Raw genomic sequence first — 113,075 nt, forward strand, 5'->3', positions numbered from 1 at the left:
CTGCGGGGGTTTCGCATGTAATCGGCCCGATGACGTCGTTGGCGCCTCGGGGTTTTGCCCGGCGGGTGGGAGTTATCGCGACCGATTCGATCTTTGGGTCTGTTTGCTGTTTATGGCGCCTCGTATGGTTCCAGCAGTAGCCACATCCGAACCTGCGTGGCGTCGGGCCCGAGGTAGATTGCCTGGAGTTCTTCGTCGATAGGCTTTTCCAGATAGGTCACGGCGATGACGCTGTCGCCAGTGCGAAGCTCCTCAGCAAAGGCTTCATCGAAGAGCTGGTCGTTAATGAAGTCCAGGGCAGGGTCTGACGGTTGCTCGTATTCGGTGTCGTCGATGACTATGCCGGTTGGCAGTTCGGGAACACCTGGAGTGCTACCGATGTGGTCGTATTGGATCGTTACCTTGCACAGCTCCTGATTTGCTCTGCCAATATAAGAGTCTGTCAGGTTGTCGCGATATTCCTCATTCAATGCACCGGGGTCCACCCCGCATACAACCTCGTGCAGGGTCGCGTCCCACTGGAACGGCTCTTCGTCCCCGACTTGTTCTGCGGAACGGTAAGCAGGCTCTCCGAAATACCACGGCAGTGCAGGAATTGTACCGTCAGGTCCGGGTGCAACATCCCAGTCCATCGGTCCATCGGAATAGTCCGGGATTTCTACGTCATCAATATCCGGGGTGAGAGTCCGAGGCTCATAGACAGGTTCCTCCGGCTCGCTAGGCTCACCCTCCGTTGCCTCATCTGTCTCCCCAGTCTCGTCGGGCGTGGGTGACTCCGTGGCCTCGGTGGTGTTGTCGTCGGCTCCGGTGTTGTCGGTGGCATCCTCGTCGGATGTGGTTGCATCGCTACATGCGGCAACGATAAGTAGTGCTACCGCCGCAGACGTTGTCAGCTTCATTGCTCTCATGACCACCACACTACGGCACCAGGGCACACGGGGCGCGGCGAGAGATTGGTAGATACCGAGCTGGAATCTTCTGTTATCGGACGGCAGTGTTCCTATTTTCTGTCGAACTTTCCATCATCATGTTGCACGCCCCGCACGGAAATCGTTTCGGGTCCAGTGGCTTGGGACCTTTGGCCAGATTGCACCAATTGGTGTCGTTAGGCTGATTGTGAACTGTCGCTTTCGTAATCGTGTCGCCAATTGAGAGATGAGTGATTTGCGTGCCCGCTATTCAACACATGAAGAGTGCTGGATTCATTCTGTGGGGCATTTTGTTGTCCTTTTTCGGAATCCTATTGGGTGGGATTGCCTATAACGTCGCTGTCGATTCGTGGAACTCATACTCTTACTCGTATTCCAGCCGGTCGGACGACACCGTTGAAGTCCTGGTCATCTTCGGCATTGTTTTCCTATTCTTCGGTGCGGTACTGCTAACCATCGGTATCTATCGTGCGTTCCGTATGTTTGATGCGATGGGGGAAAAATTTCTTTTCGAGCCCTACGCGCAACAGTCCTATGCCTGGGGCCGACCAGTCGATCCTAGCTTTGAGGAGAATGTGCCGGTTGGCCCGGCTCCTGGAGCTCATCCGTACCACGGTGTGAGCGCGGAGAACGTCGCGAACCGAGATGATCTCTCCGGTGCTCGAGAGCAACAGTTCCGTCCGGATTCCACGCAACAAGGGTTTTGACGCTAAGCCCTGAATGTGCGCTCTTGAATGCTCGCACCCCCAACACCCTCGACGTTATCGGGGTGCTGGCGACGTAGTTCGTTCGGCGAACTCGCCCCATAAAAAGTAAGGCCCGTCCGATCGGGACGGGCCTTACCAACTATGACACTTGGGAAGTAATGTCGTGACTTCACTCTAAGGCGCCCTTCGAGTCCTTTTCCGGGACTAAAGGCTGGGGATGATGCGCATCACGTATCCGGATGTTGACGCGTAATGGGTGTTGTACTTGATCTGCTCGGAAAGTGCTTGCCGTGGTGATGTCTTCGTCATGGTTTCCGACCCATAGCCTGACCTATTGGCAATTTCTAGCGGATTGTCGACGGTCTCACCATGGGGGAATTGTGCTGATCTGAGAGGTATGCGGTGTAGCATCGAGCCACATCCCAGGAATTCGAGGGGACCTGGGCGCGGTCTCCTACGAGATAAAAGGACGTTGATGAATACTTCTGCAGATGATCAAGCATCGCGCGACGAAGAGGTGCTTGCACGGTCGGAGCGGCTGGAGCGGCTGCCGTTTACGAAGAAACTCGGGAAGCTTCTTGGAACATCGGGTGTTGGATGGGCGCTGGACGCGATGGATGTTGGACTCATCTCCTTCATTGTCGCTGCGCTTGCTGAACAGTGGGGACTGACCGACAGCGAGAAGTCGTGGGTTTTCTCCGTCGGCTTTATTGGCATGGCGGCGGGAGCGACTCTTGGTGGTCTGCTTGCGGACAAGATTGGTCGCCGCTCTGTCTTTGCCCTCACCCTCCTGATCTACGGAATTGCAACAGGGGCTGCGGCCCTTGCTACCTCCCTCGGGGTTCTTCTGGTATTCCGCTTCCTTGTTGGCCTTGGCCTGGGTGCCGAGCTGCCCGTGGCTTCTACGCTGGTATCGGAGTTTGCGCCGAAGAGAATCCGCGGACGCGTCATCGTCTGGCTTGAAGCCTTCTGGGCTATCGGCTGGATCCTTGCCGCTCTGATTGGCTACTTCATTGTCGCCGGTTCGGATGATGGATGGCGGTGGGGCCTTGTCATTGGCGCCGTGCCCGCGATCTACGCACTTGTTATTCGTCTCCACGCACCCGAATCGGTTCGTTTCCTGGAGACCAAGGGCAAGTATGACGAAGCCGAGAAGATTGTTCAGGAATACGAGGAATCTGCTGGCCCTGAATACGAGTACACGGGACCGACCGTCCAGTCCGAGGTGGATGCTGAGAAGTACAAGCTTCCGCAGGTCGATAAGCACCTGACTATTTGGTCGCCCTCGATGAGGCGCCGCACGATTGCCCTGTGGATCATCTGGTTCGCCATCAACTTCTCCTACTACGGCGCCTTCACCTGGATCCCGTCCCTCCTGACAGCGCAGGGCTTCTCGCTGGTTAAGTCCTTCGAGTTCACTCTTATCATCACCCTGGCCCAGATCCCGGGCTATGCTCTCTCGGCCTACCTCATTGAGAAAATTGGCCGCCGTTCCACGCTCGCGATCTTCCTCGCAGGGTCTGCCGTGGCAGCAATTCTCTACGGTCAGGCGGCTGTGGACTGGCAGATCATTGCAGCCGGCATGATGCTGTCCTTCTTCAACCTCGGTGCGTGGGGTGCGCTCTACGCGATTGGCCCAGAGCTATACCCGACGACCGTCCGAGGAACAGGCACGGGAGCCGCGGCCGGCTTTGGTCGTATCGCCTCGATCATCACTCCGCTTCTTGTGCCCCTCTTTATCGGCTGGGGAGGAAACGTTCTCACGTTCACGGTCTTCTCCATTGCGTTTGCAATAGCGGCCGGGGCGGCGTTCTTCCTGCCCGAGCAAAGAGGCAAATCTATTCACTAGAAAGTTCATGAGCTAACCAGATGCTCGGTGGCGAACGCCATCGACAAACGTGAATATCCCCGGCTTCATCATTTGATTGCCGGGGATATTCATTTTTTCTAACTGTCTGTGTCGAGGTGGCAGCCAACGTCCTCGAAGACACGGAGGAGCACCTCGGCGTCGCCGGGCTGGAGGCGGTTCAGGAACAGCTCCTCCACCTGGGCTGAATGGAGCTGTGCCGCATCACGGAAACAGTCCCTGCCAGCATCGGTGATCGTGGCGACCGCACCACGACGGTCCGCCCCTTCGACTTCGCGCGTGACGTAGCCGCGTTCCACAAGGTGCTTGATTCGGTACGTGATTCGTGAAGGAGCGAATACCATCCGGTTGGCGAGCTCGCCCATCCTCATCGAGCCCCCTGCCTCTTTCAGCAGAAGAAGCAGGTTGTAGTCGGTGAGGCTGAGATTTGCTTCGTCCTTGAGCTGCTTTTCCAAGCGGTCACGAAGAAGCGCGGTTGCTTCCCAGTAGGCGCGCCACGCCTGTCGGTCAGTGCCGTGCTCGCGGTGGGCGGGGTTCGCGGACCGAGTCCAGCGACTAACCGTTGAGGAGCTGGTCAAAGGGAATCACCTCGAGATCCTCAAGATTCGTCTCCTTCTTTTTCCGCGGGCGTGCTGGACGACCCTCGAGGAGGCTGGCGAAGCTGGCACCGGCCTTCGCGATCCGCTGATGGATCGGCTCGGTGCGAGTGGAGTCAGCTCCGCCCTCGACCCGGCCCCAGTCGTCCGAGGCGGCGAATACGCTCATGGGCGCCGTTACGCCCTTGAGGTAGGCGAACAGCGGCCTCATGGCCTGGTCGATAACGAGCGAGTGGCGGGCGGTTCCTCCCGTGGCTCCCAAGAGAACCGGGGTGCCCGCGAACTCCTCCTCGTCGATAAGGTCCCAGAAGGACTTGAACAGGCCGGAGTAGGAAGCCTTGAAGGTCGGGGTGACGGCAATGACGCCGTCTGCCTGCATGACCTGGTCAATAGCCTCTTGGAGCGCGGGGGAGTTGTTGTGCGCGATCAGCGCGTTGGAGATGTCCGAGGCGAGGAGCCGAAGCTCAACAACGTGGACCTCGGGTACGACACCGGACCCTGACAGTGCGTCGGTGGCTGCCTCGGCGAGGCGGTCGGCCAACATTCGGCTCTGCGAAGGGTCGCCGAGTCCGCCGGAAACAACGGCGATGTGCCGTGCCTCGGGAGTGAACGGATCGGTCGATTCGAAAGCGTTCTCGATAGCTACCATCAGTTGTTTTCCATTTCCTTAGCGGCGGCCTCAAGCTTGGCCTTGCGCTCCTGTGCGTCCTCCCATGCCTTCGAGCCTTCCTTGCCTCCGGGAACCGGGTCCTCGCCAGCCAGGTGGCGCTTAACAAGGAAGTCGTGGGTCGGTGCGGAAGGAACGTCCTCAGGACGGTTCTTCTTGAATTCTTCGCGCAAGACCGGCAGAACGTCTTCGCCGAAGATGTCGAGCTGCTCAAGAACGGTCTTTAGCGGCAGGCCGGCATGGTCGATGAGGAACATCTGACGCTGGTAGTCGCCAACCCAGTCACGGAACTCGAGAGTGCGGTCGATGACCTGCTGGGGCGAGCCGACGGTCAGCGGTGTCATCTCCGTGAAGTCCTCCATCGAGGGCCCGTGGCCGTAAACCGGGGCGTTGTCGAAGTAGGGACGGAACTGGCGGACTGCCTCCTGTGAGTTCTTGTGCATGAATGCCTGGCCACCGAGAGCGACATAAGCCTGGTGGGCCTTGCCGTGACCGTAGTACTCGTAGCGCTGACGGTAGAGGCGCACCATCTGGATGACGTGCTCCTTGTTCCAGAAAATGTTGTTGTGGAAGAAGCCGTCACCGTAGTAAGCAGCCTGCTCTGCGATCTCGGGGGAGCGGATCGAACCGTGCCACACGAAGGGGGCAACGTCGTCCAGCGGCCTCGGGGTTGCTGTGAAGTTTGAGAGCGGCGTGCGGTTCTTACCCTGCCAGTCCACCTGCTCCTCGTGCCAGAGGCGGTAGAGAAGGTTGTAGTTTTCAACGGCGAGGGGGATGCCGGCGCGAATGTCCTTACCGAACCAGGGGTAGACGGGGCCCGTGTTGCCACGACCCATTGTCAGGTCGACACGACCGTCGGCAAGATGCTGCAGGTAGGCGTAATCCTCGGCAAGGCGAACCGGATCCATCGTCGTAATCAGGGTTGTCGCGGTCGACAGCGTGATCTTCTCCGTCTGTGCCGCAAGGAACGAAAGGAGGGTAGGCGGGTTGCCGGGGGCAACGAATGGCGGGTTGTGGTGCTGGCCGGTTGCGAAAACGTCGAAGCCGACCTCTTCCGCATGCTTGGCAATCTCAACGGTTGCCTTGATGCGCTCGTTCTCTGTGGGCGTCTCGCCCGTCGTGGGATCGGTCGTGACGTCACCGATTGTGAAAACTCCGAACTGCATGCTGCTCTCCTTCTCGAAAAATAGTTTAAATTTGAACTATCTAAGACAACGCGGAATCTGCTGATCTATTCCCGAGCATTCCGGACGTGACAGAAGCAACAGAATTAGAGCTGTGTTGGAGATGGTCTGGTGTCGACCCGGTGTAAGGATCTGTGCCTGTCGTGGATGACTGTCGTGGAGCGCGAGCGTCCGGTAAGTGCCGGCGGTGCCGGTGCTCTGTTAGGTGTACTGACCGGACACGTTGATCGACTACATGCCGTGAGGTCACCTCCTGGATGGTGCCACTTGTTATACTTGTGGCACCAACCAGGAGGTCAGCATGGACATGGATCAAACGCCCCCACCGGGCAAGTACGCCGCGACAGTCAAGGTCGGCCCCAAGGGACAGATCGTCATCCCCAAGGGCGCGCGGGAGCTCTTCGACATCCACCCGGGCGACACCCTGCTCATCCTCGCTGACGCGAACCAAGGGATCGCTTTGATGCGCCAGGAGACGCTCGATCAGATCGTCATGCAGGTGATGCCTGGCCATCAGACCCCCGTGGACTCAGAGGGTGATGAGGGATGAAGAACGTCGTGAGCTGTGCGGCTGTCAGCCGCAACTTCGGCAGCTTCACTGCCCTCGAAGACGTCTCCTTCGAGGTCCGTGAAGGAGAGGTCTTCGGGGTGGTGGGCCCGAATGGTGCTGGTAAGACGACCCTGTTGAACTGCATGGAAGGACTGGACCGCCCTTCGTCTGGGCGCGTCGAGGTGCTCGGCTTCGACCCCGTGCGGGACCAGCACTCGTTGGCTCAGCAAATTGGGGTCCAGTTGCAAAGCGCGGCCCTGCCACCTCGCCTCACTGTGCAGGACGCCCTCGAGCTCTACTCCGCCTTCTACGAGCGCCCGCGGCCTTGGCGCGAACTGTTGACGGATCTGGGGATCAAGGACAAGGCCAACGCCCGCGTTGACAGGCTCTCGGGTGGGGAGCGTCAACGAGTGTTCGTCGCCCTCGCGTTGATCAACCGCCCCCGGCTCGCTTTCTTGGACGAGCTCACCACCGCTCTCGATCCTCAGTCACGTCGAAACATGTGGGACACCGTCGAGCACGTCCGCGATGGCGGTGCAACGGTCGTTCTCACAACCCACTACATGGAGGAGGCCGAACGGCTATGCGACCGCGTAGCAATCATCGACCACGGCCGGTTGATTGCTTTGGACACAGTGACTTCCCTCATCCAGCAACATGCCGGTGACACCACGGCGAAGCTCATCCTGTCGGCGTCGCCTAGCGCAGAGTTCGACCTCAACGGAGTTCCTGGCGTGACCAGCGCTCGAACAGAGGGACGGGAACTGACCATCCGCGGCGCTGCGGACGGGCTGCAGGGCGTCCTTGCTGCACTGGCGGCACACCGCATCACCGTAACGAGCATGAGCACGACGACCCCCGGCCTTGAAGACGTCTTCCTGGCCCTCACCGGTCGAACCATCACCACCGAGGAGCAGGCGGCATGAACGCATATCGAGCCCTTCTCAAAGCCCTATGGCGCTCCCAGCGCCGCGACCCTGTAGGTCTGTTCTTCTCTTTCGCCTTCGCGCCGGTTTTGGTGCTGGCCTTGGGTGCGATCTTCGGTAACGATCCGCGACCGGAGTTCGGTGGACAGGGATTCCTCGATGCGACCCTGCCCGCCTTCGCCTCTCTTGTTCTCGCCATGACCGGGGTCCTCCAGGTGCCCGTGGCGATGCTGACCCTTCGTGACACGGGCGCACTCCGACGCCTGAGTCTTACGCCGCTGCGTCGTTCCACCTTCATCGCAGCGAGCCTCACCGTGCACTTCGTCGTAGGTATTGCGGGCATGCTCACCGCTTTGGCGATTGGGATCGGGGTTTTCGGGGTGCCCAGGCCTAGCCACGTCCCAGGTGTCCTGGCCGTGTGCCTCATCGGGCTCAGCACCTTCCTCGCAGTGGGTTGCGCGCTTGCGGCGCTCTATCCCTCCGCCACAGCCGCTACGGGCATAGGGAACGTGCTCATGATCCTGCTCATGCTCACATCCGGAGCCTTTACCCCATTGACGGCGATGCCGTCGGCGATTCAGCAGATCGTTCAGTACTCACCCGTCCGTTGGTTCGTCGAAGCCGCTCAACACGCGTGGGACGGCGACCCACTAGCCGCCATGATCATGCCGGTGTTTCTTCTGTGCGTTGTACTCGCTGTCGCTGCTCTCGTCGGCCGGTGGCGCTTCCAGTGGGATCCGGTCCGATGACGACGCACGCGAACGCCGCTCTCACACCTCGCCACCGACTCAAGGTCGCCCGTCTCGTCGTCGACGAAGGATGGCCGATCAGCGAGATCGCAGCCCGGTTCCAGGTGTCGTGGCCCACCGTGAAGCGTTGGGTCGACCGCTATGTGTCCGGCGAGTCCATGCAGGACGGGTCCTCGCGCCCGAAGAACTCACCGACCAAGACATCGCTCGCGGTCACGAAGCGCTGTATCAGCCTGCGAATGAGGCTGCGAGAAGGACCGGTTCAGCTCGCCGTGCGCGTCGGTGTCGCTCCATCGACCGTGCACCGCATCCTGCGCTCGGCTCGATTGAACCGACTTGCTTACCTCGACCGCGCCACTGGCGAGCTAGTTCGCCGGTACGAACACCGCTACCCTGGCTCCCTCGTCCATGTAGACGTGAAGAAGTTCGGGAACATCCCCGATGGCGGTGGCTGGCGCTACGTGGGCCGCCGCCAAGGAGAGAAGAACCGTTCCGCCACCCCCGACAAGCCGAAGAACAAGTGGCGCGATCCCAAGCTCGGGTACGCCTTCATCCACACCGTGATCGACGATCACTCACGAGTGGCGTACTCCGAGGCCCACGACGACGAGACCGCCACCACTGCGGTCGCTGTGATGCGCCGTGCGGTCGAGTGGTTCACCGATCGTGGCGTCACTGTCGAACGAGTCTTATCAGACAATGGCGGTGCCTACCGCTCGCACCTGTGGCGCGACACCTGCGAGGCGCTGTCCATCACCCCGAAGTGGACCCGCCCCTACCGGCCGCAAACCAACGGCAAGGTCGAACGCTTCCATCGCACAATGGCCGACGGATGGGCTTACGCTCGCTGCTACACCAGTGAGCAGGAGCGTCGCGACGCACTCACTGACTGGCTCCACCACTACAACCACCACCGGCTGCACACGGCCTGCGACTACCAGCCGCCCATCTCCCGATTGACCAACGTCCCCGGTCAGTACAGTTAGGTGTCCGTGCTGAATTGGCTGCGAGGGATAGTCCGCCGTGGCCAGTTGGCACGGTTGTTCCCCCAAGTGCGAAATGACGGGGCGTGATGCTGCCTGGGCGATTAGCGTAAGTATTGCGGAGAAGTCGCGAACAGAATGCAGGTGTCGACTTGCGTGACAAAGCGTTAGGGAATTCGCCGCCACTGCGAGCCCGTTTGGGCTCGCAGAAACCTATGGAAGGGAAGCCATGATTCTCATTGTCGTTAAGTTTCCGATTAAGCCCGAGTATGCCGACCGCTGGCCCGAGATCAGTGCAGAGTTCACCGAGGCCACCCTCGCTGAGGACGGCAATAAGTTCTTTGAATGGTCAAGGTCGGTGAAGGAACCGAACACCTATGTCCTCGTAGAGGGCTTCGAGGACGATGGGGCAGGACCCCATGTCCAGTCCGATCATTTTAAGAAGATGCAGGAAGAGTTCCCGCAGTACCTGACGGCAACCCCGAAGATCATCTCCCGTCAGATCGACGGCAATGACTGGGACGACATGGGGGAACTCCAGGTCGACTAGCCGAATTACGACGGTCAATTTCGCTTGCCAACCCAGCCACAGTTCCGTCTCGCCTCGGCTAGCAGTAGCCCACAAGTCTCTGGGATGCCGGTATGGGCGGTGCGTTTGAGGCGGGAGAATCCGCGTGGGACCTGTGGTGGCTGGCCGGGCCGGGAAGCGGCCGACATAATTGAAGATGCCGGGATGGTGCCCGGCAGGAGGTATGTATGGAACCGCGTTTGCCCGAACCGCTAACGGGAGCGTCCCCCGTCCCCGCATTGATTGTCTCCGTTTTTGGAGCGCCTTCCGAGATTCCGGCTCAGCTCGCTGAGGCCCGTGAGGCGGGTGCTGACTGCATCGAGTGGCGTGCTGACTTGAGCGATGACTGGGATGCGTGCGCGGAGCAATTCGAGGGCATCGAATTGCCCGTGATCGCCACGATCCGAACCGATCGTGAGGGCGGTAAGTTCCCGGGGCACGGCCATGACTACGCAGCCGCTGCCATGAGGCTTGCTCGCCCGCCTTTTGCTGCGATCGATGTTGAGGTTGGCAGGTCTGCCGCCTACCAGGTTGTTCCGATGGCGCACGATGCTGGTATTCCCGTCATCGCATCCCACCACGACTTCACTAGCACTCCCCGCAACGACGATATTCTGGCGACGTTGAATGACATGGCGGAGATTGAGGCGGATCTGTTGAAAATTGCCTACATGCCGAAGCATTCGGATGATACCTGGCGTCAAATGGAACTGACCCGTGAAGCAAAGGGCCGCTTCGGCCTTCCCGTTATTTCAATCTCCATGGGTCAGGAAGCCGCGTGGACGCGGGTTGCGGCTAAAGCCTGCGGATCCGTCGCAACTTTCGGAGCGCTCGGCGGAGGCTCAGCACCAGGCCAGCTGGATGCTCACCTTCTCCGTCGTGTTATCGACGCGCTTGGACGTTAGACTAATCCCGTGGAGAACCTACTTGCAGTCCTGCCTTCAATCCTTGCGCTTGGCGCCTTCGCCGCGGTCATGAAGCTCATCATGAACTCGGACCGTCTCGAAAGGAACGCTGAGGCGGAGCTCGATGCTCGCGAGGCCGCGGAGGCCAAGGCCCACGAAACGTCGGCAGACTAGGTCCGCCGTCCCCCACCCGTTAACCACTGACATGGAAAGATAGGTACATGGTCTACAAACTGGTTCTGCTCCGCCACGGCGAGAGCGAATGGAACGCAAAGAATCTCTTCACTGGATGGGTTGATGTCCCACTGTCAGAGAAGGGCGTGGGAGAGGCAAAGCGCGGCGGCACGCTCCTGAAGGATGCTGGCGTTACGCCCGATATTCTCCACACCTCGCTGCTACGCAGGGCAATCTCGACCGCCAACCTCGCCCTCGACGAAGCCGATCTGCACTGGATCCCCGTCAAGCGCAACTGGCGTCTGAACGAACGCCACTACGGCGCTCTCCAGGGCAAGAACAAGAGGGAAATCCGCGACGAGTACGGTGAAGAGCAGTTCATGCAGTGGCGTCGTTCCTACGATGTTCCGCCGCCGCCGATCGAGCTCGGATCCGAGTTCTCGCAGGATCAGGAAGCCCGCTACGCAGGTGAGCCGATTCCCGCAACCGAGTGCCTCAAGGACGTCCTCGAGCGTCTTCTCCCGTACTGGGATGAGGAGATTGTCCCGGACATCAAGTCGGGCAAGACCGTCCTGATTGCCGCACACGGCAACTCGCTCCGCGCAATCGTTAAGCACCTCGACGGTGTTTCCGACGAGGAGATCTCTGGCCTCAACATCCCGACCGGTATCCCGCTCTACTACGAGCTGGATGAAGACCTGAAGCCGATCAAGGCCGGTGGCACCTACCTCGATCCCGAGGCAGCAGACGCCGCGATCGCGGCCGTTGCCAACCAGGGCAAGTAAGTCCCCTAAAGTAGCTGAGGGCCCCCGTTCGATTGAACGGGGGCCCTCACTGTGCGTGGGTGGGATTCTCGAAGTGACTGGTTGGGTATGCCGGTGCCGGTCCCTACGGAATCCTTGGGGAGCTAGCGCTTTGTCCTGTAAAAGTTAGCGCAGGTTCCTCGAATGGATTATTGACGCTCCTCGTAGCCCAGGGCTACGTCGCCAATTGACATGTTTCGTTCGGCGTGGATACCGGTGACAAGGAACGTAATGCGGCGGGCGATCGAAACGCCGTGGTCGCCGTAGCGCTCCATGTAGCGGGCAAGGAGAACGGTGTCGATGAGCTCCTGACGCTCCATGTGCTGCTCCTCGTCAAGGATGAGGGAGAACGACTTCTGGTGAAGCTTGTCGAGAATCGAGTCCTCTTCTTCGATCCTTTCGGCGAGCTCCAGATCGTGGCTGTCGAGTAGCTCGGCAACGCGGTGGCCAACGATCGTGGCGTGCTCCGCCATCTCAACCAGCAGGTCATAGACTTCGCCGGAGTTGACGCGCTCGGGGTAGCGGCCGCGTGCAACGTAGGCAACGTGGCGCGCAAGGTCACCCATGCGCTCGAGGGTGGAAGAAATACGGAGGGCTGAAACAACGGTACGAAGATCCGCTGCGACGGGTGCTTGACGAGCGAGGAGGGAAATTCCCATCTCGTCGAGGTTGCGCTCGAGAGCATCGATCCTCTTGTCGGCGTCGATGACCTGCTCGGCAAGCGCTAGATTGGCGTTCTTGAGGGACTCGGCGGCCCCCTCCATTGAGCGCGCAGCTTCGCGCCCCTGCTTGAGCAGATCGTCGCCGAGCTGTTGCATTTCCTGCTTGAAGATCTCGCGCACTTTGACTCCTTGATGTTGGTGATTCTGGAGCGGGTAAACAATTTCCGAGCTTGATCTCATCATAGCCGGGTTAACTACTTGTGAGGATGAGGTAAACAGAAAGTCATTCACGTGGAACTAGATGGGTGATTCTTGCTTTGACGGTCTAGTCTGGAAGCATGCCTGCCTCTGGGATCGTCTACATCATCGTTGCAGCGCTCCTAGGAATTGTTGTAGGAGCCTACACCATGCATGCCTACCGGTCGTCACGAGACGCTCAGGACGGCATGGAAGTTGACGAGCCCGGGCCGTCGGAAGGCGACGTGCAGGCTATCCTTTCGGCCATGCCGCAAGCCCATATCCTTCTGAACCGCATGGGAGATGTTGAGCGCGCCTCCACGGTTGCCTATTCCCTCGGGTTGGTCCGCGGATCGCGTGTTACTCGCTCCGAGATTGCTACCGCCGTTGCCGAGGTCCGCGAGAGCGGGGAAGCAATGGATATGGAAGTGTCGATGCGGCGGTCCTTTGAGGGGGCCGGCAAACTCATCCTGTCCGTCCGGGTAGCACCGATGAGCGGAAACCGTTTCCTTGTCCTGTTCTTTGATTCCACGGAAGCGAAAAGACTGGAAGAGACAAGGCGTGACTTCGTTGCCAATATTTCTCACGAACTGAAAACGCCGGTGGGAGCGATCGGATTGCTCGCTGAAACCATCGAGGAATGTGCGGACGAACCCGAGAACGTCATTATGTTCACCGAGAAGCTACAGAGGGAATCTGTGCGCCTTGCTTCTCTCGTGCAGGACATCATTGAACTGTCCCGTCTTCAAGACGGTGCCGCGCTCGTTAATTCCGAGCTCGTTGATCTGGGCCAGGTGATCTCCGAGGCGATCGACCGCTGCCGCGTCGAGGCCGACAACCGAGGTATTTCCCTCGTGTCCGCGCCGGTGGAGCAGGCGACAGCTTTCGGTGACAAGTCGCTACTGACAACAGCGGTGCGCAATCTCATCGACAACGCGATCCGGTACTCGAACGAGGGCGGTCGCGTTTCAATTGGGCTGAGCGAACTCGATGGCGAAATGAGGATTGCTGTCGTTGACCAGGGCGTTGGCATCTCCACCGAGCAACGCGAACGCGTCTTTGAACGCTTCTACCGTGGCGATGAGGCCAGGACACGGGATACTGGTGGTAGTGGCCTTGGCCTTTCAATCGTTAAGCACGTCGCAGCCGACCACGGCGGGCGTGTCACCCTGTGGAGCGAGCCAGGTAAAGGCTCGACCTTCACGTTCATCGTTCCAGCGGCGTATGCGAATACGCCGGACACCAAGGAAGAGGTAATCCGATGACTGCGATTCTGCTCGTCGAAGACGAAGCGTCCTACCGAGACACTCTCGCATTCAAGCTCCGCCGTGACGGCTACGAAGTTGTCGCCGTCGGGGACGGTAAGGAGGCTGTGGATAGCTTCGACCGGGTCGAGCCCGATATTGTCCTTCTCGATCTCATGCTCCCGGGACTCAGCGGCACCGAGGTGTGCAGGCAGATCCGCCAAAAGTCCTCCGTCCCCGTCATCATGCTGACCGCGAAGGACTCGGAGATCGATAAGGTTGTAGGCCTGGAGATCGGGGCCGACGACTACGTGACAAAGCCCTACTCGTACCGCGAGCTCGTGGCCCGCATGAGAGCCGTGCTACGTCGCGGAGCAAGCGAGGACTCCGGCGAAGAAGAGGTGTCGCTGTCCGTCGGTCGGGTCACGATGAACACCGACCGCCACGAAGTCCACATCGACGGCGAGACGGTCGCCATGCCGCTGCGCGAATTCGAGCTTCTCGAGCTCTTCATGCGGAACCCGAACCGTGTCCTCACCCGAGGTCAGATCATCGACCGGATTTGGGGCCCGAACTACATTGGCGACACAAAGACCCTCGACGTGCACGTGAAGCGCGTGCGTTCAAAAATTGAACTGGATCCTTCAAAGCCCCAGATGCTGAAGACCGTTCGTGGCCTCGGCTACAAGCTGGAAACCACCGAATAAGACGAAATAACAAGCCGGGTGGGCGGGGAGTATTCGTGCTCCTGGCCCACCCGGTTCATGTTTGACGAGGGAATGCTCGTTCGCGGGATGTGGTCGAGCGACAGATTGCTTACGTGTTGCTTCGCCACCGCGTGGTGACGGCGAATGCGCGCGGGAATACGCCCGCACGACGGAGGTCCTCTTTATGACCGACGTTTGTGGAACGTGGAAGGCCCCGTCAGTGACGGGGCCGACCGAAGAAGAGTGTCAGTATGGCTAGTCGCACTGCGCGTCGGGGAAAGCGTCCTCATATCCCGATGCACATGCCGTGATCACGGGGATCGTGGCGGGGGCTTCTGCACCACCGGCAGTGACAATGGTGTCGACGTTGTAGCCCGGCTGGAAGTCGCCTTCGATCAGGATGAGCTCATCGTTCTCCGCGAGTTCAGCGGTGCTGAAGTTCAGGTGGGAGCTAGCTTCGACGTCGAAAGACTCGGTGATGTCACCGCCCGAGATCTCTGCGGTGACGGCCTCCTCGGAGCGGTTGTTGACGAGGCCGTAGAGAACGCCTTCGCCGTTGCCGTCCGAAATAATCATGAGGTTCTCGAACACCACGTCGGAATCAAGGTGGACGCGGATGCCGTCAGACGGTGCATACGGCTTCTGAGTGATCGCCTCGGTTGTCATCGAGCATGCTGCCGTTGCGAGTAGCACGAGAGCGCCGGCGGCGGTAAGACGCTTAAGATTCACATGACCTCCTATGTCAGTTCCCCAGAATAGCGTATCGTGCGCGCTCTGATTGGCGAATAGTAGACGAATACTCGGATCCTGTGAGCCGGATTGTGCGTGATGCTAGAATGGATTTCTAGTTGGGCTCATTCCGTGAAAGGCTTTCTATTTATGTCGCTTAAGATCGGCGAGACTGTTGTCTACCCGCACCATGGGGCTGCTTACATTGAAGACATCGAGACCAAGGTCATCGATGGCGAAGAACTGAAGTACCTTACGTTGCGCGTGATCCAGGGAGATCTCGTCATCCAGGTTCCCGCCGCCAGCATCGAAGACGTCGGCGTTCGTGACGTCTCGAACGAGGCAAAGCTCGAGCAGGTCTTTGAGGTCCTGCGCGAGGAAATGACAGAGGAGCCGTCGAACTGGTCCCGTCGCTTTAAGGCGAACGGTGAAAAGCTCACGAGCGGTGACGTCATCAAGGTCGCCGAAGTTGTTCGTGACCTGACGCGCCGTGACGAGGACCGTCACCTCTCGGCAGGTGAAAAGCGCATGCTGACCCAGGCCCGCCAGATCCTCGGATCCGAGGTCGCCCTGGCAAAGGACATCAACGAGGAAGAAGCATCCGACCTCCTCGACGAAATCCTCGGCTGACATGACCACCGCCGTTGTTGTGACGGCCGCCGGCATGGGGACCCGACTCGGGTTCAACATGCCCAAAGCGCTCGTGCCTTTGCACGGGCGCACACTCATTGAGCGGGCTTTGGATGGTGTCATCACCTCCGGCATTGCCGACCAAATCGTCGTGACGATCCCGCCGGGTACGGAGGATGTGTTCTCCGGCCTGGTCGGAAACGATATTGATATCGTCCCCGGAGGGGACACCCGCCAGCAGTCCGTCAAAAACGGCATTGACCAAACGGGCACTGCCGACATCATTCTCGTTCATGACGCGGCACGTTGCCTAACCCCACCTCCCGTGATCGTCCGCGTGCGAGACGCTATTGCTGTAGGGCAGGCTGGGGCCGTTCCGGGGCTTCCCGTGACCGACACGGTTAAAGTGGTGCGCCCCGAACCTCCGTACGAACCCGTTATCGACACGCTTGAGCGGAGTGTTCTCCGCGGGGTGCAAACCCCGCAGGGCTTCAACGGCGACATTCTCCGCGAGGCCCACGAGATCGTGTGGCCGGGCGTTGACGGCGCGCCGGACGATGCGAGTCTTGTCGAATACCTGGGCCACGATGTTGTCATTGTTGAGGGAAGCCCCCTGGCCATGAAAATTACGACCGTGCTTGACCTTAAGCTCGCTGAGCTCCTCCTGAAGGAAGAGACAAAGGAAGAAGTATGAGAGTAGCGACCGCGATTGACGTGCACGCGTTCTCTCGGCAGCCGCGTCCCCTCATGCTTGCATGCCTTGAGTTTTCCGACACCGGGGGCCTGGCCGGACACAGCGACGCGGATGTTGCCGCGCACGCGGCTGCCGATGCTCTCCTCATTGCCTCCGGAATCGGGGAACTCGGGACGGTCTTCGGAACCGACAGGGAGGAATGGGCTGGGGCCTCGGGCTCTGTCCTCCTGGGGGAAGCAGTCCGCCTGGTCAGTGAAGCAGGTTGGCAGATCGAGAACATCTCGATCCAAATCATTGGCCAAAAACCCCGTTTTGCTCCGCGCCGGCTTGAGGCGCAAGAAACCATGTCGAGCATCGTCGGAGCACCCGTACTTCTTTCCGCAACAACGACGGACCACCTGGGGGCACTGGGACGCGTTGAGGGTATCGCTGCCCTGGCGACGGCTCTTCTAACCGACTGAGTACGTAAGATAGTCAGCGAGTTTGCTGGTGCCATCAAGAACGGTAGCCCTAGCGCCCTCAAGCATGCCAATAGGTCGGTGACGAAGTTCATCAACGAGCGGCCGTGAACGGCGGCACGAGGACCACGGTGTGCGCCGCTGTCCCAGAAAACTTAGTGGGCGCGGCGCGGAACTCACCGCATCGCGCCCACACCTTGGTTGAACTCAGCCTTTCGGCGGGCAGCCAAGGTTGAGCGCTTACTATTCCTCGAAGGCGGCCACGTTGTCGCGATTCTTACGCTCGGGCTTGATTAGGAAGAACGTGAGGAAGCCGGCGAGGAGGACGACGACGATGCCGAGGATGCCAAAGTAGGCGGCTTCGTCCTTCGTGATGTCGAGAGCGGTAGCTCCGATGGTGATTGCCGTGGAGTAGAGGAAGGGCGAAAGGAACGAGACGGCACGGCCCGTTGTTGCATAGAGGCCAAAGATCTCGCTTTCTTCACCGGCGGGGATGATCCGGGCTAGGTAGGTACGGGAACTCGACTGCGTGGGACCAACGAAGACGCAAAGGAGAAGTCCGCAGATCCAGAAGACGATTGTTCCGGCGTCGTGGAGGAAGAATATGAGGAGCCCGAGAGTCACCATTGACGTGAGAGAGAACAGGATGACGGGGCGGGAGCCGAAATAATCGTCCGCATAGCCAAAGGTAATGGTAGCGATGCCGGCGACGAGGTTTGCGGCGATACCGAAGACGAGGACCTCGTCATCGGAGAAACCGAAAGCCTTAGCAGCGATCACGCCACCGAAGCTGAACACACCTGCGAGACCATCGCGGTACAGGGCGGAGGAACCAAGGAAGTAGACGAGCGAACGATCCTTGCGCCACAGGCGGGCAATCGAAGCAAACAGTAGCTTGTAGGAGCCGATGATTCCCACCTTCTCCGTCGTCTTCGGCACCGTATCGGAAGCGGTCCTCATAAGAGGGAGGGAGAAGATAAGGGTCCAGATGGCACAGAGGACCATGGACACGCGGATCTTCATCCCGTCATCGGATGTCACCCCGAACCAGCCGACTTCGGGGCCGATGATACCCAAGTAGAGGATTAGCATCAGTACGATTCCACCGACGTACCCCAGTCCCCAACCGATCCCCGAGATCTTGCCGCGGTTCTGCGGAGTGGAGATATCGGTCAGCATGGCGTTGTAGACGACCGATCCGGTGTCGAACGCAATATTGCCGATCGCAAGCAGAAGCAGACCCAGCCAGAGATAAGACTCCTCCGGGCGCACCAAGGCGAGCCCGGCCGTCGCCAGAATGGTGATCGTGGTGGTGAGAGTAATAAGGCTACGGCGTTTGCCGGAGCGGTCAACGGACTGACCCATCACGGGGGCGATGATGGCGACAATGATGCCGGCCGCTGTCATCGTGTAACCAAAGTTCGTGTTGGCGTCGGGGCCAAAGAAGTCGCTGTTGACGATGTAGACCGAGAAGACGAAGGTGGTGACGACCGCGTTGAAGGCTGCCGAAGCCCAGTCCCAGAGGGCCCATGCCGTAACCTTGCCGCGCGTCGTTCCGCTTGACGAAATGCTCATTCCTGCACCGTAGCGCCTGAAGGTTGCCAGAAAGTAATGAATGGCGAAAATCCCGTCCCCGAGTCGTGTGGATCCCGAGGTTATCCGGGTAACCTAGAGGTGTGACTCTGGAAATACATGACTCAGCAACAAAGACTCAGCAGGTGTTCGAACCCCGCACCCCGGGCAAGGTCGGAATCTACCTGTGCGGAGCCACCGTTCAAGGAGCCCCCCACATTGGGCACCTGCGGTCGGCCCTCGCCTTCGACGTGCTGGCACGCTGGCTCACCAGGTCCGGGTACGAGGTAACGACGGTCCGTAACGTCACCGACATTGACGACAAAATTCTCGCAAAGTCAGCGGAGGCAGGCTGGGAGTGGTGGGCCTGGGCCTACCGTTTCGAACAGGAATTTGCCGGCGCATATCGTGCACTGGGAGTTCTGCCTCCTACATACGAGCCGAGGGCAACCGGCCACATCACCGACATGATCGACCTTATCGGCCAGATCATCGAGGCGGGCCATGCCTACGTAGGAGATCCCGGGAACGTCTACTTCGACGTGGAATCCCTCCCGGACTACGGTTCGCTGACCCGTCAGAGCCTGCGGAACATGACCGTGGACGAAGACGAGGTCGAGGCCGACAAGAGGAACCCGCACGACTTTGCCCTGTGGAAGGCACCGAAGGAAGGCGAACCAGAAACGGCCGCATGGGATAGCCCCTGGGGCCGGGGCAGGCCCGGATGGCACATCGAATGCTCCGCCATGGCAGGCCGCTACCTCGGTGACGACTTCGATATTCACGGGGGCGGAATCGACCTGCGTTTCCCTCACCACGAAAACGAGCAGGCACAGTCGCACGCCGCTGGACGCGGATTTGCGAAGTACTGGATGCACAACGCATGGGTGACGGTAGACGGCGAGAAGATGAGCAAGTCGCTCGGCAACTCCCTCATCGTCTCCGAGATTCTTAAACAGGTCTCCGCCCCGATCCTTCGCTTTGCGCTCACAACGGTGCACTACCGGTCCACCGTTGCCTACTCACCATCCACGGTCTCGGAAGCCACAACGAACTGGGAGCGACTCTCGGGATTCCTCGCCCGGGCTGCCGAAACCGTTGGCGAGGCCGACGCTGACCGAATTGCCTCCCTGACCGCAGAGCATATGCCCAAGGAATTCCGGGAGGCCATGGACGACGATCTCAACGTCTCCGCAGCCATGGCAGTCATCCACGACCACGTGACAAAAGCAAACGTGGCACTCGGCGCCCGCGACGACGTTGCGGTAGCCGAAGCCCAAATCATTATCCGCGCCATGCTGGACGTCCTCGGGCTCGACCCCAGGTCCCCGCAGTGGCTCCAGTCCGGCTCCAGCTCGCACGATGAGGCGCTCGCGGTCCTCGTCCAGGAGGTCCTTGACCAGCGCGCCAAGGCGCGTGCCGACAAGGATTGGACAATGGCAGACAGGCTTCGCGATACGCTCGCAGAGGCCGGCATCATCGTAGAAGACGGCGCGGACGGCGTCCGCTGGCACGTCAAGGAGAATTCATGAGCAACCACAGGCCCGCCAACAAGAAGGGCCCGAAGGTCGGCTCCGGAGGAGTGCGCCGTCGGCGACTCGAAGGACGCGGCCCCACGCCGAAGGCGGAGGACCGCGAATACCACGTCGCCCACGCCAAAAAGAAGGCACGGGAGGCCGAAGAGAAACGACAGGAAGCAATCAAGCTTGCTCGCGCCGGAGGTAAGCTCCCGGCCTACCTCAAGCTTGAGGCTGGCCATGAACTGATCTCGGGGCGCAACCCCGTGCTCGAAGCTGTTCGTGCCGGAGTGCCTCTGACCCGCGTTTTCATGGTTCCCGGCGGCACCGTTGACGGACGCATGGAGGAGGCGGCGCGGACCGCGGCCGGCCGGGGGGCACCCGTTGTTGAGGTGAGCCGCGGACACCTGGACACGATGACGGAGAAGGCCGCCCATCAGGGTATCGCCATTGAAGTCCCGCCCTACGACTACACGGATATCGATACCGTCGTGTCCGACATTGCGGAAGCCGACAAGACCGGTCTTATTCTCGCTCTTGATTCGATTACCGACCCGCACAACCTCGGTGCGGTACTCCGCTCCGCATCGGCCTTCAACGCCGATGCCGTTCTCATCACCGAGAGACGCTCCGCCGGGGTTAACGGAACGGTGTGGAAGGTGTCGGCAGGTGCGGCCGCCCGCGTGCCCGTCGCACGGGAAACAAACCTGGTTCGCACCCTCGATCATTTGAAGTCGAACGGTTACTTCGTTGTGGGGCTCGCCGGCGAGGGCGATGTCATGCTCGACGACCTTGAGCTTGCCGATATGCCACTCGTCCTTGTCACCGGGTCCGAAGGGAAGGGTCTATCCCGTCTCGTTCGGGAAACGTGTGACCAGGTCTGTTCCATCCCGATCTCGGGTGAAATGGAGTCGTTGAACGCAGCGGTGGCTACGGGTATTGCCCTCTACGAAGTGGATAGGCGAAGGAGGAAGGCAACAGCATGACCATGTGGCGCCCCGTCAGCGGGGATATCTACGGCCTTGACCCGATTCTCTTCAACGAAGAGGCGTTCCAGGAGTTTTTCGCCAAGGAACGGGTGCTGGCGCGAGGTAAGAACATCGAAAACGGCCACTATGAGATTGAGCTTGCCGTAACGGGACGACGCAGGCGCGTCGCCGTTCTTGACGACGAAGGCTACGTCATTCCAGGCATGCCACTGTCGGAGCTCGTCGATACGATGGATGCGACGCTCCGCAAGGTCCAGATCGTCATCGATGGCGAGGTCCGCTACGGCGATATCGACCTCGGATCCCTCCCCGCCGATCTGGCCGAGGATGTTGCCTTCTTCCAAGAGGGAGATGATGGACTGACCGGGGTCGCGCAGACACCTGAAGAAGCTACGTCGGAGACGGCGGACGCGGAGGAAGATGAAGAGCTACCGGATGCTCCGTTGCTCATGCTGACCGACATTGTTCTCGCGGAGATTCCCGCGCTTGCAGCGGTCTCCAAGGTGACGATGGCAGCGATTCCGCACGGCACAATCAACGCGATAGTGGGGGAGAAAGCCGTTGACCCGAAGCGGCTGATCCTGCCGAAGCCGGTCTTCCACCTGACTCTCCGCACCCAGGGTGAAGGCGCCCCCGTCCTGACGGTCACGCTCGACAACCAGCGCACCCAGAGCTGGACCTGGGACGGTCAGCTCCCCATCCTCGACTGGATGAACGAATATGACGGGGCACGCGAATTTGCCGACGAACACCTGGGCGCCGGTGCGCTCGCCAGACGATGCGTCCTCGAGATCGAAAATGGCTCAGCCATGGAAGTGCGGGATGCTCTCCTGTCGAACAAGAAGCTTGGCCCGGCCTTCTTCGTTCAGGCCATGGGCTTGCGCCCCGAGATCCTCGATGTTCTCGACGGTCGAATGAAGGTGAATGAGCTGCAGGACGCGGAAGTGTTCGAGCAGGCCACGTTTGCGAAGGCCCTGCGGGAAGCGCTTGCCCTTGAAATCTCGGGCCATGGTGTTGCCAAGCCCAAGCTGTGGGCAACCTACCGGAAGGTCTTCCTCGACAATCCGGGGCTCCTCAACGCCGCCGCCTCCATCCAAGCCGCCCTCGGCGGGTCCATCTTCGTTGGTGCCCTCCAAGCGAAGGGCCGGAAGGCACGCTGGGGTGCTGGCGCCGGAGCTCTCCTCATGGTGAATGCGGTCTCCCGAATTCTCACCACCCAGTTCATTCAGGAATCGCTCGAGCAGAGTGAGGCCGTCCAGAAGCTAGCCGCGGCTGCCGCCGAGGAAGCGAGGACCGAGGAGCGTGCTCGTATCCAGCAAGAAGCCGCGCGTGCAAGTGCAGAGACTGCGCAGACCCCGGGCTCCGCAACCGCACAGACACCGGAGGATAGCGATGAGTGACGACCAGATTGAAGCATTCTGGACCCGTGCAATAACGAAGGCGCGGATCAATCAGTTCGAAGTTGTGACGGGCCCAGATCGGGACTCGGCACTCACACCGCCCGCCTGGTCACTGGACGATGAGACGGTGGAAGCGGCCCTGCGTGACGGCAAACTTGTTTTGATGTCGGCGGCCTCCCAGCACGAGGTCCTTCCAAAAGCGTGGGGCCTATCGATCCTCCTGTGGGAAGACGAGACACCCGCGGCACTGGTGCAGACCACCGAGGTCACGGTCCGCACCAAGGAAGAGCTCGATGCGGAAGAGACAATCGGTGACTGGGCCACGGTTCGCGACACCATCCCTGCGGGGGCATCCGTCGTTGTCGAAGTCTTCAAGGTTCTTGCCGACAATGCGTAAGACCAGCATTCTCGCCGTGTGCGCTCTGTTAATTGGTGCATGTGGGACGGATGCTGAGGAAGAACCGACAACCAGGTCGTCGGCAACGTCCACCCCGATCGAGTCGGCGGGGCCGTTCGGTGATGCCACGTCGAGCAGTGCTCCGGCGCCGTCTGGGACGACAGAATCCGACGACCCGGTTGCCACGGAGGAGCCGCTGACACTTCTCGTGGTTGGACTCGATGCTGACTCGGGGTCGCAACGAGCAGACGTCACGATGCTTGTCCGCATTGATGGCGACCGCGAGCATCTGACCGCCATGTCGATTCCGCGTGACACCTGGGTGGAGATCCCGGGCCACGGTGAAAACAAGATCAATGCCGCCTACGCGTTCGGGGAAGAAGAACTCCTGTCGCAGACGGTTAGCGACCTGTACTCCGCGGAAATTGATCACGTCATGGCTGTGGACTTTGAAGCGTTTACTGAACTGTCCAGCATCCTTGGACCCATCGAAGTGGAGACAGCCGACGGTGTTGTCACCTTGGAAGGTGAGGAAGCCTTGAGTTTTGTGCGGGAACGGAAGTCGCTTCCCGCCGGAGACTTCGACAGGGTCCGCCGCCAGCAGGCATACCTTGCGGGGGTCTCGCAGTCCCTTCGCGAAGCCGGTCCCGCCGAACTCGCTCAGCTAGCAGAGCTCGCAGGGGAGTACATCGAGGTAGATGGACGCAGTGGGATCAGTGCACAGGCGCTACTTCTCAGCCTGCTCGATGATGCTGCGGGAACCGAGCAGGTGTTCTTCTCCGCACCCCACGCCGGAACCGGCTGGTCCAAGGACGGTCAATCAATCGTTCTCGTCGATGCTGAGGAAACCCAGCAGATTGCAGAAGCCTACGAGTCCGATACCGTTGCGGAGTGGGTTGATGAATCCCAGGTAGAAACGCTCGACAGCAGGCCGGTCAACTAGGGACGAAACTGCTGCAGGGCGGCTCGAATGGTGCGTAGGGCTGAGTTGTAACTATTTCTGGAAGCGAATAAGCGTGACCGGAGTTGATTAGCGCTCGACGGTTACACAGTTCTCGGGGCTGGTGAGTTCCTGCCCGGCGGACAACTCGGCAATCTCACCGTCGGGACGAAGCTCTGTGAAGTCCTCGCCGAGAACAACATCGAGAACCTCCGTTGTGGTTGTGCCGTCAAGGAGAACCGTCGCCGTGGGGAACATGCGGGCAAGGGAGTAGGCCTGCGGAAGGGCCCCGAGCGACGAGTAAATGACGACGGGGGCCTGAGGAGTTTCCCCACCCCAGTTCAGTTCGTCGGCAACAGCAACGCCATGTTCAGTGAGCTTCCCAGCGACCGTCGCGGCCAAGCCAGTGCGTGGGCTTGCGTTGTAAACCTTGACGGTGATCGAAGTGTTTTCCACCGCCTGGGTGCCGGCAGGAATACAGGGGACAACGTTGTCCTGAGTATCTTCTTCCGCAGTGAACTCGCGGTTCATCGGGAAGGGAACGATTCCGGTGAACCAGAGGAGCCCAAGAAGGAGCAGGAGGGACAGCAGCAGGCCGATACTGCCGAAGATGACAGTCTGACGCTGCTGCAGGCGCTGACGGTAGCTCGTTCTTTGATGAGAGTTCACCCCTCAACGTTATCCCACGCGAGTAATCGGTGGCTTCCAGACACGGTTTCTTCAGTAGGATAGATGACCGATAACCGAAAATTTTGACCAAGGATACTACTCCCCAAGTTCGACGATGAGCGAGGGGCAGAACATTCCTAGAATGATCGGGACCAGGGGAGGTGTGTGTGCGAGGAAAAGGTTTCATCGCTGCTCTCGTACTTGTTCTAGCGGGCTGCGGTTCGGTTGCGGACGAGGAGGGCGAAAGCGCACCCTCACGGACTGGGACACGTGATACCCCCACCGCTTCTGAGGAAAACCCGGCAGTACCTCCCGCTACCGCAAGCCCCGCTACGCCAACGGGCGCCGTTGAAGACACAACCGTATTCCCCTCCGAAACGGGATCCTCCAACGGCAGCATGTCAGACAGTCAGGACGACAGTAGCGACGGTAGCGAGCCGGAAATGAATGAGGCTCCGACCGTTGAGCCGGAGGAAACCAGTAGCGCCCAAGATAGCGGAGCTATGGGACTTAAAGTTGCCTCGTCCAATCCCGGTTTCCTCATCGGCGACAGGTTCACAGTTGATGGCGAAGTCTATCGACGACTGGTCATGCCCGATGACTACGAGAACATTGTTCAGGACTCGGTCCTGAGCGACTCCGATCTGACGATTCCCGAAGAGGACGTCATCGACGCGCTCCTCGTGACCGGACGGTTCGCAGGCGAAGAACTAGCCACCTCCGAACTGGCCTTCGACTATTCCGAAGAGAATGCTCGTGCCTGGCTCGAAGAAAATGCGGACCTTTTCGTCCAGCCCGACCTTGTCGAGGCGGGGCTACTCGACACCGAGTCGCCCAATAATTCGCTTGCTCTGCTCTACACCAACAATGGCTGGGACAGGGGAGTGCCCGAACGGGTAGCCCGAGTACAGAACCTTCACGTCGAGCTTGCCGATATTGAGCAGGACGGACAGAACCTCACCATCACCCACTCGGTGTCGTTCGAAGCCAAGGTTGACGGTGCTGGCGGACTCGACGGTACGTTTGTTGAGAAGACCCGACTGACTGCCACCTACGAAGTGACTCAGGTCGATGGCGAATGGAAGATCGCGGACTACACGACCTCCTGGCAAACCCGCTACTGACGCGGCGGCCATGGCACCGGGGTTGCTCCGCAGAAAGTGCTTAGGCGCAGCGGAGACGGTCGAGTAGCTTCGCCAGAAAACTATGAACTATTCGACTCGCGTCAACGTTGCGGCAAGATGATCAGTCATGGGCTGTCCCACCGCCGCCATGCCGAACCTCATCTCCAACACATCGCCCGATAGCGTGTACTTCCGAGTCGTGGCATCAACGTGTTTCGCAGAAGAAGAGTTGTGGAGAGTTGACGTCAGGGAAATTTCGAAGCCTGCCTCTCCTTCCACCAGCGTTCCTTCCGCAAGCTCTGTCTGACCCGTCGGGAGGGCAAGAATGAATTCCACGTTGCCGGGGGACGGGATGCGGAGATAACCCGTTTCGGTATGAAGGGGAGTGCCGGTCGGCGACCAGGTCTTCTGCTGATAGTGCAGGAACGGCTTCCCGGTGTTCGTGAAGGTCAGTTCCTCCACGTAATCGAAAGTCTTGATCGTTGGATAAAAGCCCTGGCCAGGCCCCTTCCAAACGCCGACGAGGGCGGCGACGGGTTTCAGGTTTGCATGAAGGTCCATGACCACAACCCTAATGAGAACGGAACCGCCTGACTCGGACATCAAGAGTTTGCCCGGATAGCTACCAATGGTGGGCTACCCGGGCAAACGAAATACTCGTTTTAGAACGACGTAGGTGGTCCTACCTCGAGCTGAAGCTCCGAGAAAACTCAGCGGCGCCGCGGCGGCTGGAGCCGTTAGAGCGGCCCCTAGCTGATCCGGACCGGTTACGGGATCCGCGTGCACCCTGCCCGGAGTGGCCACCGGAACCGTGTGCTCCGCGGCCGCTTCCGCGTGAACCGGCCTGGCTACGAGAGTCTGATTGTCCACGTGAGGGTGCTGAGCGTTTGCCTCGGGAAGACCCGGACGAGCGGGGCTTGGTGGAGGCCTGCTGGGTAGGTTGGGGTGCCTTGCCCGAACGATCCGCGGCTTCTTCGGGAGAGAGGAAGGCGCGCTTGCCGGGTGCAAGATCGAAGAGGATCGGGTGATCCGGGTGAGCGTTGGTGAAGGTCGGGCTAATCTTCGCCTTGCGGAGAAGGGAACGGACATCGTTCCGCTGGTCCGGTAGCTCGATGGTGATAACCGTGCCTGCCTTGCCGGCGCGTGCCGTGCGGCCCGACCTGTGCAGGTAGGCCTTGTGCTCAACCGGCGGATCCGCGTGGATGACGAGTGCAACATCGTCAACGTGAATGCCACGAGCGGCAATATCGGTCGCAACCAGGGTCTTCACCTGTCCGGAGTGGAAGGCCTCAAGGTTCCTCGTGCGTGCGTTCTGCGACAGGTTGCCGTGCAAATCAACGGAGGGGATACCCAGGCGGATCAGCTGCTTGGCGAGCTTCTTCGCTCCGTACTTCGTGCGAGTGAAGATAATGGAATTGCCGGGTGCGGCCGCCAGCGAGGCGATGACATCGGTCCGGTCCTCGCCCGTCACCCTCAGAACATGATGCTCCATCGCGCTGACGGGGGAGAGCGCCGAATCTGCCTCGTGGGTGATCGGGTCGTGCATGAACTCCTTGACGAGGGTCGAAACCCCGGCGTCCAGCGTTGCCGAGAAGAGAAGACGCTGGCCCCGCTTCGGAGTTGCCCTCATGATCTTCCGGACATTGGGAAGGAATCCCATGTCAGCCATGTGGTCCGCTTCGTCGATCACGGTGACCTCCACGTTTGAGAGATCGACAAGCTTCTGGCCCATGAGGTCGAGAAGCCGGCCCGGGCAAGCAATGAGAATATCGACGCCGCGGGCCAGCGTGCGGGCCTGCGGATTCTGGTTTACTCCGCCAAAGACAACAGTCGAGACCAGCTTTGTTCTCTGCTCGAGAACAAGAAGGGAGTCATGCAGCTGTGTTGCGAGCTCGCGGGTTGGAGCAAGAATCAGGGCACGAGGCTTCTTGGACTGTGGGCGGCCCTCCGTCTTTAGGAGGCGAGCAACAACAGGAATGAGGAAAGCAAAGGACTTGCCGGAGCCGGTTCGGCCACGGCCGAGAACGTCGCGGCCCTTGAGCGAATCCGGGAGGGTTGATTCCTGGATCGGGGTCGGGATCGTGATGGCCTCGTTCGCAAGAGCGGAAACGAGGTTGTGGGGCACGCCAAGGCGTACAAAAGTGGATGACATGTAAAGAGCTACCTATCGGGAGTTGTCTCACCGGGGCGTCATGTAAAAGTAAGGGCGTCATGCAGAATTTTGATTGACCTGCGCGCCAGCGGCCCGGGGTAAGACTGAGCGGACCGATGACTGGATGCTATCAGTGCATGAAGTGTGAACGAACGTTCGGTGCTGATCGTCACCATTGATGGTTCGTGTGCGAAGCCTGTTTCAGGGACACAACTGACACTGCGAACCGGTCCGAAATGGGTATGGACCTTTACCGGGCGGCAGTGTTGAATAGCTCACAAAGGTGCTGGCTCATCCGGGGAGGGACCATGGGGCTCACCAAGTATCAGACAGGCGGTTCTACCTCGTGGGCTACGGAGCCCGTGAAGGCCGCGTTGACCGAGATCGTGCGTGCCGTTGGGGTTTCCGACGTGCGGATTAGTGCCTACCAAGAAAATGGGGTGGGTTGGCACAAAACCGGTGAGGCTGGGGATGTTCAGCCCGGCCGTCAAGATAATCCGTCCTACCCCGACACGGTCGACGTCATGAACGAGATCGTCAAGTACGTGGTCGCCAACTGGGATCGGCTCCACGTTCGGTACGTGGCTGCGCTGGGATGGGAATACGGCGGAAGCTGGGGTGGGCCCGAGAGAAAATGCCGCCAAGTCAAAGACTATGGCGAATCCGATCCCTTCCGCGACCATCATGTCCACGTCGACTTCACGTCCGGCCCAATCCCTGGAGCTAACGCCGGCATTGCCGTTGGGTGAAGTGCCTCGGGTTTTGTTCCGTTTGAGTAGATGGGAATATTTTGGACCATGCCGAAGGGGTTTGATCAGGATGCGAAAGACCGCGTTGTTTGCTTGGTGGAGGACCGCATTTTGGCGGAGAGAATTTTCGACGTTGGAAGCGTGCACGTTTGTGGCGCCCAAACTGGGTGTCTTGTGGCACACGGCCCGATAATGGCCGCAAGTAGCTCGACGCGAAGGACGAGTTTCTTAACGTCTTTGCGAAGACTTGGTAGCTGAAAACGCAAGGCTACGGCGAGAAAACCAAGAGCTACGTGATACAAACGGGTTGTTGAAAGTTGCATCGGTTTTTTTCGCATCGGAACCAGGCCCCAAACGTTAAGAAATGATCCGGTTTATCGATGAATATCGGGATCGTTTCACAATCGAGTTCATCTGTACGACGTTGAAGAATAATCGTGAAGGTGGCTTCATTACCTCACGTGGTTGCCGGCAGTCGAAAGCCCGTGGACTATGTTTTCGCGCTCTTCGCGACGCAACTCTCGTGGAGCATGTTCGTCAGGTTCACGCTGATAATTACGGCGTCTACGGCGTGAGGAAAATGTGGCGCGCTCTTCGATGTGGAGGCATTGATATCGGTCGCGAGCAGAGGGCTAGGTTGATGGGCTTGGCCGGCCTGTCAGGCAAAGGCAAAGGTGGTGCACCTGTCACCACTGGCAAGCCTCAGGGCCCAGATCTGCGGCCTGACCTCGTTAATCGTGAATTTAAAGCACCGGGTCCAGGCAAACTGTGGGTGGCTGACATTACATACGTCCGCACGCGGAAAGGATTCGTGTACACCGCGTTTGTCACCGAGGTGTACTCCCGCAAGATTGACGGGTGGGCGCTGTCAGATTCGATGCGCACGGAGGCGTTGCCGCTCCAGGCACTGAACCAAGCGATTGCGTGCGCAAAAGAAACAGCCGGACTGGTTCACCATATGGGGCACGGCTCGTAATACGTCAGCATCGTCTACAACGAGCGGCTAGCCAAGTACGGGATCACTGCGTCCACCGGGACAGTCGGTTTCTCCTATGACAATGCCCTGGCCGAGAACGTCAACGGTTCCTACAAGAATGAGCTCATTCATCGCCGACGGTGGGCAGGCGTTGCCGAGGTAGAAATTGCGACGTTTGAGTGGGTGACTTGGTGGAACGACTACAGGCTCCACCAGTCCCCGAGCTACCGCACGCCAGCCGACGTTGAATCAGAATTTGGCAAGAACAGCGCAGCTCAAGAAAAAATAGAAAACAAGGCACATGCCAAGGAACAAAACCCGAGGCACTTCATTTTGCCGTATTTGCGGTAGCGCCCCCGGTACCTACCGCCAGGTGTCCGATCGACAGAACGGAACGGTGAGCGAGCCATAACTCATCGCGCTCCCTCACTATCCGAAAAAGACCGAAAATCGGGCAGGCCATAGGTTGCTGTTTTAGGGGGTAACCGAAGACGCCTTTTTCGTTGGCTTCACGGGGGAAATGGTTATAAGGGCTACTCCTTTTGGGGCGTCTCTAAGAGTAGCCCTAATTGTGTCCTTAGCAGTGCAGATTAGATGGATTTATGCCGAAAACTAGCCCTCAAGACGACAATCTAGCCCTCAACGTGAAAGGGACTTTTTGTTGGTGCGCCAACGAAAAGTCCCTTATCTTGCGGAGGATGGGGGATTCGAACCCCCGAGGGCTTGCACCCAACCCGCTTTCCAAGCGAGCGCCATAGGCCACTAGGCGAATCCTCCTCGCATGCTACGAGGCCGTAACATGCCTGTTCATACTAGCCGATAAAGCTTGTTCGGGTGAAATTCGCCGGTGTAGCGTTCGCCATGAAATGTGTGCCCTTGGGGGAGCGAATCTCCGACCCTGCGCCCTGTCGCCCCGCTGTTCGATCGTCGTTCAGTCGTATTTGTGGTTCTCATCTCGCCCTCAGGTGCCCGTTAAGATTATTTGTGTTCACATGGGTTGTTGTGGTGGGGAAAATAGGACCTTGAGCCGATGCGCAGGATGTGAAACGACATACCGAATCTCGAGACGTCTATACAAAGTGGGTTGTGGTTTGCCAGAATGGCATTGCACGTCAATTGTTGACTTGGAAACTATTCGTTTCCTATCGGAGACCGGAAGGAGGAGCGATGACAGACAACTCAGTGGGAGTTCCTCCGCTCCTTGACCATATTGTGGTTGCGGCTCCGGACCTTGAGGCCGTGGTTGCTGACTTCGAGCGCGCGACTGGTGTCCGTCCCGTTAAGGGCGGTTCGCACGAGCGGTTCGGGACCCGTAACTATCTCATTTCCTTTGGCGGGGACGCATACATGGAGTTCGTTGGAATCGATCCCGAACTTTCCGAGCCCTCGGTGCCGCGTCCGTTCAATCTTGACGATTTGGCGGACCCGGTTGTGTCGACCTGGGTTCTGCACCCGGAGGATCCGGATGCGGCGGTGGAGTCGATTCGCGCCGCTGGCATCGATGTCGGTGATCTTTCCGCGGCTTCCCGTCTGAAGCCGGATGGGGAACTTCTTACGTGGCGCCTGACGCCACCTCTTCAGGGTGGGTTGAATGGCGTCATTCCTTTCCTCATCGACTGGGAGGACTCGGTTTCCCCTGCTCATTCGGTTGAGCCTCGAGCAACGCTCCAGTCGTTTGTTATTCACACGAATGATCCGGACGCCCTCGGAGGCTACCTGGCTGCCCTCGGCACCGGGGTAGACATGTGTTGTCGTGGCGACGAATGTCCCAGCGGCAAGTGTCAGGGCGAGCTTCCCTGTCTTGGCCTTGCCGTGAGCGGACCCGAAGGCACCTGGACGCTCTGAGCCTGTCGGCTCCGATACCTCAGGGCAGGTGCCCGACGAGGATGCAATCCGCAGTGTTTCACGGCGCTGACAGACCATTTCGCCACAGGGGCGGAACCGTATGCATCAAACCTAGAACCATTTTCTTCCCACACCCATATCTACAGGAGATGACGTGACTGATCAGGCCACAACCCAGACGATGAAGGCAGTAGTTCTTCGCGAGCACGGCGAGGTCGATACCCTCACCTATGAGACTGACTACCCGAAGCCGGTTATCGAGCCCGGCAAGGTCATCATCAAGGTCAAGGCAACTTCACTTAACTACCACGACATCTTCACCGTGCACGGCATGCCTGGGATTAAGATCCCCATGCCCGTCGTTCCTGGCCTGGATGTTGCTGGTGTTGTTGACGAGATCGGCGAGGGCGTTACCGGCGTGAATGTCGGTGACCGTGTCCTCGTTAACCCGCTCAACTCGGATTTCCACCTCATGGGTGAGGTTATGGACGGCGGACTTGCCGAGTACTCGCTCGTTGAGGCCGGTCAGATCATTCCGCTTCCCGACAACGTTTCCTTTGCCGAGGCCGCCGCCCTGCCCGTTGCTTACGGCACCGCTTACCGCATGATTGTAGGAAAGAACGCCGTCAAGGCAGGCGACAAGGTTCTTGTTCTCGGTGCTTCCGGCGGCGTGGGAACCGCATCCGTTCTTCTCGCCAAGCAGCTCGGCGCCTACGTCGTTGCGGCGGTCGGCTCGGACGAAAAGGGTCAGAAGCTCCTCGAATACGGGGCGGATGAGTACTTCAACTACCGTGAGATCGGCATCGACAAGTGGACCCGCGAGAATGTTGGTAAGCCCTCGCGTAGCTCCACCGAGACCGGCTTCGACGTGGTCGTGAATAACACGGGTGGGGACACCTGGCACCCCACCCTCAAGTCCACCAAGCTCGGTGGCACGATTCTTGTCTGCGGTGCCACCGCTGGCTTCGACCCGAAGGAAGACCTCCGCTACATCTGGTCCTTCGAGCTGAAGGTGCAGGGTTCGAACGGCTTCGCCCGCGAAGACATTGAGGCTCTGGTCAACCTCGTGGCGACCGAGGACTTCCATCCCGTTGTCGACTCGATTGTTTCCCTGGAAGAGGCCGCTGGTGCTCTGGCTCGCCTCGAGGGCCGCGGTGTAACCGGCAAGGTTGTTATTGCACCGTGGGGTGATGAGAAGTGACTCTCCCGTCGATCGCCACGATCCAGAAGGCTCTGGATAATGGCCCGTACAACCAGTGGCTGGGTGCAACTGTCACCGAGTTTACGAAGGATTCGATCACCCTTGAGCTTGAGGGCCGTGTGGAGATGACAAACTCCCAGCGCGGCGAAGTTATCCACGGCGGCGTGATTTCTGCGCTTCTGGATGTTGCGGCCTGCTTCTCGGTTATTGGAACCGCGGGCGGTAGCGCTCCAACAATTGATCTAGCGACGCACTTCTTGCGCCCCGTCACCCCTGGCAAGATCATCGTGACCGGACGCCTCATCAAGCCCGGTCGTAGCATCGCAGTTGCTGAAGCGGAGCTTCGGAACGAAGGCGGCAAGGTCGCGGCAATCACCCGTGGCACCTTTGCAACGTCTGCTGTCACACCGATCGAGGACGGTGATAGCGCCGAAGACGGCGCTGACTTGTCGGGCTCAACGATCGCCGGGCTTGAGTCCGGCAACATTGGTGATGCCTTCAACCGCTCACGCGGCGACGAGATTGCATTCGTCCAGACCGGGGAGAACCCCCGAGAAATCAGCTACACGAACTTCATCGACAACGTTTGTGCGGTGCAGGCGCGGCTCGCGAACGAGGGAATCGGGAAGGGCGACCACGTTGCCCTGATCGGCCTGAACTCCATCGAATGGCTGGAAGCATTTTTCGGGATCATGAGGGCCGGTGCCGTCGCGGTGCCGATCTCCCACAAGTTCCCGGTCTCCGTCCTGCAGTACGTTCTAGAGAACTCCGAGTCGAAACTGGTCCTCGCGGATCGCGCGGATCGCTTACCGGAGGGAAATGCTGTTCCCTTCCGTCTCCTCGATTCCTTCGCTGCCGAGGCCGGTAAGAAAGAGGAACTACCTGCCCCTGCTCCCGTCGATCCGGCGGATCCCGCGATGGTTCTCTATACCTCCGGCTCTACCGGCAAGCCGAAGGGTGTTGTGCGCTCCCACGGATCCCACCTGTGGATCATGGAGCAGGGTGAGAAAGCCTCCGACGGTGCATTCCGATCGATCCTCGTTGCGGCGCCGCTCTACCACATGAACGGGTTAGCAACGGTTCAGGGAGCCCTCGTGCACGGTGACCGCATTGTTCTTCAGCCGCAGTTTGATGCTCGCGGATTCCTGCAGGCAATCGCCGATCACGGCGTCACGAAGCTGACCGGCGTGCCCCCGATGATGGCACTCGCGCTACGAGAAAAGGACCTGATTCAGTCCCTGGACCTGTCCTCGTTGACCGAGAACTTCTTCGGATCAGCCCCGCTAACCGAAGAGCTCATTGCGGACATTGAGGCGGCATTCCCGAACGCAAAGCTAGCGATTTCGTTCGGCACGACGGAGTCGGGCCCAGTTGCCTTTTCTCCCCATCCCGACGGTCGGCCCACCCCGAAGAACTCGGTGGGCGTTGCCCACCCCGCAGTGCGCGTGCGGCTCCTCGACGCGGACGGTAGCGTTCTGGTGGATGAAGGTATGGGAGGAAAGGGCCCTGCTGGCCCTGCGATCGGTAATCTTGCCGTTGGTTCTCCCGCCGAGCTGAGTCTCTACCTGAACCGACCGGACCTTGCTCGTCCGATTGATATTGACGGCTTCTACCGCTCGGGTGATCTGTTCCGCAGGGACGAGGACGGCTTCTACTACTTCACGGGACGGGTTGATGACATGTTTGTCTCCGGCGGCGAGAACGTTCATCCCGCTGCCGTTGAGGCTGCTCTCGTTGAACACCCCGGTGTTCGTGAAGCTGCAGTGGTGCCGGTCGCTGATGAGATGAAGGGTGCCAAGCCCGTCGCGTTTGTTGTCCGACAAGACGGCACCGGGACGACCGAAGAGGAGCTTAAGGCGTGGGTGCTGGACCGCATGGAACCCTACGCTCACCCCCGCCGAGTTTTCTTCACCGACTCGTTCCCGCTCTCGGGGACGAACAAGGTGGACAAGAACGCGCTTGCGGCGCGTGCCGCGGAGCTCACCGGTGATCAAGGAGCTGATTCGTGAAGCTTGACTATCGTCGCAGGTCGGTGAGGGTCGGGCTTCCGATCATCACCGCTCTGCTCCTTCTGCTCCTGTGGGAGCTTGCAGCCATATTGGACTACATTCCGACGAGGTTCGCGGCTTCCCCAACGCAGATCATCTCCCAACTCGCCGATATGGTCTTCTCGTCGGGCGTGTGGCAATCGATCGGCGCCACGCTGTACGCGTGGGGCCAGGCCCTTCTCATCGGAATCAGCATCGGCACGACCGTGGGTATTCTTGCCGGATCGTCACGGTATATGGCGGCTTTCTTTGGGCCCATCATCGAGTTCCTGAAGCCCATTCCGTCGATCGCCATGATCCCACTTGTTATCTTGACGATGGGATCGGGGAAGCAGTCCGAGGTGTTCCTTGCCGGCTATGCCGCGGTGTTCCAGATGGTGATGGCGGGAATCTCCGCCGTGCGCATGGTGGATCCGCTAGCCCGGGACACTGCTTCTGCCTATTCGATCGGATTCTGGAGCCGCCTGCGCTACCTGATTATTCCGTCGATGCTTCCGCAACTCATGACCGGTATTCGGATTACCTCCAACACCGCCCTGATTTTCTGCATCACGGCAGAACTCATTGTCGGTATGGAGGGGCTGGGTAACTCCATCGGCAAGGCAGGCGCTGCTGGCAACATGCCGGTCATGTACGCCTACATTGTCGTTGTCGGCATCGTCGGTGTCAGTCTTAACTCGCTTCTTCTTGCCGTTCAGCGCAGGCTGCTGTCCTGGCACGAGTCCTACCGGAACGAGGCCCACTGATGAGAAAGCTGTTCCTTTTCTTCCTTTCCCTCCTCGGCCCCGCAATCGCTATTGCGATCTGGTGGATCACGTCGAGTAATTCGGGAGAGATCTACTACCCGCCGCTTCCCGACATTCTTGAGTCGGTCTGGAACTACTGGATCGTGGGGGAGGGCAGGACCGACCTGCTGTCCAGCCTGTCGAACCTTGGTGTTGGTCTCGGCATTGGCATTGTTGTCGGAATCCTCCTCGGCCTCGTCATCGGCCAGATCCCCTTCGTCCGGTACGGACTCACCCCGACCCTGGAGTTCATCAGGGCCATCCCGGCCACGGCCCTCCTGCCGTTCGCGATCGTTATCTTTGGTCTGGGCGACCAGATGAAGATCTTCATCATTGCGCTTGGCACGATGTTCCCGATCCTCCTCAACGTCATCGACGGTGTCCGTGGCATTCCGCGCGAATCGCATGACACTGCGCGAAGCTTTGGGATTACGGGATGGACGAAGCAGTGGCGGGTTGTCATTCCTGCCGTTATGCCAAGGGCCGTCGCCGGCATCACCATCGCTATCCCACTGTCCCTGATCCTCGTCGTCACGAGCGAAATGAGGGGATCAGCCGAGGGTATTGGAGCATTCCTCATTACGGCGCAGAACTCCTTCAACCAGACGGCCGTCTGGGGAGTCATCATTCTCCTGGGGCTTCTTGGCGTCATCCTTACCACCATCTTCAACATCATTGAACGCCGGCTCCTAGCCTGGGACCGCGGGCTGCACGGAAGGGACCTCTCATGACGAACAACGTCAGGCTCCGGATCGACGACATCCATAAAACCTATCCGCCGCGGAAGAGGCGCGACCCGGGAACCGAGGTTCTCAAGGGGATCAGCTTGGACGTATACGACCAGGAGTTCCTCACGATCGTCGGCCCCTCCGGCGCAGGTAAGACCACGCTCTTGCGTATCCTTGCCGGGCTCCTTGAGCCCACCTCCGGCCATATTCTCCTGGACGGCAAGGAAATCGACGGCCCACCGCGCGAAATTGCTCTGGTCTTCCAGGATTATTCCCGCTCGCTGTACCCGTGGATGAGTGTGGAGAAGAATATTGGCCTGCCGCTGAAGGCGCACGGCGTCGACTCTGCCGAAATTGCGGGCCGCGTCGAATCCTGCCTGAAGAGCGTTGGCCTAGAAGGCGTTGGCGAGAAATACCCGTGGCAGCTGTCCGGTGGCATGCAGCAGCGCGTCGCCATTGCCCGCGCCATCGCTTACCGTCCCGAGGTCATGGTCCTCGACGAACCCTTCGCTTCCGTCGACGCACAGACCCGCAACGACCTTGAAGACCTGCTTTTGCAGGTCAAGGACGAAATGAACTCCACGTTCGTTTTCGTTACCCACGACGTGGACGAATCGGTCTACCTGTCCGACCGCGTCGCCATCCTGTCGAAGACTCCCTCCCGGATTGAGCGAGTCATTGACATTAATCTCCCGAAGGAACGCAACCAGCTGGAAACCCGGGCACTGCCCCAATTCTCCGAGCTCCGCGCAGAGATCTTCGGAACCATCCGCAACCTTGTCGTGCCAACCAATTCTGGCCAGGCGCCCGAGTACACGATCTGATAGCTAAGGAACACTATGAAGAAGTTTGGAAAGTTCGCAGCCCTCGCCCTCTCGGGCCTCATGGCGCTCGCGGCCTGCGGCTCCGACGAGGGGCTTGAGGAGTCGGAGGACGGCCTGACGAAGCTCACCGTGTACCACATCACGACCCTCGATTCGACGCCCCTCTACCTTGGTATTGAGGAGGGCTTTTTCGAAGAGGAGGGCCTGGACGTTGAGGTGAAGATTGCCGAGTCTGGCTCCGCTATCATCCCGTCCGTTGTTAACGGTGAAAGCCCGATCGGCTACGCCAACGTCGTCTCCGATCTCGCGGCAATCGACCAGGGCCTCGACATTCGTTTCGTCTCCAACTGCTGCGGCGTTGGCGCCATTGATGAAGAAAGCACCTCCAGCGTTTTTGTTCTCGAAGACTCTGACATTCAGGGCCCCGAGGATCTTGCCGATACGACCATCGCCGTGAACTCCACGAAGAACCTTGGCGACGTCACCATCCCCGTTGCACTCGAGAACCAGGGAATTGACCCTTCCGGCATCGAGTACATTCCGATGAACTTCTCCGACATGTCGGCCGCTCTTGAGCGTGGCGACGTCGACGCCATCTGGATGGTTGAGCCCTTCCAGACCATTGCCCGCGACAACGGCTACCGTGCCGTCCTCTCGAACTTTGCTGAGGCCTACCCCGACTCGACCCTCGGCTACTACGTCACCTCGGCTGACTTCGCCCAAGAGAACCCGGAGATCGTCGCATCCTTCCAGCGTGCCCTGGACCGTTCGAACGAGTTCGCAACCGAGAACCACGACAGGCTCCGCGAGCTTGCCGTATCCGAGATCGGACTGACCGAAGACGTCGCCTCCCGCGTCTCCTTCGCTACGTTCGTGCCCGGCCTCGACACCGAATCCATCGAGACCTACGGCGAGGCCGCTGTCGAATTCGGCATCATCGAGGAAGAGCCCGACTACGACTCCCTCGTCATCCTCCCGCAGGAGTGACAGCTAGCGGCTCGTCGGCGTTACGGTGAGTTGCTCAATAACTGAATCAGCCGGTGCCTCAAGCACCATCCGGATCGCCCAGGCGACCGATGTGGGGGACATGGCGGTAGACGGATCGAAGACACGATCCTGCTTCTCCGCCATGTCCCTTTGCATGTCCGTATCAATTCGCCCTGGCGTTACCGTGCTGACCCGCAGCCCCTTCTCCTCAACGCGTAACACCGAGGCCGCCTTCTCCAGGGCGGCCTTTGACGTCGAATAGGGAAGCCAGCCAGGGAAGTCGAGACGTGCTGCCGTGGATCCCACGTAGATAACGGTGCCCGAAGCGTTCCTCAGGCAGGGTAGCAGCTCGCGCGTGAGGAGAATGGGGGAGAGAACATTGGTCGAATAAACGTCGTGCAGGAACCCATCGGTCACATCCTCCAGCGGTGCTGCCCCTTCAATTCCCGCACACGATACAAAGCCATCAAGACCCGGGCCAGTCAATGCGTCACGCACCGCGGGCCCAACACGTGCGGCTACACCTTCGGGATCGGCGAGATCCCCAAGAATAACCGTGGCAGAAGGGTAGCGTTCTTGGAGTGCCTGAGCACTGGCCTCGCTTCGAGCAAGCAGAATGAGGTTCCATGTTGCGGAAAGCTGGTCAGCGAGCGCCGCACCAACCCCGCGACCGGCACCGGTAAGGAAAAGAGTCTTCATAGACCAAGTATGTGGTGCCCCAACTCAACGTCAAAGGTGAAAAGTGAATGCACGGGGTGGAGAGAGAAGACTGAAGCCAACAAAATCGTTCCGGGTATGCGGCAAACTCTGGTCGCGATCTTCGACAACTCGTTTGTGCAGGACCATCCGCGTTAACGAGTGCCGGTGCTCACCGTGTGGCGCCCGGCTTTTTGCCTGGGCGGGAACTGCGCTAGACTGGATGACGGCTCCCCACGTGACGTTATCTCGTATACCGCCCCAGGGTCGGAAGGCAGCAAGGCAATGCGGGCTCTAGCGGGTGCGTGGGGAGTCCTTTATTCTCCTCGTGCTACTTTTGTGGCGACTTTATCGCCCCAATTCGCGATTCAACCCGTTTTCTTGATTCCGAAATTGTTACTTAAAAGTGATATCACTTTTACCCGCTCTCTGGTAATCTGATATCACATTAAGAGCGTGGTGGATTGGTTGACGGCTTGTCTGCTTGAACAAGAAGGGATGGGGCGATGGAGACCCAAGAAACTCAGAATGTTGATGTGAGCGAAAGGCCGGTTGGTCACGACGGGGCGCAGGTCGAGATTTCGGAGAATCCATCCTGGACGGCAGGCGCTGGCCCCGCGGCAATAGTTATCGTCCTCATCATTCTTTCTCTCGGTGGATCAATCGGAGCATTCATCGTTGGTGGGCTGGGAACTGCAACGGCCCTCATGATTACTCTCGGGGTTGTTCTCACGATCGTCTGGCTTGTACTTATGACGATGCCTCGGGTTATTAGCCCGGGACATACCCAGGTTGTGCAGTTCTTTGGTCGCTACCTTGGTACCAACCGCCGGACGGGTCTCTCGCTCGTCCCGCCTTTTACGGTGACCAAGAAGGTGACCGTGCGTGTCCGCAACTTTGAGACAGAGACAATCAAGGTGAACGACGCGAACGGCAACCCGGTCAATATCGGTGCCATTATCGTGTGGCAGGTTGCCGACACGGCGAAGGCCACCTTTGCCGTGGAAGATGTCGATGAATTCATTACCTCTCAGGCCGAGTCGGCTCTTCGGCACGTGGCAACCTCTCATCCGTACGATGGGGGGACGCAGCATAACCCCTCGCTGTCGGGATCGACCGAACTGGTCTCCACCGAGCTTGCCAACGAAGTGGCTGCCCGCGTTCACGTCGCAGGCGTAGAGATCCTCGAGGCGCGCATTGGCTCCCTGTCCTACGCTCCCGAGATCGCTCAGGCCATGTTGCAGCGTCAGCAGGCAGGCGCGATTGTTGACGCGCGGGAAACGATCGTGGACGGTGCGGTCACCATGGTGGAAAGCGCTCTCGACCAGCTCGAAGAGAAGGACATTGTGCACCTCGATCCGGAGCGCAGGGCCGCGATGGTCTCCAACCTCCTTGTCGTTCTCTGCTCGGACACGAACGTTCAGCCGATGATCAACACGGGCAGCCTCTACACGTAAAACATGGAACGCAAGAACGTCGCGCTGCGGATCGATCCTGCAGTTTACGAGGCGATTGCTAAGTGGGCGCGGGACGAGACGCGTAGCGCAAATGCTCAGATCGAAGTCATGCTTCGTGACAGCCTGAGGCGAGCCGGGAGACTGCCGAAGGATGTGGGGCAGATCCCCAAGCGTGGGCGGCCACCGCTTGCGTCACAAGACGAGTGAGGGAAACTTCCCTCCCATGAGCAGAAAATGAGGCTCCGCGGCACCGCCGCGGGGCCTTCTGCAATGTCGCATACAGATTTCCGTAGCGACCTTGGCCTCGTTAGCGTTCCTGCTGGGCAGTGTGTCGGGGTGCAACTCCGGCCGTTCGATATCTGCCGGTCCAGGGAACTAGACTGGGCCCGTGAGCACTGCACTGTATCGACGCTATCGGCCCGAGACCTTTGAAGAGGTTGTCGGTCAGGAGCATGTTACCGTTCCGCTCATGGCCGCCCTGGAAGGCGACCGAACGAACCACGCCTATCTGTTCTCCGGCCCGCGCGGCTGTGGAAAGACCACGTCGGCACGGATTCTTGCCAGGTGCCTGAACTGTGCCGAGGGCCCCACGGCCACGCCGTGTGGCGAATGTGAATCGTGCGTGGAGCTGTCCCGCAACGGCTCGGGTTCCCTTGACGTGGTGGAGATGGATGCGGCGTCTCACGGCGGTGTCGAAGATGCGAGAGACCTACGGGAACGCGCTGGTTTTGCGCCGCTTCGCGACCGCTACAAGGTCTTCATTATTGACGAGGCCCACATGGTCTCGCCCCAGGGCTTTAACGCTCTCCTCAAGCTTGTTGAAGAGCCCCCGCCGCACGTTAAGTTTATTTTCGCAACGACGGAGCCCGAAAAGGTTATTGGGACCATCCGATCCCGAACCCACCACTACCCGTTCCGGCTGGTGCCGCCCGGGATCCTCGAAGACTACATGGCCGACATGTGCCGTCAAGAGAACGTCGAGATCGCAGAGGGCGTCCTCCCACTTGTTGTGCGTGCAGGAACCGGCTCGGTCCGTGACAGTCTCTCCGTCCTTGATCAGCTCATCGGCGGCGCCGGGGAGGACGGCGTGAGCTACCAGACTGCCGTGTCCCTCCTCGGGTACACGGACGGTGCCCTCCTGGATGCGGCGGTCGATGCGATTGCCAGCGTGGATGGGGGAGCGCTCTTCACGGCAGCTGCCAACGTTGTCGAATCGGGCCTCGACCCGAGGCGATTCGTCGAAGACCTCCTTGAACGGCTCCGCGATCTCGTGGTCATTTCCCTTGCGGGTGAGTCCGCGAAAGCCGTTCTTGCGGCGGTCCCCGAGGACCAGCTTGACCGAATGAAGCACCAGGCCGATCAGCTCGGCGCTGGCAGGGCCTCCCGCTGTGCGGATCTGACGAACACGGCTCTGTCGGAAATGATGGGAGCAACCTCCCCGCGTCTTCAGCTTGAGCTACTCTGTGCGCGCCTCCTCCTTGCGTCCTCGACGGTTCAAACATCAGGGGGAGCCCCCGCACCGGTCGCCAGTGTTGAGGATGCTCGAGCGGCCGCGCGAGCCCTCGCCAAGAAGGGCGACAAGAAGCCGGCCGGCGAACCCAAGCCCGCCGCGGCACAGGCGGCGCCGGCGCAACAGGATCCGGCACCCGCCAAGCCCGCGGCGCGTCCCGCGCAGGAGGAGCAGGCTCCGCCAGTTAACCCGCCCGCGACGTCTGCTCCAACGCGCCTCGTTCCGGAGCCCGCCGCACAGGAGCCGGTTGTGCCCAAGGCGCCACCGGTGGATCCTCCCGCTGGTCTCGTACCACGGCCTGCGCAGCAGACCACCAATGCGTCTGCTTCGGCGGAAAAGCCAGCTCCAGCTACTCAGCCGGACCTCTCGGATGAGGAGAAGCTCGCCAAGCTTCGTGGTCTCTGGCGTGATGCCATGGCGGACAGGCGTGTTCCGCCCGGAACCTCGAACTTTATTCGGGATGCCAAGGGCAAAACCTCTGTCGTGGATGGCGACCTTCATTTCGACTTCCCGACCCAGGAAGTTGCCAATCAATTTATTGATGAAGGGCGTTCGGGCGGCTTGGAAACCGTGTTCTCCGATATGCTCAAGAAGCAACTGACGGTCCACGTCGGAGTGATCGGTGTTCCAAAAGAGACTGTCCGAGAGTCCTCTGACGATACGGAGGGTGACTCACGTGAGCGGGTAGTGACATCGACTACCGCTCCTACGGATCACTCTGCCCAGAGCCGTTTCGATGACGGGCAGTCCGGCGCACCCACTTCCGCCCCATCGCCTTCACCAGCTTCAAACGACCCAGATTCCGACGGTGGGGCTCACGGTTCAAACGATTCCGCGGAGATTGCCTCGCCGGTCGCACCGGCGCCACAGCCCACGGCTGTGACTCCGGGTGGTTCTGGGCCGGCCAATACTTCGGCGTCTGCGGACACTGGGGGGCGCGACTCCTCCCAGCGGGAGCGGCCCATGTCGGCAATCGAGCGGGCACGCGCCCGCAGTGCAGAAAGCCGGGGGAGTGCCCCCAGTCCAGCTGACGCGAGGAATGTGCCCCCGGATGACTGGGGTTATCCGGAGCCCACACCCCCGGACGATGACGAATACGGAGAGATTCCCGCGGGTCTGCCGAGCGACCTTCCAGACATTGTCATGGAAGATTTCCCGGCCCCGCCCCCCGCGGACATGCCTTCCTTCCCGGCTCCGCCCCCGCGGAATGCCCCATCAACCGGCGGTCCGGCCTTCGGTGCGTCCAGCGGAGGTAGTTTCTCGAAGCTTGCGGAGAACCGCGGTACTGTCGTGCCCGAAGAGGAAAAGCTAGATGTCGAGCATGAAGAGGAGCTCGTATCGGATGATGATCCGCTGGCCCTCGAGGCCGAAGGAATTGGGCTACAGGTTGTTATCGAGATGTTCGGTGGCAAGGTGATTGAAGAAGTGGAGGAGGATCGCGATGTTTGAGTGGGAGATCGGATACGCCCCTGACCTTGAAGAGGCGATGGATCAACACCGCAGGCGAATCGAAGCCGCGCACGAAGACCTTATGCGCGGAGTCGTCGATGCTGAAAACCTCGACTGCTTCCTCGTGCTCTTGAGAGAGCAGACTCTGGGAACCGGCGAGTTTTCTGATGAAACTGGCTGGGAGGAACTCTAGTGGCCGGAGTTTATGACGGCGCGGTCCAGGACCTTATCGATGAGCTGGGACGCCTCCCCGGTATCGGACCGAAGAGCGCGCAACGCATTGCTTTCCACCTGCTGTCCTCCGAAGAGGCAGATGTCCAAGCACTCATTGACGCCATGACGGCCGTGAAGTCAAAGGTTCGGTTCTGCGATATTTGCGGCAACGTGACCGAACAGGAGCAGTGTCGGATCTGCTCTGACCCGCGTCGCGTCGATACGGTGATCTGCGTTGTGGAAGAACCGAAGGACATCGTTGCCATTGAACGGACACGAGAGTACCGCGGCAGGTACCACGTGCTCGGAGGAGCCATCAATCCCATCGAGGGCGTGGGCCCCGACGATCTGCGTATCCGGCAACTGTTCACCAGACTTGCTGACGGCAAGGTGCAAGAGATCATTATTGCGACCGACCCGAACATCGAGGGTGAGGCCACCGCTTCCTATCTGATCCGTTCTCTCGCCCCCATGGGAGTCAACGTCTCCCGTCTGGCCTCCGGCCTTCCGGTAGGCGGCGACCTTGAGTATGCTGACGAAATCACACTCTCTCGAGCCTTCGAGGGACGCACAATGGTGCATAGGACTTCTGCCGACCCGAACGGCACGAAGGAGACCTAATATTGCACTCATCACCATCCAATTAATGAGAAATGTGGGATGGACTCTAGGAGTGTTCGGCAAATGGTCGGACAATGGGAGCCACCCAATCAGACGGAGTAGACATCGTGAGCCTTGTAGTCCAGAAGTACGGCGGATCGTCGGTATCGGATGCTGACGCGCTGAAGCGCGTCGCAAAGCGCATTATCGACACAAAAAAGGCCGGCAACGATGTCGTCGTTGTCGTCTCCGCCATGGGCGACACGACCGATGAACTTCTCGACCTCGCTGCACAGATCACGTCCAAGCCGCCCGCTCGGGAAATGGATATTCTCCTCACCGCAGGCGAGCGCGTCTCCATGTCGCTGCTTGCGATGGCGGTTGATGAACTGGGTGTTCCCGCGCACGCCTACACGGGCCAGCAGGCAGGGCTCCGTACCGACAACCAGTACGGCAAGGCCTCGATCGTCGGTATTGTTCCGGAACGAATCGCCCGTGATGTGAAGGACGGATCCGTTGCCATCATCGCCGGATTCCAGGGCGTCAACGAACTGAACGACGTCACGACCCTCGGTCGCGGCGGGTCTGACACGACCGCTGTTGCGCTTGCGGCGGCCATGCATGCCGATGTTTGCGAGATCTACACGGATGTCGACGGCCTCTACTCGGCCGATCCTCGGATCGTGCCGTCCGCGCACCGAGTGCAGTCCCTCGACTACGAGGAAACCCTTGAATTAGCTGGGCAGGGAGCGAAGATCCTGCATCTGCGGGCGGTGGAGTTTGCACGCAAGTACAACGTGCCGCTCCACGTGCGCTCCTCATTCTCCGAACTGGAAGGAACCTGGATCATGAACAAGGACGAACGGGACATGGAGTCCCCCATCATCACCGGAATCGCCCACGACCGTTCGCAGTCGAAGCTGTCGATTCTCGGTGTGCCGGACGTCCCCGGTAAGGCCGCGAAGGTCTTCGGGAAGGTTGCCGAGGTTGGCGCCAACATCGACATGATCGTCCAGAACGTGGCAGCGTCGGATCCCGGTAAAACCGATATTTCCTTCACGCTGCCGAGCGATAGCGCAGCCGTTGCTCTGAAGGCCATCGAAGAGATGAAGGACGAGCTTCAGTACCGTGAGGTGACCTACAACGAGAAGGTCGGCAAGCTCTCCCTGATCGGAGCCGGCATGCGCTCCCACCCGGGCGTTTCCGCGAAGCTGTTCGGTGCGCTCGCGAATACGGGGATCAACATCGACATGATTTCGACGTCGGAGATTCGTATTTCTGTTGTCGTACACATTGACCAATTGGATGAAGCGGTCCGTGCAGTCCACACGGCATTCGACCTCGATGCCGAAGACACTCAGGCCGTGGTTTACGGAGGGACAGGACGATGAGCATCACTCTCGCAGTAGTAGGGGCAACCGGACAGGTTGGACAGGTCATGCGTGACCTTCTCGAACAGCGTGGCACGAAGGCAGATAAGATCCGTTTCTTTGCCTCGTCCCGTTCCGCCGGAACCGAGCTCGAGTTCCGCGGCGAAAAGATTGTTGTCGAGGACGTTGCAACGGCCGATTACTCCGGCATTGATATTGCAATCTTCTCCGCGGGTGGCGGCACCTCCAAGGAATATGCCCCCAAGTTCGCGGCAGCTGGCGCGGTCGTCGTGGATAACAGCTCGGCATGGCGTAAGGACCCCGAGGTTCCCCTCGTCGTCTCCGAAGTGAACCCCGATGCGATCACGAACCGCCCGAAGGGCATTATCGCGAACCCGAACTGCACGACCATGGCAGCTATGCCGGTCCTGAAGCCCCTCCACGAGGAAGCTGGACTGGCCCGTCTCATCGTGTCCTCGTACCAGGCAGTCTCCGGATCCGGCCTTGCCGGGGTCTCGGAGCTCACCGACCAGGTGCAGGCAGGTGCGCAACAGGACCTTACGCAGCTTGTCACAGACGGCTCCGCAGTCGATCTGCCCGAACCGAACACCTACGTAGCTCCGATCGCCTTCAACGTTGTTGCCTTCGCTGGCGGCCTTGTTGATGATGGCAGTAACGAGACCGATGAAGAGCAGAAGCTCCGGTTCGAGTCCCGCAAGATCCTGAACGTCCCGGAGCTCGCAGTCTCCGGCACGTGCGTCCGCGTACCCGTCTACTCGGGCCACGGCCTAGCCATCAACGCCGAGTTCGATCGCGAGATCGACGTGGAGAAGGCCACGAAGCTTCTCGAGGCAGCCCCCGGGGTCGAAGTTGTTGATGTCCCGAACCCGCTCCAGGCCGCAGGTCAGGACCCGTCGTTCGTTGGCCGTATCCGAGCCGACCAGTCCGTTCCCGGCGGCAAGGGCCTCGCCATGTTCGTCGTTGGCGACAACCTCCGCAAGGGTGCCGCCCTCAACGCAATCCAGATTGCCGAACTCCTCATCGAGGAGCTGGACGCCTAGTTCCGATCATCACGGAGATTCCTTCACCGGATCGTCTAAAACCTGAAAACCTTGGTGGGGCGTAGTTTCAAACTGCGCCCCACCAAGCGTGAATACGATGAATTGGTTCGCGCATGGAAGATCCGCGGATGAGAATGACCCTCCTCAGGTGGCGGGGACCTGCGCTCGGTAGCAGCCGCGGGAAAGCAAGCCGGTTCGGTATTGCCTAGTCGCCACCCGAGTTGAGGAGTGCCCGCTCGTCGGGTCTGTGAATGAGGATCTGTTCGATGTAGGAGCGGGTGGAGTAGGCCATGGAAACGTCATGCCCGGCCTTTTCCGACATGTACCAGCGGTGTTCGAGAAGTTCGTGGTAGAGCTCGGCGGGCTGGAGACGGCCCCGGAGGTGGACGGGGATGGCGCTGACCGATGGTTCGAAGATGTTCAGCATCCACGACTGAGCAACGGTGCGTAGGGGTTCGTCGGTTAGGCCAGAATGGGCCCGGTAGGATTCGATGTCATTGAGGAGCCTGCGCGCCTGGTTCTCTTCCACGTCGAGGCCGGTGAGCCGCATGATTTGTCGGTGATAGTGGCCAGCATCGACAACAACGGGTTGGATCGACACCGAGGTGCCCGCGCTATCAGTTGTCATGGCAAACTCGCCGACGTCAAAACCGAGTGAGTTGAGCCGGTTGATCCTGTCATCCATCCGCCAACGCTCGTTCGTCGCAAAGGAATCGACCCTGGTGAGCTCGCCCCACAGGGTCGTATAGCGCTCTTCGAGTCGGTCGCCAAGGGCAATGACGTTAACATCTGCGTCCAGCATTTCGCCTGACTGGAGATCCATGAGCTCGCCAATGATATTTGTGCGGGCCACGTCGATATCGTAGGTCCGTTTTCCGTTCGACAATTTCTCGTATAGTTCGCCCGTTTCGGCATCGACCAGGTAGGCGGCGAACGCACCGGCATCCCTGCGGAACAGGGTGTTAGACAGTGACACGTCGCCCCAGTAGAAGCCGAGCAGGTGCAGGCGGACAAGAAGGATCGACAGGGCGTCGATCAGTCGGTCAGCCGTCTCGGGCTTGAGCCACTGCCCGAACAGTGCCCGGTAGGGCAACGAGTACGGCAGATGTTCGGTGATGAGAGCTGCCTGTAGGGGGCTCCCGTCAGCGCTTACCCGGCCGGTGACGACCGCCAGGGGCGTGACCGCGGGAGCGTCGATCTTGCCAAGGTCCCGCAGCATGTCGTACTCGCGGTGAGCGATGGAATCGGAGATTTCCTTGATGGCGATAACGCGGCCCTCGAGGTGCGCGAATTGCACGACATGCCTCGAGATGCCCCGAGGTAGGGCCGCGATCGTCTCCTCCGGCCAGTTCTCCAAAGGTAGGTGCCACGGAAGATCGAACAGTGCGGGTTCGGGATATGCGGCAGTGATTTGGAGGGAAACTGACACGGAGGCCTTTCTGGGCGTAAGGCGCCCACCTGGTGAACTAACGCCGGTTCAGGGCGTTGCCGGTTGACTGGCTGAAGAAGTAGCCGGTGCCCGGCTTTAGCTGGGCGTGGATGACCTCGTCTGCTTCGGGGACAGACGCGGGAGGGATGCGGATAACAACCTGGTCGGACCCATCGCCGGAACCGAATTTGTCGACCTCTGACTCGTGTCCAAGGACGTTACCGTAAATGTAGGCATCGGAGCCGAGTTCCTCGACAAGGGTGACCTTGACGGGGATTGTGTACTCGGCGCCGGCTTCGGCACGTTCGAGGTTCTCGGGACGGAAACCGACGATGATGCGGTTGTCATCTTCCGGGCTGATTGAAGACTGCACATCGGCGGGAAGCGGAACACGAGCCTCGCCGTAGATGGCGTGGTCACCATCGATACGCCAGGAACCGATGTTCATCGCGGGGGAGCCGATGAAGCCGGCGACGAAGCGGTTGGCGGGGGAGTCGTACATTTCGCGCGGGGTGCCAACCTGCTGGAGGAGGCCGTCCTTGAGGACCGCGATCCGGTCACCCATGGTCAGGGCCTCGGTCTGGTCGTGCGTGACGTAGACGGTGGTGATGCCGAGGCGGCGCTGGAGCGACGCAATCTGGGTGCGGGTCTGGACGCGGAGCTTCGCATCGAGGTTCGACAGCGGCTCATCCATAAGGAACACCTGGGGCTGACGAACAATTGCACGGCCCATCGCGACGCGCTGACGCTGGCCACCGGAAAGTGCCTTCGGCTTGCGCTCGAGGTACTCCTCAAGGTCAAGAATCTTTGCGGCCTCCAGGACGCGCTCGTTGATCTCTTCCTTTGGGGTGCCCGCGATCTTCAGGGCAAAGCCCATGTTCTGGGCCACTGTCATGTGGGGGTAGAGGGCGTAGTTCTGGAACACCATTGCGATGTCCCTGTCCTTCGGGGTGACGTCTGTGACGTCCTTATCACCAATGAAGATGCGTCCCTGATCGACTTCTTCAAGACCGGCAAGCATGCGGAGTGACGTTGACTTTCCACATCCCGAGGGTCCAACGAGAACGAGAAACTCGCCGTCCTCAATTTCTAGGTTGAGCGAATCAACCGCCGGCTTATCTGAGCCGGGGTAAACGCGCGTGGCGTTGCTAAAGGTTACAGTGGCCATGAGAGGTCCCTTCACCGGCAGGTACGTGCCGGACGATCCGATGTGAAGGTGCCGGTACCGGGTGTCGGCACTGACACGGCCACTTAAAGAATGGAGAGGAACACCGCTGTTCCTCGGGCTTCTCCAGCGACCTCCTTAATAGTGCCGGTTTTGTCACCAACATTTCAAGTGAGAACTCCCCATCCGTGTCAGTGCTCATAGGAGAATCTCAGGTACCGTAGAAGACGTGCAGGAGCGCAGTGAAATTGGCGGCTACCAGCTGGTTGAGAAAATCGGCTTCGGTGGCATGTCGACCGTGTATGAGGCGCTTGACGGTGGCGGCGATCGTGTCGCTCTCAAGCTTCTCCACCCGTCGATCGCAGCCGACCCCAACGCAAGGGACCGGTTGCGCCGCGAAGTGCGCACGCTACGGCAGGTAACCGGGCCCTACGTTGCCCAGGTCATCGATGCTGAAACGGAAGACGACGAGGCCTTTATCGTCACCGAGCTCATCGACGGCCCCACCCTGTCCGTGGATGTTTCCGAAAACGGCGTATTCGTCGGTAAGGACCTTGCCGACCTGGCAAAAGAGCTAGCCGAGGCCCTGTCCGCTATTCACAGCAAGGGAGTTCTCCACAGGGATCTCAAGCCGTCGAACGTTATGATGAGCCAACGCGGCCCTGTCCTCATTGACTTCGGTATCGCCCAGATCGCTGAGGAATCACGCCTGACAGCGACCGGCCTGATCGCTCACACGCCGGGCTATGCGGCTCCCGAAGTTCTGAACGGGGATGACCCCATGACCGCAGCCGACTGGTGGTCGTGGGCCGCGACGCTTGCCTACGCCGCAACGGGGCACGCCCCGTTTGGCACGGGGCATAGCCCCAAGGTGACGAGGAAGGTCCTGACGGGCGAATGCGACCTGTCGGGAGCCGATCCGGTCGTCGCCTACGCGCTTGAGGCCGCTCTCAACTGTCGGCCCGATCGGCGTCCCGACCCCGTTCAGGTCATCGGAATGCTGGACGGCACGATCGAGGTCGACGAAGATGATCTCGCGCTCGGCCCCACCCATGCAGACCACATGTCGCTGGGATACACCCAGGATACGAGGGCGCTCGATGCTCTTGATGCGATTGAGGAAACGGAGCATTCAGCCGGTCCCGGGTCTGCGCCCCCACCCTACTTCCCGCCACAGGCGGGGCAGGCCCCCGTGCACCAGCCTGCGAACCCGCCGAGCGGACAGTTCCTGCCAAATCAGCAAGTCTCCCAGCAGCCCGTTAGCCATCACCGGGCACCGCAGCAACTGAACCACCAGGCCGGACAGCAGCTCCACCAAACAAACCCGTACGACCACGAGGGATCGGCCGTGTTCCATCCGCGCCAGGACTTCGCCGTCGTTGCCCACGCCCGGTTTGATCCGCGGTTCACGAGCAACCCGGCACCAATACCGGACTGGCTACGTCCTGCCCCGCGCCGGCCCTGGATCACCATCATGCTGTGGCTCGTGTTTACCGCATGGGCGGGAGTTCTACCCAGCTACTCGATTGCCCTGTTCGTGGCGTACTCGCTCGTCACGTCGATTGTCGGAGTGGCCCGCGACGGTCTAATCCGTGCTCGTCTCGAACGAGGCGGTCGATATCGGACCGAGTCGATGACCATCATTGGCAGGCTGCCGCTGTCGATCTTCGGCGGCATTGCCCGCACCGTCGCCTCTGTTGGTTCCGGCGTCGTCATCGGCGGTGGGCTTGCCTGGATGTGTCATGGACTGTTCGGTACCGCCGAGATCGTGTGCACCGCGGGCGGTGCCCTGATTGGTAGCTGGATTGCCTGGATTTATCCGACGAGCGGACCGTCGCGGGAAACCACCCGTCACCTGTTCGCCACCATCGCACCTTCGGCGGGATACCGCCTGTTCTGGGGCGTGCTCGCCCTAGCCCTCCTGTCGCTGGCCCTGTCGGTCTATTCCGGTGGCGCAGATCCTGACTGGAGCCCGTTCTCAACACCTTTCATCTTCAACTAGACTGTTTTCTATGACCGCGCGTAACCGACTCGTCATCGCCGCAGTGCCCGCACTTGCGGCGATTCTGACGTCCGTTGGTGCGCGGTGCACCGATGCGGTCCACCCCTATCTTTCGGCGATCGGAATCGTCCACGAGGACGCCGGTTGCACGAGCGGCACTGCCCTTGGCCCGAGCACCTTCCAGGTTGTTGGCCTGCTCGCCATGGTCCTTCTCGGAGTTGTCGCCAATTCGGTTGCGGTCCGAGAAGCCGCCACCGCTTTCATTGCGCACCTTGTTCCCACCGTGCCGCGGTGGAGGACCTCGGACCCGGTCCCGGTCATGGCCGGATACGTTCGACAGAGCACGTGGGGAGTTTCCCGGGCTGTTGGATCACGCGACCCTCCCGGGTGCTAGCGAGAAACCCAGCCCCAATCTTTCATTTCAGTACGAAGGAACCCCCACATCATGGCTAATCAGCAGACAAAGGCGGAGCGCCGCGAAGCAGCCCGCGAAAAGGCCCGCAAGCTCCAGGAGCTCGAGGAAAAGCGCGCGAAGCGCAACAAGCTCATCACCATCATCGTTATCGTCGTCGCAATCGCTCTCGTTGGCGTCGCAATCTGGTCGATCGTTGCCAACGGTAGCGATGACGAAGAAGACGCGATGCGTCAGGAGTACGATCCGGTTGCAGTCCAGGTTGAGCCCGTCACCATCGAAGGTGCAGACGTCCCGACCGGCTTCTCGGTGCTCGGTGAAGACGCCGAGCACTCGGAAGACGCACAGCGAGTCGAGATTTACTTCGACTACATGTGCATCCACTGCAACAACCTTGAGCAGTGGAACGGCGGCGATCTCAACGAAATTACCGCTCAAGGTGACGCCGAGATCTTCTACTACCCCGTTGCGATCTTGAACAACGACATCTCCGCCTACGGTGCGGCAACGTTCCAGTACATTGCTGAGAACTCGCCCGAGCACTTGATGGCGTACCACAAGAATCTCTTCGACATCACCGATGCCTACCTCTACAACCGCGAGGCCGTCCGCCCCGACTGGGACAGCGTGAAGCAGGCGGCACGTGACGCAGGCGTTCCCGACGACATGGTGGACTCCCTCGAATCCGAGGTCGACCTCGAATGGGTCAACGCGGCCAACCAGCAGTTTAGCGCCAACGGCTTCACCGGTACCCCGACCGTTCTCCTGAACGGAGAGGTCAACTACGAGTATGCGGAGAACGACTTCCCCGCCATGCTCGGCCTGGCAGAACCCGAGGCTGACACGGAGGAATAAGAATCACAGTTCGCGGGTTGGCTTTGCCAGCGACAGATCTGGCAGAATTGACCCGCGCCACGCCACCTTAGCTCAGCTGGTAGAGCACCCGCCTTGTAAGCGGACGGTCGTCGGTTCGAATCCGACAGGTGGCTCAGCAAAGCCCCGGCATTCGTCACAAGCGAGATCGGGGCTTTGTGCTGTCTTCGCACCCGGACAACGTTGTCTGAAGCCGACTCCGTGCCTTGCCGGCTCCACTGATGAATATCTAGCAAACGCTTCCGCAAAGAAACTGCAACACCGAGACCCCGGCGTCGGATCTGACACTGAGAGCTTCGTTGACGTCGATGTGCCACGCGATAGTCTCTTACGATATGTGATCGTAAACACGGGGGTTTAGATAGAGTATTGATAAGCATTTGCAGTTATTCGCGCTAACCGCATGTTAATGACTGAGTGTCCAATTTGGAGAACTGAGATGCGGCCGAATTTGGGCTTGAGTGTGTCCGCCGCGATTGGCTTTATCGGAACCTAGCGATAAATTCTGTGAATTCGCTTTATTTATTAGGGGAAAACCCGTACATTTAATTTGTTAGTACCAAAAGTATTCGTATTTGATCCGTGATGCGGGCTCGTGAGCAGGCGGAATCGGATATGTGGGAGTGGAGGAACCGTGGATCCGGATTTCCCTTTGTGGCTACGTGCCACGCACCTTATTAACTTTGTTCTTATCGGCATTCTGCTGCGAAGCGGCTGGGAGATGCTGTCCTCGTTGCCGCGCCTGTGGTGGAGTAACGACAGTGCGCCCGGCAAGGAGTGGCTACGCTTTACCAAGCGCAAGCTTCCCAAGGAGGAGGGCGTCTACACCTCGCTCATGGACGAGCGAAGCCTGTCACCGTTGATCGGCTTGCCCGGACGCAAAAACATTGGCCTCGGACGTCACTGGCACGGCCTGGGCACCACGCTGTGGATGCTTAATGGCATCGTTTACGTGGTGCTCCTGTTCGGCACGGGCTTGTGGCGCAGGATCATCCCCACCTCGTGGGACATCTTCCCGCAGGCTTGGGACTCGCTTGTCATGTACCTGGGCTTCACGAAGCCGTCGGTCGAGCACTTCCAGCCGTATGACGCTCTGCAGATGCTGGGCTATACGTTTATCATCTTCGTTGTTGCCCCGCTCATGATTCTCACGGGTCTTGCCATGGCTCCGGCAATCCGAAACCGTTTCCCTCGGTACGTGAAGTTCTGGGGCGGTCATCAGGGTGCGCGCTCGATCCACTTCATTCTCATGGTCATCATGACCCTGTTTATCGTCATGCACGTGAGCCTCGTCTTTATCGTTCACGCCGAATACAACCTGCCGCGAATGATCTTCGGAGCGAACGATCCGGAGCGGTATGCGCAGGCGTTTACGATTGCGCTCGCCACGATTACTATCGTGATCTTCTTCTGGATCTTCCTGTCCTACTGGTCGCTCGCGGATCGTCCGAGGGCGCAGCGGTTCCTCGTGAAGGTTACCGAGCCAGCTCGTAAGATCGGTCTGGGCTGGATGAAGCCGACGGTGGAGGATGCCAAGGCCCTCGGCGAGGACGACGTGTCTGAGTTCCACTGGACTAACGGGCTGCCTCCGACCGAGGACGAATCTCCGGAGTGGCTGGAAGCAAAGGCCAACAACTGGGAGAGTTGGCGACTGCACGTTGGTGGGGGTGCTGACGGCGAGAGCCTCGACCTCAGCCTCGATGACCTAAAGCAGCTACCCAAGGTCGAATACTATGCAACCCACACGTGCATGCAGGGATGGTCTGGTACTTCCCTCTGGGGCGGCGCACGGCTCACGGACGTTCTCGATCTTCTGGGCCCCAGGCCCCAAGGCGCCAACTACGTCATGGTTGAGTCGTACGGCCTCGCGCAGGAAATGATCGATCACCGCCCGCGCGAACCGTTCTATTCGGTGCTGGATCTGGACACGATCGAGGAGCAGGGCGTGATCCTTGCGTACGAACGTAACTCCAAGCCGCTCGAGGTTCACCTGGGTGCCCCGGTTCGCCTCCGTGCGGAATCCAATCATGGTTATAAGATGGTCAAGTGGGTGAAGTCGGTCCAGTGGATTGACGACTATTCCAAGTACGGGGATGGTCGAGGCGGAACCCGCGAAGATTCAGCATTGCAGGCATTCAATGGCCGCATCTAACCGCAAGGATTCCATGATTTCTACGACCTATATTCTGGATGGGGTAACGTCGGATGACGATGTCCTCGACCTCCGTCTGAAAGTAAGCTCCTACGACGCGAAGGTTGGCGGTGTCTCCTTCGAACGTCAGGAAGGCGGCCGCGCCCTCATGATTGTCAAGCACAAGGATGATGTCGTTCTCGACACCGACAACATCCGTGCGCTTGTGGCGTCGGCAGGCGACTTTACGCTTGACGGGCCAGTGGAGAATAAGGCTTAGAACAGTTCAGTGTTCACCAGGGGTGGGGCCAGCTAAAGCAGTTGGTCCCACCCCGTTCTTTCTCAAAGAATAAATTCGGGCAACAATCGTGGCTGTACCGCCCCGGGTACTGAATTGTCAGCCTCAGTCGCACAGTTTCTATCACCGCACCAAGGGGGCTCATAGGCAGCTTCGATGGCTTGCGGTTTCGTGCTGGAGACGTCCTTGGTTCATTGTCGTGGGGAGAGGTAACGCTGGCCCCGTGAACGGGTCTGGACAGAAATGAGGGGCATGCCCGCATTCGGCATGCCCCTCACAACTGGTGTGGCCCGTAACAAGAATACAGTAAATTAATGGTTTCTGGCTAGCGGTGGCGAATGTTAACGGTGGACGCTTTACCGCGGGTTTGAATCCAAGTCAGCATAAGTTGGGTATCCATGTGTAAAAGTTGGCGATTCTGTTCCGGTGTGGTGGGAGATCGCTATTAGGTACTGCTTCGGAGTGTCTTAACTCACTACATTCTGGATGTCCGAATTCTACCTAATTCGGGACCGATTACTGTCGGAGTGACCTGCGCAAATGACTGTGCCCCGGACGTGTCGATCTGGTCGACTATCCGGGGCACAGGCGAGACGATGAGAATCAGCCGGTGTTCCTCATGCCGGCGGAAATGCCGTTGATCGTGGTCAGCAGGGCCCTCTTCAGGTCCTCGCCCGCCTCGACGTCGTCGAGTTGCCGGATCCTGGTCAGGAGGTTCACCTGCATGTAGCTGATCGGGTGCAGGTACTGGTCGCGCACCTCGAGCGTACGCTTGAGCGTCGGGTTTGAATCGAGAAGCTCGTTCTCACCGGTCAGTGCGCGGATCTCTTCGAGGGTAATCTCGAACTCTTCCTTGATGAGGTGGAAGAGGTGCCAGAGCCGCTCGGGGGCGAGCGAACGGACGTAGTGCTGGGCGATGCCCAGGTCGGTCTTCTTCGTCGTCATCTCCACGTTGGAGATCACGGCACGGAAGAAGTGCCACGTCTGGTACATCTCCTTGAGAGCATCCTCCTGGCCCGCTTCGCGGGCCGCCCGGAGGGCGGTTCCCACGCCGAACCAGCCGGGGACAATCTGGCGGGACTGCGTCCATCCAAACACCCAGGGGATGGCTCGCAGTCCATCAAGGCCCTTGTCGGCCGTTGTGCGCTTGGAGGGACGGGAGCCGATGTTGAGCATGCCGAGCTGCTCAACCGGGGTGGTGGTCACGAAGTACTCGGGAAGGTCCGGGTCGTCGATTAGCTGGCGGTAACGACCAAATGCTGCCTCGGAAATCAGGTCCATGAGCTTATCGCGCTCGACCTGCACCTGGGCTGTTGCGCGGGCAACCCGGTGCAGGCTGGAGCCCTCGAGGACTGCGGCAACGGTGAGTTCCAGGTTTTCCCTGGCAAGTTCGGGATGTAGGTACTTGTCGGAGATAACTTCGCCCTGCTCGGTGAACTTGATAGCACCATCAAGGACACCGTACGGCTGCGAGAGGATCGACTCGTAGGTGGGGCCGCCTCCGCGGCCAACGGAACCGCCGCGGCCGTGGAAGAGGCGGAGGGTGATGCCGTGACGGGCACAGACGTCGCGGAGGCGACGCTGGGCCTGGTGGATCTCCCACTGGGATGTGAGAACGCCCGAGTCCTTGTTCGAATCGGAATACCCGAGCATGACTTCCTGGATATTCCCCCTCATCCGAACTATTTCGCGGTACGTGGGATCGGAGAACAGGGTTTCGAGGATGTCGTCCGCCATCCGCAGCTCCCGGACCTCTTCGAGGAGGGGAACAAAGCCGATGTCGGCACGGCCCGAGGTTGCACCGTTCGGGGTTTCGATCAGCCCAGCTTCGCGTGCAATAACTGCGGCGGCGAGGATGTCGTGAGCGCCGTGAGTCATGGAGACAATGTAGGTTTCCGCAACAGCCCGGCCATAGATTCGCTGAGCCTTCGCGATTTCCGCGAACGTCTCGTAGGTGTTCTGGGCGGAGTCGGTGATCTCCAGCGTGCCGTTGTGCAGGCCGGGGCCAGCGATCGGGCGCTTGGAGGCAAGCTCGCGGGAGAGAAGAGCGGTGCGCTGCTCGTCATCCATCTCGTTATAGGGGATCTCGGTATCGCCGAGGCGGTCGAAGAGCTGTTCGAGGAGCTCGTGATGCTTGGCGGAGTGCTCGCGCACGTCAATGGCGGCCAGGGTCAGACCCATTCCCGCAAGAGTGCGGCTGAGTTCCCCGGCAAGGCCGTTGATGACGAGGTCGGAGCCGGTGCGCTCCAGAGCGCCGAGCAGGATGTCGAGATCCTCGCGGATTTCACCTGTGTTGGCATAGTCGTGGCCCGGCTCGTGGGATGTGCCCTCGTTGATCCGGTCGCGAGTGTTGAGGTACTTACCCTTCATGAGTTCGATCTTGAGGCGGAACGGCTCGTCCCGGAACAGGTCGACAACGAACTCCGGGAACTTTGGAAGCGCCTTGAGGTCCGCTTCGATGGATGCCTGAAGCTGCTCGTCGGCCGGGGTGAGATTCGTCGAAACGGAGAGGACCTGGGATCCGGTGTCGAGCTTCTCGAGAGCGACCTCGATGGCCTCATTTGCCTGCATGCGCAGGATCTCGGCCGTGACCTCGGGGGTGACGAAGGGGTTGCCGTCGCGGTCGCCGCCGATCCACGAGAACAGCTTGAGGGGTTCGACGTTCTGCTTGACGTCAACGCCAGCGGCCTCGACCTCGGCGGCGAGAAGAGCTACCGTGCCGGGGAGGGCGTCCGTGTAAAGGGTCTTGAGGTAGTAGAGGAGGTTACGGGCCTCATCGACGGGGGAGGGGGCCGTGTGCCTCAGTTCGTCCGTCTGCCACAGGAGTTCGATGACCTCTGCAAGGTCACGATCTTGGCGGCGGCGTGCCGCCGTGCCCTCTTCGGTGTCCTGCGAGAGAACGTGGAAGAGCCTGCGGAGCTTCGAGAGCACGGCGCGGCGGGAGGCCTCGGTTGGGTGGGCTGTGAACACGAGCCTAATGTCGAGAGCGTTCGCAATCCGGTCCAGCTCCTCGGTGCCAAGGGAGTCGGTGATTCGCGTGACTGCGCGCGCGATCCACTCTTCGGACTCGGGACGCAGTTTGCGGGCGCGGGAACGCTGATTCTGCTCTGCCGTGTTGGCGAGCTGGAAGTACAGGGTGAATGCTCGAACGAGATCCGTCACGCGCTCCATGGGGAGGTCGCGAAGCTCCTCTTCCATTTGAGTAAAGACCTCGAGGCGATTATCGGACTGCTGGGCTTCCTTTGCGAGCCGACGAATTCGCTCGACCTGCTCGAGGAGGTCGTCCCCCTTCTGAGCGGCGAGGATCTCGCCAAGCATGGTTGCGAGGCGTCGGACGTCGGCCCGTAGCGCGGCATCCGTCTCGCTCCGGGTATCACGATCAATGTTCTCTGACACGTGTTCTCCTCTGTTGGACCATCGCAACCTTAAAACACTTTTCCTTCCTGAGGGTTACCTGTCCAACCGTGTGATAGGACATACGTCCCATTGACCCATACCCCTGAGGGGTATAAATTAGACAGTGCAATACCCACCGGGGGTATCTAATCGAAAGGTTTATCATGACGACCACCGAATTTGATGTTACGGGAATGACCTGCGGCCACTGCGAGGCCAGCGTTCGTGAAGAAGTCACCGAAATTGCTGGTGTTGACAGTGTCGAGGTGTCGCACGAGACCGGCAAGCTCGTTGTTAACGCATCTGCTCCCGTCTCCGATTCCGACGTTATTGCAGCTGTCGACGAGGCCGGCTACAAGGCCGTCCGCGCCTAACCTAGATTCAATTATTTGCCGATTTAGCTTCCTTTCCGCTCATAGATAAAGAGGTACGTATGTCAACTCCGACAATCGCCACCGATTCGATTGAACTCGAGGTCGGCGGCATGACGTGCGCGTCATGCGCCAACAGGGTGGAAAGGAAGCTGAACAAGCTCGACGGTGTTTCGGCAACCGTCAACTATGCGACCGAGAAGGCCCGTGTCGACGTGCCCGAGGGTTACGACCCGAACCTGCTTGTCGAAGAGGTTGAGAAGGCCGGCTACACCGCGACCTTCAAGAAAAAGGAGGTGCCGAAGGGCTGGCTCGAGCTCTCCATCGGTGGCATGACCTGTGCGTCATGTGCAAACCGCGTGGAGCGAAAGTTGAATAAGCTCGATGGCGTTTCGGCAACGGTCAACTATGCGACCGAGAAGGCCCGCGTTGAGATCCCAGAGGGTTACGACCCCGACCTGCTCGTCGCAGAGGTTGAGAAGGCTGGCTACACGGCCCAGCTTCCCGAGCCTCCCGCGGCGGATGCGGAAACGCAGGGGAGCGACGGCGAGGAACAGCCGGATCGCGAACTGGAGTCGCTAAGGCAGCGCCTCATTGGTGCGGTTATCCTTTCCGTGCCCGTCATCATTATTTCGATGATCCCCGCCCTCCAGTTCCCGAACTGGCAGTGGCTGATGCTGACTCTCACCGCCCCCGTTGTTGTCTGGTGCGGTTACCCGTTCCACAAGGCTGCGTGGACGAACTTGAAGCATGGCGCGACCACCATGGACACCCTGATCTCGCTCGGCACGATCTCGGCTTTCCTTTGGTCCCTGTACGCACTCTTCTTCGGCACCGCGGGTGAGACGGGTATGACCCACGGCTTCGAGCTGACCCCGAGCCAGGGCTCGGGCGAGGGCAACATTTACCTCGAGGTGGCCGCCGGTGTCATCATGTTCGTTCTGCTTGGTCGCTACTTCGAAAAGAAGTCGAAGCGCGAAGCTGGCAGTGCCATGAGGGCGCTCATGGACATGGGTGCGAAGGACGTCGCTGTTCTGCGGAACGGCGCCGAGGTGCGCATTCCCATTGGCCAGCTCAAGGTTGGCGACGAGTTCGTTGTCCGCCCGGGCGAGAAGATCGCCACCGACGGTGAAGTTATTTCCGGTGCTTCGGCAGTTGATGCGTCGATGCTGACCGGTGAGTCGGTCCCCGTTGAAGTTGAGGTTGGTGACAAGGTCACCGGTGCAACCGTCAACGCTGGGGGACGCCTCGCTGTGCGTGCAACCCGCGTTGGCTCCGACACGCAGCTTGCCCAGATGGCGCGCCTTGTTGAGGAAGCCCAGACCGGCAAGGCCGATGTTCAGCGGCTTGCCGACAGGATCTCGGGAATCTTTGTTCCCATCGTTATCGTCATTGCCGTTGTCACGCTGATTGGCTGGCTGGTAACCGGCCACTCCGCCACGATGGCATTCACGGCCGCCGTTGCCGTTCTCATCATTGCCTGCCCCTGCGCTCTCGGCCTGGCCACCCCGACGGCTCTTCTCGTGGGAACCGGTCGCGGTGCTCAGCTCGGCATTCTTATCAAGGGCCCCGAGGTTCTTGAACAGACGAAGACCGTCGACACCATCGTTCTCGACAAGACCGGTACCGTCACGACCGGTGTCATGACTCTCGAAGACGTCCACGTTTCCGGAACCGATAAGCAGACTCTGCTTTCCCGGGCAGGTAGCCTCGAGGATGCCTCCGAGCACCCGATCGCGAAGGCAATCGCGGATGGTGCGCGGGAAGAGCTCGGTGAGCTCCTGCCCGTCGACAACTTCGCGAACCGCGAGGGTCACGGCGTTGCAGGAACTGTTGACGGCAAGGACGTCCTGGTCGGCAAGCCCTCCATGCTTGCCGAAAAGGGCATGGAACTTGGTGAACTCGAGCAGCCATTCATCACCGCCCAGGAAGCCGGCAAAACCGTTGTTGCGGCCGGTTGGGACGGTCAGGTCCGCGGCGTCCTGGTCGTAGCCGACCAGGTTAAGGCCACCTCGGCGCAGGCCATTTCCCAGCTCAAGGAGCTCGGCCTCGAGACCATTCTGCTGACCGGCGATAACGACCGCGTGGCCCAACAGATTGCTGGCCAGGTAGGAATCGACGAGGTTATCTCCGAAGTTCTTCCGCAGGACAAGGTCGACACCGTCAAGTCCCTCCAAGAGAGCGGCAAGGTTGTTGCCATGGTTGGCGACGGCGTTAACGATGCCCCCGCACTCGCGCAGGCAGACCTCGGTCTCGCCATGGGAACCGGCACCGACGTTGCCCTCGAGGCCGCAGACATCGCACTGATCCGTGGTGACCTGCGCAGTGCAGCCGACGCAATTAGGCTGTCCCGCAAAACCCTCGGAACAATCAAGGGGAACCTGTTCTGGGCATTTGCCTACAACACCCTGGCGATTCCCTTCGCGGCCCTCGGCATGCTCAACCCCATGCTGGCCGGCGCCGCCATGGCATTCTCGTCAGTCTTCGTTGTCTCCAACTCGCTGAGGCTCCGAGGATTCAAGTCCCGCGCAACGGATGGAGCCACGCAATGAGCACGGTAGTGAACGACCACGACGAACAGCAACCAGACGTCCAGGCAGAACAGGTGGCCGACGGCCACGAGAACTGCGCCCACGCCACCCACGGCTACTCGCAGGACAAAGCCAAGTACCTGGCACGCCTGCGCAGGATCGAAGGTCAGGCCCGAGGCATCCACCGCATGGTGGACGAGGACGTGTACTGCATCGATATCCTCACCCAGATCTCAGCCATGACCTCCGCCCTGGAGAACGTTGGCCTGTCCCTTCTCAAGGACCACCTCAACCACTGCGTCGTTGACGCGGCACGTGCCGGTGGCCCGGAAGCCGAGGAGAAGATCGAAGAGGCCATGGCGGCAATCACCCGCCTGGTGAAGTCGTAAAAATAGAATCCAACCAAAAATGATCGCGGGCCCCAATCGGGGCCCGTCATCATGTCCGTGACACTTCCTTCAACGACGGTCTTCGGAGTTTCCGCGAAAACTGAAGTTTCCAGAAAAGCGGGAGTTTCCGCGAAAGACGGTCGCAGGAAATATCATGCTGTTTGATTAGATCTATCGCTGACACCCTGGGCACCAGAACAGCCTGCGCCCCGCCATGTCGCTCTCAACAATCTTTGTTCCGCACCGCCAACACGCCCTGCCGGTGCGGTGGTAGACCGCAAAGCGACGATCGTCCTCATCGGCAGGATCCTCCGGCACATACTCGGGTGGGTTCGTGAGAATAATGCCGTCCCGCTTGCCCTCGTTCATGGCCGAGACGAGATCATCCCACAGCAGGCCCAGCCGCGCTTCGGATACTCGGTTGCCGGGGCGCAGCGGATTGATGCCCACACGGAACAGGCAGTCAGCCCGATAAATGTTGCCGGGGCCAGCCGTCACGGCCTGGTCGAGAACAAGCTGGCCGACCGGCACCCGCCTCTTACGAACAAGGGAGATGAAGCGCGCGCGGTCACCCGGATAGTTGCGGAGCGGATCCGGGCCAAGCCTATTGAGGACGGTGCGAACACCGCTACCATCCAACACCCGGCACTGATTGGGTCCCGTCAGATCGGCAATACCGTGCTCCTGAGCAAGCCGGATCCGTACCGTGTCGCGGGGGATCGGGGGCTCCCAGTCGGTCATGACTCTCTCGTCATCACCCTCGGCAAGCTTCTCCTGCTCGCCAATCTTGCGGCGGGGTGCGCCAATTGTGTCCTCGGCAATGAACTCGGTGTCACCATCGAAAGACCAGGAGCCGTACAGTCCCAGGTGGACATGGAGCCAGTCCGGACCGTCCTCGCCAAGTTCAACTGTCATGGGTTCCGGCGCAAACGGCATGAAGAAGTGTTTACCCCAGGCCTCGGCGGGAAGAGCGACCTGCCCGTCGAGTTTCGCGGCCCCCTGAGCAAACCGGCCCTGCGGGGAAGTGATCTTGGGCCGCAACCCTGAAAACAGTTCGGTGAGAGCTCCGGCAAGCCGGTGTACGGTATGCCCTTCAGGCATGTGACTCCTTCAATCGTTGCGAACGCACAGGTTCTCCACCCCCGGGACACGATTCTTATAGCATATCTGGGCCGTATGGCGGATGATTCTACGGAATTGCGTGGTATTGTCAGGAAACATCCGTGACTATTATGAGGGAGAGTATCATGGCGATCGTTCACAGCCGGGGCCCGCGCCCCATGGCTGAAGCGCTCAACCAGGCAACTCCGTTGACCCGTCAGCAGCGGCGACTCCTTGACACGCTTGTCGAGATGGCACGGTCTGTGACCGTTGTTGAGCTTGCCGAAGCCCTCGAATCCCACCCCAACACCATCCGCGAGCACCTCGCCGTGTTGGAAGAGAGCGGGCTGGTTTCTGCCACGACCGTTCCCAGCAAGGGCCGTGGCCGCCCGCGCAAGGTTTACCGGACCAATGCTGGCGCACGCGGCGCACCCGCACGTCACCTCGTTGGACTCATTACCGCTGCGCTCAAGGCATTCCCCGATGATACGGCTCAGGCTGATGGGTACCGCTGGGGCAGAACCTGGGGTGAGGATATTGCCGCGAGCAGCGTCTACGACGGATCCGATGGCGCCGTTGAGGGCGTGACGTCGTTGATGGCGGACATGGGTTTCGCCCCTCAAATGATTGACTCAAACCAGGGTTGCATGGGGCTTACTCAGTGCCCGCTCCTGTCCACCGGCCAGGCCGTCCCAAAGGGGCTCTGCGAAATTCACCAGGGCATGCTCGACGAAGTCCTCAATAGAGAGGCACCCGATGCCAAGGCCTTTGTCGAACCATTTGCCGAGCCCAACGCGTGCAGGCTCACGGTCAACCCGTAACGACTGACCGACCAACCGGCCAGCATTAACAATGTGGGCCGAATTCCGGCGAACCCGGTTGTCGGTACCAGCATCACATTCAATGCAGGTACCAGAGATATTCGCCTAGCGGGCGGCACTAATTGTCGGAAAATTTTTTCCCGAGTTGCCAAAGGACTCGCTCTTAAAGCCCGTGTCGGGAGCGCTTGCCAGCCGACAGGCCCCGCGTTAACGCCCTCGCTGGCCACCGCTCCCGGAACTAAAGCACCCGCCAGTCGACGGGGTCGGCACCCTGCTCTTCGAGGAGAGCATTTGCTCGGCTGAATGGCCGTGAGCCGAAGAAACCCCGGGAGGCTGAAAGTGGGGAAGGGTGCGGGGAAGCGATGATCGGTGTATCCCCAAGAAGGGGAGTGAGCTCCTGTGCCTGCTTGCCCCACAGGATTGCGACGAGCGGACCGCCACGTTCAGCCAGTTGGATGATTGCGTGTGACGTGATCGCTTCCCATCCCTTACCGCGGTGGGAAGCTGCGGCACCCGGACGGACTGTTAGAACCCTGTTGAGAAGCATGACGCCCGCGTTCTGCCACGATGTCAGGTCGCCCGTTGCGGCGGGCGGAATCCCAAGATCGGCCTCGAGTTCCTTATAGATATTGGTCAGCGACCGGGGGAGCGGCCGGACTTCGCGCTCAACCGAAAACGACAGGCCAACGGCGTGGCCGGGGGTTGGGTAGGGGTCCTGGCCAACAATCAGAATCCGCACCTCCGCCATTGGCCTCGTGAATGCTCGGAGGACCAGATCGCCGTGCGGGAGATAGCTCTGGCCTACTGCGACCTCTTCGCGCAGAAAATCACCCATGGCGTGAATCTCATCCTCGACGGGAGCAAGAGCGTCGGCCCAATCGGATGCGACAAGTTCGCGGAGCGGTTTCACCATGCCACCAGGCTACTGCAGGTGGGGAAGCGGCAGGCTCCTACCAGAGATCTATGCAACCCTGGAATGATCCAGAGTGAGTTGGGCACCCGAATCTCACCTTGTGCAGGTGTGGACGCTACGATGAAACGATCATCGCAATCGGTGCTGAGCCGAGGCGCGCAGTGACTGCTATTTGACGATTTCGGTGGACCACTGCAGGTGACAGGCGTGTTGAAAGGGAGAGAGTGGCGGAAAGCGGAACGAGTTTGAGTGATGAAGACCTGGCGGTTCTGGAACTCGAGGACGGCTGGCAGAAGAACTATTCGACGAAGGCCGAAGCCATTCGGCGCGAGCTCGGATGGTCGACAACGAAGTACTACATTCGCCTCAATCTGCTGCTCGACAACCCGGAAGCAATCTACTCTCGTCCCGTCACCGTGGGCCGACTCAGAAGGCTTCGAGAAGCCCGAACCGATGAACGCGGCGGTGCACATACGCAACAATCGTCATAAGCGGCTAAAGTTAGCCGCGTGGAGCAGTATCCAAAGGACGAATTCGACGAGCTCGCTGAAGCTCGGACCCTCAGGGGAGCGCATCGGAAGAAGCGCTCCCCACTCAGAGTCCTCATTCCCTTCCTCGCTGTTCTGATCATCGCCCCCGCACTCGGGTGGGGCGTTGTCGAGCTCATGAGCCAGGACGGCATGACCAACCCCTTCATCGCCGCAGACGAGTCGGACGAAGAATCCGAAGCCGGTGAATCCGATGATGCGGCGGATGGTGGATCTGGCGATGCTGAGGGCACTGCTGACCCCTCGGGTGACGAAACCGATAACGGCACCGATCCGGCCGACCCAACCGACGATACTGAGACGGCAGATCCGACGGACGATGCCTCCGAGGAGCCGAGCGAAGACATTGAGACTCTCGCTCCCGTTCCCGGCGTCAGCTACGACTCCAGCGTTCTGCTCTACAACGGCACGGGAGTCCCGGGCGGCGCGGCCGAGGCAGAGAGCACTCTGCGGACGGCCGGATATACGAACATCACGGTCCAGGACTACGCGGGTGCGACACCAGCAAACGATGCCATCTACTTCGCCTCAAATGAGCTGTACGCCACAGGACAGAACGTCGCGCAGAACCTGGTGATCGACTTCTGGGCGGAGAACGCTGGAATGACGGGGGCGTCGGACATCGTCATCTACATTCGCTGACGTCCGCTGGTAGCGTGATCTTTTTCCCCGTCTTGCACTCGACGGGTGAGAGTGCCAAAATCTAGTTAGCACTCTCCATGCGAGAGTGACAGATTTCGGCCGATGAGGCCAGGTGGGTTTCGGAAAGTCCGTTGCCTCCTGACCGTCCGTCGCGGGCGTTGGCCGACCACCACGTGGAGGAATATCACGCTATGGCTAAAACCATTGCTTTCAATGAGGATGCTCGTCGCGCCATGGAGCGCGGCCTCAACACCCTGGCCGACACCGTCAAGGTGACGCTTGGCCCCAAGGGACGCAACGTCGTCCTCGACAAGAAGTGGGGCGCACCCACGATCACCAACGATGGCGTTTCGATCGCCAAGGAAATTGAGCTCGAGGATCCCTACGAGCGCATCGGCGCCGAGCTCGTCAAGGAAGTTGCCAAGAAGACGGATGACGTGGCTGGCGACGGCACCACCACCGCAACCGTTCTTGCCCAGGCACTCGTCCGCGAGGGCCTCCGCAACGTCGCCGCTGGCGCGAACCCGATCGGACTCAAGCGCGGCATCGATGTTGCCGTCGAGGCCATCACCGAGCGTCTCCTGGCTGATGCCACGGAGATCGAGACCAAGGAGCAGATCTCCGCTACCGCAGCGATCTCGGCTGGCGACCCCGCAATCGGCGAGCTGATTGCCGAGGCTCTCGACAAGGTCGGCAAGGAGGGTGTCGTCACCGTTGAGGAGTCGAACACCTTCGGCCTTGACCTTGAGCTCACCGAGGGTATGCGCTTCGACAAGGGCTACCTCTCCCCGTACTTCGTGACCGACGCTGAGCGCCAGGAAGTTGTCCTCGAGGATGCCTACGTCCTGCTCGTCGAGTCGAAGATCTCGAACGTCAAGGATCTTCTGCCGCTGCTCGAGAAGGTTATGCAGACCAGCAAGCCCCTCGTCATCATCTCCGAGGACATCGAGGGCGAAGCTCTCGCAACCCTCGTCGTCAACAAGATTCGCGGCACCTTCAAGTCCGCTGCCGTAAAGGCACCTGGCTTCGGCGACCGCCGCAAGGCAATGCTCCAGGACATGGCTATCCTCACCGGTGGCCAGGTCATTTCCGAGACCGTCGGCCTCAAGCTTGAGAACGCTGATCTCGACCTCCTCGGCCAGGCCCGCAAGGTCGTCATGACCAAGGACGAGACCACCATCGTCGAGGGTGCAGGCACCAAGGACGCCATTGACGGCCGCGTTGCCCAGATCAAGGGCGAGATCGAGAACTCGACCTCCGACTACGACCGCGAGAAGCTTCAGGAGCGCCTCGCCAAGCTTGCTGGCGGCGTCGCCGTCATCAAGGCTGGCGCAGCCACCGAGGTGGAGCTCAAGGAGCGCAAGCACCGCATTGAGGATGCAGTCCGCAACGCTAAGGCTGCCGTCGAAGAGGGCATCGTCCCCGGCGGCGGTGTCGCACTCATCCAGGCTGCCAAGGACGTCATCGACGGCCTTTCCCTCGAGGGCGATGAGGCAACCGGCGCTGCAATCGTCGCTTCCTCCGTTGCGGCTCCGCTCAAGCAGATCGCTGAGAACGCAGGCCTCGAGGGCGGCGTTGTTGTTGAGAAGGTTGCCAACGCTGAGAAGGGTGTCGGCTTCAACGCCGCCACCGGCGTCTACGAGGACCTCCTCCAGGCCGGTGTTAACGACCCGGTTAAGGTAACCCGCTCTGCCCTGCAGAACGCTGCTTCGATCGCGAGCCTCTTCCTCACGACCGAGGCCGTCGTCGCTGACAAGCCGGAGCCCGCAGCCCCGGCAGCCCCCGGCGCTGACGACATGGGCGGCATGTACTAAAAACGCCCAGCCAACGGCTAACTGAAGGAGGGGAGCACCAGACGCGGTGTTCCCCTCCTTCAGTTATGTCTGAAAGCTTCCAGTCATATCCAACAGCCCCCGGCGTATCTGCGAGTAAAACTCGCAAGGGACGGCTGCGAATGTTCGGCGGGATTTTTATGCCGATATTTCCTTTTTGCATGGCGGTATTTCCCGACCTGCGAATGCAGTGGCCGTGCCCGACTGCGGTGAAGCGGCACTAGTAGGCTGGTTCCCGTTCAAAGCCAGCCCGTCCGTCCCCGTTATTGTCATCCTCGTCGGGCGTGGCCGCGGTGGCCGGTTCCTCGTCAACCCAGTCAGGGGTGGCGGCCGTCAGAGAGCTAGGTGCCGGAGGTTGGGCGAGATTGGCGGAGCCACTACGCTCAGTATGCTTGGTCCGAGGGGCGTCAGTTTTAACCGGTTTAGAACGAGCGGCCGTGGAGTGACCAGATTCTGCTTGAGACGTGTCCGCGGGGGTGGGCGCACTCGTGGCTTCGGGAAGTCCTGCCTGCCTGCGGGCCAGCCTCTCCTGCATTCGTTTCGCAATATCGTCCCGTTCGGCCTTCTTCCGTTCGGCCGGGGTGAGCTTTCTAGGGGGAGATCCGGGCTCCGCCTCATCGGGCATGTCCTCTAGCGAGGAACGGACAACTTCGGGTTCCCTCACGGCCCCCTGCGACAGGGTGCGGGGCAACAAGTCATCCTGTGAGGAGGGAAGGACCTCCAGCTCCGAGGGCCGATCGGTGGGAACCAAAGGATTCTCAGCTCGCTTCTGCGCATATTCCTCGGGAGTGAGCGGACTGGCTTCGGTCTCTGTTTCGGGATTGGCAACGCTGTCGCTAGTGACGTTTGGTAAACCGGGATGCTGCCACTCGCTTGGTGGCTCGGTTTCCGCTGGGATTTGAATATTCTGAAGCTCTGCAAGCTTCACTTTTAGCCGATCAAGTTCGGCCGATAGGTTCTCCCGCGCCTGAGATTCCCACTGCCTGCCAAGCGGTGACACAAAGATCTGTTTGCGTGCCAGCAGTCGTTTGACGATCTCCCGTCGTGCCTCCAGGAATGATTGGGCGGGAATGTGTGCGTATTCTTCGCGAACAGCCTCCAGGTACTTGGCGTACTTTTGGGGGCCTGCGGCAAGGGAACCGAGATGAGCATCGCGGAGAGCAAGCTTGTCGATGTCGACCGTGCTCAGCGTAGTCGACACGCACGGGTCTTCCTCCCTCGGCTGCTTTTTCATGCCGGTAATGAGATCGGCGATCCGGTCGACCTTTTTCTCTTCGATGCCGAGTTCGGCAAGTTCGGCGCGCGCTACGCGTGCCGATTCGACCTCGTTCTCGCCGCCGTTGCGGGTGTAGGCATCCTTCTCGGCCGTGGAGAACACGCAGCCGTGATAGTAGGCGGCGAGCCTCACAAGATCGGGACTGTGGGTTTCCGGCGCTAGGGCGGTGACGCGTGAGAGGACGTCGGTAAGGTGGTGAAGGTCGTGGTGGTGACGATCTTTGTGGTTCCAGCGCGTGATCAGGCGTTCCGCGGCATCCGTAATCTCCTCATCGGGCGCGGTTGCGCCCGCGGCGCGGGCACTCCTGATAAAGGTGGGGAGAAGCCACTGGGGATAGTCCATACGTGGGTCGATGCCTTTCTACGGTCACCGGAAGTCTAGACTCATTCGGGGTAGTTTTCGACCGGCGGAGGTCCCGTGAGGTCCCGGCGTGCACTACCCTTAGTGATGTACTAGTAGGAAGGTTCAGGCACATGGCCAAGAGCACGCACCCCCTTGCAGGGCGAGCCCTCATCACGGGTGGAACGTCCGGGATTGGGTTGGAGTTTGCCAGGCAGCTTGCCGAGCGTGGCCTGAACCTCGTCCTGGTCGCACGCGAACAGGATCGCCTCGAACGCACCGCCAAGCAGTTCGAGTGGCGCCACGGAGTAACCGTTGAGGTTATTGCCGCAGACCTGGGAACCCCCGAAGGCCGCTCCTCCGTTGCGGACCGCCTCCTGGATGATGAATCACCGGTCAACGTTTTCGTGAACAACGCCGGTGCGGGACTGTACGAGCCACTCGTCACCGACAACCTGGAGCCGCACCGCAAAGCCATTGAGGTCATGTTGTGGGCCGTTCTCGAACTGGGTGCGGCAGCGTGCCGTGCCATGAAGCAACGGGGAAGCGGAACAATCATCAACACCGCTTCGATCTCGGGCCTGGTTCCCATGGGTGGGTACTCTGCCATCAAGTCCTGGGTGAAGACCTACTCCGAGGCGCTCTACCTTCAGCTCCGTGCTCACGGCGTTCACGTGACGACCTTTATGCCGGGCTGGGTCCGCACCGAATTCCATCAGCGCACCGGTGTGAAGACCTCGAACATTCCCGACTTCCTGTGGCTGGAACCGGAGCGCGTCGTGCGCGAATGCCTTGAGGACACAGAAAAGGGCAAGGTCATGTCGATCCCCTCGAAGCGTTTCAAGGTCATTGGCTTCCTTGCCGAACGGGGGCCGCAGGGAGCCGTGCGGGCCGTTGTTCAGAAGATCAACAAGGGGCGTCAGTGAGCAAGCTCCATCCCCTTAATCAGTACACGTCATCATCACACCGGGCGGTCAGGCGGTTTATTCGCCGCACCATTGCACGCCCGCTGATCACGACGGTCCTGTCGACCTCCACCGAGGGCCAGGAGTCCGTGGCGGAACTCGAAGGCGCCTACATTGTTGTCGGTAACCATTCGAGCCACCTCGATGCTCCGATGATGTTCACGTTGCTTCCCTCGCACATGACTGACAGGCTTGCCACCGGTGCGGCCGCCGATTACTTCTATCGCCGTCGCATCATTTCGAAGCTGACGGCACTGTTCTTCAACACCTACCCGATCGAACGAAAGGGCAAGGTGAAGACAGCGACCGGACGTGGCCTTCGGGAGCAGGAAGGCCCGAGCCCCGCCGCCGGCATGACAGGCCGCCTGCTGAGAGCGGGAATCCCGATCCTGATCTTCCCCGAAGGCACCCGTAGCCGCGATGGTCGGATGGGTGAGTTCAAGGCCGGCGCCGCCGCACTCTCCCAGAAGATTAGTGTCCCGATCGTCCCCGTCGCACTTATTGGTGGGCACGATGCTATGCCGGTCGGTGCCGTGTGGCCGAAGCTGGGTCGTCCCCGCGCCAAGCTGGTTCTCGGTAGCCCGATGTTGGCAGAAGACGGGGAGACGGTCGAAGAGTACAACGCCCGCATCCGTGCTTGCGTCGCGGCCATGAAGGCAACCGGACACCCTCACTCCGGCGAAGACATTGACCAGGACGCCGCCTAACGGACTCGTTTCCCTGACGTGCTCTGAAGCACAGAAGAAAAAGCCTGAACCAACGAGGGCGAGCACGTGGCATGGCGCCATATGCTCGCCCTCGGGCTTATCGACTACTGCTGGATCAGTCGGGTAGCGACCGGGTTGGGCAGGCTACTTCTCGAGGTCCTCACTGGTTGGAGAGGATGGGGACACGTACGTGCCTGCGTGGTCGTTCCTCTGGAGGATCGGGATATTGAGCGAAACGGTGGTGCCGCCACCCGGGGTTTCCGAAATGTTAGCGGAGCCGTTGTGGGCTGCGGCGATCGAGGAGACGATGGCGAGGCCAAGGCCGGAACCACCGGAAGCTCGGGAACGCGAGGTGTCGACGCGGTAGAAGCGTTCGAAGACTTTCTCGCGGTTCTCGGGAGGAATACCCGGACCGTGGTCCCGGACCTCAATGACAGCCATGGTGACCATCCCGGTAACTGCCCTGACCTGTTCCGTGCCAACGGCTATATCGACCCGCGTGCCCTTCGGGGTGTGCTGCAGAATGTTGGTGAGGAGGTTTGAGACCACCTGGGTGATCTTGTCCCGGTCAACGAGGGCTATGACATCTTCCGGTTCGTCCGCGAACAGGCCGATGACCTCGACCGGATAGTCTGAGGAGCGGGCCCTGAAGTCAAGAATGGCGCTCTGGGCAAGATCGGTGATGTTGGCGGGCGCAATGTTGAGGGGGCGGGACTCGTCGAGGCGAGCAAGCATGAGGAGATCTTCAACGAGCCCTCCCATGCGCCTGGCCTCGGATTCGATCCGGTCCATGGCCTGGCCGACCTTGTCGGGGCCGATCCCTCCCATGCGGTACAGCTCTGCGTAACCGCGCACGGATGCGAGCGGTGTGCGGAGCTCATGAGAAGCATCGGAAACGAATTGCCTCATCTTGTTCTCGGACCGTTCCCGGGCAGTCATGGCGGCCTCGATTTGGCCGAGCATGATGTTGATGGAACCGGCGAGGTGGCCGACTTCGATGCCCATGTTTTCCGTGGGGACGCGCTTGGAAAGGTCGCCCTGGGTAATCTGCTTGGTGGTATGTTCAATGATTCGCAGGGGCTTCAAAGCGTGCTGAACAATGAAGTAAGAAATTAGGGCACCGAGGGCTACGACGCAGGTGGCGATGAGAAGCAGAATGAGCATCATCTGCGTCTTCGTGTGCTCAACGTTGTTGAGCGGGAAGGCAATCGCGACGGCCGGGAACTGCTCCGAAACGGTCGGCAGGTATATGGCGCGCCATGTCGAATTGTCGAGCGTGCCCGGGATTGTTATCGGGTTTGATGGTGGACCATCGAAAACGACCGTGACATCCTCCGGGGTGCCGTACCGTTCCTGCATGGATGGCGACATGTACTGCCAGTCGGCCCCGGCCGCGTTCTGAACGTAAATGTAATACGGCGATGGGACGACCTGAACATTCGTACCCGCCAGGGCATTGAATGTCTGTTGGGCAATGGTGGCGCCGGAAGATTTGAGATCGGAGTCGACCTGGTTCATGAGAACTTGGCTCATGACCGTCATGGTGCTCATAAACACCGCCCCCAGTGCCACGGTGAGCACGAGGACGTAAAGGGCGACAAGCCGCCCGGTCAGACTTCGTTCGTTACGCAAAACTACTTCTGTTCGCGCAGCACGTATCCGATGGCACGCTTCGTATGAATCAGCGGAGTTACTTCAACACCGAGAGCCTCCGAAGAATCGATCTTGCGGCGCAGGTAGGAAATGTAGGACTCGACGATGGAAATCTCACCGTTCCAGTTGTAGTCCCACACATGGTCGATGATCTGTTCCTTCGAAACAACCCGTTCAGCGTTAATCATCAGGTAGCGCAGGAGCTTGAACTCGGTGGGGGACAGCTCCACGTTTACGCCAGCACGGTGCACCTCGTAGGAGTCCTCGTTGAGAACAAGATCGCCATACACAATGTTGCCCTCTTCCCGCTCGTCATTCGTGCGGCGGAGGATCGCGCGGATGCGAGCAACAACCTCTTCCAGGGAGAAGGGCTTCGTCACGTAGTCGTCGCCGCCCACGGACAGGCCGCGGACCTTATCCTGAAGATCGTCCTTTGCGGTAAGGAACAGCACCGGCAAACCGGGCTCGTGTTCGCGCAGCTTCTTCAGCACTTCGAAGCCATCCGAGTCCGGAAGCATGATGTCGAGGACCACCAGGTCGGGGTGAACGAAAGAGACCTGGGAGATCGCCTCGTGACCATCGGCTGCCATGCGGACCTCGAAGCCCGCGAAGGTCAGTGATGCACTGAGGAGCTCGCGGATCGACGGCTCGTCATCAACTACAAGGATCTTTGCTTCTGCACTCATGCATTCCATTATCTTGACGTTGGCTGAAAGTTGTCTGGGAAACAAAACGAAATTTCCAGGAAACCGGATACTCCCACAACCGGCTACCAGGCCAGCATCACCAAGTCTCAAGCAGCCTCTGCGAAACGTCACCATCCAAAAACCGCACCATGACAGGAATCTCGGACTCAGTCCAATATTCGAGTAGCCCTCTGCACACGAATCCCACGTCCTTCCCTTGTCTTCGAGATGTGACGAGAGAGTCACCGAGCAGGGCAAGAAATTGACTGCGGCCCGGGTAGAAGAAAAGTTAACTGCGGAGGGTCAGTTAGGAGGCGGCGGGGTGGGTTGGAGGCGGAGGGTCGGGTGGGAGGAGGATCTGACCGAATGATTCGGGGAATCCTTCATTAAGAGGTGCGAATAGAAGATTTGACTAAAGGTCTGAATAGAAGATTTGACTAGAGGAGGGGACCCGCGCGCGGATCCCCTCCCGATGCTAGCGGCTGTCCCGCTGTGGAGACTCTTAGGCCCGAGGTCTCCGGGAGTGCCTAGTAGATCGTGGTGTCGCCTGATTCGATGGCCGGCTTCTCCTTGTTGCCGCCCTTGAGGGCTGCGAGGCGGGCTTCGATCTCGATGTTCTTCGAAGCGTCCTCGAGCTCGGCGAACTGGTCGGCGATCGAGGAGCTCTGGAGCTCTGTACGGCCAGCTACGACTGCCTCTTCGCGCCGGATCTGCTCCTCGTAGCGGGAGATCTCCGACGTGGGGTCGAGAACGTTGATGGAAGCCATCGACTCCTGGACCTGAGCCTGGGCGTGGGCGGACTTCTGGCGAGCAACGAGCGAATCACGCTTGCTCTTCAGCTGGTCCAGCTTCTGGTGCATCGTCTGTAGGCCGTCCTTGAGCTGGTCAACGACCTCGTTCTGCGACTCGATCATCGGCTCGGCGGACTTAGCTTCGGACTCGGCAGCGATCTGCTTGGAGATAGCAACCTTCGCAAGGTCGTCAAACTTCTGTGCGTTCGCATCGTCGCCGGCGCCACGGAAGTGCTCGGCACGGTCGGAGGCTGCGATAGCCTTGCGGCCCCAGTCCTCTGCTTCCTTGAGATCCTCAGCATGATCGGCCTCTGCGAGACGGAGGTTACCGATCGTGACTGCGATGGCGTCCTCGGCCTCCGAGATCGAGTTCGTGTAGTCGCGGACGAGCTGATCCAGCATCTTCTGCGGATCCTCAGCGCGATCGAGGAGAGCGTTGATGTTGGCGCGGGCAAGCTGGCCAATACGGCCAAGGATGGACTGCTTTTCAGCCATGGTGAACCTTTCGTTGGTTATCGATGCTTGGGAACAAATCTAGTGTTGGCAGTGGACGGTAGAAGGGAAAAGGACAAAGGGCGGGGAGTGGTACCCAGTCTTAGAAGTCGATGCCTCCTCCGAAGCCGCCTCCGCCGCCGCCACCTCCGCCGAAGCCGCCGAAGCCGCCTCCGCCGAAGGAGCCTGAGGAGAATCCGCCGCCGCGGCCGCTACCGCCGGAGAAGATCGAGCCGAGAATCATGCCAGTCAGCATGCCGTCCATGCCGCCGCCTCTGCGCCGACCGCCTCCGCCCCACATGTCCCCCGGGTAGGTGCGGTTGTCGATGTCGCGCTGCGCCTGGGACCGTGCCTGCTGGGCAAAGTGGCCAGCATCGCGGTACAGCTTGAGCTGTTCGTTCATGTCCTTTTCGCGCTCGGCCCGCGCCAGGGTAGACATTGCCGTGGATAGCGAGGTGCGTGCGGAAGAACCAACGACAGAGCGATTGGCGTTAATGAGTGAGTCCGCACCGTTGATATGATTTTCGGCCGATGCCTTTGCCTTCTCTACACCGGCGCGGATGCGCTTCCGGTTCTCCTCATCCTCGCGCACACCGACCAGGGAAGCGTCGATAGCTGTTTCCGCTTCCTCCAGCTTGTTGAGAGCGAGGATCGGATCGGCGTCCGGTCCCATCGCGTATGACAGGGCGCGCTCGGCCTCGACGCGGCGGGACTCAATGGTCTTATCGCCCTTTCCGAGCCGCTTAGCGTCCGCCACGTCGGACGACAGGGAGGAGATGCCTTCTCGGAGGGCCTTCTTCGCATTCGTTAACGTTTCCTCGGCGTTCGAGATCTCATCGAGAAGTGTTGCCGCCTGCTGGACGTTGTCTTCAGCGATTCGTGCGAACACGGTGGCCTGATTGCGCCTATCGGCCGCGACCTGCTCCTTACCCTTCGCGATGGCCTCGCGAGCAGAAGCAATAAGGGCCGAAATCTGCTCCGGGTAGGTACGGAGCGTCTGCAGTGCTGCCGGTGGGAACTTGTACCCCAGGTTGTCGATCTGGGCTTGCGCCGATGGGATCTGAGGGCCAATTTCGGAGACCCTGATCTCCAGATTGGCAAGGATCTCGTGCACGCGAGCGTTGAGATCGCGGAGTTTGGCGAACTCCTTTTCCTGTGCGGCAATGGCCTCGCGGGCCCGGGACGTGTGCTCGAGTATGCCCGTGTAGTACTGGCGCTGCTCCTGCGGAGTATCCGGGATGTTGTCGTCCAGCTTCTTGCGGAACTCGAACGCCTCCGATACTTCCTTGCGCGCCAGGGCGAGCGCCTCATCGAACTGGACGGTTGCCTGAAGACCGAACTCGGCCTTCGCGAACTCCAGCTCAGCAGCGGATTCGCGCACGCCATCATCGGCTTCAATGAGGGCGCTGGCGGCGCGCTTACCCAGCTGATCGAGGGACTCTGCTTCCTTCTGCGCCTTCGTCTTTTTCATCTTCGACTTCCGGTAGGCGGCAAAGCCAATGATGGCGGCGACAATGACGACGAGGCCAATAACAAGCGGGAGAAGGCTGGAGCCTTCTCCGCCCCCGGTCAGGCCGTCGCCCTCCGAGCTGAGCTCGGAGGTTATCGTCTCGATCGCCGCATTCCAGTCGCCGTCCCGCAAATCCGGGCGGGACGTGATGATCGCTGCTTCAACATTCTCGGACACGTCCTCTTCGAGAGCCCAGTAGCCGACCTCGGTCGTTTCCGTGGCAATAGCGATAAGGGCGTCGCCGTCGTCGATGACAGCATTTGATGTTTGCGCAGCCCATTCACTCGGGCCCAGATTGCCAAAGTCCTCAACGAACACGACGTACAGCTCATCCCCGCTCGCGTCCGCCAACTCGTACAGGGCATCCTCGGCGGCCCCGGGATCCGAAACGACCCCGTGCGGATCAGACAGCAGGTCCGTGGGGCGGAACGGATCATCGGAGGGAAGGAAGACAAGCATTGGCTGGGCCTATCGGTTGGGGCAACGTCGGGTTGTAAACCGCGCGGCAACAGCCATTGCGGTATCCGTTCGTCGGTGCGGGCGAGTGGGCTGGTGTCATCTTACCGGGTTTGTGGCCTGCGGCACCTTGGAGAACGTGTCATTCCGCGCTGTTTCGCAACCGGCTAACACGGAAGGCTCCGGTCTGGGACATAGGCGGTAGACTGGAACGGTATCTCTCAAAACAGAAGGACTCGGAACAGAAGGAGCTGTCGTGCCAACAGGCAAGGTAAAGTTCTTTAGCCACGACAAGGGCTTTGGCTACATCACAGGCGACGATGGACGCGATGTCTATTTCCCCGAATCGGTCCTGCCTTTCGGCGTGCGCCCCCGGAAGGGCGCCTCTGTCGAGTACTCCGTTGCAGAAGGCCGCAGAGGCCTGCACGCGCTGTCCGTAGAGGTCAAGGAAGCGCCGGTTTCGCTCGCTAAAGCAAACCGCCGCAAGCCCGAAGACATGGTCCCGATCATTGAGGACCTCATTAAGATTCTTGATTCGGCCTCCGGCCAGCTACGCCGAGGCCGCTACCCCGATGGTGGTCCGAGGATTGCCCAGGCCCTCCGAACACTGGCAAGTGAGTTTGACGTATGAGTCGTTTGCAACCCGTTAAGAACGTGACAAAGGAGAAGACTCTCGCGCAGGCTGTTGATACTGCGCGAGAAGCCCTCCTGGAGATCACGACAGCCGACTCGATCGGCGAGCACCGCGGAGTGGTCCTCGATGCGGAGCGGGTACTAACCCACGCTTTCGCATGTGAGCTCCCGGGCTACGTCGGCTGGTTCTGGGCCGTGACGCTCGCGAGGGCCTCGCGCTCGCGGAAGGTTACGATCAATGAGCTGTCGCTCAAGCCCGGCCCCGATGCCCTTATGGCACCCGACTGGGTGCCGTGGGCGGATCGGCTCGAGCCGAAAGACGTTTCCGGGACGGAGGCCCTTCCCTACCGCGCCGATGATTCGCGTCTTGTCGAGGGCTTTGAAGACACGACGGAAGATGCCGACCAACTCGAAGAGTTCGAGATGGGACTGGGGCGTGCTCGGGTCTTGTCGATCGAGGGTCGGAAGGAAGCGTACAACCGGTGGTACAACTCCGACCGGGGCCCGAACACGGCGTCCACGCGTGCGGCGAAGGCCAACTGTTCGACCTGTGCCTTCATGATGCTTATGGCGGGCTCGGCCCGGAGCCTCTTTGGCGTCTGCGCCAACGAATGGTCGCCCGACGACGGCAAGGTTGTTTCGCTTGACCACGGCTGCGGCGCACACTCCGAGACGGATGCTCCACGGGAGAAACGTCTCTGGGTTCAGACGGAACCGGTCGTTAACGAGACGGATATCGAGATCGTCGAAAGCGCGCACTGATGGAAAGGCTGCGCGGAGCGGTCAAGGACTACGCCTGGGGCTCGACAACCGCGATACCCGCCCTGTTTGACATGGGGGAGAGCCCGACACCTGTGGCTGAGATCTGGCTCGGCGCGCACCAGTCAGGCCCGGCCCTGCTAACGGGCGGGTCCGTTTATAACCCAACCGGAGGAGCCGCGGACCGCGACCTCCTCACCTACATCGATGAAGACCCGAAAGGTTGCCTGGGGACCGCAATTCCCGGTGGTGGCACGGTTCTGCCCTACCTTCTGAAACTCATCGCTCCCGCCAAGCCACTCTCACTTCAAGTCCATCCCTCCCGCGAGCAGGCCGAGCGGCGCTATGAGGATGAGGACAGTGACGGCGTTGCGATCACCGACCCCAATCGGAACTATTTCGACCGCAACCATAAGCCCGAACTGCTTCTTGCGCTCACAAAGTTTGAGGCCGTTGCCGGCTTCCGTGCGCCGCGCCGCGTCGCAGACGTGGTGTCGGGGCTGGAATGCACAATTGCGGAGACCCTCCTCGGTTTCCTCAAGGAGGACCTCTCTCCCGTTGGGATTAGGCGCTGCTTCGAGTATCTGCTGAGCAACGAGACGAAGCCCAGCCCCGAGGCCGTTGGCGACCTCGTCGAGGGATGTCGGGCGCGGCTCGATGCGGGCACCTCTCCGTCTATGCGAGCCGACCGCATCGCCATCCACCTGGCAGACCACTACCCGGGTGACCCGGGGGTTGTTGCCTCGCTCCTCCTTAACCCCGTCACACTCCAGCCTGGCGAGGCCCTCTTTGTTCCCGCGGGAACGGTGCACGCGTACATGGCGGGGACCGGCATAGAGATCATGGCGAACTCCGACAATGTCCTGCGTGCGGGACTGACCGCAAAGCACATCGATGTTCCCGAGCTCCTTGCCACCGTCGACTACGTGGCGGCCCCTCCGATCCGCATCGCCCCGGAGCGCATCACGGAAGGCACAAGAACTTTCTACGCCCCGGTTGACGACTTTGAGCTGTCGGTCACGGAGCTGAGGGACTCGAACTTCCGCTACCAGCTCCCCGGCAGGGGCCCCAGAATCCTCCTTGCGCTGAGTGGCGCAATCGAAGTTTCGACGAACGAGCAGAGAATCACATTGAACCTCGGGGAGAGCGCCTTCGTTCGGGCGGATGAAGGAAACCTGCAGGTCCAAGGGGTGGGCGTCCTCGTCCAGGCGAACGTTCCCTAGATCCCGTCTCACCAGGCGGTCGAGTTTCTGTGTCGAGTAGTGAGACGAGCATTTCCTTAGGGCTGAAACTCGATGAATATCGGTGGAGTGAACGAATTACTTGATCGCACTTTCAAGCTCTCCGAGCGGGGAACGACTGTAGGACAGGAGCTCCGCGGAGGGCTCGTCACGTTCTTCGCCATGAGCTACATTCTTGTGCTCAACCCGATTATCCTTTCGACCCAAGACTCGACCGGCCACTACCTTGGTGGCGGCACCGAGGGTGCTAACGTCGCGGCAATTGCCGCCGGTACCGCACTCATTGCAGGTGTTATGTCGATTCTCATGGGAGCCGTCGCCAACTTCCCGATGGCAATGGCAGCGGGCCTTGGCCTCAACGCGATGCTCGCCTACACCGTTGTCTCCCTCCCGGGCATGACGTGGGCGGATGCCATGGGCATCGTCGTTCTCGAGGGTATTCTCATCCTCGTGCTCGTCATGACGGGATTGCGAGAAGCAATCTTCCGGGCGGTCCCGGGCTTCCTGAAAACCGCGATCTCCGTCGGTATCGGCCTCTTTATCGCCCTCGTTGGCCTGTACAACGCCGGCATCATCCGTACCGGAACGGGTACGCCCCTCGACCTGGGTATCAATGGTTCGATTGCTTCATGGCCGCTGGCCGTCTTCATCCTCGGCCTTATCTCGATCATTGTTCTCATGGTCAAGAAGGTTCGCGGCGCCATCCTCATCGGCATTGTGATTGCGACCGCTACTGCGATCATTGCCGAGGCAATCCTTAACCTTGGCCCGAAGGGTAACGATGGCTCCAACCCGACCGGCTGGGGCCTGACCGTTCCTTCGCTCGAGGGCTCACCGGTCTCGGTTCCCGAGTTCTCGACCCTGGGTGCTTTCTCCATCACCGGCCCCTTCGAGAAGATCTCCGTTATCGCGGTTCTTGTTCTCGTCTTCTCCCTTATGCTTGCTGACTTCTTCGACACCATGGGCACCATGGTTGCCGTGGGCTCCGAGGCGAAGTTGCTCGATAAAGAAGGCAACCCGCCGAAGATGCGTCAGATCCTCGCCATCGACTCCCTCGGTGCGGTTGCCGGCGGTGTTGGCGGCGTCTCGTCCAACACGGCCTACATCGAGTCGACCACCGGTGTTGCCGACGGTGCACGTTCGGGTCTTGCCAGCATCGTGACCGGAACCCTGTTCCTGCTCTCGACGTTCCTGGCTCCGCTTGCCGGAATGATCCCTTACGAGGCCGCTACCCCGGCGCTCGTCGTCGTTGGCTTCCTCATGATGCAGCAGGTCGCGCAGATTGACTGGAAGGACCTCGTCGTCGGCATCCCCGCCTTCCTGACGATTGTCTTCATGCCCTTCTCCTATTCGATCACCGTCGGTATCGGCATGGGCTTCATCGCCTACACAATTCTCGCGTTCGTCGACAAGAGGAAGGTCCACCCCCTTCTCTGGGTCGTCGACGTCCTCTTCGTTCTCTACTTCGTCCGTGGCCCCATCGAGGCCGCACTCGGGCTCTAGGGCGCAACCGCTTAAGCGCTAGCTCGGCCGGCCTCCGTTCCCTTCGGGGAGTGGGGGCCGACTTCGTCGTGTACAGGGAATTGGCCATGGTCGGTTTGAGCGTGGGCCGTAGGGTCCGGATGGTCTTGCTGATTAGCCCGATGTTGGAATTTCACCAGGAACTAGGGGTCCCACAATCCTCTCGTTCCACAAGAGTCGGAGACCTCTGCGCTCTGTGATCGAGTAGACCATTATATGCTATGGTTTTCCAGGCTAATGGTTTGCTAAGCTAAGTAACCGTGGTTAATCGTGCTGAAGTCGCAGAATCTCTGAGAGTTGCCGTTCTTCACCTGTCGCGGGTGATGAGGGGGATGGAGGAGCTGGGGGAGTCCCGCTACTGTGTCCTGGCGGCTCTATCGGGCGGACCCATGACCGTGAGCGGCCTCGCCGCTCACGAGAGGGTCTCGACGCCCTCGATGTCGAAACTCGTGACGAGTATGACCCACTCTGGTCTTGTTCAGCGGGTGAGGGATGAGAGCGATGGGCGTAGAGTCGACGTGAGCCTGACGGAGGGTGGCAGGCAGGCACTGTCCGACGCTTCTGCGGCTGGCGCGATATGGGTGAATGACTATTTCAAGGATCTAAAGGAGGAGGACGTCTCCCTTCTCGCCCGAGCGGCTGAGCTCATGAGGGGGATGTCGACCAGGTGAAGCGTACTTTTCTCTCACTCAAGTTCTATAACTATCGGCTCTGGTTCTTTACCGCGATCGTTGCTAACACGGGTACGTGGATGCAGCGCGTCGCGCAGGACTGGCTTGTCCTCACCGAGCTGACCGACAACGACGGCTTCGCCGTCGGCATCACAACAGGCCTGCAGTTCCTCCCGCTTCTTCTCGTGACGCCCTATGCGGGGGTGTTGGCTGACCGCTACGACAAGCGGAAAATCATGTACGTCACCCAGTCCCTCATGGGATTGCTTGCGGTTGGGCTCGGTGCTCTTGTGCTGACCGATCATGCGACCGTTGAGCTTGTCTACGTCTTCGCGTTGCTGCTCGGAACCGTGTCGGCCTTCGATACGCCTCCCCGTCAGGTGTTTGTTTCTGAGCTGGTTCCGCCCAAGTACCTGACGAATGCGATCGGCTTGAACTCCGCAAGCTTCAACAGTGCCCGTCTACTCGGTCCCGCGGTGGCAGGTCTCCTCATTGCCGCTGTCGGCACGGGCTGGGTCTTTGTCATTAACGGCATCTCCTTCGGAGCTACCCTCTTTGGCCTCATGCTCATGAAGTCGAAGGACTTCTATATGAGTACCCCGCAGCCCCGCGAGAAGGGCCAGATCCGGCAGGCAATCTCCTTTGTTCGGCACCGTTCCGACATTGTGGTCATCATGGTTGTGGCAGGTATTGTCTCCTGCCTGGGCCTGAACTTCCAGCTCACCAGCGCGACCATGGCGTCCGAGGTCTTCAATAAGGAAGCGGGCGAATATGGTCTCCTGGGATCGATCATGGCGATCGGATCGCTCACGGGTGCGCTCATGGCGGCGCGGAGAAGCGAATCCCGCGTCCGGCTCGTCGTCATCGCGGCCTTCGGATTTGGCGTTGCCGCCGGCGTTAACGCCATGATGCCGACCTACTGGGCCTACGCGATCAGCTGTATCCTCGTCGGCTACTCCACGCTCACTCTGCTCACGTCGGCGAATATGGCGATCCAGACATCGGTTGATCCCGCGATCAGGGGCCGAGTGATGGCCCTTTACCAGGTGGTCCTCATGGGTTCGACCCCGATCGGCGCCCCGATTGTTGGCTGGATCTCCGAGCACATCGATCCCCGCTGGGGAATCGGCGTCGGTGCCCTTGCTGCGCTGGTTGTTTCGGTTGGCGCGCTGTTCTGGGCGCGCAAGCACTGGGATGTGAAGTTCGAATACAACCTGAGGCAGACCCCGCACGTCACGATCATCGGTCCCGCTGAGCACGCTGCCCGCCGCGAAGCGGCCGAGGCAGAGAAGCAGCAGCGTAGGAAGAAGGAACGCACTCTGGACGCCACTACGCAGGAGATGGCGGCGCTGGGTTCTAGCGCTGTTGCTGTCCCACCCAGGACAGCGAGTCCAGAAGAGCCCTAACTTCGTCCGGCTCCGTGGCCGGGAAGGTCGCGATTCTCAGCTGATTGCGGCCGAGGCCACGGTAGCCGTCGATGTCGACAATCCCGGACTCGCGGCAGGTCGTGCTGAGCTCGTCAGCCGGCAGGTCAATATCGATGGTGGCAACAACCTGGGAGCGGAACTGCTCCTCAATAAAGGGATGGGCCCAGTCGGTATTCGCAGCCCATTCGTAGACGAGGCTGGATGATTCCTTCGTCCTCTTGTCCATGGCTTCCAGGCCGCCCTGCTCCAGCATCCACCTCAGTTGTGTATCCAGGAGGTGCAGTGTGGCAAGGGCGGGTGTGTTGAGGGTCTGGTTCTTCTGCGAATTGTCGAGAGCCAGCTGAATGTTCAAGATGTCGGGAACCCAGCGTTCCGATGTCAACCTCTCCATGCGCTCCAGTGCAGCGGGGGAGAGGATCGCAAACCAGAGCCCACCGTCGGAAGCAAAGCACTTCTGGGGAGAGAAGTAGTAGACATCGGCCTCGGCCGGGTCGTACATAACGCCGCCCGCCGATGATGTTCCATCAACGATCGTCAGTGCCGACTCCGGCCCGATTCGCTTCACGGGGAGCATAGCTCCGGTCGAGGTCTCGTTGTGCGGGTACAGATAGGAGTCGATCCCCGGCTCCTCCTCGGGTAGCGCCGCGCTACCGGGCTCGATCTGAGTGACAATCGGGGAATCAACAAACGGGTTCTTGTGGAGGGCCTCCGCGGCCTTCGTGGAGAACTGGCCAAACGTTGTGGCCTTTGCCTTCTGCTCGACAAGGCAAAAGGGAATAGCATCCCAAAGAAGCGATGCCCCACCATTCCCCAGCGCAATCTCGTATCCTTCAGGAAGAGCGAAAAGCTCGTTGAGTCCTTCTCGAATGGAACCGACGACATTCTTCACAGGCGACTTGCGATGTGACGTTCCCATCCACGTCGGGTCTAAGCTCAAGTGAGATGATGGGATCCGGGAAGGTCCCGAACCGAAACGACCGTCGCGGGGAAGAAGCTCACGTGGAATCATCATGAGTTGATCTTCGCAAACTTCACAAACTTTGTAACGGCTGTCCAGATAAAATGGACACGAACCTAGCAGGAGGCGTAGTGGCTGATCTTATCGACACCGGTGAAATGTACTTGAAAACGGTCTACGAGCTTGAAGAAGAGGGCATCCCACCCCTTCGTGCCCGCATCGCCGAGCGCCTTGAGCACTCGGGACCGACCGTCTCCGAGACGGTGAACCGTCTCTCCCGTGACGGTCTGCTGACCGTCAGCTCCAGCCGTCAGCTCCAGCTCACCACCGAGGGCCGCCGCAAGGCCACCGAGGTGATGCGCAAGCACCGCCTCGCCGAGCGCCTCCTCACCGACGTTATCGGCATGGACTGGCAGTACGTGCACGAGGAAGCGTGCCGGTGGGAGCACGTCATGTCCGACCGTGTCGCCAAGCAGTTGGAAGCCGTCCTCGGCGACGTTAGCTACGACCCGTACGGGAACCCCATCCCGTCCATGGTGGAAGGGCCCGCCGAACTGGGTGCGGAGGAGTCCGGTCTGGTTGCACTCGCATCCCTGACGCTCACGGAAAATATCACGGCGACACTCCGACGCATCGCAGAGCCGCTCCAGGTCGACGTTGAACTTCTTGCCTCCTTCCACGAGGCAGGAATCGTGCCAGGGGCCGAGATTACCGTTGAAAACACTGAGAACGGGCTGACGGTCAAGGGTGCTGAGGGGACGATTAACAACCTCGCCCCGGTCGTTGGGAAGCAGCTCTTTATTGACGCTTAAGTCACAGTCTGTAATTCTTCGTGACACATTCGTTATCTTCCGTTATTCTCTTGTTTGTAAGGACTGAGATTCCAGGAGAGACATGTCAAAACGAACTGCAGGCCGTCACGCGGCTCCCAAGGTGCGTCGCTCGCACGCCGTAGCCGCCGCTGCCACATCCGCAGCACTTGGTATGACTGCCACCGCCGCCGTTGCTGCCCCCGCCTCCGAGGAGGACGCTGCCCCGGCGCCGCTCGCCCTGGACGCTGAGGTTGTTGAGGTTCCCGCCGTCATCGATGTTGAACTTCCGGAAGACGCAGCTGTCGAGCTCGCTTCGATCAACGTCACGTCCACCGAGGCCCCCGAGCCGGTCGTCGAGCCCGAGCCGGTCGTCGAGCCCGAGCCCGTCGTTGAGGAAACCCCGGTAGTCGAGGCAACTCCTGCCGCCGAGACCACGACCGAGGATGCTGCGACCACCCAGGCTCCCGCGGCAACCACCACGACAACGCAGGCCGCTACGGTCCAGGAGGCAGCTCCTGAGCCCGAGCCCGAGCCGGTCCAGGCCGCTCCCGCTGCAACCGGCTACGGTTCCACGATCGTGGGAATCGCCCGCCAGTACTCCGGCGTCCCCTACGTCTACGGTGGAACGACCCCGTCCGGTTGGGACTGCTCCGGCTTCACCTCCTACGTTTTCGCTCAGGCCGGCATTTCGCTTCCGCGTAGCTCGTCCGCCCAGCGTTACGCTGGCTACCAGGTCTCCGCTTCGCAGGCGCAGCCCGGCGACCTCGTCTGGTGGCCCGGCCACGTCGGTATCTACACCGGCAACGGCATGCACATCGCGGCACGTAACCCCTCCTCGGGAACCTACGAGGGCCCGGTTTACGGTAGCCCCGTCTACATTCGCGTCGCTGGCTAACACCAATAGCGGTACATAACTTAGAAAGATCCCGAGGAGCCCGGCTCCTCGGGATCTTTGTCTTCGCTATTTGTTCCGTGCCGTACTGACCCTCCCTCTTCCCGGGACTCACGCGCGATACCGCGTTGAGAATTGCTCCAATGCGGAACCGGTGCCTCGAAGGATTTAGACTGCAATCGAATCGTGTATCTGATTGGAAGAATCCATGGAATTGATGTCGCTAGCCGATGGTGTGCTCCCATTGATCCGTGCGCAAAGCCGGGACCTGTGGCGCTACGAGGTCGCAAACGACCAGGGCGACTCAATGCTCGACGGGGTTGCCCTTCTGGAGCAAGCCCTTGATAATCCGGAGGAGATGCCCGACCTCGGGATTGCTGTTCCGACTCCACAAGAGACATACACGGTTATCACCAAGGCAATCCGTTCTGCACTCAAAGTAATAGCTCGCGCGGATGACTCAAGTGGGATCATCGGCACAGCGTGTGCGGAACTGTTGGAACTGCATCCGCGCGCGGCTGAGCGTGCCGACGTGCCGCAACTGAAGCTTGCCGATTGGGTATTCAACTTGCCGTTCACCGACGAACTCCAAATATTTGAAACGGATCCCGTCGCCTACGCTCCCGCCCTTGGTTCGACAGGCATGGAGCGTTTTAAACAGCATGTCGAAGTTCTCCGTGCGGAGGTGGCAAAGGAAGAACCCGGCCCATATGGACTCAGAAGTCATAAAGCGCACGTTCTCGAATGGTTCGACAAGCGTCTTGCGGTCTTTGACAAGGACACCGAAGCAATTATTAGGACACACCTACGGGACGGCAGTGTGGCTGCCTGGTACGTCGATGTTTCTGAAGCATTCGAAGAAGTTGGTGATATTCCAAGAACGGTTGAGTGGGCCAAGCAGGCGGTTCTGTTCGACTACGGTCATCAATCGCGTGACGCCGCTACCCGGTGGCGCAGGCTTCTGATTGAGCATTTGCCTGAAGAACACGATGATGCAATCCGCACGATCTTTGAGCGGTGGCCCTCGGCCGTCTCCGCGGCAGGACTGCACAGAGTTGATGGTGATGAGGTCCTCGGCCGGATCCACGAAACCCTGGAGGAGAAGAATTCGAGCGAACTTGTGCGGTTCCAATGGAAGACCTTAAAGAATGTGCAGCTTGCCTGGGAAACCGCAACCCGGCTTCTACCCGAGGACGACTGTATTTGGGCAGAGCTAGCTGAGGCGTATACGCCCATCGATCCGGTGGCCGCTCTGAGGGTCCGATCCCGGGTGGTGAGCGATGCATTGATCGAAACGGATAGGCGCAAGTACCGGCCGGCCGCACGCGAGTTCGTGAAGCTCCGAAAAGAAGCGCGAGCAACCGGCAACGCAGAGGCCATTGCCCTCGTCGACTCCGTCATCGGGAGGATGCGAGAACTATATCCCCGCAGGCCTCGCCTCATGGCAGAGTTCGACCAGGCCGGGCTGCCGTAGGCAAAACGGCGGCGATGTTCAGCCCCTTCGGGTATCAGAGGCGCGCTGTCGATTCGGAGTCGTCGTGTGGTTCCAGCCTTGTTCACAATGGGCCAACCAGATTGAAGCCTGGCCGGCCCATTGTGAACGGTGGAAAATGACTATTGGACGATGTTGATGCCGGTGGCCGCTGAGGCGTCCTCCAGGGAGCCCAGGTTCGTGACGCTTGTGAAACCGGCCTGCTGCATAAGAGCCATGCCCTGGCCCGAACGATTCCCCGAACGGCAGTAGACAAGATAGTCGGCGTTGGGGTCGAGCTCGGGGATTGCGAGCTGAACTTCGCCAGCGTTGAAATCAACAAGCTGGGCACCATCAAGGTGCCCACCCGCATACTCACCCGGCGTGCGCATATCGAGGATGATGGCGCCTTCGGGCAGATCGGACTCAGACGGTGTGCCAGCCGCGAGCGGGAGGATAGCGGTGAGGGGGATGAGGTGACGGAACATAAACGTTCCTTTCGGGAACGGCCTCGGCAAATGGGGAACGGCTCTGCGAGGAGATTAAGAAGAGACGCATGCGACTGAGCTGGAATCTCGCCAGTGATACTGACGCACTGCAGAAATCTGTGTGTGGAGTTGTTGGTCTGTGACCTAGAGCCTACGCGGGCCGAAAGCGTTGCCTCAAGAAACCCGATGACCACATGACCAGCTGTAACGTGTGCCGTACTCGTGTTACGCGGTCTGATGGGAGCAGATTTCGGGCCCGTTTGGGTGAAAATCAAGATGAAATAACTGCGAGGTGCGACACGTTTATAACGTTCTGTGATTGGGCTCGCGTGATCTTTCGTTGATATCGCAACGTTTTAAAAATAGAGGTCACGGTCACCGCAACAAATCGTTATCGAAGCGTGACATTACCGTTTCAATATTGTTATAGTTTTGGAAGTTCGAACAGCGGACGTGTACCGACCCGGTATAACTCAGACCAAAAGACGAATTGAAACACGCGGGCTTGCCCGCTTGGAGAAACTAACGATGATCAAGTCCCAGCGCACTGGCCGCCACGCGGCTGCTGCACCCATCAAGCCCATGACCGCGGGCGTTGTCACTGCAGGTGCGGCGACCGCAGGCCTGATGTTCAGCGCAGCTGTCCCGTCGGCCGTTGGCTCCGAGGAGCAGATCGACGCTTCCGAGCGGATCACCCTTGATGAGAAGCCTACCGATGTCGCACCCGAGGCATTCACTGTCCAGGTTGACGATGTCGAGGATTTCGACCTTGACGCTGTAACCGTCACCGCAGAGGCCGCACCCGAGCCGGAGCCCGAGCCGGTTGTTGAGGAAGTTGTTGAAGCTCCGGTAGCTGAGACCACCACGGCAACTGAGGCCGCTCCCGCCCAGACGCAGGCAGCAACGACTCAGACCGCCACTCAGGCAGCAACGACTCAGACCACCACTCAGGCTGCAACGACTCAGACGACCACGCAGGCCGCAGAGCCGGAGCCGGTTGTTGAAGCCGCTCCGGTCCAGACCTACTCGGCTACCGGTTCTCGCGTTGTCGCCATTGCTCGTTCCTACGCGGGCGCACCCTACGTGTGGGGTGGCACCAGCCCCGCCGGTTGGGACTGCATCGGCTTCGCCGACTACGTCTACAACCAGGTTGGCGTTGACCTCCCGAACTCCTCGAGCGGTGCTCGCTACGCCGGCTACCAGGTGTCTGCTTCGCAGGCACAGCCCGGCGACCTCATGTGGTGGCCCGGCCACGTCGGTATCTACACCGGCAACGGCATGCACATCGCAGCTTGGAACCCCTCGATGGGTACCCAGGAAGCCCCCGTTTGGGGCAGCCCGATCTACCTCCGCGTACTCGGCTAATTAACTTCCTAAGTGGGGAGCGCTCGAAAGGGTGCTCCCCACTTGCCGTACCCGGACGCGACACCATTGGGGAGTGTTTCTGGTCGGCTGAACTCCTTTGCTCGCGCACTTCACGTCCGAGAGGGCTATAGCGGCCTCCTTCCGTGTTCCTATTTGAGAACAGCCATATAGTCTGTGCTCCAAGCCAGTATCCGCTACCTGCTCGGGTCCTTTCTGGGGTGTGCGCGGCTACGCGGGAAGCGCCGGTCGAAGTCCTTGGTCGGATGGCAACGTTTAGCAGTTTTGCCTATCGATCTGCCTTGGGTCGATACAGAATCGCCCTCGGAGCGGTAAAGTGACAGTAAGAATCCTGAGGAGGAGGCCGCTATGACGCATGACAATGTTGTCGCCGTTGGTATCGATGGCTCAGAAAGATCAGAAACCGCTTTAACGTGGGCGATCGAGCAGGCTAAGAGGAGGGCCGCTCGACTGCACATCGTGTCCTCCTACGAACTCCCGACCTACACCGCGCATACCTTTGAGGGTGCCGCGACGTCAATGGACTCGAGGCTTTTCGAAGCAGCGAATGAATACCTTGATGCTGCCGTGCTTAAGGCGCAGAATGCTGGCGTTGAGACTTCGTCCTCGCTCGAGACCGGAGATCCCTCCGCGGTGCTCGTCGAGCTCTCCAAGAAGGTCGCGACCGTCGTTGTTGGTAGCCGTGGCAAGGGGTCCTTCGCTGACCGGCTCCTTGGAACGGTGTCGAGCGCAGTTCCGGCTCACGCCTACTGCCCAAGCGTTGTTGTTCCGGAAGCCTCGGCTGGCTCCTGCCTGCCGATTAGGCACATCGTTGTTGGCGTCGATGGTTCAGAAGCCGCAAATATTGCTCTTGAGCGCGCTGTCTGGGAGGCCGAGCGCTGGAAGGCTAAGCTCACGGCTGTTGCAACGGTGAATACGAGCTCGATTGCGTGGATGCCGGGGGCGGGATACTCCGTTGACGTCCTCGATGATGTGCGAAGCGGCCTCGAGGTCGTTGTCGAGAAGGCTACCGAGGGCTACGACATTGACGTACGCACGCACGCTCTCGAAGGTAACCCCGCTGCTCTTATGGCGGAGTTCTCGACCGCAGTTGACCTGCTCGTCATCGGTACCCGTGGACGCGGAGGCTTCGCTGGCCTCCTGCTTGGCTCCACAAGCCAGGCTGTGCTCCATCACTCAACCTGCCCCGTCATGGTTGTTCCCAAGCGGATCCGCCCCGGAGATGACGTACCTCCCGCAGTGACTGATGTCCCTTGGAGTAGGCCCTAATAGAAAGTTTCGGTAAACTGGAGTGCGTTGCCCTCGTAGCTCAGCGGAAGAGCAATCGCCTCCTAAGCGATAGGTCGTTGGTTCGAATCCAATCGAGGGCACGACCTGATCCCCCGGTGAAGCAGAGACTTCCCGGGGGATTTCCACTGCCGCCGCGATGTTAAGGCTAGTTCCCTCGATGAAACAGAGTGGTGCATACTTTGTAGGTGGAACCTGGCGAGCCTCAGCACCCCAAGATCCGCGGGTACGGCCTGCGATGGAAGGGGCAACGAGCGCCGTGATGACAACGAGGGCCCACAGGTTGCCCTCTGCAATGTTGAATGCGGCAAAGAAGTCAGATAGCCCTCGTCCGTCGATCAAGATCGCCGATAGGTCGAACAGGTTCGTGAGAACGAACTAGATAATTCCAAAGAAAACAAAATCCCTGGGTCGGCAATCCTCGATCTTTGGAATAAGGAACAGTGCGATGACGAGGATAATGGCCGAGAGAATGACACCGCTCAGAGGAGGGGCCAAATCGCCAAGGCCGTCGAGCACCTCGTCACGTAGGATTCCGTTGACGATGGCAAACGGAAAAATGAGAGCCCATATCGCAATGGCTACCAGATACTTCCGCATCGTGGCACCTCCCGTCGAGCCCAGGCTAACGATTTCCGCCTGAAATAACGGGGGACTAAGGGGCCGCACTTTTGAACACGCGGCGTTCAAGCGCCCTCGCGTGCCGGAAAGACGCGATTGTGTGCTGGTGATTCTCGAGGTTGAATGTCGTTCGGGCGAGAGATTGCTGGGCACTTTGACTCGAGGAGGAGATTTGTTCCACCCCGTGACCTGCTAGTTTGCCTCCGCTACGATACGACCATGTTTGACTATCTCAAGCTATACAGAGAGGAGCTCTCCGCCCTGTGTGGGCCGGGGGAGTGGCCTCTTGCGCTTGCGAAAGTCACCTACGTTCAGGGCCACGAGGACATTGGTAGGCGCGGCCCGTCGGTTAGCTTCGATCCGATCGGTGGTCTCGATGTCCGATCCTGGAACGAAGCGGCGGACAAAGCTATTGGCGGCACATCCCTCATAGCGCCACGGGGCGGCATGGCAGTATCCCTCCACAGGGTTGCGATGAACATGCCGGAACTCCTACTAACGACCGCGCAACTCATGGCGATTGCGGGAACGCTCGGGCGGGCGCAAAAAATGAAGATCGCATGGCGCTGCACACTCGACGATATCGACGCAATTTCCCACCAGCCCAGGTTCGCCCAGCGCGGCAGGCTCTATATTCGCTTCACCGATGACTCTGCGATCAGACTCATGGCCGGGATGCTGTCCGCCAAGAAAGCCAGAGCCCTCGTCGAAGCGTTTCATCAGAGAACGGGACGTTAACGACCTTCATTACCCAACAGGACGCTACCCCACAGCAATTGATCCATCCGCTGGATGAGCAGAGCACTGGGATAAGTCGTGCGTGCACCGACTTTGCTCGGGTTTCTCCTGCACGTTGCATAACGTCTTAAATGTCCAGTCTGTCATGGTTCAGATTGTGAATTCTAGACCTCCGTTCACTTTATTCAGTGAGGAGAAATCTCTATCGATGGCCGGTTGAGATACCTATGCTTGGCGGTGACGGGCGCCACGCAATTGGTGTCGGTCACTGGGAAGTATCGAAGAGAGGATCCCGCAATGAGCATCATGGACAAGTTCAGACTGGATGGGAAAGTAGCCTACGTAACTGGAGCCGCGCAGGGGATCGGTGAGGCGCTCGCGACCGGGCTGGCCGAAGCTGGTGCGGATGTCGCGGTCGTCGATATCAACCTGGAGAAGGCCGAGGGCACGGCTAAGAATATTGCTGAGGCAACGGGACGAAAGACGAAGGCGTACGCAGTCGATGTCACCGTTGCAGAGAACGCCCCGAAGCTTGTGGAGCAGGTTGTTGCAGACTTCGGAGGCCTACACATCGCTTTCCACAATGCTGGGATGGCGCACAACGTTCCTTCGGAAGACCTGTCCGTTGAAGACTGGCATAGGATGATCAACCTCAACATGCATGCGGTGTTCTTCGGAACGCAGGCCGCGGGTCGCTACATGCTCGAGAACGGTGGTGGATCGATCGTCAACACGGGCTCCATGTCCGGATCGATTGTGAACGTGCCCCAGCCGCAGATTCACTACAACACTTCGAAGGCCGGTGTTGTGCATATGTCCAAATCTTTCGGTGTGGAATGGGCGGACAGGGGCGTTCGGGTCAACACAATCAGCCCCGGCTACATCGGTACCGAACTACTTCAGTCGGAAGAGCTCGCACCGCTTCGCGATGAATGGGCCGGCGTAACCCCGCAGCGCCGCCTGGGCCGTCCCGATGAGCTCGCTGGCATCGCCGTCTACCTGGCTAGCGATGCAAGCACGTACGCAACAGCGTCCGACTTCATCGTCGATGGTGGATACACCGCCGTGTAACCCACGTATGCATAACGTGCCGGGCTTACACGAACCTGCACGGTGATCGAGTCCGGGGCCTGACCGCACGTGAAGTGCAGTTGGGTCCCGTCCTTGTTGGCGGGGTAAGCTTCGGGGACTTCAGCGCGACGGTACGCCCATGTGCGCTGGGTTGCTACGGATAGGGTGGCACCGTGAACGTAGCGAAAAATGTACGAATGCGGACGAGCGTCACCGGTGTCGTTGTTGCCTCCGCTCTTCTTGTGGCGGCCTGCTCGGGCGATGAGACGGATGAGGGGGCTGAGCTCCCGGAGGTAGCTGACCTAACTCTCAGCCCTCAGGGCGACTCTGGTGATTGGCTTAAAGATGAGTACGCCAACGGAGTGGCAGATCCTTTCTAGATATCTGGCTTCCTTTGTGCGCTCGACGGCGACGTCGCGGTCGAATCAAGCGACGAGAATGGTGCCTACGAGGTCCGCGGATGGGATGTTCGTAGCGGCGAACAAGTGTGGGCTATCGAAGGTTCCACCTGCAGTCCCTCGGAAACCAGTGATGGCACCGTCCTCACTCTCGACATGGCTGACAGCACTTGGCAGGTTGCCGATATTGCCACCGGGGACATTGTGGACGATCTCGCCGTTGACTCGTCGAAGGCATACGGCGGCGTTCACATAAGTGCGCGGGTGGACGACGTTGTCCTACTCGACATATCTTCCGTGGGGCTTTTCGCGGTCAATGGCGAAGAAGCACTGTGGGAGGCCGGTATTGAGGCGCCCACCGAACTCCACGTTCTCGACGATGGTCTGCTCGCGGTGACTCTCGGCGGCGCTAATGAAAGCCGCGTCCTCAATCTTGATACCGGCGAGACCATCGCAACGATTCACCGTGATGACCCTGTGTGGGCAGCTGATGGCTACATCGTTGAAAACGATCCCGATGCCCCCGAGTACGCGGCTTTCGATGTCGATGGCGACAGCGTTGACACCAGCTCTGGGAAGCCCATGCACGCCTTCGTCCCCACACCCGCTGAAGGCGTCCTCTTCCCGGTTGAGGAACATCTAGCCGCCGGACCCGTCATTGCCGTCGCGGCCGATGGAACTCCGGCCCACTTTGAGAACGAGAGCGGGAAGGTGTTCACGCAGGATGGTGAGTTTGGCGTTGACGGTGTCGAACCGTACGACGTTGCCGGTGTGTCCGCCGACGGTTCGCTATTCCTCCTGAAGGCTGGGCAGGAGCTCACGCTTATCGATTCCGAAGGTAATGAGCTACTTACCCGCCCGGCGGCCGAAGGGACCCTCATCATTGCATCCGGATATTTCGTGTGCGACTCCAAGAACACGACCGAAGTGTTCCTCCCTCAGGAGTAGTCGCTGAACACCGGAGCAGAGGCCCGCAATCGAGGCCGCGGTTCGCTACTGAGGTTATAGCCAGCCGCACGAGCAACGGTTTGCAGTGGGCGTGCTGGCCGACCGTGGGGACAATCGCCCCAAAAACCTGACAAAGCTGAACGCCCGCGGAATAATCCGCGGGCGTTCGCTACCTGGTGGGGCTGCAGAGAGTCATTGGCTCTCTGCAGCTATGACACCTTCTTACTAGGACAGATCCGGTGCCGGCATGCCGACGTAGACGGTCTCGAGGTATTCCTCGATGCCTTCCTTGCCGCCTTCGCGTCCCATGCCGGATTGCTTGAGGCCGCCGAAGGGAGCCGCCGTGTTGGAGATGGTGGCGGAGTTGACTCCGAGCATGCCGATCTCCAGCTTCTCCGCGAGGCGGAGGACCCGGGGCAGATCGTTCGTGTGGAAGTAGCCCGCGAGGCCAACCGAGTCGGCGTTGATGATCTTGATGAGCTCCTTCTCGTCGGAGAAGGACACGACGGGAGCGACGGGGCCGAAGATTTCTTCGGTCATGATCTCCGCGTCGGGTGCCACGTTCGTGAGGACCGTGGGTGCGAAGAAGTAGCCGGAGTCGCCGACTCGTTCACCACCGGTCTCAACGTTGGCGCCTGCTTCGATTGCGCGCTGGACAAGCCCGGTGACATCATCGAGCTGCTTCTGGCTGACGAGCGGTCCAACATCGATTCCGTCCTCGGTGCCTGCGCCGACGGTCTTGGCTGCGAGGGCCTTCGTGAACTTCGTCGTGAACTCGTCGTAGACGTCCTCGTGAGCGAAGAAATGGTCAGCCGCGTTGCAGGCCTCACCCATGTTACGGATCTTTGTGGCGACGGCCGCGTCGACTGCCTTATCAATGTCGGCATCCTCGAAGACGATGAAGGGCGCGTTGCCGCCGAGCTCCATTGAGGTGCGCAGAACGTTGCCGGCGGCTTCCTTTAGGAGGGCCTTGCCGACTGCCGTGGAGCCCGTGAAAGACAGCTTGCGCAGGCGCGAGTCCTCGATGATCGGACCGGTAATGTCGCGGGACGACTTCGAGGGAATAACTGACAGGACGCCATCGGGCAGTCCCGCCTCCTGCATGATCTTCCCAAAGAAGAGCGAAGTTAGCGGGGTTTCCTTCGAGGGCTTGAGGATCGCGGTGTTACCCGCGGCGAAGGCGGGGCCCGCCTTGCGGGTGGCCATAGCCAGCGGGAAGTTCCAGGGCGTAATGAACAGGCAGGGGCCGACGGGGCGGCGCACGACGATTGCCTGGAGGTGGCCTTCGGGGATGCGGAAGTAGTCGCCGCGGATCCGGGTGGCCTCTTCCGCGAACCAGCGGAGGAAGCTCGCGCCGTAGGCAACTTCGCCAGCCGCCTGGTCGAGGGGCTTCCCCATTTCCAGGGTCATGATAAGGGCGAGGTCCTCGGCGTAGGTCGTTGTGGCGAGCTCGAAAGCCTTGTAGAGGATGTCGGAGCGAACCCTGGGGGAGGTGGCCGCCCACTCCTCCTGCGCGGCGACCGCAGCATCGAGGGCTTCCTTACCGTCCTGTGGGCTGGCGGACGCAACGGAGGTGAGAACTTCGCCGGTCGCCGGGTTGAGAACATCGAAGCGTTCACCGGTGCTAGACGCCCGCCATTCCCCGCCAATGAACAGGTCGGTGGGGATGCGGGACAGGAGCTCTGAGATTCGGTTATCGGACATTGTCACTTCTCCTTCGAAGTAAGCCTGAGGGGAGTGGCGTACTTTCTACCCCTACTCTATGTGTCCACCTCGTCGAATTGTCCTTGAGGCCGAACTACTTCGGGCCCGCCGGGAAAACTCGTTGAAGCAATTTCAAATATTTAGTTGACAAGGATTAATTCCTAGGCCATGATCGCATCACGGATCGTATACGATTGAGTATGCGAACTAGTCAGGTTGTGATCTGACAGCTGGACCGACCAGCACCACATGCAAAAGAGCAGGCGTTGAGTGCCACAGTCGTTTCCCAGACACTCGATCACTCCGTGGGGAAGATCGTCGCTGTCCACCTCTCTTACCCGTCCCGTGCCGCCCAGCGCGGACGCACCCCGAAGGAAGCGTCGTGCTTCCTGAAGGCCGCCTCCCCTCTGACCGGCCCCGGCGAGGTTGTTCGCCCCGAGGGTACCGAGCTGCTCGTCTTCGAAGCAGAGATTGCCCTCGTGATTGGCAAGGCTGGCCGCAACATCTCCGAAGAGGATGCCTGGCCGCACGTCGGCTGGGTGACCGCAGGTAACGACATGGGTCTGCTCGACTTCCGCGCCGCGGATAAGGGCTCGAATGTTCGCTCGAAGTCCGGTGATGGCATGACCCCCGTTGGTCCGCAGCTCATCGATGCAACCAAGGTCGATCCAGCAACGCTACGCATTAAGGCCACCGTTGATGGCAAGGTTGTTCAGGGCAACTCCTCCTCCACCCTGCTGTTCAGCTTTTCCCACTTCATTGCGGACCTGTCCCGCTTCATGACTCTGGAGCCGGGCGACATTATCCTCACGGGAACGCCTGCCGGCTCTTCCGTTCTCCAGCCCGGCCAGACCGTCACCGTCGAGGTGTTCTCCGAGACCGATCCGTCGCTCACTTCCGGTGAGCTCACCACCACTGTTGTTGCCGGCCCGGCACTCGCTGACATTGGTTCGGCACCTGCTGCCGATGACAAGCAGCGGATCGATGCGTGGGGTTCGCGTGAAGAGGCCGGTCTTGAGCCCGAGTTTGAGCTGACCCCCGAACTGCGCGAGCGCCTTTCGAACGTTGCCGTTGCGACCCTGTCCTCGGTTCTTCGAAAGCACGGCTACGCCAATGTCTCCATCGATGGCGTGCACCCGATTGTGGCCGGCACAAAGATTATTGTCACTGCCCGCACGCTTCGCTACGTTGCTCACCGTCCAGACCTGTTCAAGGCGAAGGGTGGCGGCTTCAACGCACAGAAGCGCGCCATCGACACCGTTAACGAGGGTGAAGTGCTGGTCATGGAGGCCCGGGGGCGGGAGATGGCGGGAACGCTCGGTGACATTCTTGCTCTGCGTACCAAGGTGCGCGGCCCGGGCCGCCACGGTGTGTCGAACGTCTTCTACCTTTACCTGCGCGATCCGGACGGTCTCCGCGTCGAGATCTACACGTAGGACTACTACACGGGCGACCCTGACAACTCGACCGTCACCTGGGATGTTCACGACAACCAGCGTCGTGACTGGTGGGGTAACCCCGTTGTGCCCTGTTGGTACACCGAGGCTTCTGCTGTTCTCGACCTTGACGGCGACGTGCGGCCGCTCCGCGAGCGCCTCGAAGCGAAGGAAATGGATGTCACCATCGGTGCCGACGGCTTCTCGCACACCCGCGAGGGTGACACGCTTGAGGGCTTCAAGCTCGGTGAGCAGGTGTAAGTCATGACGACCACAGCACAGCCCGAGATTATTCTCGACGAAAAGAAGTCCGAGGACCGCAGGGTCGCTCTCGGCACGCTCGTTGGAACGGCGGTGGAGTGGTACGACTTCTTCATCTATGCCAACGCGGCAGCAATTGTCCTCGCCCCACTCTTCTTCGATCCGTTCGTGGAGAGCTCGGGTGAGCTGGCTGGTCGACTCGTCTCGTTTGCCACGGTCGGCATCTCCTTCTTCTTCCGCACCCCCGGCGTGGCAGTAGCGGGACACTGCGGCGACAAGCTGGGCCGTAAGGCCATGCTCGTTGCCACGCTCATGCTCATGGGCACCGCTACCTTCCTCATCGGTGTTCTTCCCACCTACGCGCAGATCGGCCTCTGGGCTCCCGCCCTGCCACTCCTTCTGCGTATCGCGCAGGGCTTCGCTGCCGGCGGCGAATGGGGAGGGGCTGCGCTTATGGCGGTTGAGTACGCACCGGCGAAGAAGCGCGGCCTGTTCGGTGGTTTCCCGCAGATTGGTGTTCCTTTCGGCATGCTCATGGCAACCGTCGCCCCCTGGGTTGTTGATGCCTTCACCACCGAAGCGCAGTTTATGTCGTGAGGTTGGTATATCCCGTTCCTGTTCTCGATCGTTCTCATTGTGATCGGCATGGTCATTCGCCTTGGAGTGTCCGAATCGCCGGTCATGGAGGAGACCGCCGAGTCTGAAGAGCAGGTTCGCCTCCCCATTATCGAAATGTTCCGCACCTCGTGGCGGCCGCTCGTCCAGGGCGCTCTCATCTTCATGGGTAACGGCGTGGCCGGATACATGATCGCTGGCGGATATGTGCTGTCCTATACGGTCAACGATCTTGATCTTGATCGAGAAACGATACTCACGATCATTTCGATTACCTCGGCCGTATGGATTGGTACCACGATCCTTGCTGCCTGGACGTCGGACAAGATCACGCGTAAGAGGACGTACCACATCGGCTTTATCTCGCAGCTGCCGTGGGTGTTCCCTCTGTTCATGCTGATCGATACCCAGAACTATGGTCTTATCGCCCTCGGCCTTATCGTTCTCGCCATCCCGCTCGGATTCACCTACGGGCAGCGGTCCGCAATGTTTGCCGAAATGTTCCCCGCGAAGATCCGCCACTCCGGTGACGGCCTTGCCAACGCTATCGGTGCGATTCTCGGCGGTGCGTTCGCCTCGCTTATTGCGACCGCTCTCCAGGCTGAGTTTGGAACGTCGATGGCGGTGGCCACCTACATCTTCGTTATCACGGCAGTTGCCCTGGTTGCGACGATCATGGTGAAGGACCGCACCGGCAGGCCGCTCACGGCCGAGGCCGATGCGGAACTGAACAGGAAGATCGAGAAGGTTGCGGAGAAGGGCGGCGGTACCCCGGCGCACTTCGAACGCGGCGCAGGTTTCTAGCTGCCACGACCGATCCGTCTGCCACCGGCAATGGTTCTTATCACGTACCCACCCAGACCGTAAGATGGTGGGCGCGGGCCCCGGCCCGCCCCACATCTTGTCCGGTCACACCAGAAAGATTCACCATGGTCAGGACAGCATCGTCCGCTTCTAAGTCAGATATGGTCTACAGCCAGCTGCGCACCCGCATCATCGACGGTCAGTACAGCCCCGGCTATCGGCTCATCCTCAGCACCCTTGCTGACGACTTCGGAGTGTCGACCGTCCCGGTCCGAGAAGCAATTCGCTGGCTCGAATCCGAAGGCCTGGTTGAATACACCCACAATGTAGGAGCGCAGGTGTCCACTGTCGATGCCTCCTCCTACGCGGAGTCGATGACTGTCCTCGCCCACCTGGAGGGAGCGGTGACCGCACTGTCGGCACCGCACCTGACGGAGGCGGACCTGGAAGAAGCGGAGCACTACAACCGGGACATGCGTGTCCTCGTTGAGTCCGCGAATTTCGACTCGAATGCATACCGCAGGCTTAACGGGCACTTTCATAGGGTGCTTGGCATCCGTTGCCCGAACGAGCGTATGCACACCCTTATGTCCACCGAGGCCGAGCGGGTCAACCGGATCCGCCGCACGTCCTTCAAGTTCACCGCGTCCCGGTCGATCCTCTCGATCGAGCAGCACGCACATCTTCTCCACCTCATCCGCACAGGTGCGGATGCAACTGAGATCGAGATGTATGCCAGGGAGCATAAGCTCCTTTCGCTCTATGACGCCCTGAACAAGATTGACGATTAGCCCCAGCGGCTTGCCTCATCCGAACTTACAAAGATGTGAAGGATGAATCATGAAGTTCCACCACCACGGAACCACGGATACGTGTCCGAAAACCCTCGTACCTTCCCACCCGCGGGAGTTGGGGTCAGGCGGCCCGAAGAACTGCCCGACGAGATTGATGTTCTGATCGTCGGCTCCGGCCCCGCCGGCATGCTGACAGCAGCTCAGCTTTCGGTGTTCCCCGACATCACCACCTGCATCATCGAGAAGCGCGACTCGCGCCTCGAACTGGGCCACGCGGATGGCGTGCAGGCCCGCACCGTCGAAACTTTCCAGGCTTTTGGCTTCCGCCGCGAAATCGTTGACGAGGCCTACATTATTAAGGAAACGGCCTTCTGGAAGCCGGACCCGGAAAACCCGGACCACATTGTCCGCTCCGCGGTTACCGACGATGACCCGCTCGAGATCTCCGAGTTTGAACACATTGTTGTGAATCAGGCTCGCGTCCTCGACTACTTCCGCGAGTTCATGGCCAACCAGCCGTCGAAGATGGCACCCCACTACGGCTTCGAATTCGTCAGCCTCGAGGTTGGCGAAGGCGAATACCCGGTCGAGGTTGAGCTGCTTGTGACGGCCGGTCCGGATGAGGGGAAGACACGAAAGGTCCGCGCCAAGTATGTTCTCGGCGCTGACGGTGCTCACTCGAGGGTCCGCAAGTCGATTGGTGCCACCCACCAGGGGAACGTCTCCTACCATGCCTGGGGTGTGGCTGACGTTCTCGCGCACTCCGATTTCCCCGATATTCGCCTCAAATCGATCATTCATTCGAACAAGGGCTCGATCCTTCACATCCCCCGCGAGGGCGGCTACCTGTTCCGCACCTATGTTGACCTCGGTGAGGTCCCGGAGGACGACAACCGGCAGATCCGCAAGACCCCTCTCGAGGAGATCATTAAGAAGGGCAACGATATTCTCGCGCCCTACAGCTTTGACGTTCAGGACGTCGCCTGGTGGTCCGTTTACGAAGTGGGCCACCGGGTCACCGACCGCTTCGACGACGTGGTCAAGACCGACAGCGAGTAGCATCCGCATGTCTTCATTGCCGGCGATGCCTGCCACACCCACTCGGCAAAGACAGGCCAGGGCATGAACGTGTCCATGCAGGACGGCTTCAACCTCGGATGGAAGCTTGCCCAGGTGCTGCGCGGCTACTCCTCGGAGAAGATCCTTCGCACCTACACGCAGGAACGCCAGCAGATCGCCCAGGACCTCATCGACTTCGACCTCGAATGGTCCGGCCGTATGGCAGGTTCCGGCGATGACGAGTCGATCGAAGAGTTCTACGTCCGCACCGCCGAGTTCCCGGCCGGTTTCATGACCGAATACAAGCCCGGCCTGCTCACCTCCGGTGAAGCCAAGCAGGAACTTGCCACCGGTTACCCACTCGGTAAGCGCTTCAAGTCCGCCCGCGTGGTTCGCAGAGCAGACGCCAACGATCTGCACCTGGGCCACCAGCACAGGGCCGATGGACGCTGGCGTATCTACGTCTTCGCCGACCGGGCGCACCCGTCCGAACATTCGAAGCTCGACGACTTCGCCACCTGGCTCGGTGAGGACGCGGCCTCCCCGGTGGTCCGCCACACGAAGGCGGGGGACGATGCCGACTCGGTCTTTGACGTCAAGATCATCTACCAGCAGCTGCACCGCGACTTCGAGATCACTCAGGCACCGGCGGTGTTCCGCCCCAAGACCGGTCCCTTCCAGCTGGAAGATTGGAACCAGATCTACGGCACCCTCGCCGATGAAGACATCTTCGACATTCGCGGTATCTCCCGCGACGGAGCCGTCGTGATCGTTCGCCCCGACATGTACGTCGCCCACATCGCGGCCCTGGACGACACCGACTCCATTGCCCGCTTCTTCGAGCCGATTTTCGACTTGAGCTAACCAAGGGGAAGGCCAGCGTGCTAGGCGCTGGCCCTCCCAACTCAAGGCTTCTCATCAAGTTGCCTGTGAGTCCAACTCACGAGTGTGCCCACCTCACTAGGCTTCTTATCAGGCCCCTCCTGAAGCTCAGGCTTCATAGCCCGCGGCCTACGACTTGCTCCGCGGCCGTCCCGGAAGGACAGACATGCTAGACAGCACAGCGATCGACCAGATCGCCAGCGAGCTCGCCGAAGCTGACAGGACCCGCGAGCTCATTCCCCGAATCACGAAACGGTTCCCCGACGCCACGGTTGAGGACTCGTACGAGATCCAGGGAGTGTGGCGTGACCAGCAGATCGTTGCTGGTCGGCGCCTCGTCGGCCGAAAGATCGGCCTTACCTCGAAAGCCATGCAGGCGGCCACCGGAATCACCGAACCCGACTACGGCGTCATGTTCGATGACACGGTGTACGAGAATGGTTCGATCATCGACTACAACCGGTTCCTCAATGTCCGCATCGAAGTTGAACTTGCTTTCCTCCTGAAGGCCCCTCGAGGGCCCACACTGCTCAATTTTCGACGTACTGTGAGCAACCGAATATGTTGTTCCCGCACTCGAGATCCTCAACTCGCACATCGAGCTTGAAGGCCGCACCATCGTTGACACAATCTCCGATAATGCCGCCTACGGCGGCATGGTGATCGGCGGCAACCCGACGAAACCGGATGCCGTTGACCTGCGCTGGGTATCGGCCCTGCTTTACAAGAACGAAACGATTGAGGAAACGGGCGTTGCCGCCGGTGTCCTCAACCACCCGGCCACGGGCGTGGCCTGGCTGGCCAACAAGTTCCACCAGCACGGTTCCCGCCTCGAAGCGGGCGAACTCATCCTCGCAGGCTCGTTCACTCGACCCATGTGGGTGGAGCAGGGCGACAGCGTGCTGTGCGACTACGGCCCGATGGGGACGGTGTCATGTCGGTTCGTCTAGAACTCCCGCCCACCTTCGGCCAGGTCCTTGCCAAATCCACTCGCTCCCAGGTGGGCATGTGGATCAGCTCGGGAAGCACCATTAACGCAGAAATATGCGCAGGAAGCGGGCTCGACTGGGTCCTCATCGACGGCGAACATTCCCCGCTGTCGCTCGAGTCAATCCAGGTCCAGCTGCAGGCCGTTGCACCCTACCCGGCAACACCCGTTGTCAGGCTTCCCGTCAACGACACGGTCCTCATCAAGCAGTATTTAGACCTTGGTGCACAAAACCTCCTCATCCCCATGGTCAACACCGCTGACGAAGCGGCAAAGGCTGTAGCCGCCACCCGATATCCTCCCGAGGGTGTCCGCGGAGTCGGCTCGGCTCTTGCGCGAGCGGCGCGCTGGAACCGCGTCGAGAACTACCTGACAAAGTCGAACGACGAATACGTCTACGTCATCGTCCAAATCGAATCTGCCCAGGCCGTCGAGAACGTCAAGGAGATCTGCGCAACCCCGGGCGTTGACGGCATCTTTATCGGCCCCTCCGATCTTGCCGCCTCCATGGGACTCATCGGTCAGCAGGCGCACCCCGATGTTGTCGCAAACATCAAGAAGACAATCGCGGCTGCCCGCGACGCTGGCATCCCCGTCGGCATCAACGCCTTCGACCCGAAGCTCGCACACGGCTACATCGATGAAGGTATCGCCTTCATTCTTGTCCAAGCCGACGTTGCGATCCTCGCCCGCCAATCCGAGGCCCTTGCCACCACCTTTATCCCCATCCAGCAAGGCGAGGAGCAGGCAGGAAAGCCGGGTGAAGAGCGAGCCAGCTACTAGGCGAACATGAGCTTCATGGCACCGCGGCGGAGGTCATGACAGAAGCTATGGCACCGGGAAGATGATCCCCGGCGGAATTAATCTGCCGGGGATCGTTGTTGGGGAAGATGCTCGGTTTGTGAGGCGGCATCCACTCCGTGTCTCTTGAGAGCGTCCGCCTGGATGTTTATGGTGAGAAGCAATTGCACTCCCCGGCCTCGCCATGGAAGCTACAGGGGAGTCCTTCTTTTTTTCTGACTAAAGTGACCCACGTCTGGCGGTGCTGGTCGGGTACGTAGCCACGGTCATTGAACGAACCAACCGTGCTCTGTGATTCCCAAGGATTCATCGTTGCTTTCGCGTGGGACAATAGCCTCGTGGTTAATATTTCCGAAGAAGAGTTCGAGGAAGCCGTTGCCGACGCGCTCGATATGGTTCCCGACGAGCTCATGGATGCTGTCGACAACGTCGTCTTCCTGATCGAAGACGAACCGGCTCCCGACATGGTTGGTCCGGATCAGCGTGATGAAGATGGCTTGCCCGCCCTTCTCGGACTGTATGAAGGCATTGCCCTCACGGATCGTGATGATGGATGGGCGGGGGCACTGCCCGCCACGATCTTCATTTTCCGAGGCCCACTGTCACGCTGGTGCGAAACCAGGGAAGAACTTATCCACGAGATTGCCGTGACCGTTATTCACGAAATCGCCCACCATTTCGGAATCGACGACGACCGGTTGCACGCGCTCGGATGGGGGTAGTGGGCACCGCAGGGTAATAATTGGGCAACGGTCAGCAATAACGGGCCCGGCTTAGCCTGTCCTTGATCAAGATTCTCCGCCGGCGTCACGGATGTCAGTCTGATATTTCTCGGGTGCGGGCATGGACGTAAGATCGCGGGATCCCGGCCTGAGTTCGTGGAACCTTCCTCTGATCGTCTTTTTCGTGGAAGAGTTAGTGTCATGGAACTACGGCATGTGATCGCAGTGGGGGAACCCCGTTCAACTGTTCTCCTGTTGCACGGTTTTGGGGAACACTCCGCTCGGTATTCGCACATCATTGAGATTTTTGCGGAAGCCGGATATGACGTGTTCAGCTACGACCAGGCAGGGCACGGGCGGGCCGCCGGGCCCCGGGCGCAGGTCGATATGCCGGAGCTGCTCAAAGACCACCGGGCGGCTCGCGCAGAAGTCATGGCACGAAAAAGAACGGACACCCTCGTTCTATTCGGACACTCGATGGGTGGTCTGATCACGGGAATGTCTGCGCTCATTGACCCGCGTGGCGTCGATGCTGTTGTCCTGTCCGGTCCGGCCTTCCGACAGTTCCCGGAAGTCGCACCCATCATTGCGGAGATCGGATACGGTCTTTCAAGGTTCCTGCCAAGGATTCCAATTGTCAACATTGACACGAAGGACCTGAGCCGCGATCCGTTCGTGGTGCGAGCATACGAGCGTGACCCGCTTGTTCATCACGGATGGGTGCCGATGCTCACGGGCACGTCGATGGCAGTACATGGCCGGAAAGCACTGGACAATGCCAGCGCGTGGAAGAAGGGCCTGCCGCTCTACGTTGTTCATGGCGAGGACGATCAGATGGCTAACATCGAGGGATCCCGAGAGTTTGTCACGAGTGTAAAAGACTCCGGATCCCCAGCAGAGCTCGTGACCGTGCCTGCCGGATTCCACGAAGTGCTCAACGAGCCGGACTCAGAACAGGTCGTGGAAGACATCATCCAGTGGCTAAACAATCGAGTTTAAGCAGGTGGCGGCGGCCCTGCTTAACCGATGTGCGGGTCAAGAATGGGTACGGTAAAGGGGTGAGTCCCATATCATTCTTCCGCAAGAAGCGCTCCCAGCCGGTCGAGAAGGTCGCCGAACCATCGGCGACCTCCCCGATCGAGGCCACCGCCTCGCCAAGCCTGGACAATGCTCTGCCAGTGGAGCCGGAGCGTCCCGCACCGGCTCTCGACAGGAGCCTCGACGAGGAAACGGACGCGGCGTACGCTGCGATCACCGAAGCTTTCGCGCAGTGGCGGGAAAGCCTGTCACTGAAGACGGACGATATTGTTCTCTCCGCCGACGAACCAACGGTTCTTGACCTGTCGAGTCTCCACCCGACGGGTGCAGCCCAGTTCTATTCAGGCAGCCCCACCCCGCTCACGTCGGTATTCCGCGAATCGGAAACCCAGGGCAGGGCGCGAACCAAGATTAATGCGCTCCTTGAAAAGCAACGCAGTCTGGAAGAGTCCTACGGTTCGGCCCCGATCTCCCTCGTCATGGGGACCCTCACATGGTCGGAGATCCGCCCCAAGAAGCAGTCTGCCTCCGAACCCGAGCCGGGTGACAACGCTGATGACGTTGAACTGGGAGCGGCCTTCGATGAGACCGGTCAAATCTCCCTCGACGATGCCGAAGAGGTCTCCGAGGAACCAACTGGCCCTCAGATCATTGAAGTAACGGAACCCGCGCTCCGCCGCGTTGTTCATGTCGTCGCATCGACAGCAGCGGATCCCGTCCTCACCCTCGGCCACGAAGCCGATATCTCCTCTTCCGTGCTTGGTGCCCTGCGCCGTCACGGCGCACCCGTGGAAGCCGTGGCTGAGATCCGCACCCTCGCCCACGACCCGGAGACCCAGGAATCGGCGCTGGCCCGCCTGCGGGAGCTGGCGCGCGTCTACCTGCCCGGCTGTGAATACCGGAGTGTCACGCTCCTCGCCCTTGCTTCCTCCCCGTCCGCGATCCTGCACGACGACCTGGTGACGATGGAGCCGAGGATCCGCGGTTCCCGGCTCATTGCCCGCCTCGTTTCCGAAACCCCGAGCAACGAGCAGATCGAGGCCGATCCCTACGATCGCTCACCCCAGGAAGAGCGCGGTGCCGGCCAGCTCGATGTTACCGAACTCGATATTGTTGACGCGGTTGCCGGTGGCACCTCCGTCTTTATTGACTCGGCTCCGGGCACGTCCCCAAGGCGCGTCCTTGCCTCAATCGCATCAGATATTGCCGCCTCCGGTAAGTCTGTCCTCTACCTGTACGGCAACTCTTCTGCTCACCGGGCCTTCACCGGCCAGCTCAACATCATGGGACTTGGCGATCTCGTTGCTGACTTCGGCAAGGTCTCCGAAGTACCGATGCGCCTGCGCACCGGTATGCGACTTAAGTCGCCAACAATTGACGCCGAGGCCGTCTCCGAGCGCAATGCTCAGCTCGAATCTGACCGTGAAGCCCTCGTTGAGTTCATGTCGGCACTCCATGAAACCTCACCCAAGTGGGGTGTATCCGCCTACCAGCTGCTCACTCAGATTGTTGAGATGTCGCTGGAAGAAGACGGAGCGAAGACGAAGGTGCGGTTCAGCGAAGACGTTGTTACCGCGCTGTCCGATGAGGAAGCACGCGGACGGGCCGCGGCCCGCCTCGACGAGGCGCTCCGCCTCGATCGCAGAGCATCCGAATCCAACCCGTGGGCCCGCTCCACGATCTTCACGGATGAGGACGCCACCGCTGCACACAAGCGGGTCACCCACCTTGCCGACATCAGCCTTCCCGCTCTTCTCGACCAGGTGCAACGGGCCTCCGCCGAAACCGGGCTCCGCAAGGCCGAGACGCTCAATGACTGGGCTGAGCAGCTTGAGCTCCTCTCCGAAGTCTCCGACACACTCGATACCTTCCGCCCCCACATCTACGAACGCTCCGTGGCCGACATGCTGATTGCCACGGCATCGAAGGAATGGCGGAACAGCCGCGGGGCCACCATGGGAATGTCGGAACGCAGGCACCTGAAGAAGGAAGCCCGCGACATGGTCCGTGCCGGTCAGGAAGTCACCGACCTCCACGCCTCCCTCAGCAAGGTCGAAAGGGAACGCGAACAGTGGCGCCTTCTCGCCGAGCCCGGCTCGTGGCCCTCAATCCCGGAAGGAATGAGCCAGCTACGCTCCACCTACGGTGAGGTCCGTGCCGAGATCGACGAGGTCATGGAATTCCTGCCCGACGGCGGGGAGCTCACCGCTATTCCGCTTGCCGAGCTACGTAAGCGCTGCCAGGCGCTCGCCAGGGAATCCGGGGACCTTGCCGATTTGCCGCGTAGGAATTCGCTTCGCGGCGAGATCGAAAAGGACGGCCTAACCGAGCTCTACGCGGATCTGACCGACAGGTCCATCCCTGCCGACAAGGCTGGGAGCGAACTTCATGCGGCCCACCTTGCCTCCGTCTTCGAGCACATGTTCTCCTCGACGCCCGCGCTCGCGGCCGGTGCGGGAACCCGTGCCAATGATCTTGTGGCCCGCGTTGTTCAGCAGGATCGTGAACACGTGGAGTCAATGCCTCAGTATATTAACCGTGCCGTGGTCTCGAACATGAGGTCGAAGATCACGAAGAAGAAGGACCAGACCCTCGAGGTCGACTCCTATCTGGCCGAACACGGTGCGGCCGGGCTCCGGGATGCTATCGCCAGGCACGGCGAGCTACTTCAGGCCGCTCGCCCCGTCTGGGCAATGTCAGCAGTAACCGTTGCGCAGTTCATTCCTCCCATGAAGTGGGCGGATGTTGTCATCCTCGACGGCATCGACAATGTCGAACTGGCACAGCTTGTTCCCGCAATTCTGCGTGGCGGTACACTCGTTGTTGCCGGCCGTCTCCAGAGCCGCGGTGAGGCCGTTTCGGCCCTGTCTAAGATTCTTCCCGTGGCAAGCCTGCCCACACTGTCCTCAAAGCATGATGAGATGACGGCAAGCTTCCTGTCGAGCAACGGTTTCTCCACCGATCTTGCCGTGTACCCGGGAGCGCCCACCCGCCCCATGCCCAAGCTCAAGGTCGTCGAGGGCACGGGAGTGCCCGGACCGAAGTCGGGACTCGTGGAAGGCCCCGAGAAGGAAGTCGAGGCGGTTGTTGAGGCCGTTGTTGACCTGGCGCTTTCGAGGCCGGGCGAGTCCGTCGGCGTGATTTCGCTGAACGCGGCACACGCGGAGAGGATCCGTGCATCGATCCGTTCCGTTGCTCGCACCTCCTCGGCGCTTGGGGACCTCACGGATCCCACGGTTAAGGAACCGTTCACCGTCGTGGACGCCATGTCCAACACGGCACTGCGCAGGGACCACATCATCCTGACAGTGGGCCTGGGCAAGACCGTTCACGGCAGGGTACTGCACTCGTTTGGTGACCTGTCGACCCCGGCTGGCGTTGAGGGTCTTGTTTCGGCACTCGAGTCGCCCCGCAAGTCGCTCACCATGATTTCCTCGTTCGAGGCCTCCGACATTGACCGGAACAGGCTCGGAACGCCCGGCTCGATTCTGCTCGTTGACCTGCTCGAGGCCTACCGGAAGCAGGCGCCTGCCGAGGATCCGGCCGAGGGCGAAGGCAATGCGCTTCTGCGCGACCTGGCCCTGCGCCTTCAAGAACGCGGCTACCGTGCTCGCGTGAGTTACCGCAGGGGAGAGTCGCTCTCGATCCCTCTCGTCGCCGGCCACGATGAGATCCCGGGAACCTGGGCAACCGCCGTCACGATCGATAACGAGCGATACGCGGAAGAGAAGTCCTTGCGCAGGCGCGACCAGTTCTGGCCCGCGATGCTGTCGGGTCGGGGATGGCGGGTGGTGCCCACTGTCACCACCTCCGTGTTCTTCGATCCCCAAGCCGAAATTGAACGGATCATCTCGTCGGTTGATGCTGTCCGCGACGAGGTGCGTCAAGCAGCCTCCCGGAAGAAGACCGGGAAGAACATCCCGGCTCACCTGGATCTGACAACAATCGACGATGACCTGGATGAACCTCAGGGTCGGCCCCGCGGGCCACGCCCGAAGGTCTCTCCGGGTATGCCGCTCGCGGCGTACTCCGACGATCAGCTCGATGATCTTGTTGCCTGGATTATCAGTGACGGCAAGAACCGCAGCGAAGACGAAGTCGTTGACGCCCTCCGTTCCGAACTTGACCTGCGCCGTCGCGGCATCCAGGTTGATGTTGTACTCCGCAACGTCGTCCGCAGGCAGGTTGGTCCTGCTGTCGTGACATCAGAGAATGGCGAAGAGCCGGGTGGAGATGACCTCGGCGGTGCACAGTTCGGCGGGGAACAGCCTGCCGACGGTGATCGGCCTGCTCACAACGACGAGGGCGATCGCCTGTGAAGAAGCGTGCGGTCTACCTCTCCCGGGTTGACCGAGAGAGGCTAGAGCGGGGCGAAATCAAGACGCCCGAGGAAGCTCTCCACAAAGACGATCCGCCCGTCCGGCGGACACCGGAACGGGCGGAGACGAAAAAGAAGAGTGGATTATCCCAGCGCGATAGGGAGATCCTGGCGGAACGTCCCCCACACTGGGGCTGAGACTAGCGGTTCTGGCCCTCGCCACCGTCAGCGTTCTGAACGATCAGGAGGTCGCGGATCTCCTTGAGGACAGCAACGTCATCGGCGTCCGCTGCCGGCGCTTCCTCAACACCAGCATTGCGGCGCTCAGCAAGCTTGTTCATCGGGAGGATGATGAAGAAGTAGAGGGCGAGAGCAACCAGGAGGAAGCTAACAAGGGCGGTGATAACAGCGCCGGGCTTCACCGTTGCATCCCCGATCGTAAACGCAGCAACATCATCGAAATTGGGTTCACCGAAGATGCCGCCGATCAGCGGGTTAATGACCTGCTCAACGAGAGCGGTCACAACAGCGGTGAAGGCTGCGCCGATAACCATGCCAACAGCAAGGTCGATGGCATTGCCTCGGGAGATGAATTCTTTAAATCCCTGGATCATGGGATAGTCCTTTCGTAGAAGGACGACTCAACTGTGCAGGACTGCCAGCAGAGGCGTCCGTGCACTAATGCCAAGGACTAATGTAGCCTGCTCCGCGTCGATCGCAACATAGGCGTATGTGAGATTATCACCGGTTGACAGGAATCCCGACGATGCGTCGACCTCGGAGAATGCCAGGATTGTTGCGTCTGTCGCGGCCAGGATCGCTGTGCCGGTCTCATCGGAAGACCACAGATCTACCTTTGAACCCGCCGGTGTTAGCTCGGCCGGTGTTGAGAGGTAGACGGGAACGATAACGGTTCCTTCGGGAAGGCCATCAACGAGGGTTGGGCCGATCAGCATCGACTGGGTGATTGGCGTGCCCTCGGGAAGCGAGATCGAAAGACGCTGGCCCGATGCCATGTCGATTGCCTGATCTTCTGGAACAACCCCGGCAGGGGCCGGAATCTTCCGCACATCGTCCTCGGTAAGACGATGCCCAGCAGGTAGATCGCTTGCGGCCACAAGAAGCTCCGTTGGAAGAACCCGGCCGGAAGATCCAATAGCGGAAACAACAAGTGCGAGGCAGAGTGCAAGAAGAGCGGCGGTAATAAGCCTGCGCCACCGCCACAGTACCGCTCGCATCGGAGGTCTGGAAGACATAACCAGATGGTAAGGACGTGATCGGTGCTTGCCGCCTCCGTGCACGTGTCCCTGTGGATCGGAGGGGTGAGGCGGTTACCTGTGGAAGGGGAGGTAGGTACCCGAGGAGGCGTCACGAGAGCAGTGGGTGCAGAGACAAAGTGACCCGCCGGTAGAGGCGGGCCACTTTAGAAATATCGAGGTAGCCATTGGCTAACCAGAGATGGAATTGGTGCTACCGGCTGAGGGCTAGGCCTTAGCCGGCGGCCGTGCTGGCCGACGAACCACCGGACGAAGCCGATGATTTGGATGACTCGGTGGAAGAGCTGGTGCTGGTTGAGCTAGCAGGCGCAGAGTCGGAGCTCTTCGAATCCGTGGCGGTGAGGCCGTTTGACTTTGATCGGGAGTCGTTGCGGTAGAAGCCTGAGCCCTTGAAAACAACGCCAACGGAGTTGAAGAGCTTCCTGAGCTCTCCGCCGCAGGCCTCGCAGACGGTCAGCGGATCGTCAGTGAAAGACTGGTGGATATCGAACGCGTTTCCGCATGCCTTGCAGCGGTACGAATAAGTGGGCACGTGATTTACTCCGTTGGACAGGGATCTACGAAAAGTTATCGTACTCCACTGCGAGGGCTCCCAACCCGGGTCGTGGCGGGGATGACACTGGATGCCCCGGGAAAGCAGTAGGCCGGACCCTTTTGAGTCCGGCCCTGAATCCCTCTTGCGGTTCTCATTTAGGGAGCGCCGCCTTCGAGAGTAGTGGCAAGTCAGTTGTCTTCTACCTTGGTGATCGTCCCGGGTTGGAGAACCCAAGGGACGCGGACATCCTGTTCGTCATAGGGGAGAGGGTTTGACACAAACTCCCATGGGTAGATCAGTGCACCCACCTTGTCGGTGACGTTCTGCTTCAGCATCCGGTCGTACCAACCGCCACCCTGGCCGAGCCGGGTACCTGACTGGTTGACGGCGAGGGCCGGGACGATGATGACATCGGCTTCTTCGATGACTTCGGCAGAGAGGGGATCGCCCTTCGGTGAGGGCGGGCGACCGGGAGCTTCGCTCACCAGGTCGTCGCACTCGTACTCGGCCCACATCCGGTTGAGGCCCGGCCCGAGCTTGGGGAGCAGGATGCGAACACCGAGTTCGCTGAGAGTATCGAGAGCCAGATAGGTATCGGGCTCGTTCTTGACGGACACGTACATCGCAATGGTCTTGGCATCTGCCACGAACTCGGTAATGGTCTCCGCAAATGCGGGGGCATACTTGCTGAGATCTTTCGCGGTCAACTTTGACCGGCGATCACGGAGAACGCTACGGATCATCTGCTTGGCATCGACAATGTCGAAGTCAGAAACATCGGGCAGTGCCACTTCGTAAGTGGTCATGGCCCAATTATCTCACTTTTCACATGCTCAGGCGAGTAATTGCGCTGGTAACTTACGCGCGTCGGAAGGTGTGGACCGACTACGCTTGGTGTCAGGAGGCAGTAGTGAAACCAGTGTCAACTCATATCGAGGATTGCCTTGCGGTCCTCACCGACATCCCCGCCCTCGACGTGCCCCTCGCGGACTCGGTGGGATCCGTCCTCGCTCGAGATGCGATTGCGACAGTCAGCCTTCCACCGGCAGATTCCGCGGCGCGGGACGGCTACGCTGTCCACTCTGCCGAAACAGCCAGTGCTTCACCACAAGCACCGGTTGGCCTTGCCGTTGTCGGAGAGATCCTTGCTGGCACGGACAGCATCGACGTGTTGCCACCGCGCTCCGCCATCCGCATCTCCTCCGGAGCAACCCTGCCCAGGGGTGCTGACGCTGTTGTGCCGATCGAAGCCACCGACGGTGGGCGAGCTCGCGTCAATATTAATCAGTCGGTCGAGCCCGGGGAAAATCTCCGGTGCGAGGCTGAGGACTTTGAGGCTGGTCTTGTTGCCCTGGAGAAGGGCACCCGGATCGGGGCGCGACAAATCGCCATTCTTGCCGCAGCGGGTCTCGGCACCGTTTCGGTTAAGCCGGCTCCCCGAGTAGCCATCCTTTCCATCGGTGACGATCTTGTCGAACCGGGCAGGTCCGGCCATCCCGGCACGTACTACGATGCGAACTCCCACGGTCTCGCCACCGCCATCTCCGAACTTGGCGCCATCGTTTTCCGCGTACCCAGGGTGCCCGACAGCCAGAAGGAACTGCGGGACGCTCTTCAGGACCAGCTTGTTCGATCCGATGTCATCATCACGACCGGCGGCCTTTCCTTCGGGGGAGGGGACACGGTTAAGGACGTAGTCGGCGGGCTTGGGACCGTCCGGTTCGACAGGGTTGCCATGACCCCGGTTCACCAGTACGGAGTTGGCCGGATCGAACTCGAAGGGACCGACGTATCGGTTCCCATCTACTGCCTTCCCGGTAACCCCGTTGCTGCTCTTCTTGGCTACGAACTCTTCATCCGGCCGGCCCTCCGCAAAGCAGTCGGGCATACGACCACGAACCGCAGGACGATCAAAGCCGAAGCGGTCAGGGCATGGTCCTCGAAAGCTGGCCTGGAAGAGTACGTTCCGGTACGCGTTACCGGCAGGCCCTCCGAGGGCTATCGCTTCGAACCCACCGGGCTTCCGGGCGCAGAATTGCTCTACGGACTGGTGCGTGCCAACGCGCTCGCGGTCATTCCGCCGGAGACAGAATCTATCGCAGTGGGTGACGAACTGAGCTGTCTCATCCTCGACTGACTCATATACCTCAAATTTCCCTGTGAGTTTGGGCAACACTCCGCTGGTCCTGTCCATATATGTGGTCAAGACACTTTAGGTTTAAGTTGTGGAGATTCAGGGATACGCTCTGTTCGCGGCAGTTATCGTTTTGGTGGCTGTCGTGTACCCGGCACTCTCTTGGAGGACGCGAGTCGCACTCGCCACCCCCATTGCCGAGAGCGAATCCGAGAATCTTCGCGTCGTTAACTCCGTGGACCGCTGGTCGTCATCGCGATCAGTGAATCACGGATCTATCCTTCCGAGAGTGGAGTCGAGAATGAGCGCCAAGCGACGGGTTGATCCAACCAATCTGCGTACGCTCGCGGCCAGCCGTGCCCGAGCACGCGCCCGGGTATCCCAGCGCACCGCCCGCATGAAAGCACTGGGCATGGGCCTCGGTGCTGCCG

110 protein-coding genes, 3 tRNA genes, 1 other RNA gene and 1 pseudogene (1 of these 115 running past the window's edge) are annotated in these 113,075 nt (G+C 60.1%); 85 read left to right on the forward strand and 30 right to left on the reverse strand.

Annotation, left to right across the window (positions count from 1 at the left end; genetic code table 11):
• Window positions 1-110: 110 nt before the first annotated feature.
• Window positions 111-908 (reverse strand): hypothetical protein, encoded by a 798-nt coding sequence (locus ACTHUY_RS05595; protein WP_441678060.1) that lies wholly within the window; start codon window positions 906-908, stop codon window positions 111-113.
• A gap of 260 nt (window positions 909-1,168) precedes the next feature.
• Between ACTHUY_RS05595 and ACTHUY_RS05600 the strand changes: the two genes are divergently transcribed.
• Together ACTHUY_RS05600 and ACTHUY_RS05605 are read left to right on the forward strand one after the other, a co-directional pair.
• Window positions 1,169-1,636: a hypothetical protein gene (locus tag ACTHUY_RS05600; protein WP_441678062.1), complete on the forward strand. Its 468-nt coding sequence runs from the start codon at window positions 1,169-1,171 to the stop codon at window positions 1,634-1,636.
• Window positions 1,637-2,111: 475 nt separating this feature from the next.
• On the forward strand, window positions 2,112-3,485 hold the full coding sequence (locus tag ACTHUY_RS05605) for an MFS transporter (protein ID WP_441654947.1): 1,374 nt from the start codon (window positions 2,112-2,114) through the stop codon (window positions 3,483-3,485).
• Between the two features lie 98 nt (window positions 3,486-3,583).
• Here ACTHUY_RS05605 and ACTHUY_RS05610 read toward each other — a convergent pair whose 3' ends face one another.
• From ACTHUY_RS05610 to ACTHUY_RS05620, 3 genes are read right to left on the reverse strand one after another with little or no spacing between them, the layout of a single operon-like run.
• Window positions 3,584-4,081 carry a MarR family winged helix-turn-helix transcriptional regulator gene (locus ACTHUY_RS05610; protein WP_441654946.1) on the reverse strand — a complete coding sequence of 166 codons (498 nt, stop codon included), beginning with the start codon at window positions 4,079-4,081 and terminating at the stop codon, window positions 3,584-3,586.
• A complete protein-coding gene (locus ACTHUY_RS05615; protein WP_441654945.1) occupies window positions 4,059-4,748 on the reverse strand; it encodes an FMN reductase in 690 nt (229 codons plus the stop codon). Before ACTHUY_RS05615 ends, ACTHUY_RS05610 begins: the two co-directional genes overlap by 23 nt.
• On the reverse strand, window positions 4,748-5,932 hold the full coding sequence (locus tag ACTHUY_RS05620; RefSeq protein WP_441654944.1) for an LLM class flavin-dependent oxidoreductase: 1,185 nt from the start codon (window positions 5,930-5,932) through the stop codon (window positions 4,748-4,750). Before ACTHUY_RS05620 ends, ACTHUY_RS05615 begins: the two co-directional genes overlap by 1 nt.
• A gap of 319 nt (window positions 5,933-6,251) precedes the next feature.
• Here ACTHUY_RS05620 and ACTHUY_RS05625 point away from each other — a divergent pair, with 319 nt between their 5' ends.
• From ACTHUY_RS05625 to ACTHUY_RS05660, 8 genes are all read left to right on the forward strand, one after another.
• Window positions 6,252-6,500 (forward strand): AbrB/MazE/SpoVT family DNA-binding domain-containing protein, encoded by a 249-nt coding sequence (locus ACTHUY_RS05625; RefSeq protein WP_441654943.1) that lies wholly within the window; start codon window positions 6,252-6,254, stop codon window positions 6,498-6,500.
• A complete protein-coding gene (locus ACTHUY_RS05630; RefSeq protein WP_441654942.1) occupies window positions 6,497-7,426 on the forward strand; it encodes an ATP-binding cassette domain-containing protein in 930 nt (309 codons plus the stop codon). Before ACTHUY_RS05625 ends, ACTHUY_RS05630 begins: the two co-directional genes overlap by 4 nt.
• Entirely contained in the window at window positions 7,423-8,175 is a 753-nt protein-coding gene (locus ACTHUY_RS05635; RefSeq protein ID WP_441654941.1) for an ABC transporter permease, read from the forward strand. The genes ACTHUY_RS05630 and ACTHUY_RS05635 overlap by 4 nt, the downstream gene beginning before the upstream one ends.
• Complete coding sequence (locus ACTHUY_RS05640; protein WP_441654940.1) at window positions 8,172-9,161, forward strand: IS481 family transposase; 990 nt, start codon at window positions 8,172-8,174, stop codon at window positions 9,159-9,161. The genes ACTHUY_RS05635 and ACTHUY_RS05640 overlap by 4 nt, the downstream gene beginning before the upstream one ends.
• 226 nt (window positions 9,162-9,387) lie before the next feature.
• Complete coding sequence (locus ACTHUY_RS05645; protein WP_441654939.1) at window positions 9,388-9,708, forward strand: putative quinol monooxygenase; 321 nt, start codon at window positions 9,388-9,390, stop codon at window positions 9,706-9,708.
• A gap of 206 nt (window positions 9,709-9,914) precedes the next feature.
• On the forward strand, window positions 9,915-10,631 hold the full coding sequence (gene aroD / locus ACTHUY_RS05650; protein WP_441654938.1) for a type I 3-dehydroquinate dehydratase: 717 nt from the start codon (window positions 9,915-9,917) through the stop codon (window positions 10,629-10,631).
• 9 nt (window positions 10,632-10,640) lie between these two features.
• Complete coding sequence (locus ACTHUY_RS05655) at window positions 10,641-10,805, forward strand: hypothetical protein (RefSeq protein WP_164719972.1); 165 nt, start codon at window positions 10,641-10,643, stop codon at window positions 10,803-10,805.
• 47 nt (window positions 10,806-10,852) lie between these two features.
• Window positions 10,853-11,590, forward strand: a complete 738-nt coding sequence (locus tag ACTHUY_RS05660) for a phosphoglyceromutase (RefSeq protein WP_441678066.1) — start codon at window positions 10,853-10,855, stop codon at window positions 11,588-11,590.
• A gap of 167 nt (window positions 11,591-11,757) precedes the next feature.
• Here ACTHUY_RS05660 and phoU read toward each other — a convergent pair whose 3' ends face one another.
• Complete coding sequence (gene phoU / locus ACTHUY_RS05665; RefSeq protein WP_441678068.1) at window positions 11,758-12,450, reverse strand: phosphate signaling complex protein PhoU; 693 nt, start codon at window positions 12,448-12,450, stop codon at window positions 11,758-11,760.
• Window positions 12,451-12,608: 158 nt separating this feature from the next.
• On the opposite strand from phoU, the gene ACTHUY_RS05670 reads away from it, so the two are divergent.
• On the forward strand, window positions 12,609-13,772 hold the full coding sequence (locus ACTHUY_RS05670) for a sensor histidine kinase (RefSeq protein ID WP_441678070.1): 1,164 nt from the start codon (window positions 12,609-12,611) through the stop codon (window positions 13,770-13,772).
• Window positions 13,769-14,458, forward strand: coding sequence for a response regulator (locus tag ACTHUY_RS05675; RefSeq protein ID WP_441678072.1), 690 nt, complete (start codon window positions 13,769-13,771; stop codon window positions 14,456-14,458). The genes ACTHUY_RS05670 and ACTHUY_RS05675 overlap by 4 nt, the downstream gene beginning before the upstream one ends.
• A gap of 255 nt (window positions 14,459-14,713) precedes the next feature.
• Here ACTHUY_RS05675 and ACTHUY_RS05680 read toward each other — a convergent pair whose 3' ends face one another.
• Complete coding sequence (locus ACTHUY_RS05680) at window positions 14,714-15,187, reverse strand: hypothetical protein (protein WP_441654933.1); 474 nt, start codon at window positions 15,185-15,187, stop codon at window positions 14,714-14,716.
• A 150-nt stretch (window positions 15,188-15,337) separates the two neighbouring features.
• On the opposite strand from ACTHUY_RS05680, the gene ACTHUY_RS05685 reads away from it, so the two are divergent.
• Genes ACTHUY_RS05685 through ispF form a run of 3 tightly spaced genes read left to right on the forward strand, consistent with a single transcriptional unit; the run spans window position 15,338 to window position 16,972 of the window.
• Window positions 15,338-15,817, forward strand: coding sequence for a CarD family transcriptional regulator (locus tag ACTHUY_RS05685; protein WP_126704554.1), 480 nt, complete (start codon window positions 15,338-15,340; stop codon window positions 15,815-15,817).
• A 1-nt stretch (window position 15,818) separates the two neighbouring features.
• Complete coding sequence (gene ispD, locus ACTHUY_RS05690) at window positions 15,819-16,511, forward strand: 2-C-methyl-D-erythritol 4-phosphate cytidylyltransferase (RefSeq protein ID WP_441654932.1); 693 nt, start codon at window positions 15,819-15,821, stop codon at window positions 16,509-16,511.
• Complete coding sequence (gene ispF / locus ACTHUY_RS05695; protein ID WP_441654931.1) at window positions 16,508-16,972, forward strand: 2-C-methyl-D-erythritol 2,4-cyclodiphosphate synthase; 465 nt, start codon at window positions 16,508-16,510, stop codon at window positions 16,970-16,972. The genes ispD and ispF overlap by 4 nt, the downstream gene beginning before the upstream one ends.
• Before the next feature lie 240 nt (window positions 16,973-17,212).
• Here the strand turns inward: ispF and ACTHUY_RS05700 are convergent, their stop codons facing one another.
• On the reverse strand, window positions 17,213-18,544 hold the full coding sequence (locus ACTHUY_RS05700; protein WP_441654930.1) for an MFS transporter: 1,332 nt from the start codon (window positions 18,542-18,544) through the stop codon (window positions 17,213-17,215).
• A 101-nt stretch (window positions 18,545-18,645) separates the two neighbouring features.
• Here ACTHUY_RS05700 and cysS point away from each other — a divergent pair, with 101 nt between their 5' ends.
• Genes cysS through ACTHUY_RS05725 form a run of 5 tightly spaced genes read left to right on the forward strand, consistent with a single transcriptional unit; the run spans window position 18,646 to window position 23,787 of the window.
• Complete coding sequence (gene cysS / locus ACTHUY_RS05705; RefSeq protein ID WP_441678074.1) at window positions 18,646-20,073, forward strand: cysteine--tRNA ligase; 1,428 nt, start codon at window positions 18,646-18,648, stop codon at window positions 20,071-20,073.
• The gene (gene rlmB / locus ACTHUY_RS05710) at window positions 20,070-21,044 is read left to right on the forward strand and encodes a 23S rRNA (guanosine(2251)-2'-O)-methyltransferase RlmB (protein ID WP_441654928.1); all 975 of its coding nucleotides are present in this window, start codon (window positions 20,070-20,072) and stop codon (window positions 21,042-21,044) included. Before cysS ends, rlmB begins: the two co-directional genes overlap by 4 nt.
• Window positions 21,041-22,447 (forward strand): hypothetical protein, encoded by a 1,407-nt coding sequence (locus ACTHUY_RS05715; protein WP_441654927.1) that lies wholly within the window; start codon window positions 21,041-21,043, stop codon window positions 22,445-22,447. The genes rlmB and ACTHUY_RS05715 overlap by 4 nt, the downstream gene beginning before the upstream one ends.
• Window positions 22,440-22,844: a hypothetical protein gene (locus ACTHUY_RS05720; RefSeq protein WP_441678077.1), complete on the forward strand. Its 405-nt coding sequence runs from the start codon at window positions 22,440-22,442 to the stop codon at window positions 22,842-22,844. The genes ACTHUY_RS05715 and ACTHUY_RS05720 overlap by 8 nt, the downstream gene beginning before the upstream one ends.
• Complete coding sequence (locus tag ACTHUY_RS05725) at window positions 22,837-23,787, forward strand: LCP family protein (RefSeq protein WP_441678079.1); 951 nt, start codon at window positions 22,837-22,839, stop codon at window positions 23,785-23,787. The genes ACTHUY_RS05720 and ACTHUY_RS05725 overlap by 8 nt, the downstream gene beginning before the upstream one ends.
• 87 nt (window positions 23,788-23,874) lie before the next feature.
• Here ACTHUY_RS05725 and ACTHUY_RS05730 read toward each other — a convergent pair whose 3' ends face one another.
• A complete protein-coding gene (locus ACTHUY_RS05730) occupies window positions 23,875-24,453 on the reverse strand; it encodes a LytR C-terminal domain-containing protein (protein WP_441678081.1) in 579 nt (192 codons plus the stop codon).
• Window positions 24,454-24,620: 167 nt separating this feature from the next.
• Here ACTHUY_RS05730 and ACTHUY_RS05735 point away from each other — a divergent pair, with 167 nt between their 5' ends.
• Window positions 24,621-25,577, forward strand: a complete 957-nt coding sequence (locus tag ACTHUY_RS05735; protein WP_441654923.1) for a hypothetical protein — start codon at window positions 24,621-24,623, stop codon at window positions 25,575-25,577.
• Window positions 25,578-25,664: 87 nt separating this feature from the next.
• Here the strand turns inward: ACTHUY_RS05735 and ACTHUY_RS05740 are convergent, their stop codons facing one another.
• Both ACTHUY_RS05740 and ACTHUY_RS05745 read right to left on the reverse strand, forming a co-directional pair.
• Window positions 25,665-26,138 carry an FABP family protein gene (locus ACTHUY_RS05740; RefSeq protein WP_441678083.1) on the reverse strand — a complete coding sequence of 158 codons (474 nt, stop codon included), beginning with the start codon at window positions 26,136-26,138 and terminating at the stop codon, window positions 25,665-25,667.
• A gap of 121 nt (window positions 26,139-26,259) precedes the next feature.
• Window positions 26,260-27,729 (reverse strand): DEAD/DEAH box helicase, encoded by a 1,470-nt coding sequence (locus ACTHUY_RS05745; RefSeq protein ID WP_441678085.1) that lies wholly within the window; start codon window positions 27,727-27,729, stop codon window positions 26,260-26,262.
• A 308-nt stretch (window positions 27,730-28,037) separates the two neighbouring features.
• Between ACTHUY_RS05745 and ACTHUY_RS05750 the strand changes: the two genes are divergently transcribed.
• The 3 genes from ACTHUY_RS05750 (at window position 28,038) to ACTHUY_RS05760 (ending at window position 29,805) form a co-directional block, all read left to right on the forward strand.
• Window positions 28,038-28,478, forward strand: a complete 441-nt coding sequence (locus ACTHUY_RS05750; RefSeq protein WP_441654920.1) for a hypothetical protein — start codon at window positions 28,038-28,040, stop codon at window positions 28,476-28,478.
• Window positions 28,479-28,842: 364 nt separating this feature from the next.
• Window positions 28,843-29,454 carry a DDE-type integrase/transposase/recombinase gene (locus ACTHUY_RS05755; RefSeq protein ID WP_441654919.1) on the forward strand — a complete coding sequence of 204 codons (612 nt, stop codon included), beginning with the start codon at window positions 28,843-28,845 and terminating at the stop codon, window positions 29,452-29,454.
• Between the two features lie 87 nt (window positions 29,455-29,541).
• Window positions 29,542-29,805, forward strand: coding sequence for an integrase core domain-containing protein (locus ACTHUY_RS05760; protein WP_407644351.1), 264 nt, complete (start codon window positions 29,542-29,544; stop codon window positions 29,803-29,805).
• A gap of 341 nt (window positions 29,806-30,146) precedes the next feature.
• On the opposite strand, the gene ACTHUY_RS05765 is transcribed toward ACTHUY_RS05760, so the two are convergent.
• Window positions 30,147-30,231 (reverse strand) — tRNA-Ser (locus tag ACTHUY_RS05765).
• Between the two features lie 390 nt (window positions 30,232-30,621).
• On the opposite strand from ACTHUY_RS05765, the gene ACTHUY_RS05770 reads away from it, so the two are divergent.
• The 7 genes from ACTHUY_RS05770 (at window position 30,622) to ACTHUY_RS05800 (ending at window position 37,872) form a co-directional block, all read left to right on the forward strand.
• Window positions 30,622-31,299, forward strand: coding sequence for a VOC family protein (locus tag ACTHUY_RS05770; protein ID WP_441675103.1), 678 nt, complete (start codon window positions 30,622-30,624; stop codon window positions 31,297-31,299).
• Window positions 31,300-31,453: 154 nt separating this feature from the next.
• A complete protein-coding gene (locus ACTHUY_RS05775) occupies window positions 31,454-32,500 on the forward strand; it encodes a zinc-binding dehydrogenase (RefSeq protein ID WP_441654917.1) in 1,047 nt (348 codons plus the stop codon).
• Window positions 32,497-34,509: an AMP-binding protein gene (locus ACTHUY_RS05780; protein WP_441675104.1), complete on the forward strand. Its 2,013-nt coding sequence runs from the start codon at window positions 32,497-32,499 to the stop codon at window positions 34,507-34,509. Before ACTHUY_RS05775 ends, ACTHUY_RS05780 begins: the two co-directional genes overlap by 4 nt.
• Window positions 34,506-35,294, forward strand: a complete 789-nt coding sequence (locus ACTHUY_RS05785; RefSeq protein ID WP_441654915.1) for an ABC transporter permease — start codon at window positions 34,506-34,508, stop codon at window positions 35,292-35,294. Before ACTHUY_RS05780 ends, ACTHUY_RS05785 begins: the two co-directional genes overlap by 4 nt.
• Window positions 35,294-36,064: an ABC transporter permease gene (locus ACTHUY_RS05790; RefSeq protein WP_441675105.1), complete on the forward strand. Its 771-nt coding sequence runs from the start codon at window positions 35,294-35,296 to the stop codon at window positions 36,062-36,064. The genes ACTHUY_RS05785 and ACTHUY_RS05790 overlap by 1 nt, the downstream gene beginning before the upstream one ends.
• On the forward strand, window positions 36,061-36,885 hold the full coding sequence (locus ACTHUY_RS05795) for an ABC transporter ATP-binding protein (RefSeq protein WP_441675107.1): 825 nt from the start codon (window positions 36,061-36,063) through the stop codon (window positions 36,883-36,885). Before ACTHUY_RS05790 ends, ACTHUY_RS05795 begins: the two co-directional genes overlap by 4 nt.
• A gap of 15 nt (window positions 36,886-36,900) precedes the next feature.
• Window positions 36,901-37,872, forward strand: coding sequence for an ABC transporter substrate-binding protein (locus tag ACTHUY_RS05800; RefSeq protein WP_441675109.1), 972 nt, complete (start codon window positions 36,901-36,903; stop codon window positions 37,870-37,872).
• Between the two features lie 3 nt (window positions 37,873-37,875).
• Here ACTHUY_RS05800 and ACTHUY_RS05805 read toward each other — a convergent pair whose 3' ends face one another.
• Complete coding sequence (locus ACTHUY_RS05805) at window positions 37,876-38,571, reverse strand: SDR family NAD(P)-dependent oxidoreductase (protein WP_441675111.1); 696 nt, start codon at window positions 38,569-38,571, stop codon at window positions 37,876-37,878.
• Between the two features lie 222 nt (window positions 38,572-38,793).
• Between ACTHUY_RS05805 and ffs the strand changes: the two genes are divergently transcribed.
• The 8 genes from ffs to ACTHUY_RS05845 all read left to right on the forward strand — a co-directional run bounded on the left by ffs (window position 38,794) and on the right by ACTHUY_RS05845 (window position 46,228).
• Window positions 38,794-38,889, forward strand: an RNA gene (ffs, locus tag ACTHUY_RS05810) — signal recognition particle sRNA small type.
• Between the two features lie 215 nt (window positions 38,890-39,104).
• Window positions 39,105-40,025 (forward strand): SPFH domain-containing protein, encoded by a 921-nt coding sequence (locus ACTHUY_RS05815; protein ID WP_441654910.1) that lies wholly within the window; start codon window positions 39,105-39,107, stop codon window positions 40,023-40,025.
• Window positions 40,026-40,028: 3 nt separating this feature from the next.
• Complete coding sequence (locus ACTHUY_RS05820) at window positions 40,029-40,232, forward strand: hypothetical protein (RefSeq protein ID WP_126704576.1); 204 nt, start codon at window positions 40,029-40,031, stop codon at window positions 40,230-40,232.
• A gap of 181 nt (window positions 40,233-40,413) precedes the next feature.
• On the forward strand, window positions 40,414-42,984 hold the full coding sequence (locus tag ACTHUY_RS05825) for a DNA polymerase III subunit gamma and tau (protein ID WP_441675113.1): 2,571 nt from the start codon (window positions 40,414-40,416) through the stop codon (window positions 42,982-42,984).
• Window positions 42,977-43,177 (forward strand): hypothetical protein, encoded by a 201-nt coding sequence (locus tag ACTHUY_RS05830; RefSeq protein ID WP_126704578.1) that lies wholly within the window; start codon window positions 42,977-42,979, stop codon window positions 43,175-43,177. Before ACTHUY_RS05825 ends, ACTHUY_RS05830 begins: the two co-directional genes overlap by 8 nt.
• Complete coding sequence (gene recR, locus ACTHUY_RS05835) at window positions 43,177-43,818, forward strand: recombination mediator RecR (protein ID WP_126704579.1); 642 nt, start codon at window positions 43,177-43,179, stop codon at window positions 43,816-43,818. The genes ACTHUY_RS05830 and recR overlap by 1 nt, the downstream gene beginning before the upstream one ends.
• Window positions 43,819-43,925: 107 nt before the next feature.
• Window positions 43,926-45,188, forward strand: coding sequence for an aspartate kinase (locus ACTHUY_RS05840; protein ID WP_441654908.1), 1,263 nt, complete (start codon window positions 43,926-43,928; stop codon window positions 45,186-45,188).
• On the forward strand, window positions 45,185-46,228 hold the full coding sequence (locus ACTHUY_RS05845) for an aspartate-semialdehyde dehydrogenase (protein WP_126704581.1): 1,044 nt from the start codon (window positions 45,185-45,187) through the stop codon (window positions 46,226-46,228). The genes ACTHUY_RS05840 and ACTHUY_RS05845 overlap by 4 nt, the downstream gene beginning before the upstream one ends.
• 205 nt (window positions 46,229-46,433) lie before the next feature.
• Here ACTHUY_RS05845 and ACTHUY_RS05850 read toward each other — a convergent pair whose 3' ends face one another.
• Entirely contained in the window at window positions 46,434-47,657 is a 1,224-nt protein-coding gene (locus ACTHUY_RS05850) for a DUF4032 domain-containing protein (RefSeq protein ID WP_441654907.1), read from the reverse strand.
• Window positions 47,658-47,694: 37 nt separating this feature from the next.
• A complete protein-coding gene (locus tag ACTHUY_RS05855; RefSeq protein ID WP_441678088.1) occupies window positions 47,695-48,825 on the reverse strand; it encodes an ABC transporter ATP-binding protein in 1,131 nt (376 codons plus the stop codon).
• Between the two features lie 226 nt (window positions 48,826-49,051).
• On the opposite strand from ACTHUY_RS05855, the gene ACTHUY_RS05860 reads away from it, so the two are divergent.
• The 6 genes from ACTHUY_RS05860 to ACTHUY_RS05885 all read left to right on the forward strand — a co-directional run bounded on the left by ACTHUY_RS05860 (window position 49,052) and on the right by ACTHUY_RS05885 (window position 54,520).
• Window positions 49,052-50,824, forward strand: a complete 1,773-nt coding sequence (locus tag ACTHUY_RS05860) for a protein kinase domain-containing protein (RefSeq protein WP_441654905.1) — start codon at window positions 49,052-49,054, stop codon at window positions 50,822-50,824.
• Window positions 50,825-50,834: 10 nt separating this feature from the next.
• Complete coding sequence (locus ACTHUY_RS05865; protein ID WP_441654904.1) at window positions 50,835-51,218, forward strand: hypothetical protein; 384 nt, start codon at window positions 50,835-50,837, stop codon at window positions 51,216-51,218.
• Window positions 51,219-51,269: 51 nt separating this feature from the next.
• Entirely contained in the window at window positions 51,270-52,091 is an 822-nt protein-coding gene (locus ACTHUY_RS05870; RefSeq protein WP_441654903.1) for a DsbA family protein, read from the forward strand.
• A gap of 61 nt (window positions 52,092-52,152) precedes the next feature.
• Window positions 52,153-52,225, forward strand: a tRNA-Thr gene (locus ACTHUY_RS05875).
• A gap of 518 nt (window positions 52,226-52,743) precedes the next feature.
• Window positions 52,744-54,261 carry a molybdopterin-dependent oxidoreductase gene (locus tag ACTHUY_RS05880; protein WP_441675118.1) on the forward strand — a complete coding sequence of 506 codons (1,518 nt, stop codon included), beginning with the start codon at window positions 52,744-52,746 and terminating at the stop codon, window positions 54,259-54,261.
• Between the two features lie 13 nt (window positions 54,262-54,274).
• Window positions 54,275-54,520 (forward strand): hypothetical protein, encoded by a 246-nt coding sequence (locus tag ACTHUY_RS05885; RefSeq protein WP_441678090.1) that lies wholly within the window; start codon window positions 54,275-54,277, stop codon window positions 54,518-54,520.
• Window positions 54,521-55,141: 621 nt separating this feature from the next.
• Here ACTHUY_RS05885 and ppc read toward each other — a convergent pair.
• Window positions 55,142-57,934, reverse strand: a complete 2,793-nt coding sequence (ppc, locus tag ACTHUY_RS05890) for a phosphoenolpyruvate carboxylase (protein WP_441654415.1) — start codon at window positions 57,932-57,934, stop codon at window positions 55,142-55,144.
• A gap of 164 nt (window positions 57,935-58,098) precedes the next feature.
• On the opposite strand from ppc, the gene ACTHUY_RS05895 reads away from it, so the two are divergent.
• The 3 genes from ACTHUY_RS05895 to ACTHUY_RS05905 are packed head-to-tail and all read left to right on the forward strand — an operon-like array spanning window position 58,099 to window position 61,225.
• Window positions 58,099-58,308 (forward strand): heavy-metal-associated domain-containing protein, encoded by a 210-nt coding sequence (locus ACTHUY_RS05895; protein WP_126704589.1) that lies wholly within the window; start codon window positions 58,099-58,101, stop codon window positions 58,306-58,308.
• Between the two features lie 59 nt (window positions 58,309-58,367).
• Window positions 58,368-60,857, forward strand: a complete 2,490-nt coding sequence (locus ACTHUY_RS05900; RefSeq protein ID WP_441654414.1) for a heavy metal translocating P-type ATPase — start codon at window positions 58,368-58,370, stop codon at window positions 60,855-60,857.
• A gap of 53 nt (window positions 60,858-60,910) precedes the next feature.
• Complete coding sequence (locus ACTHUY_RS05905) at window positions 60,911-61,225, forward strand: metal-sensitive transcriptional regulator (RefSeq protein ID WP_228201641.1); 315 nt, start codon at window positions 60,911-60,913, stop codon at window positions 61,223-61,225.
• 171 nt (window positions 61,226-61,396) lie between these two features.
• Here ACTHUY_RS05905 and ACTHUY_RS05910 read toward each other — a convergent pair whose 3' ends face one another.
• A complete protein-coding gene (locus ACTHUY_RS05910) occupies window positions 61,397-62,326 on the reverse strand; it encodes an Fpg/Nei family DNA glycosylase (protein ID WP_441654413.1) in 930 nt (309 codons plus the stop codon).
• Window positions 62,327-62,472: 146 nt separating this feature from the next.
• Here ACTHUY_RS05910 and ACTHUY_RS05915 point away from each other — a divergent pair, with 146 nt between their 5' ends.
• The gene (locus ACTHUY_RS05915; protein ID WP_441654412.1) at window positions 62,473-63,147 is read left to right on the forward strand and encodes a helix-turn-helix transcriptional regulator; all 675 of its coding nucleotides are present in this window, start codon (window positions 62,473-62,475) and stop codon (window positions 63,145-63,147) included.
• A gap of 238 nt (window positions 63,148-63,385) precedes the next feature.
• Here ACTHUY_RS05915 and ACTHUY_RS05920 read toward each other — a convergent pair whose 3' ends face one another.
• Window positions 63,386-64,060, reverse strand: a complete 675-nt coding sequence (locus ACTHUY_RS05920; RefSeq protein ID WP_441654411.1) for a uracil-DNA glycosylase — start codon at window positions 64,058-64,060, stop codon at window positions 63,386-63,388.
• Between the two features lie 245 nt (window positions 64,061-64,305).
• Here ACTHUY_RS05920 and ACTHUY_RS05925 point away from each other — a divergent pair, with 245 nt between their 5' ends.
• The 3 genes from ACTHUY_RS05925 (at window position 64,306) to groL (ending at window position 67,064) form a co-directional block, all read left to right on the forward strand.
• Window positions 64,306-64,551, forward strand: a complete 246-nt coding sequence (locus tag ACTHUY_RS05925) for a DUF3263 domain-containing protein (protein WP_441654410.1) — start codon at window positions 64,306-64,308, stop codon at window positions 64,549-64,551.
• 18 nt (window positions 64,552-64,569) lie between these two features.
• Window positions 64,570-65,250: a LytR C-terminal domain-containing protein gene (locus ACTHUY_RS05930; protein WP_441654409.1), complete on the forward strand. Its 681-nt coding sequence runs from the start codon at window positions 64,570-64,572 to the stop codon at window positions 65,248-65,250.
• Between the two features lie 191 nt (window positions 65,251-65,441).
• Window positions 65,442-67,064, forward strand: a complete 1,623-nt coding sequence (gene groL / locus ACTHUY_RS05935) for a chaperonin GroEL (RefSeq protein WP_441654408.1) — start codon at window positions 65,442-65,444, stop codon at window positions 67,062-67,064.
• Between the two features lie 238 nt (window positions 67,065-67,302).
• Here the strand turns inward: groL and ACTHUY_RS05940 are convergent, their stop codons facing one another.
• On the reverse strand, window positions 67,303-68,700 hold the full coding sequence (locus tag ACTHUY_RS05940; RefSeq protein ID WP_441678092.1) for a hypothetical protein: 1,398 nt from the start codon (window positions 68,698-68,700) through the stop codon (window positions 67,303-67,305).
• Window positions 68,701-68,831: 131 nt separating this feature from the next.
• On the opposite strand from ACTHUY_RS05940, the gene ACTHUY_RS05945 reads away from it, so the two are divergent.
• Together ACTHUY_RS05945 and ACTHUY_RS05950 are read left to right on the forward strand one after the other, a co-directional pair.
• Window positions 68,832-69,623: an SDR family NAD(P)-dependent oxidoreductase gene (locus ACTHUY_RS05945; protein WP_441654406.1), complete on the forward strand. Its 792-nt coding sequence runs from the start codon at window positions 68,832-68,834 to the stop codon at window positions 69,621-69,623.
• The gene (locus ACTHUY_RS05950; RefSeq protein WP_441654405.1) at window positions 69,620-70,369 is read left to right on the forward strand and encodes a lysophospholipid acyltransferase family protein; all 750 of its coding nucleotides are present in this window, start codon (window positions 69,620-69,622) and stop codon (window positions 70,367-70,369) included. The genes ACTHUY_RS05945 and ACTHUY_RS05950 overlap by 4 nt, the downstream gene beginning before the upstream one ends.
• 144 nt (window positions 70,370-70,513) lie before the next feature.
• Here the strand turns inward: ACTHUY_RS05950 and ACTHUY_RS05955 are convergent, their stop codons facing one another.
• The 4 genes from ACTHUY_RS05955 to ACTHUY_RS05970 form a co-directional block, all read right to left on the reverse strand.
• On the reverse strand, window positions 70,514-71,920 hold the full coding sequence (locus ACTHUY_RS05955) for a sensor histidine kinase (RefSeq protein WP_441654404.1): 1,407 nt from the start codon (window positions 71,918-71,920) through the stop codon (window positions 70,514-70,516).
• Window positions 71,921-72,003: 83 nt separating this feature from the next.
• On the reverse strand, window positions 72,004-72,708 hold the full coding sequence (locus ACTHUY_RS05960; protein ID WP_441654403.1) for a response regulator transcription factor: 705 nt from the start codon (window positions 72,706-72,708) through the stop codon (window positions 72,004-72,006).
• 527 nt (window positions 72,709-73,235) lie between these two features.
• Window positions 73,236-73,994: a PspA/IM30 family protein gene (locus ACTHUY_RS05965; protein ID WP_441654402.1), complete on the reverse strand. Its 759-nt coding sequence runs from the start codon at window positions 73,992-73,994 to the stop codon at window positions 73,236-73,238.
• Between the two features lie 100 nt (window positions 73,995-74,094).
• Window positions 74,095-75,960: a TPM domain-containing protein gene (locus ACTHUY_RS05970; RefSeq protein WP_441678094.1), complete on the reverse strand. Its 1,866-nt coding sequence runs from the start codon at window positions 75,958-75,960 to the stop codon at window positions 74,095-74,097.
• Window positions 75,961-76,213: 253 nt separating this feature from the next.
• Here ACTHUY_RS05970 and ACTHUY_RS05975 point away from each other — a divergent pair, with 253 nt between their 5' ends.
• From ACTHUY_RS05975 to ACTHUY_RS06000, 6 genes are all read left to right on the forward strand, one after another.
• Window positions 76,214-76,588, forward strand: a complete 375-nt coding sequence (locus ACTHUY_RS05975) for a cold-shock protein (protein WP_441654400.1) — start codon at window positions 76,214-76,216, stop codon at window positions 76,586-76,588.
• Window positions 76,585-77,352, forward strand: a complete 768-nt coding sequence (locus tag ACTHUY_RS05980) for a DUF3027 domain-containing protein (protein WP_441678096.1) — start codon at window positions 76,585-76,587, stop codon at window positions 77,350-77,352. The genes ACTHUY_RS05975 and ACTHUY_RS05980 overlap by 4 nt, the downstream gene beginning before the upstream one ends.
• Window positions 77,352-78,572 (forward strand): mannose-6-phosphate isomerase, class I, encoded by a 1,221-nt coding sequence (gene manA, locus ACTHUY_RS05985; protein ID WP_441678098.1) that lies wholly within the window; start codon window positions 77,352-77,354, stop codon window positions 78,570-78,572. Before ACTHUY_RS05980 ends, manA begins: the two co-directional genes overlap by 1 nt.
• Before the next feature lie 72 nt (window positions 78,573-78,644).
• Entirely contained in the window at window positions 78,645-80,093 is a 1,449-nt protein-coding gene (locus ACTHUY_RS05990) for an NCS2 family permease (RefSeq protein WP_441678100.1), read from the forward strand.
• Between the two features lie 278 nt (window positions 80,094-80,371).
• Window positions 80,372-80,782: a MarR family winged helix-turn-helix transcriptional regulator gene (locus ACTHUY_RS05995; protein ID WP_441678102.1), complete on the forward strand. Its 411-nt coding sequence runs from the start codon at window positions 80,372-80,374 to the stop codon at window positions 80,780-80,782.
• Window positions 80,779-82,188, forward strand: coding sequence for an MFS transporter (locus ACTHUY_RS06000; protein WP_126704610.1), 1,410 nt, complete (start codon window positions 80,779-80,781; stop codon window positions 82,186-82,188). The genes ACTHUY_RS05995 and ACTHUY_RS06000 overlap by 4 nt, the downstream gene beginning before the upstream one ends.
• On the opposite strand, the gene serC is transcribed toward ACTHUY_RS06000, so the two are convergent.
• Window positions 82,139-83,221 carry a phosphoserine transaminase gene (serC, locus tag ACTHUY_RS06005; protein ID WP_441678105.1) on the reverse strand — a complete coding sequence of 361 codons (1,083 nt, stop codon included), beginning with the start codon at window positions 83,219-83,221 and terminating at the stop codon, window positions 82,139-82,141. The genes ACTHUY_RS06000 and serC overlap by 50 nt on opposite strands.
• A 77-nt stretch (window positions 83,222-83,298) precedes the next feature.
• On the opposite strand from serC, the gene ACTHUY_RS06010 reads away from it, so the two are divergent.
• The 3 genes from ACTHUY_RS06010 to ACTHUY_RS06020 all read left to right on the forward strand — a co-directional run bounded on the left by ACTHUY_RS06010 (window position 83,299) and on the right by ACTHUY_RS06020 (window position 86,345).
• Window positions 83,299-83,979: an iron dependent repressor, metal binding and dimerization domain protein gene (locus ACTHUY_RS06010; RefSeq protein ID WP_441678107.1), complete on the forward strand. Its 681-nt coding sequence runs from the start codon at window positions 83,299-83,301 to the stop codon at window positions 83,977-83,979.
• An 82-nt stretch (window positions 83,980-84,061) separates the two neighbouring features.
• Window positions 84,062-84,874 (forward strand): C40 family peptidase, encoded by an 813-nt coding sequence (locus tag ACTHUY_RS06015; protein WP_441678109.1) that lies wholly within the window; start codon window positions 84,062-84,064, stop codon window positions 84,872-84,874.
• Window positions 84,875-85,079: 205 nt separating this feature from the next.
• Window positions 85,080-86,345 (forward strand): DUF6880 family protein, encoded by a 1,266-nt coding sequence (locus tag ACTHUY_RS06020; RefSeq protein WP_441678111.1) that lies wholly within the window; start codon window positions 85,080-85,082, stop codon window positions 86,343-86,345.
• Between the two features lie 140 nt (window positions 86,346-86,485).
• Here the strand turns inward: ACTHUY_RS06020 and ACTHUY_RS06025 are convergent, their stop codons facing one another.
• Window positions 86,486-86,830 carry a rhodanese-like domain-containing protein gene (locus ACTHUY_RS06025; RefSeq protein WP_441654390.1) on the reverse strand — a complete coding sequence of 115 codons (345 nt, stop codon included), beginning with the start codon at window positions 86,828-86,830 and terminating at the stop codon, window positions 86,486-86,488.
• A gap of 528 nt (window positions 86,831-87,358) precedes the next feature.
• On the opposite strand from ACTHUY_RS06025, the gene ACTHUY_RS06030 reads away from it, so the two are divergent.
• The 3 genes from ACTHUY_RS06030 to ACTHUY_RS06040 all read left to right on the forward strand — a co-directional run bounded on the left by ACTHUY_RS06030 (window position 87,359) and on the right by ACTHUY_RS06040 (window position 89,583).
• Window positions 87,359-88,195 carry a C40 family peptidase gene (locus ACTHUY_RS06030; RefSeq protein ID WP_441678113.1) on the forward strand — a complete coding sequence of 279 codons (837 nt, stop codon included), beginning with the start codon at window positions 87,359-87,361 and terminating at the stop codon, window positions 88,193-88,195.
• 366 nt (window positions 88,196-88,561) lie between these two features.
• Entirely contained in the window at window positions 88,562-89,482 is a 921-nt protein-coding gene (locus tag ACTHUY_RS06035; RefSeq protein ID WP_441654388.1) for a universal stress protein, read from the forward strand.
• A 29-nt stretch (window positions 89,483-89,511) separates the two neighbouring features.
• Window positions 89,512-89,583 (forward strand) — tRNA-Arg (locus ACTHUY_RS06040).
• Window positions 89,584-89,878: 295 nt separating this feature from the next.
• Here ACTHUY_RS06040 and ACTHUY_RS06045 read toward each other — a convergent pair.
• Window positions 89,879-90,100: a hypothetical protein gene (locus ACTHUY_RS06045; RefSeq protein ID WP_441678115.1), complete on the reverse strand. Its 222-nt coding sequence runs from the start codon at window positions 90,098-90,100 to the stop codon at window positions 89,879-89,881.
• Between the two features lie 240 nt (window positions 90,101-90,340).
• Here ACTHUY_RS06045 and ACTHUY_RS06050 point away from each other — a divergent pair, with 240 nt between their 5' ends.
• The 4 genes from ACTHUY_RS06050 to ACTHUY_RS06065 all read left to right on the forward strand — a co-directional run bounded on the left by ACTHUY_RS06050 (window position 90,341) and on the right by ACTHUY_RS06065 (window position 93,276).
• Window positions 90,341-90,859, forward strand: coding sequence for a hypothetical protein (locus tag ACTHUY_RS06050; RefSeq protein WP_441654386.1), 519 nt, complete (start codon window positions 90,341-90,343; stop codon window positions 90,857-90,859).
• Window positions 90,860-91,156: 297 nt separating this feature from the next.
• Window positions 91,157-91,930, forward strand: coding sequence for an SDR family oxidoreductase (locus ACTHUY_RS06055; RefSeq protein ID WP_126704618.1), 774 nt, complete (start codon window positions 91,157-91,159; stop codon window positions 91,928-91,930).
• A 197-nt stretch (window positions 91,931-92,127) separates the two neighbouring features.
• A complete protein-coding gene (locus ACTHUY_RS06060; RefSeq protein WP_441654385.1) occupies window positions 92,128-92,310 on the forward strand; it encodes a hypothetical protein in 183 nt (60 codons plus the stop codon).
• A 174-nt stretch (window positions 92,311-92,484) separates the two neighbouring features.
• Window positions 92,485-93,276 carry a hypothetical protein gene (locus tag ACTHUY_RS06065; RefSeq protein WP_441654384.1) on the forward strand — a complete coding sequence of 264 codons (792 nt, stop codon included), beginning with the start codon at window positions 92,485-92,487 and terminating at the stop codon, window positions 93,274-93,276.
• 225 nt (window positions 93,277-93,501) lie between these two features.
• Here the strand turns inward: ACTHUY_RS06065 and ACTHUY_RS06070 are convergent, their stop codons facing one another.
• Window positions 93,502-94,980: an NAD-dependent succinate-semialdehyde dehydrogenase gene (locus ACTHUY_RS06070; protein WP_441678117.1), complete on the reverse strand. Its 1,479-nt coding sequence runs from the start codon at window positions 94,978-94,980 to the stop codon at window positions 93,502-93,504.
• 266 nt (window positions 94,981-95,246) lie between these two features.
• Between ACTHUY_RS06070 and ACTHUY_RS06075 the strand changes: the two genes are divergently transcribed.
• The 13 genes and pseudogenes from ACTHUY_RS06075 to ACTHUY_RS06135 all read left to right on the forward strand — a co-directional run bounded on the left by ACTHUY_RS06075 (window position 95,247) and on the right by ACTHUY_RS06135 (window position 108,699).
• On the forward strand, window positions 95,247-96,416 hold the full coding sequence (locus ACTHUY_RS06075) for a fumarylacetoacetate hydrolase family protein (protein ID WP_441678119.1): 1,170 nt from the start codon (window positions 95,247-95,249) through the stop codon (window positions 96,414-96,416).
• An 87-nt stretch (window positions 96,417-96,503) separates the two neighbouring features.
• Window positions 96,504-96,677 (forward strand): hypothetical protein, encoded by a 174-nt coding sequence (locus ACTHUY_RS06080; protein ID WP_441678121.1) that lies wholly within the window; start codon window positions 96,504-96,506, stop codon window positions 96,675-96,677.
• Between the two features lie 3 nt (window positions 96,678-96,680).
• The gene (locus tag ACTHUY_RS06085) at window positions 96,681-97,274 is read left to right on the forward strand and encodes an MFS transporter (protein WP_441678122.1); all 594 of its coding nucleotides are present in this window, start codon (window positions 96,681-96,683) and stop codon (window positions 97,272-97,274) included.
• A gap of 9 nt (window positions 97,275-97,283) precedes the next feature.
• Window positions 97,284-98,096, forward strand: a complete 813-nt coding sequence (locus tag ACTHUY_RS06090) for an MFS transporter (RefSeq protein ID WP_441678147.1) — start codon at window positions 97,284-97,286, stop codon at window positions 98,094-98,096.
• A gap of 161 nt (window positions 98,097-98,257) precedes the next feature.
• On the forward strand, window positions 98,258-98,887 hold the full coding sequence (locus ACTHUY_RS06095; protein WP_441678124.1) for a GntR family transcriptional regulator: 630 nt from the start codon (window positions 98,258-98,260) through the stop codon (window positions 98,885-98,887).
• A gap of 81 nt (window positions 98,888-98,968) precedes the next feature.
• Window positions 98,969-100,135, forward strand: a pseudogene (locus ACTHUY_RS06100) (FAD-dependent monooxygenase); the annotation flags it as partial.
• 105 nt (window positions 100,136-100,240) lie between these two features.
• Complete coding sequence (locus ACTHUY_RS06105) at window positions 100,241-100,813, forward strand: hypothetical protein (protein WP_441678149.1); 573 nt, start codon at window positions 100,241-100,243, stop codon at window positions 100,811-100,813.
• Between the two features lie 184 nt (window positions 100,814-100,997).
• Window positions 100,998-101,438, forward strand: coding sequence for a hypothetical protein (locus ACTHUY_RS06110; RefSeq protein WP_441678125.1), 441 nt, complete (start codon window positions 100,998-101,000; stop codon window positions 101,436-101,438).
• A gap of 49 nt (window positions 101,439-101,487) precedes the next feature.
• A complete protein-coding gene (locus ACTHUY_RS06115; protein WP_441654376.1) occupies window positions 101,488-101,781 on the forward strand; it encodes a hypothetical protein in 294 nt (97 codons plus the stop codon).
• Entirely contained in the window at window positions 101,766-102,602 is an 837-nt protein-coding gene (locus tag ACTHUY_RS06120; RefSeq protein ID WP_441678127.1) for an HpcH/HpaI aldolase family protein, read from the forward strand. The genes ACTHUY_RS06115 and ACTHUY_RS06120 overlap by 16 nt, the downstream gene beginning before the upstream one ends.
• A 410-nt stretch (window positions 102,603-103,012) precedes the next feature.
• The gene (locus tag ACTHUY_RS06125) at window positions 103,013-103,342 is read left to right on the forward strand and encodes a metallopeptidase family protein (RefSeq protein ID WP_441678151.1); all 330 of its coding nucleotides are present in this window, start codon (window positions 103,013-103,015) and stop codon (window positions 103,340-103,342) included.
• Between the two features lie 201 nt (window positions 103,343-103,543).
• Entirely contained in the window at window positions 103,544-104,341 is a 798-nt protein-coding gene (locus tag ACTHUY_RS06130; protein ID WP_441678129.1) for an alpha/beta hydrolase, read from the forward strand.
• A gap of 59 nt (window positions 104,342-104,400) precedes the next feature.
• Window positions 104,401-108,699 (forward strand): hypothetical protein, encoded by a 4,299-nt coding sequence (locus ACTHUY_RS06135; RefSeq protein ID WP_441678130.1) that lies wholly within the window; start codon window positions 104,401-104,403, stop codon window positions 108,697-108,699.
• 199 nt (window positions 108,700-108,898) lie between these two features.
• Here the strand turns inward: ACTHUY_RS06135 and mscL are convergent, their stop codons facing one another.
• The 4 genes from mscL to ACTHUY_RS06155 form a co-directional block, all read right to left on the reverse strand.
• On the reverse strand, window positions 108,899-109,312 hold the full coding sequence (gene mscL, locus ACTHUY_RS06140) for a large conductance mechanosensitive channel protein MscL (RefSeq protein ID WP_441678132.1): 414 nt from the start codon (window positions 109,310-109,312) through the stop codon (window positions 108,899-108,901).
• A 27-nt stretch (window positions 109,313-109,339) separates the two neighbouring features.
• The gene (locus ACTHUY_RS06145; RefSeq protein ID WP_441678134.1) at window positions 109,340-109,954 is read right to left on the reverse strand and encodes an SAF domain-containing protein; all 615 of its coding nucleotides are present in this window, start codon (window positions 109,952-109,954) and stop codon (window positions 109,340-109,342) included.
• Window positions 109,955-110,189: 235 nt separating this feature from the next.
• Window positions 110,190-110,507, reverse strand: a complete 318-nt coding sequence (locus ACTHUY_RS06150) for an FmdB family zinc ribbon protein (RefSeq protein WP_441678136.1) — start codon at window positions 110,505-110,507, stop codon at window positions 110,190-110,192.
• Between the two features lie 191 nt (window positions 110,508-110,698).
• Complete coding sequence (locus ACTHUY_RS06155) at window positions 110,699-111,316, reverse strand: 5-formyltetrahydrofolate cyclo-ligase (protein WP_441678137.1); 618 nt, start codon at window positions 111,314-111,316, stop codon at window positions 110,699-110,701.
• A 104-nt stretch (window positions 111,317-111,420) separates the two neighbouring features.
• On the opposite strand from ACTHUY_RS06155, the gene ACTHUY_RS06160 reads away from it, so the two are divergent.
• On the forward strand, window positions 111,421-112,647 hold the full coding sequence (locus ACTHUY_RS06160) for a molybdopterin molybdotransferase MoeA (RefSeq protein ID WP_441678138.1): 1,227 nt from the start codon (window positions 111,421-111,423) through the stop codon (window positions 112,645-112,647).
• Between the two features lie 298 nt (window positions 112,648-112,945).
• Window positions 112,946-113,075, forward strand: partial view of a hypothetical protein gene (locus tag ACTHUY_RS06165; RefSeq protein ID WP_441678139.1) — the start only. The gene runs 647 nt beyond the window's last position; the window shows 130 of its 777 coding nt (coding positions 1-130); its start codon is at window positions 112,946-112,948; its stop codon lies off the right edge, out of view.

Source organism: Flaviflexus sp. (genome assembly GCF_052087705.1).
Lineage (GTDB): Bacteria > Actinomycetota > Actinomycetes > Actinomycetales > Actinomycetaceae > Flaviflexus > Flaviflexus ciconiae.

What these genes read in the sequence shown, in the direction of transcription:
- ACTHUY_RS05595 (WP_441678060.1), bottom strand. Translation starts at nt 908, where the DNA reads ATGAGAGCAATGAAGCTGACAACGTCTGCGGCGGTAGCACTACTTATC.
- ACTHUY_RS05605 (WP_441654947.1), top strand. Translation starts at nt 2,112, where the DNA reads ATGAATACTTCTGCAGATGATCAAGCATCGCGCGACGAAGAGGTGCTT.
- ACTHUY_RS05615 (WP_441654945.1), bottom strand. Translation starts at nt 4,748, where the DNA reads ATGGTAGCTATCGAGAACGCTTTCGAATCGACCGATCCGTTCACTCCC.
- ACTHUY_RS05620 (WP_441654944.1), bottom strand. Translation starts at nt 5,932, where the DNA reads ATGCAGTTCGGAGTTTTCACAATCGGTGACGTCACGACCGATCCCACG.
- ACTHUY_RS05625 (WP_441654943.1), top strand. Translation starts at nt 6,252, where the DNA reads ATGGACATGGATCAAACGCCCCCACCGGGCAAGTACGCCGCGACAGTC.
- ACTHUY_RS05630 (WP_441654942.1), top strand. Translation starts at nt 6,497, where the DNA reads ATGAAGAACGTCGTGAGCTGTGCGGCTGTCAGCCGCAACTTCGGCAGC.
- ACTHUY_RS05635 (WP_441654941.1), top strand. Translation starts at nt 7,423, where the DNA reads ATGAACGCATATCGAGCCCTTCTCAAAGCCCTATGGCGCTCCCAGCGC.
- ACTHUY_RS05640 (WP_441654940.1), top strand. Translation starts at nt 8,172, where the DNA reads ATGACGACGCACGCGAACGCCGCTCTCACACCTCGCCACCGACTCAAG.
- ACTHUY_RS05645 (WP_441654939.1), top strand. Translation starts at nt 9,388, where the DNA reads ATGATTCTCATTGTCGTTAAGTTTCCGATTAAGCCCGAGTATGCCGAC.
- aroD (WP_441654938.1), top strand. Translation starts at nt 9,915, where the DNA reads ATGGAACCGCGTTTGCCCGAACCGCTAACGGGAGCGTCCCCCGTCCCC.
- ACTHUY_RS05660 (WP_441678066.1), top strand. Translation starts at nt 10,853, where the DNA reads ATGGTCTACAAACTGGTTCTGCTCCGCCACGGCGAGAGCGAATGGAAC.
- ACTHUY_RS05670 (WP_441678070.1), top strand. Translation starts at nt 12,609, where the DNA reads ATGCCTGCCTCTGGGATCGTCTACATCATCGTTGCAGCGCTCCTAGGA.
- ACTHUY_RS05675 (WP_441678072.1), top strand. Translation starts at nt 13,769, where the DNA reads ATGACTGCGATTCTGCTCGTCGAAGACGAAGCGTCCTACCGAGACACT.
- ACTHUY_RS05685 (WP_126704554.1), top strand. Translation starts at nt 15,338, where the DNA reads ATGTCGCTTAAGATCGGCGAGACTGTTGTCTACCCGCACCATGGGGCT.
- ispD (WP_441654932.1), top strand. Translation starts at nt 15,819, where the DNA reads ATGACCACCGCCGTTGTTGTGACGGCCGCCGGCATGGGGACCCGACTC.
- ispF (WP_441654931.1), top strand. Translation starts at nt 16,508, where the DNA reads ATGAGAGTAGCGACCGCGATTGACGTGCACGCGTTCTCTCGGCAGCCG.
- ACTHUY_RS05700 (WP_441654930.1), bottom strand. Translation starts at nt 18,544, where the DNA reads ATGAGCATTTCGTCAAGCGGAACGACGCGCGGCAAGGTTACGGCATGG.
- rlmB (WP_441654928.1), top strand. Translation starts at nt 20,070, where the DNA reads ATGAGCAACCACAGGCCCGCCAACAAGAAGGGCCCGAAGGTCGGCTCC.
- ACTHUY_RS05715 (WP_441654927.1), top strand. Translation starts at nt 21,041, where the DNA reads ATGACCATGTGGCGCCCCGTCAGCGGGGATATCTACGGCCTTGACCCG.
- ACTHUY_RS05720 (WP_441678077.1), top strand. Translation starts at nt 22,440, where the DNA reads ATGAGTGACGACCAGATTGAAGCATTCTGGACCCGTGCAATAACGAAG.
- ACTHUY_RS05725 (WP_441678079.1), top strand. Translation starts at nt 22,837, where the DNA reads ATGCGTAAGACCAGCATTCTCGCCGTGTGCGCTCTGTTAATTGGTGCA.
- ACTHUY_RS05740 (WP_441678083.1), bottom strand. Translation starts at nt 26,138, where the DNA reads ATGGACCTTCATGCAAACCTGAAACCCGTCGCCGCCCTCGTCGGCGTT.
- ACTHUY_RS05745 (WP_441678085.1), bottom strand. Translation starts at nt 27,729, where the DNA reads ATGTCATCCACTTTTGTACGCCTTGGCGTGCCCCACAACCTCGTTTCC.
- ACTHUY_RS05750 (WP_441654920.1), top strand. Translation starts at nt 28,038, where the DNA reads ATGGGGCTCACCAAGTATCAGACAGGCGGTTCTACCTCGTGGGCTACG.
- ACTHUY_RS05755 (WP_441654919.1), top strand. Translation starts at nt 28,843, where the DNA reads ATGATCCGGTTTATCGATGAATATCGGGATCGTTTCACAATCGAGTTC.
- ACTHUY_RS05770 (WP_441675103.1), top strand. Translation starts at nt 30,622, where the DNA reads ATGACAGACAACTCAGTGGGAGTTCCTCCGCTCCTTGACCATATTGTG.
- ACTHUY_RS05790 (WP_441675105.1), top strand. Translation starts at nt 35,294, where the DNA reads ATGAGAAAGCTGTTCCTTTTCTTCCTTTCCCTCCTCGGCCCCGCAATC.
- ACTHUY_RS05795 (WP_441675107.1), top strand. Translation starts at nt 36,061, where the DNA reads ATGACGAACAACGTCAGGCTCCGGATCGACGACATCCATAAAACCTAT.
- ACTHUY_RS05800 (WP_441675109.1), top strand. Translation starts at nt 36,901, where the DNA reads ATGAAGAAGTTTGGAAAGTTCGCAGCCCTCGCCCTCTCGGGCCTCATG.
- ACTHUY_RS05805 (WP_441675111.1), bottom strand. Translation starts at nt 38,571, where the DNA reads ATGAAGACTCTTTTCCTTACCGGTGCCGGTCGCGGGGTTGGTGCGGCG.
- ACTHUY_RS05820 (WP_126704576.1), top strand. Translation starts at nt 40,029, where the DNA reads ATGGAACGCAAGAACGTCGCGCTGCGGATCGATCCTGCAGTTTACGAG.
- ACTHUY_RS05830 (WP_126704578.1), top strand. Translation starts at nt 42,977, where the DNA reads ATGTTTGAGTGGGAGATCGGATACGCCCCTGACCTTGAAGAGGCGATG.
- ACTHUY_RS05845 (WP_126704581.1), top strand. Translation starts at nt 45,185, where the DNA reads ATGAGCATCACTCTCGCAGTAGTAGGGGCAACCGGACAGGTTGGACAG.
- ACTHUY_RS05855 (WP_441678088.1), bottom strand. Translation starts at nt 48,825, where the DNA reads ATGGCCACTGTAACCTTTAGCAACGCCACGCGCGTTTACCCCGGCTCA.
- ACTHUY_RS05865 (WP_441654904.1), top strand. Translation starts at nt 50,835, where the DNA reads ATGACCGCGCGTAACCGACTCGTCATCGCCGCAGTGCCCGCACTTGCG.
- ACTHUY_RS05870 (WP_441654903.1), top strand. Translation starts at nt 51,270, where the DNA reads ATGGCTAATCAGCAGACAAAGGCGGAGCGCCGCGAAGCAGCCCGCGAA.
- ACTHUY_RS05885 (WP_441678090.1), top strand. Translation starts at nt 54,275, where the DNA reads ATGATTTCTACGACCTATATTCTGGATGGGGTAACGTCGGATGACGAT.
- ACTHUY_RS05895 (WP_126704589.1), top strand. Translation starts at nt 58,099, where the DNA reads ATGACGACCACCGAATTTGATGTTACGGGAATGACCTGCGGCCACTGC.
- ACTHUY_RS05900 (WP_441654414.1), top strand. Translation starts at nt 58,368, where the DNA reads ATGTCAACTCCGACAATCGCCACCGATTCGATTGAACTCGAGGTCGGC.
- ACTHUY_RS05910 (WP_441654413.1), bottom strand. Translation starts at nt 62,326, where the DNA reads ATGCCTGAAGGGCATACCGTACACCGGCTTGCCGGAGCTCTCACCGAA.
- ACTHUY_RS05915 (WP_441654412.1), top strand. Translation starts at nt 62,473, where the DNA reads ATGGCGATCGTTCACAGCCGGGGCCCGCGCCCCATGGCTGAAGCGCTC.
- ACTHUY_RS05920 (WP_441654411.1), bottom strand. Translation starts at nt 64,060, where the DNA reads ATGGTGAAACCGCTCCGCGAACTTGTCGCATCCGATTGGGCCGACGCT.
- groL (WP_441654408.1), top strand. Translation starts at nt 65,442, where the DNA reads ATGGCTAAAACCATTGCTTTCAATGAGGATGCTCGTCGCGCCATGGAG.
- ACTHUY_RS05940 (WP_441678092.1), bottom strand. Translation starts at nt 68,700, where the DNA reads ATGGACTATCCCCAGTGGCTTCTCCCCACCTTTATCAGGAGTGCCCGC.
- ACTHUY_RS05945 (WP_441654406.1), top strand. Translation starts at nt 68,832, where the DNA reads ATGGCCAAGAGCACGCACCCCCTTGCAGGGCGAGCCCTCATCACGGGT.
- ACTHUY_RS05955 (WP_441654404.1), bottom strand. Translation starts at nt 71,920, where the DNA reads ATGAGCACCATGACGGTCATGAGCCAAGTTCTCATGAACCAGGTCGAC.
- ACTHUY_RS05960 (WP_441654403.1), bottom strand. Translation starts at nt 72,708, where the DNA reads ATGAGTGCAGAAGCAAAGATCCTTGTAGTTGATGACGAGCCGTCGATC.
- ACTHUY_RS05965 (WP_441654402.1), bottom strand. Translation starts at nt 73,994, where the DNA reads ATGGCTGAAAAGCAGTCCATCCTTGGCCGTATTGGCCAGCTTGCCCGC.
- ACTHUY_RS05970 (WP_441678094.1), bottom strand. Translation starts at nt 75,960, where the DNA reads ATGCTTGTCTTCCTTCCCTCCGATGATCCGTTCCGCCCCACGGACCTG.
- ACTHUY_RS05980 (WP_441678096.1), top strand. Translation starts at nt 76,585, where the DNA reads ATGAGTCGTTTGCAACCCGTTAAGAACGTGACAAAGGAGAAGACTCTC.
- manA (WP_441678098.1), top strand. Translation starts at nt 77,352, where the DNA reads ATGGAAAGGCTGCGCGGAGCGGTCAAGGACTACGCCTGGGGCTCGACA.
- ACTHUY_RS05990 (WP_441678100.1), top strand. Translation starts at nt 78,645, where the DNA reads ATGAATATCGGTGGAGTGAACGAATTACTTGATCGCACTTTCAAGCTC.
- serC (WP_441678105.1), bottom strand. Translation starts at nt 83,221, where the DNA reads ATGATGATTCCACGTGAGCTTCTTCCCCGCGACGGTCGTTTCGGTTCG.
- ACTHUY_RS06015 (WP_441678109.1), top strand. Translation starts at nt 84,062, where the DNA reads ATGTCAAAACGAACTGCAGGCCGTCACGCGGCTCCCAAGGTGCGTCGC.
- ACTHUY_RS06020 (WP_441678111.1), top strand. Translation starts at nt 85,080, where the DNA reads ATGGAATTGATGTCGCTAGCCGATGGTGTGCTCCCATTGATCCGTGCG.
- ACTHUY_RS06025 (WP_441654390.1), bottom strand. Translation starts at nt 86,830, where the DNA reads ATGTTCCGTCACCTCATCCCCCTCACCGCTATCCTCCCGCTCGCGGCT.
- ACTHUY_RS06030 (WP_441678113.1), top strand. Translation starts at nt 87,359, where the DNA reads ATGATCAAGTCCCAGCGCACTGGCCGCCACGCGGCTGCTGCACCCATC.
- ACTHUY_RS06035 (WP_441654388.1), top strand. Translation starts at nt 88,562, where the DNA reads ATGACGCATGACAATGTTGTCGCCGTTGGTATCGATGGCTCAGAAAGA.
- ACTHUY_RS06045 (WP_441678115.1), bottom strand. Translation starts at nt 90,100, where the DNA reads ATGCGGAAGTATCTGGTAGCCATTGCGATATGGGCTCTCATTTTTCCG.
- ACTHUY_RS06050 (WP_441654386.1), top strand. Translation starts at nt 90,341, where the DNA reads ATGTTTGACTATCTCAAGCTATACAGAGAGGAGCTCTCCGCCCTGTGT.
- ACTHUY_RS06055 (WP_126704618.1), top strand. Translation starts at nt 91,157, where the DNA reads ATGAGCATCATGGACAAGTTCAGACTGGATGGGAAAGTAGCCTACGTA.
- ACTHUY_RS06060 (WP_441654385.1), top strand. Translation starts at nt 92,128, where the DNA reads ATGCGGACGAGCGTCACCGGTGTCGTTGTTGCCTCCGCTCTTCTTGTG.
- ACTHUY_RS06065 (WP_441654384.1), top strand. Translation starts at nt 92,485, where the DNA reads ATGGCTGACAGCACTTGGCAGGTTGCCGATATTGCCACCGGGGACATT.
- ACTHUY_RS06070 (WP_441678117.1), bottom strand. Translation starts at nt 94,980, where the DNA reads ATGTCCGATAACCGAATCTCAGAGCTCCTGTCCCGCATCCCCACCGAC.
- ACTHUY_RS06085 (WP_441678122.1), top strand. Translation starts at nt 96,681, where the DNA reads ATGACGACCACAGCACAGCCCGAGATTATTCTCGACGAAAAGAAGTCC.
- ACTHUY_RS06095 (WP_441678124.1), top strand. Translation starts at nt 98,258, where the DNA reads ATGGTCTACAGCCAGCTGCGCACCCGCATCATCGACGGTCAGTACAGC.
- ACTHUY_RS06105 (WP_441678149.1), top strand. Translation starts at nt 100,241, where the DNA reads ATGACCGAATACAAGCCCGGCCTGCTCACCTCCGGTGAAGCCAAGCAG.
- ACTHUY_RS06110 (WP_441678125.1), top strand. Translation starts at nt 100,998, where the DNA reads ATGCTAGACAGCACAGCGATCGACCAGATCGCCAGCGAGCTCGCCGAA.
- ACTHUY_RS06115 (WP_441654376.1), top strand. Translation starts at nt 101,488, where the DNA reads ATGGTGATCGGCGGCAACCCGACGAAACCGGATGCCGTTGACCTGCGC.
- ACTHUY_RS06120 (WP_441678127.1), top strand. Translation starts at nt 101,766, where the DNA reads ATGTCGGTTCGTCTAGAACTCCCGCCCACCTTCGGCCAGGTCCTTGCC.
- ACTHUY_RS06125 (WP_441678151.1), top strand. Translation starts at nt 103,013, where the DNA reads ATGGTTCCCGACGAGCTCATGGATGCTGTCGACAACGTCGTCTTCCTG.
- ACTHUY_RS06130 (WP_441678129.1), top strand. Translation starts at nt 103,544, where the DNA reads ATGGAACTACGGCATGTGATCGCAGTGGGGGAACCCCGTTCAACTGTT.
- mscL (WP_441678132.1), bottom strand. Translation starts at nt 109,312, where the DNA reads ATGATCCAGGGATTTAAAGAATTCATCTCCCGAGGCAATGCCATCGAC.
- ACTHUY_RS06145 (WP_441678134.1), bottom strand. Translation starts at nt 109,954, where the DNA reads ATGTCTTCCAGACCTCCGATGCGAGCGGTACTGTGGCGGTGGCGCAGG.
- ACTHUY_RS06155 (WP_441678137.1), bottom strand. Translation starts at nt 111,316, where the DNA reads ATGACCACTTACGAAGTGGCACTGCCCGATGTTTCTGACTTCGACATT.